The organism is Prauserella halophila (genome assembly GCF_024171895.1).
Taxonomy (GTDB): Bacteria; Actinomycetota; Actinomycetes; order Mycobacteriales; family Pseudonocardiaceae; genus Prauserella; species Prauserella halophila.
Window position 1 is genome coordinate 37,318 of sequence record NZ_JAMTCQ010000009.1, and the last position, 115,343, is coordinate 152,660.

97 protein-coding genes, 1 tRNA gene and 2 pseudogenes are annotated in these 115,343 nt (G+C 69.8%); 65 read left to right on the forward strand and 35 right to left on the reverse strand.

The window, feature by feature from the left end; genetic code table 11:
- Positions 1-332 precede the first annotated feature (332 nt).
- On the forward strand, positions 333-632 hold the full coding sequence (locus LY41_RS06385; RefSeq protein WP_253862956.1) for a WhiB family transcriptional regulator: 300 nt from the start codon (positions 333-335) through the stop codon (positions 630-632).
- 93 nt (positions 633-725) lie between these two features.
- Here LY41_RS06385 and bagB read toward each other — a convergent pair whose 3' ends face one another.
- From bagB to LY41_RS06400, 3 genes are read right to left on the reverse strand one after another with little or no spacing between them, the layout of a single operon-like run.
- Positions 726-1,877, reverse strand: coding sequence for an ATPase BagB (gene bagB, locus LY41_RS06390; protein ID WP_253862957.1), 1,152 nt, complete (start codon positions 1,875-1,877; stop codon positions 726-728).
- 2 nt (positions 1,878-1,879) lie between these two features.
- Positions 1,880-2,884: an ATPase BagA gene (gene bagA / locus LY41_RS06395; protein ID WP_253862958.1), complete on the reverse strand. Its 1,005-nt coding sequence runs from the start codon at positions 2,882-2,884 to the stop codon at positions 1,880-1,882.
- 17 nt (positions 2,885-2,901) lie between these two features.
- Positions 2,902-3,150 carry a hypothetical protein gene (locus LY41_RS06400; RefSeq protein WP_253862959.1) on the reverse strand — a complete coding sequence of 83 codons (249 nt, stop codon included), beginning with the start codon at positions 3,148-3,150 and terminating at the stop codon, positions 2,902-2,904.
- A gap of 42 nt (positions 3,151-3,192) precedes the next feature.
- Between LY41_RS06400 and sp36 the strand changes: the two genes are divergently transcribed.
- From sp36 to LY41_RS06430, 6 genes are all read left to right on the forward strand, one after another.
- On the forward strand, positions 3,193-3,354 hold the full coding sequence (gene sp36, locus LY41_RS06405; protein ID WP_005466698.1) for a Sp36 family protein: 162 nt from the start codon (positions 3,193-3,195) through the stop codon (positions 3,352-3,354).
- A gap of 7 nt (positions 3,355-3,361) precedes the next feature.
- Positions 3,362-3,829 (forward strand): RidA family protein, encoded by a 468-nt coding sequence (locus LY41_RS06410; RefSeq protein WP_253862960.1) that lies wholly within the window; start codon positions 3,362-3,364, stop codon positions 3,827-3,829.
- Complete coding sequence (locus LY41_RS06415) at positions 3,829-4,458, forward strand: hypothetical protein (RefSeq protein WP_253862961.1); 630 nt, start codon at positions 3,829-3,831, stop codon at positions 4,456-4,458. Before LY41_RS06410 ends, LY41_RS06415 begins: the two co-directional genes overlap by 1 nt.
- 36 nt (positions 4,459-4,494) lie before the next feature.
- Positions 4,495-5,952 (forward strand): hypothetical protein, encoded by a 1,458-nt coding sequence (locus LY41_RS06420; RefSeq protein WP_253862962.1) that lies wholly within the window; start codon positions 4,495-4,497, stop codon positions 5,950-5,952.
- A 166-nt stretch (positions 5,953-6,118) separates the two neighbouring features.
- On the forward strand, positions 6,119-6,970 hold the full coding sequence (locus tag LY41_RS06425) for an NUDIX hydrolase (RefSeq protein WP_372493124.1): 852 nt from the start codon (positions 6,119-6,121) through the stop codon (positions 6,968-6,970).
- Positions 6,971-6,981: 11 nt separating this feature from the next.
- Positions 6,982-7,767, forward strand: a complete 786-nt coding sequence (locus tag LY41_RS06430) for an MBL fold metallo-hydrolase (RefSeq protein ID WP_253862963.1) — start codon at positions 6,982-6,984, stop codon at positions 7,765-7,767.
- An 86-nt stretch (positions 7,768-7,853) separates the two neighbouring features.
- Here LY41_RS06430 and LY41_RS06435 read toward each other — a convergent pair whose 3' ends face one another.
- The 3 genes from LY41_RS06435 to LY41_RS06445 all read right to left on the reverse strand — a co-directional run bounded on the left by LY41_RS06435 (position 7,854) and on the right by LY41_RS06445 (position 11,450).
- Positions 7,854-9,113: an MFS transporter gene (locus LY41_RS06435; protein WP_253862964.1), complete on the reverse strand. Its 1,260-nt coding sequence runs from the start codon at positions 9,111-9,113 to the stop codon at positions 7,854-7,856.
- Positions 9,114-10,102: 989 nt separating this feature from the next.
- Positions 10,103-10,777, reverse strand: a complete 675-nt coding sequence (locus tag LY41_RS06440) for a Crp/Fnr family transcriptional regulator (protein ID WP_253862965.1) — start codon at positions 10,775-10,777, stop codon at positions 10,103-10,105.
- Between the two features lie 370 nt (positions 10,778-11,147).
- A complete protein-coding gene (locus LY41_RS06445) occupies positions 11,148-11,450 on the reverse strand; it encodes a hypothetical protein (protein WP_253862966.1) in 303 nt (100 codons plus the stop codon).
- A gap of 186 nt (positions 11,451-11,636) precedes the next feature.
- On the opposite strand from LY41_RS06445, the gene nth reads away from it, so the two are divergent.
- Genes nth through LY41_RS06465 form a run of 4 tightly spaced genes read left to right on the forward strand, consistent with a single transcriptional unit; the run spans position 11,637 to position 14,840 of the window.
- On the forward strand, positions 11,637-12,341 hold the full coding sequence (gene nth, locus LY41_RS06450) for an endonuclease III (RefSeq protein WP_253862967.1): 705 nt from the start codon (positions 11,637-11,639) through the stop codon (positions 12,339-12,341).
- Positions 12,338-12,949, forward strand: a complete 612-nt coding sequence (locus LY41_RS06455; RefSeq protein ID WP_253862968.1) for a TlpA family protein disulfide reductase — start codon at positions 12,338-12,340, stop codon at positions 12,947-12,949. Before nth ends, LY41_RS06455 begins: the two co-directional genes overlap by 4 nt.
- Positions 12,946-13,653, forward strand: coding sequence for an NUDIX hydrolase (locus tag LY41_RS06460; RefSeq protein WP_253862969.1), 708 nt, complete (start codon positions 12,946-12,948; stop codon positions 13,651-13,653). Before LY41_RS06455 ends, LY41_RS06460 begins: the two co-directional genes overlap by 4 nt.
- Before the next feature lie 2 nt (positions 13,654-13,655).
- Complete coding sequence (locus LY41_RS06465; RefSeq protein ID WP_253862970.1) at positions 13,656-14,840, forward strand: MarP family serine protease; 1,185 nt, start codon at positions 13,656-13,658, stop codon at positions 14,838-14,840.
- A gap of 8 nt (positions 14,841-14,848) precedes the next feature.
- On the opposite strand, the gene LY41_RS06470 is transcribed toward LY41_RS06465, so the two are convergent.
- Both LY41_RS06470 and LY41_RS06475 read right to left on the reverse strand, forming a co-directional pair.
- Positions 14,849-15,784: an alpha/beta fold hydrolase gene (locus LY41_RS06470; RefSeq protein ID WP_253862971.1), complete on the reverse strand. Its 936-nt coding sequence runs from the start codon at positions 15,782-15,784 to the stop codon at positions 14,849-14,851.
- A gap of 32 nt (positions 15,785-15,816) precedes the next feature.
- The gene (locus LY41_RS06475) at positions 15,817-16,350 is read right to left on the reverse strand and encodes a phage holin family protein (RefSeq protein ID WP_253862972.1); all 534 of its coding nucleotides are present in this window, start codon (positions 16,348-16,350) and stop codon (positions 15,817-15,819) included.
- A 256-nt stretch (positions 16,351-16,606) separates the two neighbouring features.
- On the opposite strand from LY41_RS06475, the gene LY41_RS06480 reads away from it, so the two are divergent.
- Both LY41_RS06480 and LY41_RS06485 read left to right on the forward strand, forming a co-directional pair.
- Positions 16,607-18,091 carry a peptide MFS transporter gene (locus LY41_RS06480; protein WP_301296773.1) on the forward strand — a complete coding sequence of 495 codons (1,485 nt, stop codon included), beginning with the start codon at positions 16,607-16,609 and terminating at the stop codon, positions 18,089-18,091.
- 89 nt (positions 18,092-18,180) lie between these two features.
- Positions 18,181-18,687 carry an OsmC family protein gene (locus LY41_RS06485; RefSeq protein WP_253862973.1) on the forward strand — a complete coding sequence of 169 codons (507 nt, stop codon included), beginning with the start codon at positions 18,181-18,183 and terminating at the stop codon, positions 18,685-18,687.
- 27 nt (positions 18,688-18,714) lie between these two features.
- Here the strand turns inward: LY41_RS06485 and LY41_RS06490 are convergent, their stop codons facing one another.
- A complete protein-coding gene (locus LY41_RS06490; RefSeq protein ID WP_253862974.1) occupies positions 18,715-19,215 on the reverse strand; it encodes a DUF6319 family protein in 501 nt (166 codons plus the stop codon).
- A gap of 656 nt (positions 19,216-19,871) precedes the next feature.
- Between LY41_RS06490 and ldt-CoaP the strand changes: the two genes are divergently transcribed.
- Positions 19,872-20,762, forward strand: coding sequence for a L,D-transpeptidase, choice-of-anchor protein P-associated (gene ldt-CoaP / locus LY41_RS06495; protein WP_504966232.1), 891 nt, complete (start codon positions 19,872-19,874; stop codon positions 20,760-20,762).
- Positions 20,763-20,850: 88 nt separating this feature from the next.
- On the forward strand, positions 20,851-21,696 hold the full coding sequence (locus tag LY41_RS06500) for a choice-of-anchor P family protein (protein ID WP_253862975.1): 846 nt from the start codon (positions 20,851-20,853) through the stop codon (positions 21,694-21,696).
- Between the two features lie 119 nt (positions 21,697-21,815).
- Here the strand turns inward: LY41_RS06500 and acs are convergent, their stop codons facing one another.
- Complete coding sequence (gene acs / locus LY41_RS06505; RefSeq protein WP_253862976.1) at positions 21,816-23,798, reverse strand: acetate--CoA ligase; 1,983 nt, start codon at positions 23,796-23,798, stop codon at positions 21,816-21,818.
- Positions 23,799-24,008: 210 nt separating this feature from the next.
- Between acs and LY41_RS06510 the strand changes: the two genes are divergently transcribed.
- Together LY41_RS06510 and LY41_RS06515 are read left to right on the forward strand one after the other, a co-directional pair.
- Positions 24,009-24,515: a phosphoribosyltransferase gene (locus tag LY41_RS06510; RefSeq protein ID WP_253862977.1), complete on the forward strand. Its 507-nt coding sequence runs from the start codon at positions 24,009-24,011 to the stop codon at positions 24,513-24,515.
- A complete protein-coding gene (locus tag LY41_RS06515; protein WP_253862978.1) occupies positions 24,512-25,255 on the forward strand; it encodes an oxidoreductase in 744 nt (247 codons plus the stop codon). Before LY41_RS06510 ends, LY41_RS06515 begins: the two co-directional genes overlap by 4 nt.
- Positions 25,256-25,291: 36 nt before the next feature.
- Here the strand turns inward: LY41_RS06515 and LY41_RS06520 are convergent, their stop codons facing one another.
- The 6 genes from LY41_RS06520 to LY41_RS06545 form a co-directional block, all read right to left on the reverse strand.
- Positions 25,292-26,236 carry an N-acetylmuramic acid 6-phosphate etherase gene (locus LY41_RS06520; protein ID WP_253862979.1) on the reverse strand — a complete coding sequence of 315 codons (945 nt, stop codon included), beginning with the start codon at positions 26,234-26,236 and terminating at the stop codon, positions 25,292-25,294.
- Positions 26,237-26,283: 47 nt separating this feature from the next.
- Positions 26,284-27,243: a MurR/RpiR family transcriptional regulator gene (locus LY41_RS06525; RefSeq protein ID WP_253862980.1), complete on the reverse strand. Its 960-nt coding sequence runs from the start codon at positions 27,241-27,243 to the stop codon at positions 26,284-26,286.
- Between the two features lie 629 nt (positions 27,244-27,872).
- The gene (locus LY41_RS06530) at positions 27,873-29,291 is read right to left on the reverse strand and encodes a serine hydrolase domain-containing protein (RefSeq protein ID WP_253862981.1); all 1,419 of its coding nucleotides are present in this window, start codon (positions 29,289-29,291) and stop codon (positions 27,873-27,875) included.
- Positions 29,292-29,325: 34 nt separating this feature from the next.
- Positions 29,326-30,645, reverse strand: coding sequence for an exo-beta-N-acetylmuramidase NamZ family protein (locus tag LY41_RS06535; RefSeq protein WP_253862982.1), 1,320 nt, complete (start codon positions 30,643-30,645; stop codon positions 29,326-29,328).
- Between the two features lie 4 nt (positions 30,646-30,649).
- Complete coding sequence (locus LY41_RS06540) at positions 30,650-32,491, reverse strand: glycoside hydrolase family 3 protein (RefSeq protein WP_253862983.1); 1,842 nt, start codon at positions 32,489-32,491, stop codon at positions 30,650-30,652.
- A gap of 762 nt (positions 32,492-33,253) precedes the next feature.
- On the reverse strand, positions 33,254-34,072 hold the full coding sequence (locus LY41_RS06545) for an HAD family hydrolase (RefSeq protein WP_253862984.1): 819 nt from the start codon (positions 34,070-34,072) through the stop codon (positions 33,254-33,256).
- A 388-nt stretch (positions 34,073-34,460) separates the two neighbouring features.
- Between LY41_RS06545 and ssd the strand changes: the two genes are divergently transcribed.
- The 8 genes from ssd (at position 34,461) to LY41_RS06585 (ending at position 41,084) form a co-directional block, all read left to right on the forward strand.
- On the forward strand, positions 34,461-35,648 hold the full coding sequence (gene ssd, locus LY41_RS06550; RefSeq protein WP_253862985.1) for a septum site-determining protein Ssd: 1,188 nt from the start codon (positions 34,461-34,463) through the stop codon (positions 35,646-35,648).
- Positions 35,649-35,718: 70 nt separating this feature from the next.
- The gene (locus tag LY41_RS06555; protein WP_253862986.1) at positions 35,719-36,936 is read left to right on the forward strand and encodes a TadA family conjugal transfer-associated ATPase; all 1,218 of its coding nucleotides are present in this window, start codon (positions 35,719-35,721) and stop codon (positions 36,934-36,936) included.
- Positions 36,930-37,787, forward strand: a complete 858-nt coding sequence (locus tag LY41_RS23830) for a type II secretion system F family protein (RefSeq protein ID WP_253862987.1) — start codon at positions 36,930-36,932, stop codon at positions 37,785-37,787. The genes LY41_RS06555 and LY41_RS23830 overlap by 7 nt, the downstream gene beginning before the upstream one ends.
- Positions 37,784-38,503, forward strand: coding sequence for a type II secretion system F family protein (locus LY41_RS06565; protein WP_253862988.1), 720 nt, complete (start codon positions 37,784-37,786; stop codon positions 38,501-38,503). The genes LY41_RS23830 and LY41_RS06565 overlap by 4 nt, the downstream gene beginning before the upstream one ends.
- Before the next feature lie 55 nt (positions 38,504-38,558).
- The gene (locus LY41_RS06570; RefSeq protein WP_253862989.1) at positions 38,559-39,056 is read left to right on the forward strand and encodes a DUF4244 domain-containing protein; all 498 of its coding nucleotides are present in this window, start codon (positions 38,559-38,561) and stop codon (positions 39,054-39,056) included.
- A gap of 80 nt (positions 39,057-39,136) precedes the next feature.
- Positions 39,137-39,718: a TadE family type IV pilus minor pilin gene (locus tag LY41_RS06575; RefSeq protein WP_253862990.1), complete on the forward strand. Its 582-nt coding sequence runs from the start codon at positions 39,137-39,139 to the stop codon at positions 39,716-39,718.
- Positions 39,715-40,269, forward strand: coding sequence for an Rv3654c family TadE-like protein (locus LY41_RS06580; protein ID WP_253862991.1), 555 nt, complete (start codon positions 39,715-39,717; stop codon positions 40,267-40,269). The genes LY41_RS06575 and LY41_RS06580 overlap by 4 nt, the downstream gene beginning before the upstream one ends.
- Positions 40,270-40,433: 164 nt before the next feature.
- Positions 40,434-41,084, forward strand: a complete 651-nt coding sequence (locus LY41_RS06585; RefSeq protein ID WP_253862992.1) for a bifunctional DNA primase/polymerase — start codon at positions 40,434-40,436, stop codon at positions 41,082-41,084.
- Here the strand turns inward: LY41_RS06585 and sftH are convergent.
- The gene (sftH, locus tag LY41_RS06590) at positions 41,054-43,540 is read right to left on the reverse strand and encodes a DEAD/DEAH box helicase (RefSeq protein WP_253862993.1); all 2,487 of its coding nucleotides are present in this window, start codon (positions 43,538-43,540) and stop codon (positions 41,054-41,056) included. The two genes, LY41_RS06585 and sftH, sit on opposite strands and share 31 nt — an antisense overlap.
- Before the next feature lie 242 nt (positions 43,541-43,782).
- On the opposite strand from sftH, the gene LY41_RS06595 reads away from it, so the two are divergent.
- From LY41_RS06595 to LY41_RS06620, 6 genes are all read left to right on the forward strand, one after another.
- Complete coding sequence (locus tag LY41_RS06595) at positions 43,783-46,065, forward strand: sodium-translocating pyrophosphatase (RefSeq protein WP_253862994.1); 2,283 nt, start codon at positions 43,783-43,785, stop codon at positions 46,063-46,065.
- A 160-nt stretch (positions 46,066-46,225) separates the two neighbouring features.
- Entirely contained in the window at positions 46,226-46,843 is a 618-nt protein-coding gene (locus LY41_RS06600; protein ID WP_253862995.1) for a hypothetical protein, read from the forward strand.
- A 345-nt stretch (positions 46,844-47,188) separates the two neighbouring features.
- On the forward strand, positions 47,189-50,338 hold the full coding sequence (gene topA / locus LY41_RS06605) for a type I DNA topoisomerase (RefSeq protein WP_253862996.1): 3,150 nt from the start codon (positions 47,189-47,191) through the stop codon (positions 50,336-50,338).
- A 435-nt stretch (positions 50,339-50,773) separates the two neighbouring features.
- Positions 50,774-51,325: a hypothetical protein gene (locus LY41_RS06610; RefSeq protein ID WP_253862997.1), complete on the forward strand. Its 552-nt coding sequence runs from the start codon at positions 50,774-50,776 to the stop codon at positions 51,323-51,325.
- Between the two features lie 283 nt (positions 51,326-51,608).
- A complete protein-coding gene (locus LY41_RS06615) occupies positions 51,609-53,894 on the forward strand; it encodes a bifunctional MFS transporter/dTMP kinase (RefSeq protein WP_253862998.1) in 2,286 nt (761 codons plus the stop codon).
- Positions 53,888-55,081, forward strand: coding sequence for a DNA polymerase III subunit delta' (locus LY41_RS06620; protein WP_253864009.1), 1,194 nt, complete (start codon positions 53,888-53,890; stop codon positions 55,079-55,081). The genes LY41_RS06615 and LY41_RS06620 overlap by 7 nt, the downstream gene beginning before the upstream one ends.
- A gap of 194 nt (positions 55,082-55,275) precedes the next feature.
- Here the strand turns inward: LY41_RS06620 and LY41_RS06625 are convergent, their stop codons facing one another.
- Positions 55,276-56,943: a hypothetical protein gene (locus LY41_RS06625; RefSeq protein WP_253862999.1), complete on the reverse strand. Its 1,668-nt coding sequence runs from the start codon at positions 56,941-56,943 to the stop codon at positions 55,276-55,278.
- 133 nt (positions 56,944-57,076) lie between these two features.
- Between LY41_RS06625 and LY41_RS06630 the strand changes: the two genes are divergently transcribed.
- Positions 57,077-57,150: transfer RNA gene (locus LY41_RS06630), tRNA-Thr, on the forward strand.
- 460 nt (positions 57,151-57,610) lie between these two features.
- On the opposite strand, the gene LY41_RS06635 is transcribed toward LY41_RS06630, so the two are convergent.
- Positions 57,611-58,477, reverse strand: coding sequence for an alpha/beta hydrolase family protein (locus tag LY41_RS06635; protein WP_372493129.1), 867 nt, complete (start codon positions 58,475-58,477; stop codon positions 57,611-57,613).
- Positions 58,478-58,643: 166 nt separating this feature from the next.
- On the opposite strand from LY41_RS06635, the gene LY41_RS06640 reads away from it, so the two are divergent.
- From LY41_RS06640 to LY41_RS06650, 3 genes are all read left to right on the forward strand, one after another.
- The gene (locus tag LY41_RS06640) at positions 58,644-61,256 is read left to right on the forward strand and encodes a helix-turn-helix transcriptional regulator (protein ID WP_253863000.1); all 2,613 of its coding nucleotides are present in this window, start codon (positions 58,644-58,646) and stop codon (positions 61,254-61,256) included.
- A gap of 143 nt (positions 61,257-61,399) precedes the next feature.
- Entirely contained in the window at positions 61,400-61,939 is a 540-nt protein-coding gene (locus tag LY41_RS06645) for a gamma carbonic anhydrase family protein (protein ID WP_253863001.1), read from the forward strand.
- Between the two features lie 89 nt (positions 61,940-62,028).
- Positions 62,029-63,213: a benzoate/H(+) symporter BenE family transporter gene (locus tag LY41_RS06650; protein ID WP_253863002.1), complete on the forward strand. Its 1,185-nt coding sequence runs from the start codon at positions 62,029-62,031 to the stop codon at positions 63,211-63,213.
- 132 nt (positions 63,214-63,345) lie between these two features.
- Here LY41_RS06650 and LY41_RS06655 read toward each other — a convergent pair whose 3' ends face one another.
- Positions 63,346-63,861, reverse strand: a complete 516-nt coding sequence (locus tag LY41_RS06655; protein WP_183650962.1) for an inorganic diphosphatase — start codon at positions 63,859-63,861, stop codon at positions 63,346-63,348.
- 876 nt (positions 63,862-64,737) lie between these two features.
- Between LY41_RS06655 and dacB the strand changes: the two genes are divergently transcribed.
- The 13 genes from dacB (at position 64,738) to folK (ending at position 78,439) form a co-directional block, all read left to right on the forward strand.
- Entirely contained in the window at positions 64,738-66,528 is a 1,791-nt protein-coding gene (gene dacB / locus LY41_RS06660; protein ID WP_253863003.1) for a D-alanyl-D-alanine carboxypeptidase/D-alanyl-D-alanine endopeptidase, read from the forward strand.
- 138 nt (positions 66,529-66,666) lie between these two features.
- Positions 66,667-67,728, forward strand: a complete 1,062-nt coding sequence (locus LY41_RS06665) for an Rv3626c family coenzyme F420 biosynthesis-associated protein (RefSeq protein WP_253863004.1) — start codon at positions 66,667-66,669, stop codon at positions 67,726-67,728.
- Positions 67,707-68,762 (forward strand): tRNA lysidine(34) synthetase TilS, encoded by a 1,056-nt coding sequence (gene tilS / locus LY41_RS06670; protein ID WP_253863005.1) that lies wholly within the window; start codon positions 67,707-67,709, stop codon positions 68,760-68,762. Before LY41_RS06665 ends, tilS begins: the two co-directional genes overlap by 22 nt.
- A 14-nt stretch (positions 68,763-68,776) precedes the next feature.
- Positions 68,777-69,346 (forward strand): hypoxanthine phosphoribosyltransferase, encoded by a 570-nt coding sequence (hpt, locus tag LY41_RS06675; protein ID WP_253863006.1) that lies wholly within the window; start codon positions 68,777-68,779, stop codon positions 69,344-69,346.
- A gap of 184 nt (positions 69,347-69,530) precedes the next feature.
- Complete coding sequence (locus LY41_RS06680; RefSeq protein ID WP_253863007.1) at positions 69,531-69,899, forward strand: hypothetical protein; 369 nt, start codon at positions 69,531-69,533, stop codon at positions 69,897-69,899.
- Between the two features lie 18 nt (positions 69,900-69,917).
- Complete coding sequence (locus tag LY41_RS06685; RefSeq protein ID WP_253863008.1) at positions 69,918-71,414, forward strand: hypothetical protein; 1,497 nt, start codon at positions 69,918-69,920, stop codon at positions 71,412-71,414.
- A gap of 6 nt (positions 71,415-71,420) precedes the next feature.
- Positions 71,421-72,212 (forward strand): ESX secretion-associated protein EspG, encoded by a 792-nt coding sequence (locus LY41_RS06690; RefSeq protein ID WP_253863009.1) that lies wholly within the window; start codon positions 71,421-71,423, stop codon positions 72,210-72,212.
- Positions 72,213-72,301: 89 nt separating this feature from the next.
- Positions 72,302-73,090, forward strand: coding sequence for an ESX secretion-associated protein EspG (locus LY41_RS06695; protein WP_253863010.1), 789 nt, complete (start codon positions 72,302-72,304; stop codon positions 73,088-73,090).
- A 315-nt stretch (positions 73,091-73,405) separates the two neighbouring features.
- The gene (gene ftsH / locus LY41_RS06700) at positions 73,406-75,910 is read left to right on the forward strand and encodes an ATP-dependent zinc metalloprotease FtsH (protein WP_253863011.1); all 2,505 of its coding nucleotides are present in this window, start codon (positions 73,406-73,408) and stop codon (positions 75,908-75,910) included.
- Between the two features lie 25 nt (positions 75,911-75,935).
- On the forward strand, positions 75,936-76,550 hold the full coding sequence (folE, locus tag LY41_RS06705; RefSeq protein WP_253863012.1) for a GTP cyclohydrolase I FolE: 615 nt from the start codon (positions 75,936-75,938) through the stop codon (positions 76,548-76,550).
- A gap of 35 nt (positions 76,551-76,585) precedes the next feature.
- Positions 76,586-77,386, forward strand: a complete 801-nt coding sequence (folP, locus tag LY41_RS06710) for a dihydropteroate synthase (RefSeq protein ID WP_253864011.1) — start codon at positions 76,586-76,588, stop codon at positions 77,384-77,386.
- 26 nt (positions 77,387-77,412) lie between these two features.
- On the forward strand, positions 77,413-77,772 hold the full coding sequence (folB, locus tag LY41_RS06715) for a dihydroneopterin aldolase (RefSeq protein ID WP_253864012.1): 360 nt from the start codon (positions 77,413-77,415) through the stop codon (positions 77,770-77,772).
- Between the two features lie 175 nt (positions 77,773-77,947).
- A complete protein-coding gene (folK, locus tag LY41_RS06720) occupies positions 77,948-78,439 on the forward strand; it encodes a 2-amino-4-hydroxy-6-hydroxymethyldihydropteridine diphosphokinase (RefSeq protein ID WP_253863013.1) in 492 nt (163 codons plus the stop codon).
- Between the two features lie 81 nt (positions 78,440-78,520).
- Here the strand turns inward: folK and LY41_RS06725 are convergent, their stop codons facing one another.
- Complete coding sequence (locus LY41_RS06725; protein WP_253863014.1) at positions 78,521-79,501, reverse strand: MerR family transcriptional regulator; 981 nt, start codon at positions 79,499-79,501, stop codon at positions 78,521-78,523.
- A gap of 287 nt (positions 79,502-79,788) precedes the next feature.
- On the opposite strand from LY41_RS06725, the gene LY41_RS06730 reads away from it, so the two are divergent.
- From LY41_RS06730 to LY41_RS06775, 10 genes and pseudogenes are all read left to right on the forward strand, one after another.
- Positions 79,789-80,232, forward strand: a complete 444-nt coding sequence (locus tag LY41_RS06730) for a DUF3180 domain-containing protein (RefSeq protein WP_253863015.1) — start codon at positions 79,789-79,791, stop codon at positions 80,230-80,232.
- Positions 80,233-80,319: 87 nt separating this feature from the next.
- Positions 80,320-83,079, forward strand: a complete 2,760-nt coding sequence (locus LY41_RS06735; RefSeq protein ID WP_253863016.1) for a DUF6779 domain-containing protein — start codon at positions 80,320-80,322, stop codon at positions 83,077-83,079.
- Between the two features lie 324 nt (positions 83,080-83,403).
- Complete coding sequence (locus LY41_RS06740) at positions 83,404-84,522, forward strand: PrsW family intramembrane metalloprotease (protein ID WP_253864013.1); 1,119 nt, start codon at positions 83,404-83,406, stop codon at positions 84,520-84,522.
- 124 nt (positions 84,523-84,646) lie between these two features.
- A pseudogene (locus LY41_RS06745) lies at positions 84,647-85,543 on the forward strand (Rossmann-like and DUF2520 domain-containing protein); the annotation flags it as partial.
- A gap of 16 nt (positions 85,544-85,559) precedes the next feature.
- Complete coding sequence (panC, locus tag LY41_RS06750; protein WP_253863018.1) at positions 85,560-86,540, forward strand: pantoate--beta-alanine ligase; 981 nt, start codon at positions 85,560-85,562, stop codon at positions 86,538-86,540.
- A gap of 20 nt (positions 86,541-86,560) precedes the next feature.
- Positions 86,561-87,076, forward strand: coding sequence for an aspartate 1-decarboxylase (gene panD, locus LY41_RS06755; RefSeq protein WP_253863019.1), 516 nt, complete (start codon positions 86,561-86,563; stop codon positions 87,074-87,076).
- 7 nt (positions 87,077-87,083) lie between these two features.
- Positions 87,084-87,890, forward strand: a complete 807-nt coding sequence (locus LY41_RS06760) for a type III pantothenate kinase (protein ID WP_253863020.1) — start codon at positions 87,084-87,086, stop codon at positions 87,888-87,890.
- Between the two features lie 73 nt (positions 87,891-87,963).
- Complete coding sequence (gene lysS / locus LY41_RS06765; protein ID WP_253863021.1) at positions 87,964-89,469, forward strand: lysine--tRNA ligase; 1,506 nt, start codon at positions 87,964-87,966, stop codon at positions 89,467-89,469.
- Positions 89,470-89,728: 259 nt separating this feature from the next.
- Positions 89,729-90,079, forward strand: a complete 351-nt coding sequence (locus LY41_RS06770) for a histone-like nucleoid-structuring protein Lsr2 (RefSeq protein ID WP_183649029.1) — start codon at positions 89,729-89,731, stop codon at positions 90,077-90,079.
- A 198-nt stretch (positions 90,080-90,277) separates the two neighbouring features.
- On the forward strand, positions 90,278-90,874 hold the full coding sequence (locus LY41_RS06775) for a TIGR03086 family metal-binding protein (protein ID WP_253863022.1): 597 nt from the start codon (positions 90,278-90,280) through the stop codon (positions 90,872-90,874).
- Positions 90,875-90,992: 118 nt separating this feature from the next.
- Here the strand turns inward: LY41_RS06775 and LY41_RS06780 are convergent, their stop codons facing one another.
- Positions 90,993-91,913 carry a (2Fe-2S)-binding protein gene (locus tag LY41_RS06780; protein WP_253863023.1) on the reverse strand — a complete coding sequence of 307 codons (921 nt, stop codon included), beginning with the start codon at positions 91,911-91,913 and terminating at the stop codon, positions 90,993-90,995.
- 433 nt (positions 91,914-92,346) lie between these two features.
- On the opposite strand from LY41_RS06780, the gene LY41_RS06785 reads away from it, so the two are divergent.
- Positions 92,347-94,908, forward strand: a complete 2,562-nt coding sequence (locus tag LY41_RS06785) for an ATP-dependent Clp protease ATP-binding subunit (RefSeq protein WP_253863024.1) — start codon at positions 92,347-92,349, stop codon at positions 94,906-94,908.
- 371 nt (positions 94,909-95,279) lie between these two features.
- Here LY41_RS06785 and LY41_RS06790 read toward each other — a convergent pair whose 3' ends face one another.
- The 7 genes and pseudogenes from LY41_RS06790 to LY41_RS06820 form a co-directional block, all read right to left on the reverse strand.
- Positions 95,280-96,083 (reverse strand): SDR family oxidoreductase, encoded by an 804-nt coding sequence (locus LY41_RS06790; RefSeq protein WP_253863025.1) that lies wholly within the window; start codon positions 96,081-96,083, stop codon positions 95,280-95,282.
- A 37-nt stretch (positions 96,084-96,120) separates the two neighbouring features.
- Positions 96,121-96,960 carry an SIR2 family NAD-dependent protein deacylase gene (locus LY41_RS06795; protein WP_253863026.1) on the reverse strand — a complete coding sequence of 280 codons (840 nt, stop codon included), beginning with the start codon at positions 96,958-96,960 and terminating at the stop codon, positions 96,121-96,123.
- Positions 96,957-97,274: an antibiotic biosynthesis monooxygenase family protein gene (locus LY41_RS06800; protein WP_253826582.1), complete on the reverse strand. Its 318-nt coding sequence runs from the start codon at positions 97,272-97,274 to the stop codon at positions 96,957-96,959. Before LY41_RS06800 ends, LY41_RS06795 begins: the two co-directional genes overlap by 4 nt.
- Positions 97,275-97,329: 55 nt before the next feature.
- Entirely contained in the window at positions 97,330-98,343 is a 1,014-nt protein-coding gene (locus LY41_RS06805; RefSeq protein ID WP_253863027.1) for a hypothetical protein, read from the reverse strand.
- Between the two features lie 953 nt (positions 98,344-99,296).
- On the reverse strand, positions 99,297-100,448 hold the full coding sequence (locus LY41_RS06810) for an HrpF/NolX family T3SS translocon protein (protein ID WP_253863028.1): 1,152 nt from the start codon (positions 100,446-100,448) through the stop codon (positions 99,297-99,299).
- Complete coding sequence (locus tag LY41_RS06815; RefSeq protein WP_253863029.1) at positions 100,448-100,771, reverse strand: WXG100 family type VII secretion target; 324 nt, start codon at positions 100,769-100,771, stop codon at positions 100,448-100,450. Before LY41_RS06815 ends, LY41_RS06810 begins: the two co-directional genes overlap by 1 nt.
- Before the next feature lie 195 nt (positions 100,772-100,966).
- Positions 100,967-102,433, reverse strand: a pseudogene (locus LY41_RS06820) (M1 family metallopeptidase).
- Positions 102,434-102,452: 19 nt separating this feature from the next.
- Between LY41_RS06820 and LY41_RS06825 the strand changes: the two are divergent.
- The gene (locus LY41_RS06825) at positions 102,453-103,214 is read left to right on the forward strand and encodes an alpha/beta fold hydrolase (protein ID WP_253863030.1); all 762 of its coding nucleotides are present in this window, start codon (positions 102,453-102,455) and stop codon (positions 103,212-103,214) included.
- Between the two features lie 122 nt (positions 103,215-103,336).
- Here LY41_RS06825 and LY41_RS06830 read toward each other — a convergent pair whose 3' ends face one another.
- From LY41_RS06830 to LY41_RS06845, 4 genes are all read right to left on the reverse strand, one after another.
- Complete coding sequence (locus LY41_RS06830; protein WP_253863031.1) at positions 103,337-104,326, reverse strand: peptidoglycan recognition protein family protein; 990 nt, start codon at positions 104,324-104,326, stop codon at positions 103,337-103,339.
- Between the two features lie 259 nt (positions 104,327-104,585).
- Positions 104,586-105,473, reverse strand: coding sequence for an iron-sulfur binding domain-containing protein (locus tag LY41_RS06835; RefSeq protein WP_425563714.1), 888 nt, complete (start codon positions 105,471-105,473; stop codon positions 104,586-104,588).
- A gap of 39 nt (positions 105,474-105,512) precedes the next feature.
- Positions 105,513-106,004: a beta-class carbonic anhydrase gene (locus LY41_RS06840; protein ID WP_253863032.1), complete on the reverse strand. Its 492-nt coding sequence runs from the start codon at positions 106,002-106,004 to the stop codon at positions 105,513-105,515.
- A 70-nt stretch (positions 106,005-106,074) separates the two neighbouring features.
- Positions 106,075-107,175: a LacI family DNA-binding transcriptional regulator gene (locus LY41_RS06845; RefSeq protein ID WP_253863033.1), complete on the reverse strand. Its 1,101-nt coding sequence runs from the start codon at positions 107,173-107,175 to the stop codon at positions 106,075-106,077.
- A 295-nt stretch (positions 107,176-107,470) separates the two neighbouring features.
- Here LY41_RS06845 and LY41_RS06850 point away from each other — a divergent pair, with 295 nt between their 5' ends.
- Genes LY41_RS06850 through LY41_RS06860 form a run of 3 tightly spaced genes read left to right on the forward strand, consistent with a single transcriptional unit; the run spans position 107,471 to position 110,265 of the window.
- A complete protein-coding gene (locus LY41_RS06850; protein WP_253863034.1) occupies positions 107,471-108,463 on the forward strand; it encodes a metal ABC transporter solute-binding protein, Zn/Mn family in 993 nt (330 codons plus the stop codon).
- A 20-nt stretch (positions 108,464-108,483) separates the two neighbouring features.
- Positions 108,484-109,320, forward strand: a complete 837-nt coding sequence (locus LY41_RS06855) for a metal ABC transporter ATP-binding protein (protein ID WP_253864015.1) — start codon at positions 108,484-108,486, stop codon at positions 109,318-109,320.
- Between the two features lie 54 nt (positions 109,321-109,374).
- Positions 109,375-110,265 (forward strand): metal ABC transporter permease, encoded by an 891-nt coding sequence (locus LY41_RS06860; protein ID WP_253863035.1) that lies wholly within the window; start codon positions 109,375-109,377, stop codon positions 110,263-110,265.
- Here LY41_RS06860 and LY41_RS06865 read toward each other — a convergent pair.
- Positions 110,222-111,541 (reverse strand): alginate O-acetyltransferase AlgX-related protein, encoded by a 1,320-nt coding sequence (locus LY41_RS06865; protein WP_253863036.1) that lies wholly within the window; start codon positions 111,539-111,541, stop codon positions 110,222-110,224. The genes LY41_RS06860 and LY41_RS06865 overlap by 44 nt on opposite strands.
- A gap of 131 nt (positions 111,542-111,672) precedes the next feature.
- A complete protein-coding gene (locus LY41_RS06870; RefSeq protein ID WP_253864016.1) occupies positions 111,673-112,902 on the reverse strand; it encodes a DUF445 domain-containing protein in 1,230 nt (409 codons plus the stop codon).
- A gap of 113 nt (positions 112,903-113,015) precedes the next feature.
- Here LY41_RS06870 and LY41_RS06875 point away from each other — a divergent pair, with 113 nt between their 5' ends.
- Together LY41_RS06875 and LY41_RS06880 are read left to right on the forward strand one after the other, a co-directional pair.
- Positions 113,016-114,095, forward strand: coding sequence for a coiled-coil domain-containing protein (locus tag LY41_RS06875; protein WP_253863037.1), 1,080 nt, complete (start codon positions 113,016-113,018; stop codon positions 114,093-114,095).
- Positions 114,096-114,378: 283 nt separating this feature from the next.
- Positions 114,379-115,200, forward strand: a complete 822-nt coding sequence (locus LY41_RS06880; protein WP_308292213.1) for a hypothetical protein — start codon at positions 114,379-114,381, stop codon at positions 115,198-115,200.
- Positions 115,201-115,343 lie beyond the last annotated feature (143 nt).

Below are 115,343 nucleotides of genomic sequence, written 5' to 3' on the forward strand. Positions count from 1 at the left end.
GAACGCTGCGACGGGGAACGCTGCGACGGGGAACGCTGCGACGGGGAACGCTGCGAGCCGCGATCCGAAACATTGTAGCGACCCGCACTTGACCGCGCGGTCATTCGCGAAAAGAAATCCGAAGTTCGTCGGTTGGATAGGGGAACCGCGCGTGTCTACAGTCCGTCAACATCTCACGAGGCAACGCTCACAAGGGGAGGCGTTGCGGAGGGGCCGTGAGAAACACAGGGAGAGCAGCGACCCGTCGCAGCGGCGAGGCCGAGGCGCCAGCACCAGGCGGACCGAGGCATGGCAACTGCGCAGGTCACAACAGGTAGGAGCTGGGGGTCGTGATGAACACCAACCAGTCGAGCTGGCGAATCCAGGCGTACTGCCGGGACACGGACCCGGACGGACTCTTCGTCCGTGGTGCGGAGCAGAATCGTGCAAAGGTCATCTGCATGGGCTGCCCCGTGCGGACCGAATGCCTTGCCGAGGCGCTCGACAACCGGATCGATTTCGGTGTCTGGGGCGGCATGACCGAACGGGAACGGCGTGCCCTCTTGCGCAAGCGCCCCGAGGTGCACAGCTGGTGGGACCTCCTCGAATCGGCCAAGGCCGAATACGAGCCCGCGGGCGCGGGTTCGCGCTGACACCTCCGACGGGTGGACGCCGGTCCGGCCGGTGTCCACCCCACGGACCGGGGGAGTGCTCCGGGGTTGAGCTCCGGGCTCCGGGCTCCGGGACTACGCGCCCGCCAGCCGGTCGCCGATGTCGCGCAGACCGCCGACGTCGTGCACGTCGCCCGCCAGCGCGGGCACGCGCCGCACGGGCACGCTCGGATGCGCCCGCGTGAACCGTTCCAGCAGCCGGGATTCGCGTTCGGCCAGCTGCACCCGGTCGGCGTGCAACCGCAGGACCGCTTCCGCGAGCGGTGCACCGGTTCCACCGCGTTCCAGCGTCTCGGCCGCAGCCAGTGCGTCGATCGCGGTCAGCTCGGCCAGCACGGGATGCGTTCGGTTCGCCACCAGCCCGGCCAGGGGCATCGACTCCTCCGACAGCCGTTCCACGAAGTAGCTCGCCTCGCGCAGCGCGTCCGGTTCGGGAGCGGCCACGACCAGGAACGACGTGCCCTCGGAACGCAGCAGCTCCTGCGTCTTCGCCGCCCGCTCGCGGAACCCGCCGAACGTCGAGTCGAACGCCTGCATGAACGCCGAGGCGTCCGCCAGCAGCTGGCCGCCCAGGATCGTCGACACGGCCTTGGCGAACATCGAGAAGCCCGCGCTCATGACCTTGCGGATGCCCCAGCCGCCCGCACGCGCCGGGCTGGTGAGCAGGCGGATCATCCGCCCGTCCAGCGCCGCCGACAACCGGCTCGGGGCGTCGAGGAAGTCCAGGGCCGACCGGCTCGGCGGGGTGTCGACGACGATCAGGTCCCAGTCGCCCGTCGCCGCGAGCTGCCCGAGCTTCTCCATCGCCATGTACTCCTGCGTGCCGGAGAACGACGTGGAAATGGTCTGGTAGAAGGGGTTGCTCAGCAGCTGTTCGGACCGCTCCGGACCCGCGTGGCGCCGCACCATGTCGTCGAACGTGCGGCGCATGTCCAGCATCATCGCCCACAGCTGACCGTCCGGCGCGAACCCGTCGACGGCCACCTGCCGGGGGTGATTGCCCAGCTCACCGAGTCCCAGCGCCTGGGCGAGCCGTCGCGCCGGATCGATGGTCAGCACCACCGTCTGCCTGCCGCGTTCGGCAGCCCGCAGTGCGAGCGAGGCGGCCGTCGTCGTCTTGCCGACCCCGCCCGAACCGCAGCACACGATCACGCGCGCGTCCGGATCGTCGATGAGCGCGTCGACGTCGAGGTCGACGCCGTCCGGGGTTTCCTGGGTGCCGTTCATCGTCACCGCACCCCCTGGCCGCGGAGCGATTCCGCCAGTTCGTACAGCGCGGCGACGTCGACCCCGCCGGACAGGTCGGGCAGTTCGAGCGTCGGCAGGTCGCTCTCCGACAACTGCCGGCTCGCGGCCGTCTCCGCTTCGACGCGACCCGCGTGCTCGACGGTCTCGGTCACGAGCGCGTCGAGCGTTTCGTCCGGCAGGTCGAGGCCCGCCGCGGTCAGCCCGGCGCGCACGCGGCCTGCGTCGACGCGGCCGTCGGCGGCGGGTGAGACCGACCGGGCGGGCAGCCGCGGCGGGCGGACCCGGTTGATCAGCACGGCCCCGGGGCGCAGATCGGCACCGTCGAGCTCGGCGACCGCCTCCAGCGTCTCGCGCACCGGCATCTCCTCGAGCAGCGTCACCAGGTGCACGGCCGTCTGGCCCGAATGCAGCAGATCCACGACGCCGTCGGCCTGTGAGCGGATCGGGCCCGTCTTGGCCAGATCCGTCAGCGCGCGGGTGACGTCGAGGAACTTCACCACCCGGCCCGTCGGCGGAGCGTCCACGACGACGGCGTCGTAGAAGTGGCGCCCGTCGGAGTCGGTCCGCCCGACGCACTCCTTGATCTTGCCCGTGAGCAGCACGTCCCGCAGTCCCGGCGCGAGCGTGGTGGCGAACTCGATCGCGCCCATCCTGCGCAGCGTGCGGCCCGCGAAGCCGAGGTTGTAGAACATGTCGAAGTACTCGAGCAGCGCCGCCTCGACGTCGATGTGCAGCGCACGCACTTCGCCGCCGTTCGGCGCGGAGGCGATGCGCTGCTCGGCGTACGGCAGCGGCTCGGTGTCGAACAGCTGGGCGAAGCCCTGCCTGCCCTCGACCTCGACGAGCAGTACGCGCCTGCCGTGGCCCGCGAGTGCGAGCCCGAGCGACGCGGCGAGTGTCGTCTTGCCGGTGCCGCCCTTGCCGGTCACGAAATGCAGCCGGGTGCGGGTCAGCTCGTCGGTCCAGCCGGCCAGCGTGGTGGTCACCGGAGCAGCGTAGGACATCAACCCGCCAGGGCGAGCACGGCGACGATCACTGCGGTGCCGCCGGCCAGCCACCAGGCCACGGCGGGTGCCAGCACCGTGAGCGTGAGTATGCCGGTCAGGGCCAGTGCGGTGACGCCGACGAGTCCCGTCACGGCGACCGCCTGCCACCGTCCGGTCCGTTCGCGCACGCGCGCCATGATCATCAGTACGGCCAGGATGCCGGCCACGCCCAGCAGCGAGGCCGCGAAGATCCGCCACGTTTCCACGGGATCTCACGCTACTGGCCGTGGTTGTCTAGGGTGACGGCCATGAGTGCCACGAAGTGGGAGTACGCCACCGTTCCGCTGTTGATCCACGCCACCAAGCAGATCCTCGACCAGTGGGGAGAGGACGGCTGGGAGTTGGTGACGGTTCTGCCGAACCCGAGCGGCGAGCAGCACGTCGCGTACCTGAAGCGTCCGAAGGACTGAGGCCCCGATGAGTGCCGGCTCCGTCTCGGCGAGGCTCGCCGAGCTCGGTATCGAACTGCCCGGCGTCGCGGCTCCGGTCGCGGCGTACCTGCCCGCGATCCGCACGGGTTCGCACGTCTACACGGCCGGTCAGTTGCCGTTCGTCGAGGGAGCACTGCCCGCCACCGGCAAGGTCGGCGGTGAGGTCGGCCCCGACGAAGCCAAGCAGTACGCCCGGACGGCGACGCTGAACGCGCTGGCCGCGGTGCACGACCTGGTGGGCATCGACTCGGTCGCCCGCGTGGTCAAGGTGACGGGTTTCGTCGCCTCGGCCGAGGGCTTCAACGCCCAGCCCGCGGTGCTCAACGGTGCCTCCGAGCTGCTGGGCGAGGTCTTCGGTGACGCGGGCGTGCACGCCCGGTCGGCCGTCGGTGTCGCCGAACTGCCGTTGGGTGCCCCGGTGGAGGTCGAGCTGATCGTGGAGGTGGCCTCCTGATGGACCGGGAGGCCGAACAGGCGTGTCACGAGCTGCTGCTGCGCCTGTCCGGCCGACTGCCCGACAACCTGATCTGGCGGTTCCGTGACTGGTCGGGCGAGGGTGCGATGAGCACCCTCGCCCGCGTGCTGCCGAAGACTTTGCTCAAGCACAGGGTCGACCTCGATCAGGAGGAGCACGGCCTGCTGGTTGCCGGTCTCGTCCCGCACGGTGCGGATCGTCATCAGGTCAGTTCCACCCTCGGGGTAGACGCACCGTTGGAGAGCGGGTACACATTCACCGCGAGTACGCCTAACTGGGTGAACTCTGTCGACTCGGTAGCCGCCGTGATCGACGCAACGTTGCGACGGCGTCCCGATGTGGGTGAAGTACGGGAGGCTTGGCGGCAGGAACGTGGGTCCGGCCCGGAGGGGGCGAAGCGTGTCCTGCTCGTCACGGCGACCGCCGGCCTTCCCCGGCTGACGGGCGAACTGCAGCGGGTGCTGCGCGTGCTCGGCGAGGAAACGCCGTGCGTGGAGGTGCTGCCCGTGCGGTTCGAGCTGCCCGCCTATCACCGGGAGGCGCTCGCGAACTCGCGGTTCGTGTGCGCCGGGGCAGCAGACGCCGGACGGCAACTCGTATCCGCATAGCGTCCGCGGCCGGCGGGCGGGAGGGAGAGCGGCGACATGGTGGATGTGCCCCGGTCCGGCGGTGACCCGGACGGCTTCGGCGTTCCGCTGCGGTTGTACAACGTGCTGCTCGCGCTCGCAGGCCGGCTCGACGACAGCGCCCTGTCCGAGGCGCGCGAGCTCGTGGCCCGGTCGCACCTCGACGACGCCGTCGAACTGACCGTCGGTTCCCTCGTCGCGGGCCGGCTCCCCGTACACCCGGCCGAGCAGCGGGAGCTGGCCTCCCTGCTGGAACTCACTCGCTCCGAGGTGATGCTCGCCGACCAGCTCAGCGTCGTCGACGACGTCGCGGCGATCGAACACCGATTCAGCCGTGAGGACGATCCGGACGCCGGTGTCGGTGACGCGCTCGACCGGGTGCTGCGCGTGCTGCCCGACCTGCGTTCGGTGCATGCCGTGTGGCGCAACACCGCAGCGGGCGGCGTGCCCGGCCCGTTGCCGCAGCGCGTCGTGCTCGTCGACATCGGCCCCGATGCGAACCCGGCTGCCGTTGCCTTCCGTGTCGGCGATGCGCTGCGGAAGGCAGGCATCCGTGCGGTCGTCGAAGTCACCGGCCCCGGTTGCGAGCGCACTGCCTACCACGAGGCTGCGCTGTCCTCCGGCGTTCCCGTGTGGCTCGCAGGTCCGGATGCCCTCCGGTACGACTCGGCGAGGGCCGAGCCGGTGAGACCGGAACCGGTGAGAGCGGAACCGCCTCGCACTGAGCAGGTAGCCGCGCCGACCGGCCCGGCGAGCGTTCCCCGGCCGCCGGAACCACAGGCCCTCGAACCACAGGCCCTCGAACCACACGCTCCGGAACCGCAGGCCGCGGAAGCGCCGCGCGCTGCCTCCGCGGCGCCCGAGCAGTCGCAGACGGTGGCGGCGGTCTCCGAATTGCCCGCCCCCGACCGGCTCTCGAACGCTTCGATCCCGGACGACCGGCCGGTGCACGATCCGGCGACCGAGGCCGGGCCCGGGGACGCCCCGTCGTCGGGCGGCTGGACGGCAGCGCCGCTGCGTCCGGCGAGGTCCTCCGGTGAGGCGGCCCGCGGCCGCCGATCGCGCCACGCAGTCCGTGGACAGGCCGAACCGCCCCAGTCCACCGACGGCGAACTGCCCCGCGCCGCTGAGAGCGAGGGTGGACAGGTCGTGGAGTTTCCGCAGCCGTCGCAGGGGGCCGACGAGGACAATCGGTCGGCGCAGACCACCGAGATGCCCCGCGACGAGGTCGCCCAACTGCGCGCGGCGATCACCGAGGACCGGGACCAGGGGCAGGCGTTCGAATCGGCCGACCTCGACTCCGACCAGCTCGCCCGGATTCCCGATCTGAACCTCGACGACCCGCAGCTGACCGACCGCGACCGTGAACTGCTGCGGGAACTGCACGCCGAACTGGCCCAGCGGGAGCAGGCCGAGGCGCAGCGGCAGCGCAACAACGGCATGCCGGGTGCCGCCAACGGCACCGACGTCCGGTAGCCCTTGGTGTCAGGGGCGTGGGCGCCGCCCCGGTTGCCAACGTCCCGGTTACCAACGCCCCGGTTACTGCGGTCACTCCGGAAACACGCGTCGGCAGGAACCGCGCGTGCGGCGGTGGCGGTATGTTGCGGACGTGGCTGCGAACTTTCACGTGCCGAGGAGCGCGGTGCCGGGTTTGAGGGACGGCGCAGGGTCGGCCGACTCCGGGAATCCGGACGAGGCCGGAACCCCGGGAGACGGAACCCCGGAATGTGCCGGGAAGCCGCCCGAGGAGCCCGTGCCCGCCCGTGAGGCGGCGACGGTGATGCTGTTGCGGGACGCCCCCGGTGGCATCGAGGTGTTCCTGCAGCGGCGGGTCACGGCCATGAAGTTCGCCGCCGGGATGACGGTGTTCCCCGGCGGCGGAGTCGACGAACGCGACGCCGAGGCGTCGATCGCGTGGGCCGGTCCGGCCGCCGCGCAGTGGGCCGAATGGTTCGGCTGTGACGAACGCCTCGCGAGGGCACTCGTGTGTGCGGCCGTACGGGAGACGTTCGAGGAGTCCGGGGTGCTGCTCGCCGGTCCCGGCCCGGATTCGACGGTCGGCGACACGTCCGGCTACGCCGACGCCCGCGCGGCGCTCGTGGCCAGGCAGCTGTCGCTCGCCGCCTTCCTCGCCGACACGGGACTGACCCTGCGCGCCGACCTGCTGCGGCCGTGGGCGAACTGGGTCACGCCGGAACAGGAGCGGCGCCGGTACGACACGAAGTTCTTCGTTGCGGCGCTGCCCGCAGGGCAGGATGCCGACGGGGAGACCACCGAGGCGTCCGAATCGGGCTGGCGCACGCCGTCCGATGCGCTGGCCGCGGGCGAAGCCGGCCGCAGCATGCTGATGCCGCCGACGTGGGTGATGCTGTCCGATCTCGCGGAGTGCGGCGACGTGGCCGAGGTGCTGGCGACCGACAGGACACCCGTCCCGAAAGTGATGCCCACACTGCGCGCCGACGGCGAGTCGGTGCTGGTCGAACTGGAACCGTGACTGGAGGTGCGATGACCGGCGCGAGCGTGCACCCGGCGTACGAGACGCCGCGGGAGGTGACGTCGGCGGCGACGGTGGTGCTCGAGGACAACCCGTCGAACATGACGCTCGAGGGCACCAATACGTGGATCCTGCGGGCGCCGGGTTCGCCGGCGTCGGTGGTCGTCGACCCCGGGCACGTCGACACGGCGCACCTCGAGCAGGTCATGGCGGTGGCCGGCCCGGTCGAGCTGATCGTGCTCACCCACCACCATCCCGACCACGCCGACGGTGCGCCGTGGCTGGCGGAACGGACGGGCGCGCCGGTGCGGGCGTTCGACCCGGGGCTGTGCCTCGACGGGGATCCGCTGGGCGACGGTGACGTCGTCCGGGCGGCCGGGCTGGCGCTGACGGTTCTGCACACGCCGGGGCACTGCGGCGACTCCGTGTCGCTGCGGTTCGACCACGACGGCGTGGTGCATGTGCTGACGGGCGACACCGTGCTCGGGCGGGGGACGACGATCGTCGAGCACATCGGCGACTACCTGCGCTCGCTCGACCGGCTGGCGACGTTGCCTGCCGGGTCGTTCGGTCTCACCGGGCACGGCCCGGAGCGGGAGGACCTGCTCGCGACTGTCGACGAGTACCGCAGGCACCGGCAGCAGCGCCTCGACGAGATCCGGGGTGCACTCGACGTGCTTGGCTCGGAGGCGACGCCGCGGCGGATCGTCGAACACGTCTACGCCGACGTCGACCGCGCCCTGTGGCCGGCCGCGGAAGCCTCCGTCACCGCCCAGCTGGAATACCTGCAGAGCTGACGCCGAAGTCCGGTTAGATGCCCCGAAGGGCACCTTGGGGGCGCTCAACGCCCCGAAGGTGCCCTTCGGGGCACGACCGGCAGGGGTCAGGCGGCGAGCGCAGGGGCCGGTTCGGTGGTGGGTGCGTGGGGGCGGACCGTGCCGCGGAGGAGCGCCACGACGGCGGCGAGCGTCATCGCGACGGCACCGGCCGTCAGGAACGCCGCCGATGGGCTCGCATGCTCCACGATGTAGCCGCTCACGGACTGGCCGCACGCGATGCCGAGCGTCACGGACGTGAGGACCCACGAGAACGCCTCGGCGGCCGTGTCCCGCGGTGCGGTCAGCTCGATCGTCGTCGAGTGCGTCGTCGACTGCGGCGTGATCATGGCGCCCGCCGCGAACATGGCCAGTCCCAGGCCCCACAGCGTCGACGGCCATGCCATGACCGCCACCAGCGCACCGAACAGTCCGAGCAGCGCCGGCAGTCGCGTGGGAAGCGTCCTCGGCCACGGTCGGAGGCTGTAGGCCACGCCGAACGCCACCGAGCTCACCGACCACAGCGACAGCAGCACCCCGCCGAGTGAGACGTTACCCGCCTCCTCGGCAGCCGCGGGCACGGCGACCTCGACGAACCCGATCACGATGCCGAAGCCCAGCGCCGCGAGCGCGAGCGTGCGCATGCCCGGGCTCGCCAGTGCGCCCAGCAGCGACGCCCCCGCCCGCGGATTCGGCCCCCACTCGCGTACCGCGGGGCTCAGCGCGAACATGGCCGCGCCCGTGGCCATGCTCGCACCGCCGAGGACAAGGCCGGTGCCGGGCCACGGCAGGGCGATCAGCACGCCCGCCAGCCCGGGCCCGAGGATGAAGAACACCTCCATGCTGATCGCTTCGTACGAGAACGCCGCGTCCCGCGTCGGCCCTTCGGGGAGGAGCCGACCCCACAGTGCCCGGGACGCCGAGCCGGTCGCAGGTTCGGACAGTCCGATCGCGGCGGAGCAGGCGATGAGCACCGCCACGGGTGCACCCGCCTCGATCACGACGATCAGTGCCGTCAACGCGGTGACGAACAGTCCGGTGACCACCAGAAGGGGGCGTGTCGGCCCGAACCGGTCGATGATCCGGCCCTGCACGACCGATCCGACGGCCACGCCGACGAGCGCTGCGGCCGAGACCAGGCCCGCCGCGGCGAACGATCCGGTCTCGTGCTGGACGTACAGCAGTGCGGAGATCCCGATCATGGCGATGGGCAACCGTGCGAACGCGGAGGCCACGAGCGGCCTGCGGGAACGCGGCGTCCGCAGTACCGCGCGGTAGTCGGCGAGCGAGGTGCGGCCGTGGGAATCGGGGAGGTCTGACCGGGACATGCCTGCTATTATGGCACGTCCGTACCATTCCGTTTTCTGGACGGTGTACACCGTCGACCGCGAGCATCGAGGTGCATACTCACCCCTCTTTCGGGTACTCGTGTCTCAGTTCGATAACAGAACAGCGTTTTCGGGCATCTTCTGGCCCGCTCGAGCGTCCTTGAGGGTGAAGACCCTTGAAGAGCAGGGTGGGTTTCGTGCGATTCTGAAGGAGTCGGCGAGTCTCGCGTCATGAGACTCCGGAACACGAGTCCCGCTCACGAACAGCTGAAGACGAGTTTCGTGCCCCGGCACTAAGTGCAGTGCTTGACACGTGCGGTGCCGCGACCCGCAGGGCGCGGGGCTCGTCGGACGCGAGCATTCAACTACATAGTCGGTTTCCTCGCTTCGTAGCGGGTACTCGGTAACCGAGAGGTGCGGCATCGAGCGGTGTGATCATCGCCGGGTTCGGTGACCAGGTCTCGGTGGCACGAGCACCAGCGCTGCTGGAGGCGAACACAATCTCCCTCCGGGATTCGGGTCGGGGCCTTTCAACCGGAGGGCGGGGAGCGTGGGCTGTCGGGGGATGGTCCACGCACAGGCAAAGGGCCGGTGCGCCACGTCGGGGGTGGCGCCCGGCCCTTTGTCATGTCTTGATTTTCTGTTGTGCCTCGAGTCGTTGCCGTGCTCCGACTCGGACTCGCGGTCCGGCTCGCGGCGTCCTGCCGATCGCGGCGCTGAACGGGATCGCGGTTCGGACGGCCACGGTGTCGGGCAGCCGCGATATCGGACAGCCGCAGCGTCGACCAGTTGCGGTGTCGGACAGCTGCAGCGTGCCGGAAACGGCATCCGCATGTCCTGCACGTCCTGCGGTGCGGCCTCGGTGGGGCCGCACCCGCCCGGGAGATCGGATCCCGGATGTCGCCTGTCTCCGGAAGCGTCGCCGGAGCCGTCGACCGGTCATGCGGGAATTGTGGGACGGCGCCCGGACTCGGACGCCGAATTCCCGGTCAGCGGGCGCGTCGCGCGAGCCGTTCCGGATCGAGGATCAGCACGCTCTTGCCTTCGAGTCGCAGCCAGCCGCGGTGTGCGAAGTCGGCGAGTGCCTTGTTCACCGTCTCCCGCGAGGCGCCGACGAACTGGGCGATCTCCTCCTGCGTCAGGTCGTGCGTGACCCGCAGCAGGCCGGCTTCCTGGCTGCCGAACCGCTGGGCGAGCTGCAGCAGCGCGCGGGCGACACGGCCGGGAACGTCCGTGAAGATGAGTTCGGCGACCATGTTGTTCGTGCGTCGCAGCCGGCGCGCGACCACGCGGAGCAGCTGCTCGGCGATCTCGGGACGCGTGGAGATCCACTGCCGTAGCGCGGCGCGGTCCATCGTCACGGTGCTGACCTCGGTCACGGTCGTCGCCGTCGAGGTACGCGGTCCCGGGTCGAAGATCGACAGCTCGCCGAACATGTCCGACGGGCCCATGATCTGGAAGAGGTTCTCCCGGCCGTCGGCCGACTTGCGGCCGATCTTCACCTTGCCCGACTTGATGATGTAGAGCTTGTCGCCGGGCTCGCCCTCGTTGAAGATCACGTGGCCACGCGGAAGGTCCACGGTCTCCAGGGTCTGCGCGAGCGCTTCGGCCGCAGCCGGCTCCACGCCCTGGAAAATGCCCGCCCTGGCCAGGGTCTCGTCCACCTCGTGCCTCCTTTGAGAAGCGACCATCGCACCCAAGACGGGTACGTGGCGCCGGTCACTACGTGCAGTGTAGGGCGTGCCCTCGAGATCGCTTCCCGGCTCGCCGATCCGCCGTAGCGACACCCCGTCCTGGGTGACGTACACGGCAATCACCCGGCGCTGGGCGCTGCCTGACACAGCTCGTCGAGACCGTACGCGGACGATCTCCGACCCGAAAGTTTAACCCCGGCGTAACGGCGGTGAACGACCACCTCCGGCCGGGCGGACCGTCATCACCCCGGGTGTCGCGGTGATTACCGGCAGGTCACGGCGCTTGCGCAGCGTGTCTCACCCGTATGGGCGGTATGTGGAGGATGCGCGGCAGCGAATCTCAGTCCGTCCGGTGATCGCCGGGCTCGCCGGAGGCGGGCGGCGGATCGGACGCCGGCCTGCGGGTCCTGCCGAACCGGCCGCCGGGGCGACCGCCGAACCGCCTGCGGCGGAACAGCTCGAGAGCCCTGCCGATGCCGTGTCCGTACAGTGCCCTGACCTCTTCGGGTTTGGCCTGCTCGAGGAACTCCTCGACGTCCTCGCCGCGCACGGACACGTGGCGCAGTCGCGTCTCGACACGTTCCATGCCGAGAGCGAACAGCATGACCGCCAGTGGGACCGCGATGACGAACCAGACGGTCATGTCTCTCCAAATCCGGCGATCTGGGGCATCGCCGTGTTCGAGGGTGGCCAAGTGCGTGCCCGTCCTGTCGGAGGTCGCACGTAGGCTAACGATGTGTCGTCAGCGGTTCCTGAGCACCCCCGGGCGGGGACTCCCCGAAAGAGTGTTGTCCGGTCCCGGCCGCTCACCGAGGAGAGTCGGCTCGCCTTGGTCCGGCGGGCGCGGCGGATCAAGCGCCGCCTGGACGAGGCGTATCCGAACGCCGAGTGCGAGCTGGACTTCTCGACGCCGCTCGAGCTGCTCGTGGCCGTCATCCTGTCGGCCCAGTGCACCGATGTGCGCGTCAACCGGACCACGCCGGCACTCTTCGCGCGCTACCGCACGGCCGCCGACTACGCGGGTGCCGACCGGGCCGAGCTCGAGGAGTACCTCCGGCCCACCGGCTTCTACCGGAACAAGGCGTCCTCGCTGCTGAAGCTCGGTGCCGCGCTGCTCGAGCGGCACGACGGCGAGGTTCCGGACACGCTCGACGAGCTGGTGAAGCTGCCGGGCGTCGGACGGAAAACGGCCAACGTGATCCTGGGCGAGGCGTTCGGGCTGCCGGGCATCACCGTCGACACGCACTTCGGCAGGCTCGTGCGCCGCTGGGGCTGGACGACCGAGCAGGACCCGGTCAAGGTCGAGTTCGCGGTCGGTGACCTGTTCCCGCGAAAGGACTGGACGATGCTCTCGCAGCGGGTGATCTGGCACGGGAGGCGGATCTGCCACGCCCGCAAGCCCGCGTGCGGCGCGTGCCCCCTGGCGCGCGACTGTCCGGCGTTCGGCGAGGGCCCGACGGATTTCGACGAGGCTGCGGCCCTGGTCAAGGGGGATGAGCGCGACCACCTGCTGGCGATGGTGTCGGAGCGGTGACCCGCGCGACGCGTTGGGCGCTGGTGGCCGGTGCGCTGGTGATCGCCGCGCTGGTGGCGATCGTGCCGATGGTGAACTCGCCGGACGAGCCGGCATCGGACGAGGGGCTCGCACCCGCACGTGCGGGTGCGCAGCTCCAGGCGTGCGGGTCCGGGGCCGGCACCCCCGCCCGCGAACTGCGCGGTGTCGAGGCGGTGTGTCTTGCGGACGGCTCGCGGGTCGACGTGGGCGAGGTCGCCGCCGCCGGTGACCGGCCCACGCTGATCAACGTCTGGGCGACGTGGTGCCAGCCGTGCCGGGAGGAGCTGCCGTTGCTCGACGACTACGCGGCCGAGCCGGGTGCCGCCCGGGTGGTCACCGTGCAGGTCGAGAGCGGCCAGCGGGAGGGTCTCGAACTGCTGACAGAACTGGACGTCGAGCTGCCAGGGGTGTTCGACGGCGACGGTCCGTCGGGTCCGGTCCGCGAGGCGCTGTCGGTGCCGCGCGCGCTGCCGGCGTCGTACCTGGTCACCCCCGGCGGCGAGGTCGAACTCGTCCGCGAACCGCGGCTGTTCACTTCCGCGCAGCAGATCCGCGAGGTCGTGCGATCCGGAGGAGGTGGCGGGTGACGTGTGAGACGACCGGCCCGCTCGTCGACCCCGCGGACGTGCCGGACTGGCTGGCGGGTCTCGTCCGGGCGAGCGCCGGGACCGACGCCGGGGCGTTCACCCGCCTGGCCGTGCCCGACGGGGAGGACCCGCGGGCGGCGTCGGTGCTGGTGCTGTTCGGCGAGCAGCCGATCCATGGTCCGGACGTGCTGCTGCTGCGCCGCGCCGACACACTCGGTTCGCACGCCGGGCAGGTGGCGTTCCCCGGCGGCGGTGCCGAGGACGGCGACGACGGGCCGATCGGCACCGCACTGCGCGAGGCGGAGGAGGAGACGGGTGTCGAGGTGTCCGGCATCCGCCCGGTGGCGATGCTGCCGCGGTTGTACATCCCGGTGTCGCGGTTCGCGGTGACGCCGGTGCTGGCCCACTGGGAGGAACCGTCGCCCGTGCACGCCGTCGATCCCGGTGAGACGGCTGCGGTCGCGCGCGTACCGCTGTCCGGACTGGCCGATCCCGCGAACCGGCTCATGGTTCGCGTGCCCCGTTCCGACTGGAAAGGGCCGGCGTTCACCGTCGGCGAGCTGTTCGTCTGGGGATTCACGGCCGGCGTGCTGGCCGCCCTGTTGCAGCTCGGCGGCTGGGAGCGCCCATGGGATCACACCGACGTGCAAGACCTTGACGTAGCGTGGGCGCGGCACATGGAGCGTGGAACGGGCCGGGAGTGACGGTGAACTGGGTCGACCTGCTGGTGATCGCACTGGCGCTGCTCGCAGCCGTGTCCGGTGCGCGCCAGGGCATGCTCGTGGCGCTGCCCGCGTTCATCGGCGTCATGGCGGGCGCGCTGCTGGGCATCGAGCTCGCGCCGTGGCTCGTGGACTCGTTCGACGAGCCGGCCGCGCGCGTGGCGATCGCCGTCGGCACTGTCGTGTTCCTCGTCGCGCTCGGCGAGACCCTCGGGGTGCTCGCCGGCAGTCAGCTGAAATACCGCATCCGCTCGCCGAAGCTGTCTAGTGTGGACAGCACGCTCGGTGCGATCGTGCAGGGTCTCGTGGTGTTCGTCGTGGCGTGGCTGATCGCGCTGCCGCTCACGAGCGTGGCCGCGATGCCCGGCCTCGCGCGGGCGCTCAACCAGTCGTCGGTGCTGGGCGGCGTGAACGACGTGATGCCGGACGCCGCGCAGGGGCTGCCCGCCGACCTGCGGGACCTGCTCGACGCTTCGGGGTTTCCGTCCATCATGGACCCGTTCCAGCAGGCGCCGGTGCGGGAGATCTCGCCGCCGGACGACGAGTTGCCCGCCGACTCCGTCGTGCGCGAGGTGCAGCCGAGCGTGCTGAAGATCCGCGGTGTCGCGTCGTCGTGCGCCCGTTCGCTGGAGGGCAGCGGCTTCGTCGTCGCTCCACAGCGCGTGATGACGAATGCTCATGTCGTCGCGGGCACCGACCAGGTGGCCGTCGAGACGCCGCAGGGCCGCGAGCCCGCGACCGTGGTGCACTTCGACCCGGATACGGACCTCGCGGTGCTGGCCGTGCCCGGGCTCACGACACGTTCGCTGGACCTGCGGGAGGAGCCGGCGGTGACGGGCGATCCCGCGATCGCGCTCGGTTACCCGCTCGACGGGCCGTACACGGCCTCCTCGCTGCGGGTGCGGGAGCGGATCAACCTGCGCGGCCCGGACATCTACGACGCCGACACCGTTCAGCGTGACGTCTTCACCGTCCGCGGGCAGGTGCGCAGTGGCAACTCCGGCGGCCCGATGATCGACCCGGCCGGTGACGTCGTCGGGGTGGTGTTCGGCGCGTCGGTCGAGGATCCCGACACCGGGTTCGTGCTCACCGCGGACGAAGTGCGCGACGAGTACGAGCAGGCACCCGCTTACGGAGCCGAGGTCGGCACGGGCCCCTGCACGTCCTGATGCCGGTCTCAGACCCCGCGGAGGAACGTCGCCAGGACGGCGGAGGTCTCGGCGGGTGCTTCGAGGTGCGGGAAGTGGCCGACGCCCGGCAGAGTGACGAACTCCGAATGCGGACCGCGCCACGGCGTCGAATCGCGCGCCGTGGACTGCAGGATGCACGGGTCGTCCTCGCCGTGCAGCTGCAGGACGGGCACCGTCACGCGGGTGTCGACGTCGCGGCGGAACCGCCTGCCGTCGCCGCGCAGTTGTGAGCGCAGCGCCCAGCGGTAGTACTCGAGTGCGCTGTGTGCCACCCCGGGGACACACATGGCGTGCCGGAGCGTGGCGGCGGTATCGATGAAGTCGTCCGTGCCGCGCCACGCCTCGCCCGCCCACGAGGAGAGCAGCTCGCCGACATGGGCGGCGCCGTCGGAGGTGAGGCGCTTCTCCGGCGCCATCGGAACCTGGAACCGGAGCACGTGCCGCGACGCACGAGTCTGGGCACCCCGGCGTCCGACGGGCAGGCGGCTCGCCGCGTGCCGCAGCGCCAGCGGGTGCGCGCCGCCCAGCACGCCGACCGACCGCACGACGCGCGGCCGCATCGCCGCAACCGACCAGGCGAGCAGCCCGCCCCCGGCGTGGCCGACGACGTGTGCCGAGCGGAGGCCGAGCGCGCGGATCAGGCCCGCGACGTCGCCCGCGGCCGTCCACGCGTCGTACCCGCGCGGCGGCTTGTCCGAGTCCCCGTATCCGCGCAGGTCGACGGCCACCACGCGGAATCCGGAGTCGGCGAGGTCGCGCAGCTGGTGATGCCACGTCCACCACAGCCCCGCGAACCCGTGCAGCAGCAACACGGGTTCGCCGGCGCCCGCTTCCGCCACGTGCAGCAGAATGCCGTTGGCGGACACGTCACGATGCGTCCAGGGACCGGGGTGCCGGACGGTCGACGGATCGGGCGGGAGCACTTCCGGGATGTGGTGGCGCGAGGCGGGAAGTGTCAGGACCGCGACTGCGGTTCGCCGGGGACCCGGGGCATCCCGTCGGCGGTGCCGGCCGGCTTCTGCTGCGGCTTCAGCGTCGCCGCCGACTCCTTGATGCTGTCGATCGATCGCTGTGGCGCGCGGACCTTCTTGAACTTCCGATAGCCCACGAAGCCGCAGATCCCGGCGAACACCAGCATCAGCAGGAACACGATGCCGAACGCGGCCCAGCGCTGGAGCCACTCCGACAGCAGTTCACCGAGGAAGAAAAAGAAGAAGAACGAGCTGTAGAGCGCGACCACCGCGGCGATGATGAAGAAGATGCTGCCCTTGGTGGCCTTCTTGACCTCGCCGACCGTCTCGGTCTTCGCCAGTTCCAGTTCGGCTCGGAACAGCGTCGACATGTGCTGCGTCGCGTCCTTGACCAGCGATCCGATCGACGCGCCTTCGGCGGAGTCGGCCGCGGGATCCTCCGACAACGGGAGGTAGGGCACCCAGCCCCCGGCGTCCCGGTTGTCGCCGTCGTTGAATTCATGCTTCGGGCTGCTCACGCGCTCATCGTGCCATGTGGACGGCGTTGCGGTCGCGAAGGGCGCACGCGCGGTGTCGATGTCGTGTGAAGTCGTTGTCGGAACGTGTCGTCCGGCGGCCGGATCCGGGGTGGTCCGAACAGGTGAGTGTGTGCTTCGGCTACCGATCACGATCGGTAGCGCGTGGGGAGTACTGTTGATTACCGGCCGAAACTAACGGGTAAAATCCGTCAAAGTACGCAAGATCGGACAATAATCAACATGTCGGGTAACGTCCATGTCGGGTAACGCCACTGAATCCGCCGGCGCGGGATCCGCGGGCGGCGGTAACGAGAAGACGTTCTTCGGGCACCCCCGAGGGCTCGCCAATCTCTTCGGCGTCGAGATGTGGGAGCGGTTCTCGTTCTACGGGATGCTCGGCATCTTGCCGCTGTACCTCTACTTCTCCGCCGCCGAGGGCGGCCTGGAGATGGACAGAGGCACCGCGCTCGGCATCGTCGGTGCGTACGGCGGTCTTGTCTATTTGTCGACGATCATCGCCGCCTGGATCGCCGACCGGCTCCTCGCTCCCGAGCGGACCCTGTTCCACAGCGCCGTCCTCATCATGATCGGCCACCTCGGGCTCGCGGTGCTGCCCGGTTACCTCGGTGTCGGCGTCGGCCTCCTCTGCGTCGCGCTCGGCAGCGGCGGCGTCAAGGCCAACGCCACTGCGGTGCTGGGCACGCTCTACGGCGAAGGCGACGAACGCCGCGACGCCGGTTTCACGATCTTCTACATGGGTGTCAACCTCGGCGCCTTGGTCGGCACCGCGCTCACCGGCTTCTTCCAGCACACCGTCGGATTCCACGTCGGCTTCGGCCTCGCGGCCGCGGGTATGGCGATCGGTCTGATCCAGTACTCGATCGGCCGCTCCAACCTCGGCGAGGCCTCGCGGATCGTGCCGAATCCGCTGCCGGCCTCGCGTCGCCCGCTGGTCGCGCTGGCGTTCGCGGCGATCGCCGTCGTGTGCGTGGTGCTCGTGCTGACCGGCCTGATCACCGCCCAGAACCTCGGTGACGTGGCGGTGGGGGTCGCGGGCACCGCTGCCGTCGTGCTGTTCGTGATCCTGCTGACCAGCACCAGGGTCAGCAGCGTCGAGCGCAGGCGCGTGCTGTCGTTCATGCCGATGTTCGTGGCCAGCGCCGCGTTCTTCGCACTGTTCCAGCAGCAGTTCACCGTGCTCGAGGTGTACTCGGACGAACGTCTCGACCGCGACCTGTTCGGCTGGGAGATGCCGATCTCGTGGGTGAACCTGATCAACCCGGTGTTCATCCTGATCCTGGCGCCGATCTTCGCGACGGTGTGGACCAAGCTCGCCGACCGGCAGCCGTCGACGCCGATGAAGTTCGCGCTGGGAACCGGCGTGATGGGCGTGGCGTTCCTGCTGTTCCTGCCGATGGCGGGCGGCGAGGGCAACACGAGCCCGCTGCTGGCGGTCGTCGGCATCTTGGCGGTGTTCACGATGGCGGAGATGTTCCTGTCGCCCGTCGGTCTGTCGCTGTCGACCAAGCTCGCACCGACGGCGTTCCGCGCCCAGATGGTGGCGCTGAACTACCTGTCGGTTTCGCTGGGCACGGCGCTGTCGGGGTCGCTCGCGAAGTACTACTCGCCGGAGGGCGAGGCGTCGTACTTCGGGACGGTCGGCGCCGTTGCCGTCGTCATCGGCGTGATGATCGCGGTGCTCTCGCCGTTCATCCGCAAGCTGATGTCCGGGGTGCGGTGAGCCGACGCCGTTGTGGTTAGCCGTCGCCGCCGCGGTGAGCCGGTCGACAGGTTCGCCCCGATCTCACCGGAAGCCGGTATCAAGGAGTCATGCGACGGCGCGAGCACACGTACACGTTGACTCTGCGGTGGACGGGCGACCGGGGGACGGGCACGTCGGGTTATCGCGACTTCGGGCGCGACCACGACGTGACCGCCGATAGGAAGCCGCCACTCGCCGGATCGGCCGACCCCTTCTTCCGCGGCGACGCCGACCGCTGGAACCCCGAGGAGTTGCTGCTCGCGGCGCTCGCCCAGTGCCACATGCTGTCGTACCTCGCACAGTGCGCGCGGTCGGGCGTGGTCGTTACCGGTTACGCCGACGAGCCCGCCGGCACGATGGCCGAAACGCTCGGGGTCGGCGAGTTCACGTCCGTGTCGCTGCGCCCGGTGGTCACCGTCGCCGATGCCGGCATGGTCGAGCAGGCTCGGGAACTCCACGAACCCGCCCACGAGGCGTGTTTCATCGCGCGGTCGGTGAACTTCCCGGTGCGGCACGAGGCCCGCATCGAGGTCGCCGACGATGCGGACCGTGCCCGCCCCGGCCGGCAGGACTGACCGCCGGCAGGGAACACGGCGCGCGGCTCACGACTCCAGATCGGCCAGCTGCTTCCTCGCTTCTTCGAGCTGGGCTTCGAGCTCGGCCACGCGGGCCTGCTGCTGCTCCTTCGCCGCATCGATGACCTCGTCGATCGGCGTCGACAGCTCTTCGTGCAGCTCCTTCGCCGCGCGCGAGACGGCCGAGGCGGTCACGGCCAGTCCGCGGGTCACCCACTTACTCCCGTGTTTGAGTTCGGCCTGCCATTCACCGTCGGCGGTTCCGGTGACGGTGAGGGTCAGCTCGACCGTGCGGGTCTTGCGCGCGTTCGCTCCCTTGGGTCGGCCGCGCTTGGGTTTGGCGTCGTCGGCGGGGCTGGCCGTGGCCGTGGTGGATGCGTCCGAGTCCGTGGGGGCGGCGGTGCCGGCAGTGTCGGTGTCGGCAGTGTCGGTGTCGGCAGTGTCGACGTCGGTCGTGTCGGCGTCGGACTCGGTAGTGGTTTCAGTGGCGGGTTCAGTGGTGGGTTCGGCGGTGGGTTCGGCATTCATCGCGGGCAGATCCCCTCGAAACGTCCGGCAGTGACCCCGACATTCTAGAACACCCGTTCGAGCTTTTGTCCACCCGGGTGATGAATGCTTCCGGAGTGGCGTTAACAGGATTGGACAAAATGTGTCCGACGTCTCAGACTCGTCGGCGAGGGATCACCCGGCCGTCGCATCCGGGATGCGGTAGCAGCTCCGACATCGCCGTCCGGGCGTCCTGAGTGTCCGAACATATCGGGCGTCTGGATGTGGAGTTTTTTCGGCAGCCCACCACGCATCGACCGTCCGGCTTCGGGACGAACCGGTGCAGACCACCCACGTGTAACTCGATGGGGTGATCCCTGGAATGGGCTGTGCCCTGCGGAAACGTCGCATCTTCGCAGCTCGGCACGGTGCTGAAAATCAGCAACGCATTTGATCGGAACTTGCAGCCCCGGCAACAATGCGAACCGTCGCGTACGCGAACAGTTACCCCCGTGTACGTAGCGAGAGCCGTACTGGGGATACTCCTAAGAGTCTGGTTTGTTCGGATGTTCGAGCACAAGGAACGCCCGTGCAACCGGTTCGCGCAGGTGATCGCACATCACGTGATCGCGTGGGCGACATACCACTGAACGCTCCACACCTCGCACCTTCGTGTGCCTAGTTGCAGGACGTGATCGATGGAAAGGCGTAGTGACGCCGACCGCTCCGGTTTCGCCGGCGGCAACGCCGGTGCGTCCGCCGAGACGAGGGCCGCGTACCGGAAACGGTCGCGCTCATTGGCGGCAGTCGCGAGCGCAGCAGTGTTCGCACTCGTCGTCACCGGGTGCGGCGGCGGGGACACCGCAGCCGACGGCGGGCAGAATCCCGAGCCGGTCGCGGTGACCGAGGAACAGCTCGCGAAGCTCCCCGAGGCCACGACTTACGACGATCTCGAGCAGGCTCCCATCGACCCCGAGATGGGAGACACGTCGGCCAGTGAGAACGGCACCGGCACGGTGTTGCACCCCGAGCAGGAACTGGCGGTGTACAAGAAACCGGGCGGTGAACCGTTCGCGAAGCTGCCCGTCGAGCAGATCTCGTCGCCGACGTGGGTTCCCGTCATCGGCGAAAAGGGCGACTGGGCGCAGATCCTGCTGCCCGCGCGTCCGAACGGTGCCAGTGGCTGGATCCACGCCACCGACAAGACGGTCGAGGAGGGTAACAACGACTTCGCCGTCACGGTGCACCGCGACGACTTCACCCTCGAGATCACCGAGAAGGGTGAGCAAATCGGGGAATGGACCATCGGGGTCGGGAAGGACGAGCACCCGACGCCGAAGGGGCGTGCGTACATCATCGCTTCCATCGAGGAGCAGGTGAACGACTACAGCCCCATCGTGCTGCCCATGAGTTCTCACTCGGAGTCGCACGAAACGTTCGGCGGTGGCCCCGGCACCGTCGGCATCCACACGTGGCCGGACAACAGCTTCGTTGGCGAAGCCAACAGCGACGGCTGCATCAGGGTCACGCAAGAGGCCCTGGACGAGCTCGTCAAGCTGCCGCTGGGAACGATCGTCGAGGTCGTCTGACGCCCCTCCCACGGCAGTGCGCCACCGGTAACGGGCCCCCGCCCGGAAACCCGACCCGAATGCACCACCGGAATCGAAAGGTACTTCCTTGTCGAAGAAGAAGACCGCCGCGCTCGGCGCAGGCGTCCTGTCCGCCGCCCTCGTCGGCGGCGCCCTGCTCGCCCCGGCTGCGGGCGCCCAGACCGAGGACTCGGCTTTCGGCATCGCCGCCGACGGCCTGATCGACATCGCTCCCACGCCGTACGTCGAGGGTGAGGGCTCCGAGGAGGTCGTCGGCACCAACGTGGCGGGCCTGGCGGGCGCGACGGTGCTCAGCGCCGAGGCGTCCTCGAACTACGCCTACGCCGACGTGGCCAACCTCAGCGTCCTCCCCGGCGACATCGGCGGTATCCCGGGGATCGGCGAGCCGCTGGTTGCAGCAGAAGGCACGCTCAGCGCCACCTGTGACAACGGTGACCTCAGCTCGCAGATCACCGAACTGAGTGTCCTGGGCAACACGATCCCGATCGACAACCTCGCGCCGAACACGACGGCTGTGCCCGAGGCGCTCGAGGGCGTCGCCCAGATCACCCTGAACAAGCAGAGCGAGAACACCGTCACCGCGGTCAGCATCGAGCTGCTGCAAGGCGTGCCGGGCCTGTCGGACATCGCCGGGCAGACGATCGACATCGCGTCGGCCACCTGCACCGAGGGTGACGACGACGGCGACAACGGCGACGGCGACAACGGCGACGGCGACAACGGCGACGGCGACAACGGCAACGGCGACAACGGCAACGGCGACGGCGACAACGGCAACGGCGACGGCGACAACGGCAACGGCGACGGCGACAACGGCGACGGTGACGGTGACGGCGACGGCGACCAGGCCGACGACAACGGTGACGCCCCGGCTCCGACCCCGCAGCCCGGCCACCTGGACGTGACCGGCTGACGCATTCCCCAGGGATGCATTGAACAGATGCATTGAACAGATGCACTGAACATACGAAAGCGGCCTCCACAGTGGATATCCACTGTGGAGGCCGCTTTCGTATGTGCGCGGGCTGTGTTTCAGTCGTCCGAACCGGACGAGAGGCCCTGGGAGATCCGGTCCATCACGGTGCTGTCGGCGAGCGTGGTGACGTCGCCGACCTCACGGTCCTCGGCGACGTCGCGCAGCAGGCGGCGCATGATCTTGCCCGACCGGGTCTTCGGCAGCTCCGGTACGACCATGATCTGCCGCGGCTTGGCGATCGGCCCGATCTCCTTCGTCACGTGGACCCGCAGCTCCTGGATCGTCTCGTCGCCGGCCTGTGCGGCGTCGCCCCGCAGGATCACGAACGCCACAATGCCCTGCCCCGTGGTCGCGTCGCTCGCACCGACCACCGCGGCCTCGGCCACCACCGGGTGCGACACGAGCGCCGATTCGACCTCCGTGGTGGAGATGCGGTGGCCGGAGACGTTCATGACGTCGTCGACCCGGCCGAGCAACCAGACGTCGCCGTCGTTGTCGTACTTGGCGCCGTCGCCTGCGAAGTAGTAACCCCGTTCTGCGAACCGCGACCAGTACGTGTCCTTGAACCGCTCGTCGTCGCCCCAGATCCCCCGCAGCATTGCCGGCCAGGGTTTGTCCAGCACCAGGTAGCCGCCGCCACCCTTGCCGACCGGTTCGCCCGCGTCGTCGACGACCTTCGCCGAGATGCCCGGCAGCGGCTGCTGCGCCGAACCAGGCTTCGCGTGCGTCACGCCGGGCAGCGGCGAGATCATGATCGCGCCCGTCTCGGTCTGCCACCACGTGTCGACGATCGGGCAGTGGCCGCCGCCGATGTTCTCGCGGAACCACATCCACGCTTCGGGGTTGATCGGCTCACCCACCGAACCGAGCAGTCGCAGCGACGACAGGTCGTAGCCCGCCGGAATGTCGGCGCCCCACTTCATGAACGTGCGGATCAGCGTCGGTGCCGTGTAGTAGATCGACACCTTGTACTTCTGGACGATCTCCCAGTGCCGGCCCTCGTGCGGGGTGTTCGGCGTGCCCTCGTAGACGACCTGGGTGGCGCGGTTGGCCAGCGGGCCGTACACGATGTACGAGTGACCGGTGACCCAGCCGATGTCGGCGGTGCACCAGTAGACGTCCTCACCCGGTTTGTGGTCGAACACGGCGTTGTGGGTGTAGGCCGCCTGTGTCAGGTACCCGCCCGAGGTGTGCAGGATGCCCTTCGGCTTACCCGTCGTGCCAGAGGTGTACAGGATGTACAGGGGGTGCTCCGAGTCGAACGCCTCCGGCTCGTGCTCCGCGGGCTGGGAGCCGACCAGCTCGTCCCACCAGACGTCGCGGCCCTCGGTCCACGGGACGTCGTCGTCGAGGTCGCTGCCGGTCCTTCGGACGACGACGACCTTCTCGATGCTCTCCGCGCCCTCGAGCGCTTCGTCGACGTTCACCTTCATCGGCGCGGCCTTGCCCCGGCGGTACTGCCCGTCCGAGGTGATGACCACCTTGGCCGCGGCGTCGTCGACCCGCTGGCGCAGCGCGGTCGGCGAGAATCCGCCGAAGACCACGCTGTGGAGCGCACCGATCCGGGCGCACGCCAGCATCGCGACGATCGCCTCCGGAATCATCTGTAGCTGGATCGCGACCCGGTCGCCCGCGGTGACGCCGAGCGACGTCAGCGCGTTCGCCGCCTTCGACACCTCGTCCTTGAGCTGGGTGTAGGTGATGTCCCGGGTGTCGCCCGGTTCGCCGACCCAGTGGATGGCCGTCTGGTCTCCGTGTCCGGCTTCGACGTGCCGGTCGACGCAGTTGTAGGCCACGTTCAGCTTGCCGCCGACGAACCACTTCGCGAACGGCGCGTCCGACCAGTCCACGACCTGTGTCCACTTCGTGTCCCAGTGCAGGCGTTCGGCCTGCTTCGCCCAGAACGCCTCACGATCGGCGTCGGCCTCCGAGTACCAGTCCGCCGTCGCGTTGGCGGCCGCCGCGAAGTCCGGGCTCGGAGGGAAGCTCCGGCTCTCGGTCAACAGGTTGTCGAGTGCCGGCGACTGCTCTGTCGTCATCTGCAAGGCCTCCTGGTCGTTGCTCAGGCGCACGTAATGGTTGTTGTCCGCGCCTGCCTGTGAAGTTAGTACCGCACGAGACAGGTTGCAGCCACGTTCGTCCGCCCACAAGGCCCCGCGCTCGTTACGGACGACCCGGGCGACGAGCGGCTGACGAACGGTCGCCGCATATGCTCGCCGGGGCGTGCAAGCGAAGCGGGAGGTTGGCCAGTGGCCGAGAGTGAGCCGGAGCGTGAGGTGCTCACATGGGAGCTGTTCGGGACGGCGAGCCGTGAGCTCGCCACGGCGGTGGCCGACAGCGGGTTCCGGCCCGATCTGATCCTGTCGATCGCACGCGGAGGCCTGTTCGTGGCGGGTGCGCTCGGGTATGCGCTCGACGTGAAGAACCTGCACGTGATGAACGTCGAGTTCTACACGGGCGTCGACGAACGGTTGGACCTGCCGGTGATGTTGCCGCCGGTGCCGAACGCCGTCGACCTGGCAGGCGCGAGAGTGCTGGTGGCCGACGACGTCGCCGACACCGGTGCGACGCTGAAACTGGTGCGCGACTTCTGCGCCGACGAGGTGGCCGAGGTGCGCTGCGCCGTCGTGTACGAGAAGCCCGACTCGACGGTGGCATGCGATTACGTGTGGCGGCGGACCGACCGGTGGATCAACTTTCCGTGGTCGACCGAACCGCCCGTGGTGACGAGGGAAGGTCAGGTGCTGGACGCATGAGTCAGGGTGCTGCTGAGAGTGATCCGCTCGCGCCACTCGTCGGGATCGACGGTGTCGCAGAGGCGGCGAAATCGGCTCAGGACGCGGTGTTCGCCGTGCACCGGTACGGCGTGAACCTGCGCGAGGGCTCGGCGACCGCCGCCGAGGCGTCGGTGCGGGCCGCGCGCGCGTCGGCAGGCGTCGAGGGCGTCGACCCGGAGATTCCCGACGAGGGCGAGGTGCGCGACCCGGTACTGGCGGGCGCGTTGCGGGTGGCGAAGGCCGGTGAATCGCTCCTGCCGACGTGGCGCCGCGCTCCGATGCAGGCGCTCGCCCGGGTGCACGTTCTCGCCGCGGCGGATCTGACGTCGGATTCCGACGCGCTGGGAAGGCCCGATCCGGCGGCGTCGCCACGGCTGGAGCTGCTCGGCCGGCTCGTGACGGGTGGGACGAAGGCGCCGGCGCCGGTGCTCACCGCCGTCGTCCACGGCGAACTGCTGGCGTTGCAGGCGTTCGGCACCGCCGACGGTGTCGTCGCGCGCGCGGCCGCGCGGTTGACGATGGTGGCGACCGGCCTCGATCCGAAATCGCTCACGGTGCCCGAGGTCGCCTGTTTCCGCAGGCAGGAACGGTATGCGGCGGCGGCCGAGGCGTTCGCCACCAGTGATCCGGACGGCGTGCGTGAGTGGTTGCTGTTCTGCTGCGCGGCGTTCGAGGCCGGGGCCACCGAAGCGCAGAGCATCGCCGACGCGGCGGCCTGATCGCCGGCGGTCACCGGCGGCCGACCCAGCCGGCGGTTACCGGCCGACCTCGCCGAGTGCGTCCCGTACGTGCCCGCCCGCGTGCTCGAGTGCGGTGGCTGCGGTCGTGACGTCGACGCCGCTGAGCAGGTGCACGAGCGCCACCCTGAGGTCGCCGCCGGCGCGGGTCAGCGCCTCGTCGCACTCGCGTTCCTCCGCACCGGTCGCCTCGCGGAGGATGCGCAGCGTGCGGCCGCGTAGCTTCGCGTTGGTGGCGAGCATGCCGACCATCAGGTTCGAATAGGTACGGCCGAGTTTCACCATCGTGGCCGTGGAGAAGGCGGTCAGCACCATCTTTTGCGCGGTGCCCGCCTTCATCCGGGTCGACCCGGCAACGGCCTCGGGGCCCGTGTCCACGACGATCGACACGTCGACGACCTCGGGCACGGGTGCGGCCGGGTTGTCCGACACGAGTCCGGTACGGGCGCCGAGCCGCTTCGCCTCCTCGAGCGCACCGAGCACGTACGGCGTCCGGCCGGACGCGGTCAGGCCCAGCACGAAGTCGTCCGCCGTGACGGACTCGGCGATCTCCGCGGCGCCCGCCGACTCGTCGTCCTCGGCGTTCTCCACCGGGAGCCGCAGCGCATGCTCGCCTCCGGCATGGTGTGCGACGAACCAGTCGGCCGGAACGTTGTAGGTCGGCACCAACTCGGCGGCGTCGAGCACCGCGAGCCTGCCCGAGGTACCGGCACCCACGTAGTGCACGCGTCCGCCGCCGCGCAGCGCCGCTGTCGCGTGGTCGACCGCTTCGGCGACCTTGCCCAGCACCGCGCGCACGGCACCGGCCACGCCGGCGTCCTCGGCGTTGATCGCCGACAGGATGTCGTGTGTCGACATGCGGTCGAGGTCGGTCGTGCGCGGATTGCGTTGTTCGGTCGGCGATTCGACGTGCACGACCGCCGAGACCTGCTCCGGGCCCGCGTTCGCCGTGCCGGATGCCATGTTCCTCACCGTCTCAGTACTCCCCTGGCCGCTCGCCGGCCGTGTTGTCATTGGGTGCGCCGCCGGCCGTCGGGACGGCTCCCGAGCCGGTGGGGTCCGACCGCGTCGCGGGTGGCGTCGAGCGCCTGCACGGCGCCGTCCATGTGCTGCTGGGCGACGCCGATGAACAGGCAGTCGATCACCGTGAGCTGTGCGATCCGGCTGGCGGTGGCGCCCGACCGGAACGTCGTCTCCCTCGCCGCGGTGGTGAGTACGTGGTCGGCGGTCTCGGCCAGCGGTGAACGCGGGAAGTTCGTCAGCGCGATCGTCGTCGCGCCGTGTTCTTTGGCGGCCTGCAGCGCCTCGACGGTGTCGGTGGTCGCGCCGGAGTGCGAGATGGCGAAAGCGACGTCGCCGGTGCCGAGTACGGCGGCAGACGTGAGCATGATGTGTGTGTCGGACCAGGAGAAGCTCACGCGGCCGATGCGGTGCAGCTTCTGCTGCAGGTCGGCGGCCACGAAGGCGCTCGCGCCCACACCGTAGACGTCGACGCGGCCCGCGCTCGCCATCACGTCGACGACCTGCTGCAGCCGGTCGACGTCGAGCTGTTCGGCGGTCTCCTCGACGGCCCTGGCATCGGTGAATCCGACCTTGCCGACGATCGAGGCGAGGTCGTCGTCGTAGGAGATGTCGCCGCCGTGCACCTGCGGGGTGCGTGCCGCCGAGCGGGCCGTGTCCGCGGCGAGTGCGATGCGCAGCTGCGGGTATCCGCCGACACCGATCGCTTTGCAGAATCGGGTGACGGTCGTTTCGCTGGTGTTCGCCGCCAGTGCGACTTCGGTGATACTGCGGCGGGACACCGTCGTCGGGTCGTCGAGGACGACCTTGGCGACGCGTTGCTCGGCCTTCGCGAGGCCCGGCAGCAGGGACCGGATGCGGACCAGAGGGCTGCCGTCCGGGTCGGCCGACTGCGGAGCCGTTGCGGTCGCCGACTCATCGACGCTCTCAGGCAAGGATTCATCACCCATAAGGTCCGTTGGAAAATTCCTTACTGCTCGCGTAGGCGACAAGGCTACCCGCACCTTTCGATCGGTTGCAGTCCACGGTGTGCGCTCCGTCGAACCCGGTCGCTCGCACCATCGTTGCTCAGAAGGTCGCCGACCGACTAGGGAGCGTCAGGCATTGGCGCTTAACGACTTGGCAACGTCACCTGCAGCTATATGCCGGTAGCGGAGAGCGATTTCATCCCGTTTGCACGTTTCGGTTCGTTGGGTCGAGGCGTACGTCCGCGCCGGTGAATTCTTCTCGGCCTGCGCGGGGGACAGGTCCGGTCGGCCTACGACGATCGTGGTGAACAGGCTGGTGAATGGCCAACAGTCGTTCGTCATCGCCGCCTCCCGAAGGTGCACCGGGTTCCTCCGCCACGGTGTCGATCCGCGCCGTGACCGCCTCGACGTTCCGGATTCCCACATCGGAGGTGCGATACGCGTGGGGGCACGGTGCCGTGCCGGCAGGTCGGCGGGGGACGGGGCGAAGATGCGGGTCGTCGGCACCGGCGCTCCGTACACGACACGGCGGCCCCGTGGTCGGCGTGGGACGCCGCCTGCAGGGCCGCCGTGTGGCGAGTGTCCGTGTGAAAGAGGTTGTGGCGAGAGGGTTACGAGCCGGGCCGGTGGAAGACCGGCTTCGGTCGCAGGCCGCCGGTGCCGCCCGACGTCCGGCCCTCACCGGCTCCTGCCGATTCACCGCCACCGCCGGAACCGCTGTTGTCAGGCTTGTCGTCCTGCCCGGGAGTGCGGAACCACGAGCCGCCGCCGGCGTTCGGCTTGGCCTCGAGCGCCCGCGACATGGCGCTGGCCCATGCCTCGCGGGCGTCGTTGATCGAGCCCCACTCGCGGGTCGGGTGCACCCGGTTGGTCAACAGGATCGCCATCGACTGCGAGTTCGGGTCGATCACGAACGAGGTGCCCGTGTAGCCCGTGTGCCCAGCTGTGACGGGTGAGGACAACTCACCCATGTACCACTCCTGGTCGAGCTCGAAGCCGAGGCCGTGTGCGTGGTCGGGGAACTCCTGGTTCCGGTTCGTGAGCATGTCACGGACGCTGCGTTCCTTCAGGATCCGCTCACCGCCGTAGGCGCCGCCGTTCAGGAGTGTCTGACCGAGCACGCCCATGTCGCGGACCGTCGAGAAGATGCCCGCGTGGCCGGCGACGCCGTCGAGCGACCAGGCGTTCTCGTCGTGTACGACACCTCTGACCATGCCGCGGTCCGGCTCGGACTGGTACTCGGTCGCCGCGATGCGGTCACGTTTCGATGCCGGCGGATTGAACCCGGTGTCGGTCATTCCGAGTGGGCCGGTGACGTTGTCGCGGACGTAGTGATCGAGCCGCTTGCCGGTGAGCTTGCCGACGAGTTCGCCGAGCGTGATCAGGTTCAGATCGGAGTACTGGTACTCGGTTCCCGGCTCGCTCACCGGCTCGGCGGCGAGTACCGCACCGATGCGCGAGGTGCGGTCCGGGTAGTCCTTCCACAACGGCATCGTCGCTTTCAGCCCTGACGTGTGGGTCAGCAGCTGTTCGACGGTGATCGAGTCCTTGCCGTGCGACCCGAACGCGGGCAGGTACCGGGCCACGGGTGCCGACAGCTCGACGTCGCCGCGCTCGGCCAGCTGCATCACCGTGATCGAGGTGAACAGTTTGGTCACCGATGCCATGTCGAAGATGGTGTTCTCGCGTACGGGAACCCGCTTGTTCGGCGGCAGCTCGTTGCCGTTGCGGTCGAAGCGAAGTGCTCCGCCCGCCGAGAATTTGCCGACGACCTTGCCGTCGTGGGCGAGCAGTCCGGTGGCACCCGAGTACATCGGATGGCCGTCGACGGCATCGGACGCCGTCAACTCGGTCAGGGTCCGCTCCGCGTCGCGGATCGGACGAGGGTCCACGCCCGCGTTCTTGGGCTTGGCGTGGGCCAGTGCATCCGCTGTGGGCGACAGCGGGGTCCGCGGGCCGTCGAACCGGCCGTCGTGCGGTGTCGACGCCGCCGCGGTGGTCGTGCCTGTCAAGACGAAGACAGCAGTCATCGCCACGATTCTGCCTCGCACGCGAGTAATCCCCCTACCGGTAGATCAAATACTGGTCGCGGTTCCGGCGGAATCCGGCGAGCTCATCGGACCACGAACCGATGATCTCGCCGGTGCCTGCGCCGGCGTTCACCATCGTGCGGAGGCGATCGGAACCGAAGAGTTTGTCGATGAAGTTGTCCTCGCGCCACCCGAACAGCTCGGGGTGCACCTGTTTCGCCGTAACGATCATGGCGATGCCCGTGCGAATGGGCTCGAACGCGTGCGGATCGGTGATGTTCAACTGAACGCCACCACACTGTTCGCCGGTGAATTTGCCGAACGTCGGCACGAAGTACGTTTCCCGGAACGATACACCGGGCAGGTTCTGTTCCTGGAGTGCTTCTCGCCACCTCCAGTCGACACCGGGCGCGCCCATGATCTCGAACGGACTCGTCGTGCCCCGGCCCTCGGAGAACGCCGTGCCCTCGAACAGGCAAGTTCCAGGGTAGGCGAGTGCGGTCGTCGGCGTCGGCATGTTCGGGCTCGGCGGTGTCCACACAAGATCGGTTTGCGCGAACAACCGATCACGTTTCCAGCCGTGAATCTCGACGACGTCCAGATTATCGAGTTTCCCGCCGTCGTCCGGAAGGAATTCGCCGTTGAAGAACCGTGCCAGTTCGCCCGCCGTCATCCCGTGCTGCTGCACGATGGGCTTCAGCCCCACGCCGGAGCTGAATTTCGGGTCGAGCATGGGGCCGAACGCCGAACCGCCGACGGGATTGGGCCGGTCGAGTACGACGAATTCGACTCCGACGCGGCCTGCCGCGACCATGCCCTCGTACATCGCCCAGATGTAGGTGTAGAAGCGAGATCCCACGTCGGCGATGTCGAAGACGACCGTGTCGACCCCCGACTTGCGGTACATGCGGGCGAGCTCGTCGATCGTGGCGCCGTAGGCGTCGTAGACGGGGATCCCGGTGCGCGGGTCCTCGTAGTCGCCCTCGGAGCCGCCTGCCTGTGCGCTGCCCCGGAAACCGTGTTCGGGCCCGAATGCGGCGACCGGGCGAACCCCTGCGGCGATCAGGGAGTCGACGATGTGGTCGCCGCTGACCAGCACGCCGGTGGGGTTGGAAAGGACGCCCACCTTGCGGCCAGCCAGGCGCTTCCAGCCGTCGTCGGCGAGGACGTCGGCGCCCGGGCGGACGTCGCGCCCCGGCACGGGGCCGGAGCCGGGCGGTCCGGTGCTGTCGGCGGCGGTGCTGTCGGCGGCGGTGCCCGGGCGCGGAGCCGCGGAGGCGAGCTGGGATCCCGAGGTCAGCAGTGGTGTCGCGAGGGCGCTCGCGCTCAGGAACGTGCGTCGGTTCAAAGGCATGTCATCACCAGGTCAGACCGTGGCCGAAGGGGTACAGGGTCGTGTCGGGGTCGTCGCCTGCCGGAATCGTCACCGGCAACGTCCCCTGCGGGGCCTGCTGGCCGAGCAGCACCTTCGCGAGTGAGGTCATGGAAACGTCTCGCCAGTCGTACGTGGCGAGCCAGGTCGGGACGTCGACGTAGCCGGGGTCGTAGGGCTCCTGGACCGAGACTGCCACGACGTTCGCGTCCGTGGCCAACAACTCGTGCAGCAGGTCACGTTGTCCGGCATCGCCCGCGAGGCCGTTGGTGAGCACGACGACCGTGTCGGCATCACCCGCTGCGTTCACCGCGCGCCGGACCGTCGCCTCATCGGGGTCGGAGCCCGTCGGCAGGGCCGTGGCCGAATCGCCGAGCTCCGCGGCGAGCGAGGAGACCGGGCGGGCCGGGTATCCCGGGAAACCGAGGTTGTTCCAGCCGGTCACCAGCGTCTTGCCCCGGCCGTCCAGTGGCAGGATCTGCTCGTCGTTGCGTAGCAGTGTCGGGGCCTTGTCCGTGGCGGCCTGCACCGTCGCACGGTTCTCCGGCGTACCGACCTTCTTGCCCACGGCCCCGATGTTGACCATCGGCGCCTCGGGAATCCCACGCTTGTGCTTCAACTGCAGAATGCGCAGCACGCTTTCGTCGATGCGCTGTTCGGTGATGCGGCCGCTGTCCACCGCGTCGAGCACCCCGCCGATGGCGACGTCGAGGTCCGGCGGCATCAGCATCTGGTCGACACCCGCTTCGAGGGCGAGCACCGGGATCTCACTGTCGGGGTACATCTCCCGCACGCCCTGCATCTGCAGCGAGTCGGTGACCACGACGCCGTCGTAGCCGAGTTCCTCGCGCAGCAGCCCGGTCATGATCGGCTTCGACAGCGTGGCCGGATCGCCCGACGGATCGAGGCTGGGTACCCGGATGTGCGCGGTCATGATCGAGTCGATGCCTGCGTCGACGGCCGCCTGGAACGGCGGCAGATCGATCTCTCGCCATTCCTGTTCGGTCCGGTCGATCGTGGGCAGGCTCGTGTGGCTGTCGGTCGCCGCGTCGCCGTGGCCGGGGAAGTGCTTGGCCGAGCTCGAGACCGTCTCGGTGGACCTGCCCGAATCCTGGTACCCGCCGACCTGAGCGGCCACGAAGTCACCGGCCAGCCCGGGATTCGCCGAGAACGACCGCGAGCCGATGATCGGGTTCGCGGGGTTGGAGTTGACGTCGGCGACCGGCGCGAAGTTCTGGGTGATTCCCAGGGAGCGTAGCTCGGAGCCGGTGACGGCGGCCGTCGCCTCCGCTGCCTCGGGGTCGCGGCCGGCGCCGAGGGCCATCGCGCTCGGCTGCTCGGTCGCGGGCTCACCCACGCGGGTCACCCGGCCGCCTTCCTGATCCACGGCGACGATCAGCGGCACACCCGTACCCGTGGAGAACGCTGCCCGCTGGAGACCGTTGGACAACCTCGCGACCTGTTTCGGGCGCTCGATGTTGTCGGTACCGCCGTGGTTGAAGTAGATGACTCCGCCCGGCTGATACTTGCGGACGACGTCGGACGGTGTGTCCACGCCGTACTTGTCCTGGTTGCCCGCGTGTTTCTCGTTCGGCGCCTGTCCCCAGACGTCGGCGACGAACAGCTGCCCCACCTTCTGTTCGAGCGTCATGTCGTGCAGCGCGCGTTCGGCCCAGTTCGCGCCGTTGTCGGTACCGGCCGGTGCCGGAGAGTTCGGGGAGGGGTCGGCACCGGCGGTGGCGCCGATACCGCCGGTCACGACGAGTAGTCCCGTGAGCGTGGCAGCGGCATGGCTGTTCCTCCTGCGCCGGGAAGCAGGCTTTGTCACGAAATTCCTCCAGTGAGCGTGTGGATGTGAGAAATCCACGAAGGCGTCAGGACCGGAAAGTTAGGCGAGCGCGGTAGGTCCGTCAATGGACGAACGTTGCATACCGCCACGAGTGGACCCTTCGCCCCGAAAAGCGGCATGAAAGGCCCATTGGCAGGTGCTGATGAGCGAACGAAATCCGCCATTCGTGCGGCGGATTCGGGACGGCGCGAGTGTGCCGGAAGTGCGAGTGTGCCGGAAGTGCGAGTGTGCCGGAAGCGCGCGGGTCGGCTCGGGCATGTCCGCGATCGCACCCGGCGGGGCGGCATATGGGCGGGGAAGCACACGGGCTGCGCACACGGGCCTCACACACAGGTGGGGCCCGCCGACGATGTCGACGGGCCCCACCTCGCGCGAGTGCCTGGGCGACCAAGCTGCAACGTGTGTCGCATCTTTTGGGGAGCTAGGCGTCCGGCGTCCCGGTAACGCAGTCCCACGGCGACGAGCCTTACGCGGCGTGCCGAGCGTGGGTACCCGGAACTCGCGCACGGAGGTCGATCGGGGTGGATCGGGCTTATCTCCGCCGGATCCCTGGCCGGTTCGATGTCCGCACCTTCAGTTGTACGCAGTGATGCAGTTCACTTCAAGGGGTTGTCCGGGTGCACCGGTACAGATTGTGGCGGAATGTGCGCGTGACGTCGGTTTCCCGCCATGGCCAGGAAAATCAGCCGCCGGATGGGTGTTGACGGCGCCGCGGCGGGCGCTGTTGTGCCGGGCTCGTCGTCAGGTGGGCCGGCCGCCGATTCGCCGGACGAGTCCGTAGGCGGTGACGCCGGCCAGGGCGGCGCCCAGCCCGATGCCGAGGCCTGCCAGCACGTTGCTGCGAGCCGTCATCCTGGACCGGATCGACACCGGCTTGTCGAAGGCGTGGAGTTCCCATGCCCGTTCCGTGGCGATCCGGCGCAGGGTTCGGTCCGGGTTCACCGCGTGCGCATGCCCGACGGTCTCCAGCAGGGGGACATCGGTACTGGAATCGCTGTAGGCGTGACAGCGGGCGAGGTCGTAGCCGCGTTCGGCGGCCAGCCGACTCGCTGCGGCGGCCTTCTGCTCGCCGTAGCAGTAGAAATCGATCTCGCCGGAGTAGCGGCCGTCCACCACGCTCATGCGGGTGCCGACGCTGTCGTCGACACCGAGCATCGCGGCTATCGGCGTGACCACCTCCTCGCCTGCCGCCGACAGCACGATCACGTCGTGGCCCTGTGCTTTGTGGGCGGCGATGAGCGCCTCGGCTTCTGCGTAGACGAGTGGTGTCACGACGTCGTGCAGCGTTTCGGCCACGACCGTCCGCAGTTGTGCCACGTCCCAACCCCGGCAGAGTGCGGAGATCTCGGTCCGCAGGCGTTCGGTGCGGTCCTCGTCGGCACCCGACAGGGAGAACACGAGCTGGGCGTACGCGCTCTTGAGCGCGGTGCGGCGGCTGATCATGCCTTCGCGCATCAGCGGTCTGCCGAACGCCAGGGCACTCGAGGACGCGATGATGGTCTTGTCGAGATCGAAGAACGCTGCGACGCCGCTGGTCGGATCGCTCCCGGAATCGGCCACGGTGCCACGATAAGTGATCGACGGGGACCGTCGTGAGGCCGCACGGCAGTGGTCGGCGACTTCCCTTCACGCTACCGGACGCCGCGACCCTTCTGTTATCGAATTGCCTGTTCAGAACGGGTTTCGGACGGTTCGGCGGAGCTACCCTGAAAGTAGTCCGGTATCGCGCCCGGATACGGCTCGGCTCACCCCCGGCCGAGCCAGGGCGGTCCCCGTTTTCCTCCCCCTGGCGGGGGCCGCCTCCTCAGAACCCTTGTCGGTTACTGCCGGTCGGTTACCGCGCAGTTATCCACAACGACCCGGTTGTCCACAGGTTCTCGAATTCCCTCTTCCCGTCGCCGTGGCCGCAGGTGAATGTGGATGGCAACCGAAGCTTTCTGGGGGAACGATGGAACGGACCGTGGACCGGCGGGCGGAGCAGGGCCTGGTCGTCGGGAATGGCGTCACCGGGAATGCCGTCACCGGGAATGCCGTGGCAGGCGCGCAGGGCGATCAGCCGGCGACCCGGGCCGCTGCCGACCCGGGCAGGCGGCCACTCGTCGTGGCACGGGACGGCCGGGTGCTGGACGAGATCCGAAGACACGCCGCGGCGGTCGACTGCGATCTCGTTCTGGTCCCCGATCTCGACGAGGCGGAGCCGTACTGGCGCGACGCGCCGCTCGTGCTCGTCGACGAGGAGGTCGCGCCGAGCGCGCAGGTACGGCCCCGGCGAAGCGATGTCGTCCTGGTGTGCGGCGGTAAACCACCGCAGAGCATGTGGCGCCGCGCCTTCCTGCTGGGCGCACGCGAAGTCGTGACGTTGCCGGACACCGACGGAGTGCTGCTCACCTCGTTGGCCGATGTCGTCGAAGAGCCGAGCGCGGATCGGGGCCGCGTGGTCGCCGTACTCGGCGGGCGCGGAGGGGCCGGTGCGTCGGTGCTGGCTGCGGCAGTGTCCGTGTGCGCGGCCAGATCGGGCGGCAGGTCGGTGCTGATCGACTGCGACCCGCTCGGCGGCGGCATCGATCTCGTGCTGGGTGCGGAATTGCAGGACGGAGCGCGCTGGCCGGACGTGCGGGTGCAGGGCGGGCGGGTGGCGATGTCGGCGCTCGACGACGCGTTGCCGGTGACGGGGCCCTCCGACGGCCCGGTCTCACTGCTCTCGTGCGACCGCGACGGCCCCGGTCCGGCGCCGGACACGATCGAGGCGGTTCTCAGGGCGGGCGTGCGTGCGGGACGGACCGTTGTGTGTGACCTCCCGCGGGAACCGGGGCCGTGCGGACAGTCCGTTCTGACGATCGCGGATCTCGTCGTGATCGTGGTCCCGGCCGAACTGCGTGCGTGTGCCGCGGCCTCACGAGTGCTCGAGCGGATCGGTGACGCTCATTCCCGTACGCGGGTGCTCGTCCGTGGCCCGTCGCCGGACGGGCTGAGCGCACGTGACGTGGCAGGCGGGGTGGGCGTGCCGTTGTTGGGGTGGCTGCCCGCCGATCGGCGCGTCGCCAAGACAGTCGAACGCGGTTCGTTCAACCCGCGCCGCCGTGGCCCGCTCGACACCGCGGCGCGCGCCGTGCTCCGCCAGGTCGTCGCGACGTGAGTGTCCACAGTGCTGTTTCGGGTCGTGAACCTGGTCCGTCCGATCCGATTGTCGATTTCCAGGGGGAAATATGAAATCCGGAACTGTCTATTCAGGAGTTGACGGCGAAACGTCGTCTCCCGCCGATGCCCGACTGGTCGAACGGGTACGCAGGCGGCTCGCGAATGCCGGTTCGGCGGCCGATCCGCAATCGGTGGCCGAAGCCGTACGGGCCGAGAGTTCCGGGGTCGCCGGGCATCTGGATGTTCTCGACGCCGTGCGGTTGCTCCGGCACGAGTTCGTCGGCGCGGGACCGTTGGAGCCGCTGCTCGACGATCCGGCGGTGACCGACGTGCTGGTGACGGCTCCCGCCGAGGTGTGGATCGACGGAGCGGGCGGACTGCGCCGCACGGATGTCACCTTTTCCGACGAGGAGGCCGTTCGCAGACTCGCCCAACGACTCGCTCTTGCCGCAGGACGGCGGCTCGACGATGCTCAGCCGTTCGTCGATGGCTGGCTGCCCGGGGCGGGACCGCACGGCCGGGTACGCATGCACGCGGTGCTGCCGCCGGTGGCGGCCGGTGGGACGTGCCTGTCCCTGCGTGTGCTCCGGCCCGCAGCACACGACCTGCGCGCGCTGCGCAGGTCCGGAACCGTCGACGATTCCGGTTTCCGGGTGCTGGAGGCGATCGTCGCCGCACGGCTGGCCTTTCTGATCGGCGGTGCGACCGGATCGGGAAAGACGACGCTGCTGGCGGCGATGCTCGGCGCGGTCTCCCCCAAGGAACGCATCGTCAGTGTGGAGGACGCGGCGGAGATCCAGCCGTCGCATCCGCAGGTGGTGCAGCTCGTGGCGCGACCGGCCAATGTGGAGGGCGCGGGTGAGGTGACGCTGCGGGATCTGGTGCGGGAGGCCCTCCGGATGCGGCCGGACCGACTGGTGGTGGGCGAGGTGCGCGACCGCGAGGTGTGCGAGCTGTTGAACGCACTCAACACGGGTCACGACGGCGGTGCCGGCACGTTGCACGCCAACTCGCCGAGCGAAGTGCCCGCCCGGCTCGAGGCACTGGCTGCACTCGGTGGACTGACCCGGTCGGCGTTGCACAGTCAGCTCGCGGCGGCGGTTCAGGTCGTGCTCCACATGGCTCGCGGAACCGACGGTACCCGGCGGCTCACCGAGATCGGTGTCGTTCACCGCAGTCGGGAGGGCGTGGAGGTGCGACCCGTCTGGACGGCCTCCGGGCCTGCGGCGGATCGCGAGCTGCTGGCATCCCTGTTGCGGGACCGGGGAGTGGAACCGCCGTGGTGACGTCCGTTCAGCTGGCTGCGGTGGCCCCGGCCCTGCCGGTCTGCGGCGTGGCGCTGCTGATCTGGCCGGAGTGCCGAGGCAGGCGGAGGCTGCACGGCTCGGTCGGCCACCCGTCCGGCCGGGACCGGGTCGGCCGCCGATGGGGGCGGCCGTGGTCGTGGCGCGTCGCCGCGACGGTGGGGCCGGTCCCGGTGCTGTTGTTGGCCGTGTGGGCGGGTGTCGGCGTCGTGCTGGCCGTCGGATGCGGGGCGGCGGCGGTGCTCGTGCATGTCCGTGCTCGCAGGCGCGTCCGGCGGGGTGTTTCCGCTCTGGCAGGCCTGGCAGAGGCATTGCGTGCAATGGCGGGAGACCTGCGGTCGGGCGCACATCCGGCAACGGCAGCCGAGTCTGCTGCACAGGATGCCGATTCCGACATCACACCGGTGTTCAGGGCGATCGCGGAGTCGGTGCGGCTCGGTGGCGAACCGGACGCGGGACTGGCCGCGTTGCCGGCCGGGTCGGTGTCGTTGCCAGGGGGTGTGCTGGAGCGGGTGACGACGGCGTGGTCACTCGCGCGCAGGCACGGGCTCGCACTGGCCGACATCGTCGATGCGGTCCACCGCGACGTGGCTACGCGAGCCCGGCTCGCGGGAACACTCGACGCGCGGATGGCAGGACCGCGGGCGAGCGCGCTGATTCTCGCGGGACTGCCCGTGCTGGGAGTGCTGCTGGGTGAGGCGATGGGTGCGGCACCGCTCGGCGTGCTGTTCACCACGGCACCCGGACAGGCGCTCCTGACGGTGGGCGCCGCCCTGCTGCTCGGCGGCGTGGCGTGGACGTCGGCGATCACCGGAAGGGTTCTGCCCCGATGAACCCGCTCGTGCCCGCGTTGCTCGCCGCAGCACTCTGGCTGCCGTCCGTGCCGTCGGCCGCCCGGTTGCGCATGGTCCTTCCCACCCGGCGGGGCCCGTCGAACCGGACGTGGCTGCAGCGGCCGCTGCAGTGTCCGGCACCGGGGTTTCCGGAGTTCGCGGGAATATCGGCGGTGCTGCTCGTTGCCGGCGTGGGAGCGTTCGTGACGGCGCCGGTCGTCGGGGCAGGGGTGTGGTGGGGTGTCCGGTGGGTGCGAGCGCGCCGTGCTCGTGAGGAACCGGACCCGTTGCGCACGGCTGCGACGGGCGATCTGCTCGCGGCGTGTCTGCGGTCGGGAATGCCCGTGTCCACCGGAGTGAACGCCGTGGCGCCGACCGCCCAGCCCGGCGCCGCTGCGGCGCTGCGTGCCACCGCGGGCCTGTTGGCGCTCGGTGCCGAACCACGGCAGGCCTGGCAGCCGGCCAGGCAGTGTCCGGCCACCGCCGAGCTCGCTCGCGCCGCCTGTCGTACGGCCCGCTCCGGTAGCGCGCTCGCGGGCGTCGCCGAGGAGATGGCCCACCGGGCACGCGATGCCGTCGTGGATACCGCCGAGTCGCGGGCTCAGCGTGCAGGCGTCCTTGTGACGGGGCCACTCGGATTGTGCTTCCTGCCCGCGTTTCTGTGCCTCGGCATCGCGCCGGTGGTGATCGGACTCGCGAGTGAACTACTGGTCTGAACCGGTTGGACGGAAAGCAGGCCGGCGACCGGAAACCGATGGAGAAGGGAATGTCATGAATACCGTTACGAGGATGGTGCGCACGGTCGAGCCGGTCACCGGCCCGGTGAACATGGTGCTGCCGATGGATTCGGAGACCGGCGTGCCCATGGCCGCCATGCCGGCGCGAGGAGGTGTGCCGCAGGCGACGGCCCGGTCGCGTGGTGTCGCACAGGGCGAGCCGGAGGTGGACCTGGCCGCGCTGCTGCCGAGACAGGCGGGGACGGAACGGGAACGGGTGCCGTGTACCGGAACGGCCGATGGCGAGTATCGGCGGAGACGGCACGGTGAAGGAGACCCCGGCGACCGTCCTGGCGTTGCTGCCGATCGTGGCGAGGCGGACGATACATTCACCGATGTCGACGGTGACGCGGGCATGTCGACTGCTGAATATGCGATCGGAACTCTGGCCGCGGCAGCGCTCGCGGCGGTGCTGTACATGATCGTCACGGGGGACTCGGTCGCCTCCGCGCTGACGTCAGTCATCGAACAGGCGCTGTCGGTGGACTTCTGATGCCCGGCGTCGAGTGTTGTGCCCGCGACGGCACCGGTGGCCGCGAGTGCGGCGGGCGGGACGGGACCGACCGAGGCTCGGTGACCGTCGAAGGTGCGATCACGGTGTGCTCACTGATCGTGGTGCTGGGGCTCGTCCTGAGTGTCGTCACGGCGATGCTGGCTCAGGTGCGCTGCGCCGACGCCGCGGGTGAAGCGGCGCGCCTGCTCGGCAGAGGCGACGATGCCCGTGCTCGGGAAGCCGTCCGGCGACTCGCTCCCGACGGCGCGACGTTCGCGGCAGCCGATGACGGCACCGGCGTCGAGGTCACCGTGCGCAGCCCGTTCCTCGGGGGACTGCTGCCGGGGGTCGAACTCTCGGCCGGGGCCTACGCGGTCCGGGAACCCGGAGCGGAAGGAGACCGCCCGGACGGCGGTGAACACGACGGCGGCGCCCACGAGGGTGAGAACCCTGATGGCGAGGACTCCGACACCGAGGACTCCGACACCGAGGACTCCGACACCGAGGACTCCGACACCGAGGACTCCGACGGCGAGGGTTCCGCGGGTGAGGTTCCCGAGGGTGGTGGCGGGTCCGGCACCGATCACGACGGTGGCCGGCCGGGTGGCGGCGGTGCCGTTGCCGGCGGGGATCGGACCGGGGAGGCGGAGGAGCGCCGATGACGTACGTGCAACCGGGACAGGACACCGACGAGGGAGTGGCGACGGTGTGGGGCGCACTCGCGATCGTGGGTCTACTGGTGGTTACGGGGACGGTGTGGTTGATCGGCCATGTGGCTGCGGTCCGGCAGCAGGCTTCGAACGCGGCGGACCTGGCGGCGCTGGCAACGGCGGGCCGGGTGGACCGCAGCGCCGGTGATGCGTGCCGATCCGCTGCGACGGTCACCGACCGGATGCGGGTGGAGCTGATCGAATGCCGCGTGGAGCATCCGGACGCGCTGGTGGTGGTCGAAGCCGACGGCGGACCGTGGCTCGCGGCCTTCGGACCGGTGACCGCTCGTGCTCGTGCCGGTCCCGTGTCGCCTGCTGCGGCAGGGCAGAACGACGAGCAGCGGTCGACTGCGCGCGGTGAACGGTATTCGCGGTCCGTGCGACGCACGACTTCTGCGCAGGAATCGGTGGTCGCCAGGGCTCCGCCGAGCCGTGACCTGGAGGCCGCGTCCCGGGACGCAGCCGCGACGAACGGTACGTCCATCGGCACCCGGGACCGATGACCGGTGCCCGACCTTCGGCGCGACCGTTGTGCCGATGCTCACTCATCGTCTTCTGTCGTCCGGTTGTCGAGCGGCTCTGTCGCGAGGGGTGCAACTTGCCGTTAGGTGAGATCAGACACCGCGAACGCAACGGTGCGAACGGTTTCAGGAGGCTTGAGCAAGACATGTTGGACATGGAGTGGCCCGACAGCTGGCGCGGCTCGTTCCGGATCGAGCTGCGCGCGGAGGCGATCAGCCTCGTGGAGCGCGGCTGGCCGATCCTGCCGGGCACGGTCTCGGAGAGTGAGGGCGCGGACTGGCAGTACCCGACACCTGCACACGCGGATTGGCAGAGCCGTCTCGGCGCCCACTCGCGTCAGGTCGCGGCGTGGTTCACCGGCAAGCCGTGCAGCTTGCTCGTGGCAACCGGCACGATGGTCGATGCACTGGAGGTCAGCGGCGAACTCGGTCGCCGTGCAGCGTCGCTGCTGCGAGTGACGGGCCACCCGGCGCCGATCGTGGCGATGCCGAACGGCCGGTGGCTGTTCCTCACCGCATCCGCCGACGCGGTGCATCCGGTACTCGCCGAACACGACGATGTGACCTGGCACGGCCGGGACGGTTATGTGCCGCTGCCCCCGACTCCGTACCGGCAGGGCGTGGTGCACTGGCGCGTCAAGCCGGAGATCTGGGGCTGGCGGCTGCCGGAGGCGGCGACCATCAACGAGGTGCTGGTCCGAGCTCTGCTCGGTGAGCACGACGACGGGACCGCCACGGCGTCGGCCGCCGTACTCCCGCCCGACGATCAGCGCGCCGCGACTCCGTCCGCGGCCTGAACCACCCCGTGACCGTGTTCGCCGTCGCGTCCCATTGCCCCGAGCACGACGTCGAGCACGGTCACAGCCCCCGCCTTGTCCAGCGGTTCGTTGCCATTCCCGCATTTGGGCGACTGAACGCAGGACGGGCACCCGGCCGGGCACTCGCAGGAGACGATCGCCTCCCGCGTAGCGGCCAGCCATGGGACCAGCGCGGCAAACCCGCGATCGGCGAATCCGGCACCCCCGGGATGGCCATCGTGCACGAACACCGTCGCCTCCCCGGTGTCAGCGTGCAACGCGGTGGACACTCCGCCGATGTCCCATCGGTCGCACGTAGCGAACAGCGGTAGCAGGCCGATCGCTGCGTGCTCGGCAGCATGCAGGGCGCCGGGAAGGTGCGCCGCTTCCAGCCCCGGCCCCTCCCGGCGCCCTGCAGCATCTCCCGGCTCGACTGCGGCGACGGTGTCGTTGCCGTTGCCGTTGCCGTTGCCGTTGCCGTTGCCGTTGCCGTTGCCGTTGCCGGTTCGTGCCGTCGTGTCGAGCAGCTCGTCGCTGATCGTGTACCACACGGCCCTCGTGCGCAGCTCCTCTTCCGGCAGGTCGAGGGCCACCTGGTCGAGCACCTCGCCGGACGGCAGCCGTCGCAGATAGCCGACGACCCGAGATGTCACGGCCACATCGCCGAGGCAGACCGTGACTCCGCCGAACCGCTGCTGCTGATGCGTCTTTAGCACCTCGATGTCGGTCACCTCGCGCGGCGACGTGTTCCACTCCGGATCCTCGGCATGGACGAGTGCCAGCCCGGTTTCCAGGTCCAGTTCGTCGACCACGTAGGACGACCCCTGGTGCAGGTACACCGCACCCGGATGCACCGTCGTACGTGCCGAGCCCGGATCGACCGTGCCCAGCAGTCGCGACGTCTCCGCCTCGACGACCGCCACCTGCTCACCGCCCGATCCGCGGATGTCCACGTCGAACTGCGGCCGGTCCCGCGACGTCCAGTACCACCCGCTCGGCCTGCGCCGCAGTACGCCGTCGGCGACCAGCGACTCGAGGACCGCGCGGGCCTCGTCGCCGCCGAACACCTCCAGCTCGCCGGCCTTCAAGGGCACCTCCGCCGCCGCGCACGCGAGCTGTGGTGCCAGCACGTACGGGTTGACCGGGTCGAGCACGGCGGTCTCGACCGGCCGGTCCAGCAGTGCCTCCGGGTGGTGCACCAGATACGTGTCCAGGGGGTCGTCCCGCGCCACGAACACCACCAGTGCGTCGTCGCCCGCGCGTCCCGCACGGCCCGACTGCTGCCAGAACGACGCCAACGTGCCGGGGTAGCCGGCGAGCACCGCCGCGTCGAGTCCGGAGATGTCGACGCCGAGTTCGAGCGCATTGGTGGTCGCCACACCGAGGAGCCGCCGCGCCATCAGATCGGCTTCGAGCCGTCGGCGCTCCTCGGGCAGGTATCCGGCGCGGTAGGCGGCGACCGTCTCCTCGAGTGCCGGGTCGATCTCGGCGAGGATGCGTTTGGCGCCCAACGACGTCAGCTCCGCACCGTGGCGTGAGCGCACGAACGCCAGCGTGCGAGCGCCCTCGATCACCAGCTCGGCCAGGATGCGTGCAGCCTCCGCACCCGCCGACCGCCGTACGGGAGCACCGTTCTCGCCGGTCAGCTCGTCGAGCAGCGGCGGCTCCCACAACGTGACGGTCCGCGGGCCGCGCGGCGACGTGTCGTCGGTGATCGCGGTGGCGGGCCTGCCCGTGAGACGGGCGGCGAACTCGGCGGGTTCGGCGGTGGTCGCGGATGCCAGTACGAACACCGGGTCCGCGCCGTAGTGCCGGGCCACGCGTCGCAGTCGCCGCAGGAGCAACGCCACGTGCGAGCCGAACACACCGCGGTAGCTGTGGCACTCGTCGACGACGACGTAGCGCAACTTGCGGAAGAACGCCGCCCACCGCGCGTGCCCGCTGAGGATGCCGCGGTGCAGCATGTCGGGGTTACTGAACACCCAGCGCGCGTGCTTGCGGACCCAGTCGCGTTCCTCGCGCGGGGTGTCACCGTCGTAGGACGCCGCGCGTACGCCGTCGAGCTCCAGGTCCGACACGGCGTTCAGCTGATCGGCACCGAGGGCCTTCGTCGGTGCGAGGTACAGCGCCGTCGCCGACGTGTCCGTGACCAGCGTGGACAGCACGGGCAGCTGGTAGACGAGCGATTTCCCGGAAGCCGTACCGGTGGCGACGATGACGTCGGAGCCCTCCCGTGCGGCCGCCGCGCCCGTCGTCTGGTGCGTCCACGGGCGGTCGATACCGCCACCGCGCAGCGCGGTCACCACCTCGGCGGGAGCCCACGACGGCCAGTCGGTGACCTCGGCGTCACGTCCCGGCAGGTCGGCGACGTGGGTGACCGGATCGCGTTCCTCGGGGATGCCTGCCGTCGCGCGCGCGAGCAGGCGGCGCGCACGCGTGGTCGGGGCGTCGTTCATCTGTTCGAGAATCGCACAGGGGTCTGTCGTGACCATCGTCACCCGGGAGTGACCGGTGACACATCGATGCGAGGGGTATCCGCCCCGATACAGGGCTCCCGAGATCGACTCCCTTACCAATACACTGCGCCGACAAACCGCAAAAAGTGGTGCACATCCCATGTCAGCGTCGACACAGCGGAGTTCGCGGACCTCGCGGCCGCCCGGTCGCTGCTGGCGTAGGCGACGTTTCAGGAGGACGCATGTCCCGGCACTTCCTCGCGGCCGGCTCTCCGGAGCTGGCTGGAGGTGACTACGGCATCGTTGCCGTGGTCGCCGTGATCGCCCTGGCTGCACTGGTACTCGGATACGTACTGCTCAAGGAGGTCCTGGCTGCCGACCAGGGCACCGAGCGGATGCGCGAGATCGCCACCGCCGTGCAGGAGGGTGCCGCTGCCTATCTCAACCGGCAACGCAAAACACTGGCCGTCTTCGGCGTGGTCGTGTTCCTGCTGTTGCTGTTCCTGCCCGCCGAGGACTGGAACGAACGCATCGGACGTTCGCTGTTCTTCCTGATCGGCGCGGTGTTCTCGTTCTCGATCGGCTACCTCGGCATGTGGCTGGCGACGCGAGCGAACGTCCGGGTGGCGGCGGCTGCCAGGGAGTCCGGTGGCCGGGAGAAGGCGATGCGCGTCGCGTTCCGCACCGGTGGCGTCGTCGGCATGATCACGGTCGGTCTCGGCCTGTTCGGTGCCGCCGTCGTCGTGCTGGTCTACGCCGGACAGGCGCCGAAGGTGCTCGAAGGCTTCGGTTTCGGTGCCGCCCTGATCGCGATGTTCATGCGTGTCGGCGGCGGTATCTTCACCAAGGCCTCCGACGTCGGCGCCGATCTGGTCGGCAAGGTCGAGCAGAACATCCCCGAGGACGACCCGCGCAACGCGGCGACGATCGCCGACAACGTGGGCGACAACGTCGGTGACTGCGCCGGCATGGCCGCGGACCTGTTCGAGTCCTACGCCGTGACGCTCGTGGCGGCGTTGATCCTGGGCAGCGCGGCCTTCGGGTCGAGCGGCGACGGACTGGTGTTCCCGCTGATCATTCCTGCGATCGGCGTGATCACCGCGGTGATCGGCATCTACATCACCAAGGCGCGCGCCGGCGAGAGCGCGCTGACGACGATCAACCGCTCCTTCTACATCTCGGCGGCGATCTCGGCGGTGCTGTCGGCGATCGCGGCGTTCGTGTTCCTGCCGAGCTCGTTCGACGGCGCGCCAGGAAACCCGGCGGTGATCGCGACGTTCTCCGTGCTGATCGGTATCGCGCTGGCCGGGCTGATCCTGTGGCTGACGGGCTACTACACCGGCACCGAGAACAAGCCCGTGAAGGACGTCGGCAAGACGTCGGAGACCGGCGCGGCGACCGTGATCCTGGCCGGCATCTCGGTCGGGTTCGAATCGGCGGTGTACACGGCGTTGGTGATCGGTTCCGCCGTGTACGGCGCGTACCTGCTCGGCGGCGCGGTCGCGCTGTTCGCCGTGGCACTGGCGGGCACGGGGCTGCTGACGACCGTCGGCGTGATCGTCGCGATGGACACGTTCGGCCCGGTGGCGGACAACGCCCAGGGCATCGCCGAGATGTCCGGTGATCTCGAGGAAGGCGAGGGCGTGCAGGTCCTCACCGAGCTCGACGCGGTCGGCAACACCACGAAGGCGATCACCAAGGGCATCGCGATCTCGACGGCCGTGCTGGCGGCGACGGCGCTGTTCGGGTCGTACTCGTCGGCGATCCGCGAGGCGTTGACCAACGTCGGCAGGACGGTCGGCGACTCGGTTCCCGACTCGTTCGTCGACAGCATCATCTCGCCGAACACGCTGGTCGGCGTGATCATCGGTGCCGCGGTGGTGTTCCTGTTCTCGGGGCTGGCCATCAGTGCGGTCGAGCGCGCGGCGGGCGCCGTGGTCTACGAGGTACGGCGGCAGTTCCGCGACATCCCGGGGATCATGGAGGGCACGACCCGGCCCGAGTACGGCAGGGTCGTCGACATCGTCACCCGCGACTCACTGCGGGAGCTCGCGACGCCCGGTCTGCTGGCCGTTTTCGCACCGATCGCCGTCGGATTCGGTCTCGGTACGGGCGCACTCGCCGGGTATCTCGGCGGTGCGATCGCCTGCGGCACGCTCATGGCCGTGTTCCTCGCCAACTCCGGTGGCGCGTGGGACAACGCCAAGAAGCTCGTCGAGGACGGCCACCACGGCGGGAAGAACTCCGAGGCCCATGCGGCGACGGTCATCGGCGACACGGTCGGCGACCCGTTCAAGGACACCGCGGGCCCGGCGATCAACCCGCTGCTGAAGGTGATGAACCTGGTGTCGCTGCTGATCGCGCCCGCGGTCGTGCAGCTCACGGTGGGCGCGGACGCCTCGCCCGCACTGCGGATCACGTTCGCGGTCGTGTCCGTGGCGATCATCGTCGCGGCCATCGTCGTGTCGAAGCGGCGCGGCTCGGCGATGACGGAAACGCCTGCCGAAACCCCGACGAACGCCTGACCCGCTCGGCCAGGTCGGGCCCGGGGATACGGCAATGCTCTCGCGGGATTGCCGTATCCCCGGTCACGGCGGTGGCGGGGGCGGGTGCTCGCGCGGACGGGCGATGCGACGGTACGGTCCGCTGCGAGTGGAGTACGAACCGTGACCGGAGGGGGCGGCGTTGGGGGTGCGGAGGTTCGCGACGATCGGCCTGGTCGGCGGGGTTCTCGGCTGCGCGCTGCTCGCCGGGTGCGGCCAGCCGTCCGAGTCGTCGGCACGGCCGGGGGACCGGCCGTCCGGCACCCCTGCGGCCTCGGGTGATCCCGCCACTCCCGAAGGTGACGACGAGCTCGTCGCCTGGGTGGAGGAATACTGCGGCGCCGCAGCCGATGTCGTCGACGCCGCGAGCCGCTTGCCCGAGATCGACGCCAGCACTCCGGAACGCACTTCTGCCACTTCCGGCAGGCTGCTGACCGTGATGATCGGCGGGCTCGACACCGCACTCGAACGCCTGCGCGGGCTCGGCGAGACGGGCGTGGACGGGGCCGAGCGGGTGCGCCTGTCCACGGTCGAGGCCTACAGCCGGGTACGTGAGCGGGCCGTCAACGCCAAAGGTGCGCTCGATCGGAGTGGTGCCGACGCCCTCGGCGACGTGCGCACCACGCTCGACCGGGTCGGCGCACTCGAGCTGCTCGGTGACCTCGACGAGGTGCCCGAGCTCCGCGACGCAGGCACGCGCTCGCACACCTGCGGGCAACTCTCCGCGGACGGCGACCCTCGCATCGCCGCCCCTCGGTGACCGGTGCCGGCGGTCATCCGGCTGCGCCACCAGCCGTTCGTGGTTCACGGTCGTGATTCGTGAGCCGAGCGCCCGGGAATATCTCGGCACGGGCCGGTGCCTCGATGGCACGTGGCCGTTCGGCCCGCCCGGGTGAGGTCGACGTCACCTGTGCAACCCGTCGGTGGGTAGTCACCGTGGGGGTGGCGGGCGAGAGCCGGCGCGGCGGCATGGAAGCATCGGGGACGAATCGGCCGAACTACTTGACACGCCGCATGGGGCGTGTTGAGGAACCTAGGCAGACACGACGGACGTTCAGCGTGCACACTGGCGGGTCCGACAGGTGAGTTGAGGAAGCGGGACAGCGTGGCGGCAACGACGCGGAAGAAGAACGGCGAGAGCTCCGGTGGCGGCAACCGGCGACTGGTGATCGTCGAATCGCCGACGAAGGCGCGCAAGATCGCGCCGTATCTCGGCAACGGTTATGTCGTCGAGTCCTCGCGCGGCCACATCCGCGACCTGCCGCGCGGCGCCGCCGACGTGCCCGCCAAGTACAAGGGCCAGCCGTGGGCGCGCCTCGGTGTCGACGTCGACAACGACTTCGAGCCGCTCTACATCGTTCCCGCCGACAAGAAGTCCACGGTCACTGAGCTCAAAGGCCTGCTCAAGGACGTTGACGAGCTCTATCTCGCGACGGACCCCGACCGTGAGGGCGAAGCCATCGCCTGGCATCTGCTCGAAGCGCTGAAGCCCAAGGTGCCCGTGCGTCGCATGGTGTTCCACGAGGTCACGCCGGAGGCGATCCGCGCTGCGGCCGAGAGTACCCGCGAGCTCGATCCGGACCTGGTGGATGCGCAGGAGACGCGCCGCATTCTCGACCGGCTGTACGGCTACGAGGTCTCGCCGGTGCTGTGGAAGAAGGTCATGCCGAGGCTGTCGGCAGGCCGGGTGCAGTCGGTGGCGACGCGCGTGGTCGTCGAGCGTGAGCGTGAGCGCATGCGGTTCACGTCGGCCTCGTACTGGGACATCTCGGCGACGATGGACGCAGGCGCCGATGCCGCGCCGCAGAACTTCCCCGCACGACTGACGGCCGTGGACGGCGCCCGCGTCGCCACGGGCCGTGATTTCAGCTGGAACGGACAGCTCAAGGACTCTTCGTCCGAGGTCCGCGTGCTCGACGAGGCCGAGGCGAACCGCCTCGCCACGGCGCTGGACGGCGCCGACTTCGCGGTCAGGAGCGTCGAGGAGAAGCCGTACACGCGCAAGCCGTACGCGCCGTTCATGACGTCGACGCTGCAGCAGGAGGCGGGCCGCAAGCTGCGGTTCTCGTCGGAGCGTTCGATGCGGATCGCGCAGCGGCTGTACGAGAACGGTTACATCACCTATATGCGTACCGACTCGACGACGCTGTCGGAGGCGGCGCTGTCGGCCGCTCGCAGTCAGGCGACCGACCTGTACGGCTCGGAGTACGTGTCGAACAGTCCGCGGCAATACAACCGCAAGGTCAAGAACGCGCAGGAGGCGCACGAGGCGATCCGCCCGGCCGGTGAGGTGTTCCGCACGCCCGGCCAGGCCGCAGGTGAGCTGGAGACCGACGAGTTCCGCCTGTACGAGCTGATCTGGCAGCGCACGATCGCCTCGCAGATGGCCGACGCCAAGGGCACGACGATGTCGGTGAAGATCGCCGGTACGGCCACCGGCACCGGGGAGGAGTGCGTGTTCTCGGCCTCCGGCCGCACGATCACGTTCCCCGGCTTCCTGAAGGCCTACGTCGAATCCGTCGACACCGAGGAGGGCGGCGAGGCCGACGACAAGCAGAAGCGGCTGCCGCAGCTCGCCGAGGGGAACAACCTCACCGCGGCCGAGCTCGACCCGGACGGCCACGCGACGTCGCCGCCCGCGCGCTACAGCGAGCCCGCGCTGGTGAGCAAGCTCGAGGAGCTGGGCATCGGACGGCCCTCGACGTACGCGTCGATCATCAAGACCATCCAGGATCGCGGCTACGTGTGGAAGAAGGGGTCCGCGCTGGTGCCGTCGTGGGTGGCGTTCTCGGTGGTCGGGCTGATGGAACGGCATTTCGAGCGGCTCGTCGACTACGACTTCACGGCCGCGATGGAGGACGAGCTCGACCGGATCGCCAGCGGCGACGACAAGCGCACGAGCTGGTTGTCGCGGTTCTACTTCGGCGGCGACATGGGAGTCGACGGATCGGTCGGCCGGATCGGCGGCCTGAAGAAGATGGTCGGTTCGGGTGTCGAGGACATCGACGCGCGGGAGATCAATTCGATCCCGATGTTCACCGACTCCGAGGGCAGGGACGTCGTCGTGCGGGTCGGCCGGTACGGGCCGTATCTCGAGCGCGAGGTGGACGGCAAGTCGCAGCGGGCGAACCTGTCCGACGACCTGCCGCCGGACGAGCTGACGCTGGAAATCGCCGAGAAGCTGTTCGCGACGCCCCAGGAAGGGCGTGTGCTGGGCACGGACCCGGTGAGCGGGCACGAGATCGTCGTGAAGGAAGGCCGCTTCGGCCCGTACGTCACGGAACTTCTGCCGGAGCCGGAGGAGGAGCAGGCCGAACAACCCCGGGCCGAGGAGTCCGGGTCCGAGCAGGCCAAGGCCGAGGACGCATCCGGTGAGCAGAAGGCCGGCACCAAGACGGCGGCCAAGAAGACCACGGCGAAGAAGACGACGAAGAAGACGGACAAGCCGAAGCCGCGCACCGCGTCGCTGCTGAAGTCGATGGACGTCGCCGAGGTGACGCTCGACGATGCGCTGAAGCTGCTGTCGCTGCCGCGTGTGGTGGGCACGGATCCGGAGTCGGGTGAGGAGATCACCGCGCAGAACGGCCGGTACGGGCCGTATCTGAAAAAGGGCACCGACTCCCGGTCGCTGGCCACCGAGGAGCAGATCTTCGACATCACGCTCGAGGAGGCGCTGAAGCTCTACGCCGAACCGAAGCGTCGCGGCAGGCAGGCGGCGAAGCCGCCGCTGATGGAGCTCAAGGCGGACTCGGTCTCCGGCAAACCGATCGTGGTCAAGGACGGCCGGTTCGGGCCGTACGTCACCGACGGCGAGTACAACGCGTCGCTGCGCAAGTCCGACAGTGTCGAGGACCTGACGCAGGAACGCGCCGAGGAGCTGCTCGCCGAGAAGCGTGCCAAGGGGCCGGCGAAGAAGCCCGCCAAGAAGTCGACCACGACGAAGAGCGCGGCTTCGGACAGCGGCACGGCTTCGAAGAGCACCGCCGCCAAGAGCACGGCCACCAAGAGCACGGCCACCAAGAGCACCGCCGCCAAGAGCACGGCCACCAAGAGCACGGCGAAGAAGGAAACCCCGGCCAAGTCCACGACGGCCAAATCCACAGCGGCCAAGTCCGGCTCATCGAAGTCGACCTCGGCCAAGTCCACTTCGTCGAAGTCCACGACGGCCAAATCCACGGCAGCCAAGTCCACTTCGTCGAAGTCCACAGCGGCCAAGTCCACGGCTTCGAAGAGCACGACGACCGCGAAGAAGTAGGCGTTTCGCCGACACCGGAGCGGATTGCCACGGCTCCGGCGGGAGAGTTCCAGCCGGGAGCCGTTGTCTGCCGGAAGCCGTTGTCTGCCGGAAGCCGTTGTCGCCGGGTGCGCCCGAACCGGGCAGGCCGGCAGTCACGTCACCGGTCCGGTGGATGTCGCCGACCGGGAGGGCGTGGCCGGGTGCGCCCTGCCCGATGTCCGGGATTCCGGCAGTGGCGGCGAGCGTATGTGCAGCGTAAGCGGGTTCTGTCGGAGCGTGGAGCGGCGTCGGTGACGCCTGCGTCCTGACCACCCGCCGCGGTCGCCGTGGTGCGCCGGTGACCCGAGTCATCGTCCTGTTGGCGGATGCGCGGTGTGATGGGACCGCTACCCTGGCAGCGAACGCCATGTCAGTGCGGATACTCCGCATCGGAAGCAGGCACGAGGAGGAAGCGTGGGCAGCGGAGACGGCACCCAGGCTCCGGAGTCGGCGCACGGCTACAGCGATTCACTGACCGACGAGGAATCCGCCACGGGCGGATCCCGTTCGTCGACTCCTCCTGCGCAGTCGACGGTGCCGGACCTCGAGGTCATTCGCAGCAAAGCCGCCGCGGCGCTGGCCGCGGAGGACGCGAAGCAGGCCGACGGGACGGGCGCCGGTGAGTCCACCGACGGCGCTGCGGACACCGACGCCCCGGAGACCGCCGAAACGGCGAATGGCGATTCGGAGGCGGCCAAGAGCAGGTTCGGCAAGATCCCGCGGCCGCGGATGCGGGGCCAGCTGCTGCCCGCGATGCTGCGGCAGGGGCAACGGCCGCAGAAGGCGCAGCAACCCGCCGCGACCAAGCCTGCCAAGCAGCCGTTGAGCCAGCGCGTCACGGTGCGGAAGCCGTCGAACACCTCGGCGGGCATGATCGCGGCCGGTGTGTTGCTGATCGTCTTCGTGCTCGTGGCGATCCGGTTCGTCGTCAGCTTCGCCGAGAGTGTCGGCAGCGTCTTTTCCTGACCCGCGGTTGCTTCGCGCCGGATCGCCCCTGACCCACGACAGCCCCTGACCCGAGACCCCCTGCGACCACGCTTCGTGTGACCTCACGGTCGGTGGGGTATTGCTGACCCGCGGTGTCTTCGCTGGTCCGCCCCGCGAGGGCAGTCAGGTCAGCGATACGCTGGCCGCACAGGCAGCGCCGGTCATGTGGGGTGGGCACATCAGCGAGGCAGCTCGGGGGACACAGAACGCCGACACGCGCAGCGAACGCGCGTCGACGGAAACTCCGTCGGCGCAGCACGAGATGTCCACGACCCGGCGGGCGCGCAGCGTACTGGGGATCCGGCCGTTCCGGCGACTGTGGGCGGTGACGTACCTGTGCAGCGTGGCCGACTGGCTCGCGATGCTCGGCCTCACCGGCCTCGTCACGAAGTACACCGACGACTACCTGCTGCAGAACTTCGCGTTCGTCGGTGTCGTGCTCACCCAGCTGCTGCCCGGGTTGCTGTTCGCGCCGCTCGGCGGTCTGCTCGCCGACCGGTTCGACCGCCGCAAGGTGATGATCGGAGCCGACCTCGCCCGGTTCGCACTGCTGTTCTCGATCCCGATCGTCGGATCGCCGATCTGGCTGTTCGTCGCCAACTTCATGGCGGGGTCCGCCGCCATGATGTGGATCCCCTCGAAGGACGCGGCGGTGCCGAACCTGCTGCGCAGGCCCGACCAGGTGGAAACGGCCAATCAGCTCGGCCTGTTCATGACCTACGGGCTCGCGGTCGTCAGCGGTGCCGGGCTGTACTCGGTGCTCACCGGTGTGCAGACGACGCTCGGCATCTCGCCCGACGCGTTCGGCGAGTTCGGCATCGCCAACGCCGTCGTGTTCATCAACGCGCTGCTGTACCTGGCCAGTGCGGTCCTCATCGCGACCCGCATCCCGGAACTGTCGCTGCGCAACGTCCACCCCGTGCCGGAAAGCAGCGTCGCGCACTCGCCGGACGCCGCGACGAGTCGTTCGGGCGAGAGCGACGACGCCGATGCCGACGAGGACAAGGTCGGTTTCATCGCGATGGTGCGGCAGAGCTTCAGCTACATCCGGCGCACGAAGCTGGTCCGCGGCCTGCTGATCGGCATGATGGGCGCGTTCGCCGCGGGCGGCGCCGTGATCGGCGCGGCCAAGCCGTACTCGTTGAGCCTGGGCGGCGGCGAAGCGTCGTTCGGACTGTTGTTCGTGGCGGTGTTCGTCGGTGCCGCGGCGGGGCTGGCGATGGTGCCGAAGCTGGCCCGCAGGCTGCCGCACGACCGGCTGTTCGGCGTGGGCATCGTGCTGGCGGGCCTGGCGCTGATCGCCGTCGCGCTGTCGCCGCACCTGGCCGTGTCGCTCATCGCGGCGGCCGCCGTCGGTGCGTGCGCGGGTGCGGGCTTCCTCACCGGCGTCACGATCATCGGTTCGCAGATCGACGACTCGATGCGCGGGCGCATCAACGCGATCTACCAGTCGCTGCTGAAGATCATCATCTTTGGTGCGACCGCGACCGTGCCGGTGCTCATCGGCCTGGTGCAGCCGCACAAGATCACGGTGTGGGGCAACGAGCTGATCATCGACGGCACGCGCCCGGTGCTGCTCGGCGGCGGGCTGCTGGCCGCGCTCGTCGGCGTTGTCGCGTACCGGCAGATGGACTCGCGCCGCACCGAACCGATCCTCGCCGACCTGCGCAACGTCATGCGCAGGCGGCCACGGCGCGTGAACGGCCTGCTCATCGCACTCGAAGGCACGACGGCGACCGACACCGGCAGGCAGGCGGCCCGCCTCGCCGACACGCTGCGCAGCGGTGAGCGGGACGTCGTACTCGCCACCGATCCGGCGCTCGACGACGAACGGCTGGAGGGCATCGTCTCCGGGGCCTCGCTGTCGAGCGCGCGGGCGCAAGCGCTTGCGGCCGCGGCCGTGCGCGCCGACATCGTGGAACGCGACATCCGGCCTGCGCTCGACTCCGGCGCGGTCGTCGTCATGGAGCGGTTCGTCGACTCGCCGCTCGCACACCTGTCCGCGGTCGCCGGGCTCGACGCGTCCGAGCTGGAAGGTCTCGCCGACTGGGCGACGGCACGGTTGCGGCCCGACCTCGCGGTGCTGCTCGACACCGACCCGGCGGTCGGCACCGTCGAGGGCAGCGCCGACAGCACGTCCGCAGGCCCGCAGCATTGGCGCGTGCAGCAGCTGCTCACCGAAATGGCGTCGGCGGACCCGCAGCACTACGTCGTCGTGGACGCGGAGGGCAGCCCCGACGAGGTCGCCGAACGCATCCACACCGCGGTTCAGTGCGCCCTGGCCGGAAAGGTTCCCGGGTTGAGTAAGTTCGGGCGCCCGACGACCGGTCGCGCGCCCGACGGTGACGTTCCCGCCCACGACGCTGTATCCCACGACGCCGCATCCCACGACGCCGCATCCCGCGACGCCGCATCTCACGGCGCCGCATCCCACGGCGCCGCATCCCACGGCGCTGTATCCGACGGCGCTGTATCCCAGGAGGTCGCGTCCGACGAGGCCGCGTCCGGAGCCGCCGAGGAACGCGCGACACAGAGGACCGCATCGTGACGCCGGTCTGGTCGCAGGTGGTCGGTCAGGAACCGGCCGTCGAGACGTTGCAGACCGCCGCGTCGGCCGCCGCCGCACTCGTCGCGGGCGAGGCCGACACGAACGGCGGGATGACGCACGCGTGGCTGTTCACCGGCCCGCCGGGATCGGGCCGTTCCGTGGCGGCTCGGACGTTCGCCGCCGCGTTGCAGTGCTCGACGGGCACGGGCTGCGGCGGCTGCTCCGGCTGCCGCACCGCGGTCGCGGGCACCCACGCCGACGTGCGGCTCGTCGTTCCCGAGGGGCTGTCGATCGCGGTCGCGGAGATGCGGTCGCTCGTACAGGCCGCCGCACGCAGGCCCACGACCGGCGAGTGGCAGGTCGTGATCATCGAGGACGCCGACCGGCTGACCGAGGGCGCCTCGAACGCGCTGCTCAAGGCAGTGGAGGAACCGCCGGCCCGCACGGTGTTCCTGTTGTGTGCGCCGTCCGACCACCCCGAGGACGTGTCCGTGACGATCCGGTCGCGGTGCAGGCTCGTCACGCTGCGCACGCCGCCGCCGGACGCCATCGCACGGGTGCTGGGCGAGCGGGACGGTGTCGACGAGTCGACCGCGCGCTGGGCGGCGTCGGTGTGCGGCGGACACGTCGGCAGGGCACGCAGGCTCGCCACCGACGAGGCCGCCCGCGGACGCCGCGACGCGGTGCTGCGTATCCCGCTCGGGCTGCGCAGGCCCGGGGACATCTTCACGTGCGCGGACGAGCTGATCAAGACCGCCGAGTCCGACGCCGCCGACGAGAGCAAGGCGCGTGACGAGGCGGAGGCGGAGGAGCTGCGCACCGCGATGGGCTCCGGTGGCAGCGGCAAGGGTGTGGCCGCGGCGAAACGGTCCGCGGACGCCGCCGTGAAACAGCTGGAGAAGCGGCAGAAGTCGCGCGCCACCAGAACTCAGCGGGACACGCTCGACCTGGCGCTCATCGATCTGGCCGGGTTCTACCGCGACGTGCTGGTCACGTCCAGCGGAGCGGGCGCCACGCTGAACCACCCCGACTTCGCCGAGCACAGCCGCGAGGCCGCGCGCGAGTGGACCCCGGCGTCGACGTTGCGGCGCCTCGAAGCGGTCCTCGAATGCCGCGACGCGATCACCTGGAACGTCAAACCCCGCATCGCCGTCGAGGCCATGGTCACCACCCTCCGCGAGGGCTGACGCCGCTGCTTTTGTGCCCCCAAGGGCACCTTAGTGGCATTGAGGGGTGGTGGCCGGGCCGGCGGGCCGGAGCCCCTGATCTTCCCCTTGCTCCCACTGCCCGGACGGACACGCTCCGCGCGGCTGTGCCGTGCCGAAACGACGACGCCCCCATGGTGCCCTTGGGCGCCATGGGGGCGGTCGATCGCCTGCTCCTACTCGCGCGGACGCGGTGACGGCCGCGGTGGTGCCGTTGCCGCTGCTGCCGGTCCGCCTCGGCGGAGTGGGGAGACGGCCACCAGGACCGCACCGATCAGCAGCATCGCCGTACCCGTCCAGAAGATCGGCACCGACGCGTACGCACCGCTGGTCTGCGCCAGCTCGTCCGGAGCAGCGGGCGGGGCGGCGCCGCCACCCTCCGGCGGTGCCGCAGGCTCGGGCTTGCTGCAGTCGACGCCGCCGGTCGGCGCGTACGCACGCGCGATCTGCTCACCCAGCGACACCTGCGCCAGCGACGACGGAAGCTTGTCCGCCGCATCGCCCGGCAGCAGCTCCTTCAACTTCTCCGTCGGCAGGATCTGCAGGTCCAGCAGCCGCGCCGACGCTCCCTGCTGGTAGCCCTTGAACGGCTCGGCCTTCTCGTTGCCACGCTTGGTCAGCTCGGCGATGCTCAGCCGCAGCACGCCCAGATCGAGGACCTTCCCGGTCGCGGCGTCGCCCAGCGTCTTCACGCCGTCGTTGACCGTCTGGGCGAGATCGCCCACCACCGGTGCTTCCTTGACCTGGTCGTAGCCGGGCATGTCCTTCAGCTCCGGCGTCGGCATCCCGACCGGGATGTCGGCGGTGGGGTTCGCCGCGTCGAGAGTGAACAGCTCCTCGCCGTTGCGCTCGATCGTCAGCACCGGCGCCTCGTACTCGACCTTCGAGGTCTCCGCCTTACCCGTCGACAGCACCCGCAGCGTCGGCTGGCTCGCGACCTTCACCGTCAGGCCGAGCGGCGTGCCCTTGAGGAGGTTGAGGTCGGCGACCTGCATGGTCGAGGTCGACTCGACGGCCTTGCGTTCGGTGCCCGGCATGTCGACCAGGCGCACCCGCGAGCGCGTGGACAGCGTGTTCGGGGCGCTGATCAGCGAGCCTTCGCCGTCGGCCGCGGGCTTGGCGTCCCGGGTGCGCTGGCCGGACAGCAGACCGCCGAGGTCGGCGAGCGAGCCGAGCGCGTTCAGCGCTTCCTCGTCGCCCGTGTCGGCGGCGCCGAGCTGCCCGAGGCCAGGCATCGTCGGGACCGTGTTCAGCAGCGATACGCTGGCCGCCGATGTCGAGGCGTCCGCGATCGTGCCGACACACGGACCCAGCTCCTCACTCCACCGCGCATGCGCCGTGCCGTTGAGCCCGCTGAGGTTGACCAGCGGGTTCTCCGGCGCGTTGAAGCCTGTCGACACGGGCTTCTCGTTGTCGGGCAGCGCCGTCTGGGTGGCCGTACCCGGTGTCGCCGGCGCGTTGCCCTTGACCGCAACACCTGCGGGCGACGCCGACGCGATCGAGTGCTCGTACGTCAGATACGACTCCGAATTGGCACGGGCGTTGGACAGCCCGAACCCACCTTCGAGGGCGGACTGTTTCGGTAGGTCCTCCTCGGCCCCGGGAAGGATGGCGTCCGTCGGCACGGCCTGCGGCAACAGCCGCACCATGCCGAGCGCGGTGCCCGCCTCGCCGACGGCCTTGCCCTTCGTCTCCGTCGGATCCGAAGCGGGAGGGGCGTCCGGATCGGCCGGAGCCGGGACCGGGGTGGTAGGGATCGTCTGCCCGGCGGCGGGTGCGGCCGCCAGGACGACCATGGCGGCCGCAAGCGGCAGCGCTGCCGAGCGGGCCAGTCGTCGGCGCATAGTGGTTGGTCCTCCAGTGCAGGTGGAGCCGGTCGGGGTTGGCTATGCCTGTTTGATCCTGTAACGAGCGAGGGGGGCGTCGGTGACGCACGAGCGTCCGGTATAGTTTGCTGCGCACGGACAAAGATTCCGCGCCGCCTTAGCTCAGACGGCCAGAGCAACGCACTCGTAATGCGTAGGTCACCGGTTCGAATCCGGTAGGCGGCTCGCCCGAAGGCGCCCCATGCTCGTCGCGTGGGGCGCCTTCGCTGTGTTCGGGCATCGCAGATGTCTTCTGGGGGCGTGGCCCCCAGACCCCCGCCCGGGGAGTCCCCCGGACCCCCATCGCTGTGGTCACCTTGGTCCGGTCCGACTCCGGGGCGTTGTTCGGCGCGGGTTGGGTTGCTCGCTTCGCATCGCCGGTTGCGTTGGGTGGTCGCCGGGTTTCGGGGTGACGGTTCGCGGAGTGGGGTGCTGGAGCCGGGGGTGTGGTTGCGTTGGGTTTGCTCGCTTCGCATCGCCTGTGCGGTGTTGAGTGGGTCGTTGTTGTGACGTGGGGGTGGTCAGTCCTCACTCGGTGGCAGCCGCGGCCGGCTCAGTTGGTGAAGAACGACCCCAGCTCGCCGGGGCGCACGAACGAACGCGGGGGCCTTCCGCCGAACGGAAAGCCCCCGCGCCTCGTCAGCGGTCAGTACTGGCAGGTGTCGCGGTACTCGGCGATGTCCCGGTCGTCCGGCGCCGGGCACAGGAACTGTGCATAGCGTTCGTCGTCGTCGAGGAACAGCTTGAACCACGACAGCGTGTACTTCGCCGTCGTCGTGTCCGGCGAGTTGGGGAAGAAGTGGTTGGCGTTCTCCAACTCCATGTACGCCTTGTCAGTGCTGTCGGGGATCGACTCGTAGAACGGCTCCGAGTGGCGCCGCACCGATGCGACCGAATCGGACTCGCCGCCGATGATGAACGTCGGCGTCGTCAGCCCCGAGAAGTCCTTCCTCGTGTGCCACGGCGCGAACGGCACCGCCGCGTCGATGTCCGGGTTCTCCAGCGCGGCCTCGAGCGTTCCGCCACCACCCATCGAATGCCCGGCGACGCCGAGCCGGTCCGGGTCGATGCGGTCGGCCACGTCGCTGTCCTGCGTGAGGTAGTCCAGCGCGGCGTTCAGCTGCTCGGCCCGGCTGCCGGGCTGGTCGTAACGGCTGTCGGTGTCGATCGTCAACACGACGAAACCCTGCGAAGCCAGCCGCGGCCCGAACCACGCGATGCTCGACTCGCTCGCCGTGTAACCGGGGGAGATCGCGATCGCTGCGAACGTGCCCTCGTCGGTCGCCGTCGGGGAGTAGATCGTCCCACCGCCGAACCCGCGCACCAGGCTCGACACACGATCCTCCTCGACGTCGAACGGCCCCCGTGGAGCCTCGATGCTGTCCTCCGTCGGATCCGGGCCGTGCTGATCCGTGCCCGCCGCGTGGGCGGCCTGCCCGGCAGGGCCGATGAAGGCGGTCGTGAGCGCAAGCGCGGCCGCCGACAGGAGCGTCGTCGCTCTCGTTCGTCGCACTGTTCCTCCTCGAATTCCGGTGAGTCCGGCTTCTGGCCCGATCACTCTCACCCGGCACCGCGGCGCTGCGCATCGGTGTAATCACCAGGGGTGTGTGAGAAGGTTACCGGCGGGTTCCTTGATCTTCCGTACGCCGGGACGACGGCCTTTCCAAGGGCGGAGGGCTATGGCTGCAGCCATCATGGGCAGGGACGACGTCGAAGTTCGCCTCGCGGCGCTCGGCGACGACGTCGGCTCGGGACGCGGGGGCGCGCTCGTGCTCACCGGCGCCCGCGGCATGGGCAGGACCACCCTGCTGCAGTCCGTGCCGACGGGCGGGCCGGTGCGGATCGCAACGGTCACCGGCATCGCGGCCGAGTCCGAGCTCCCGTGGGCGGGTCTGCACCGGCTGTGCGCGTCCGCGGGGATCGCGACCTGCACCGCGGGCGACGTCGCGCAGCGCGCCACGGAGTTGTACGAGCACCTGGCGGCCTGCGGGCCCGTGCTGTGCCTCGTCGACGATGCCCACCTGCTCGACGCCGGATCCCTCGACGTGCTGGCGTTCGTGGCGCGCAGATGCGTGCGGGGTTCGGTCGGGGTGGTGTTCACGGTCCCGCTCGCGGCGCCCGAGGAGGACCGGCTGGCCGGCCTCGACGTCGAACCACTCCCGCCGCTGACCGACGACGAAGCCCTGCGCCTCGTGCCGGGGCGGATCGCCGAATCCGTCGCCGCCGAGCTGGTCGAGACCGCCGGCGGGAACCCGTCCGACCTGCTGGAACTCGTCGACTCCCTCACCGCGGCGCAGGCCGCAGGCAGGCAGCCGCCGCCACGCGAGCTGCCGGCGGGAGGACGTGGCCGGGACGCCGTGGTGCGCACCTTCCGGGGCTTGTCCGAGGCTGCGCGTGCACTCGTGCTGCGGGCCGCGTGTGCCGAGCCGCCCGATCCGTCCGAGCCGTTCGAGGGGGTCGGGGCCGCCGACGGCCCCGTGCTCGCCGAGGTGCAGCGCTGCGGGCTGGTGCGGATGACGGCCGAGGGGGTCCGCGCGGTCAGCCCGGTCGTCGGTGCCACCGTGTACGCCGCGGCGTCCCACACCGAACGCAGAGCGGCGCACGCCTCGCTCACCGCGTCCCTGGATCCGCAGCGCCACCGCGCCGCATGGGAGTGGCACCGGGCCCGCGCCGAGGGCCGCACCGACGTGGCCGACCGGCTCGCCGCGGTGGCCGGTGACAACCCGGACACGTCCGCGCTTGCCTGGTACCGGGCCGCGCGGCTTACCCCTCCCGGCCCCGCGAAGGCCGAACGGCTGTGGCGCGCCGCCTGCCGGTACTGGGCGGAGGGACGCGCCGGAGCGGCGCGCAGGCTGCTGTGGCACGCCCGTGAGCACGCACCGTCCGGTGCGGTGGCGGGCCGGGTCCTCGCCGCCACCGGCGAGATCGAACTCAGGGACGGAGCTCCCGAGGTCGCTGCGCACCAGCTCGTGCTCGCCGCGCAGAGCCTGCCCGTCGACGAGGCGGCCGATGCGTACCTGCTCGCGGCCGAAGCGCGCCGCACCGCCGCCGACGGCTGCGGCTACGCCGAGACGGCCACCAGGGCCGCGACGACGGAAACGCTGGTGGCGACGCATCTCGCTGGCATGGCCGCGATGTGGTCCCGGGACTACGCGGATGCCGCCGCGGCCTTGCGGTGGGTGCTGGACGAGGCGGGCGACGACGTCCGCGGAGCTCTGTGCGCGGCGGAGGCCGCGGTGACCCTCGGCCGTCCAGGGGCGGCGCACGACCGGGCGGCCGCCGCGGTCGCCCGGGCCCGCGGCGGTGACCGCCCGACCCTGCTGCCCACGGCGCTGTTCCAGTTCTCGCTCACGTCGGCGCTGCTCGACCGTCCGCACGCCGCGGTCGAGGCGAGCGGGGAAGGCGTCGCGCTGGCCGTGGCGAGTGGGCAGCGCAACACGGCGGCCGAGCACGAGGTGCTCGCGGGCCTGGGACACGTCTCGCTCGGCGACCGCGACGCGGCACTGGCGCGGGTGGCATCGGCGCAGGACCGGATCGACCGCGTCGGGCTCCGACGCGCGGCCGCGCTCGCCGAGTGGGTACGCGGGTGCGCCGACCTGCTCGACGACCGGCCCGCCGACGCGTTCCGGCGGTTGAACGCACTGTTCGTCCCCGGAACGGGCCGGTCGACGGTGCAGGTCGCCGCGATTCCGCAGCTCGTCGAATCCGCGATCCGGTGCGGCGAGTCCGACGGCGCACGACGGGCGCTCGAACGGTACGAGACGTGGGCGGAGTCGACGGGGACCGGCGTGTGGCTCGCGCTCGCGCACCGGTGCCGGGCGTTGCTTGAGGCCGATCCGGCGACGGCGGAGGCGCAGTTCCGCAACGCCATCGAGCTCCAGCGGTCCGGTGGTATGACGCTGGAACTCGCCCGCACGGAGCTGGCGTACGCCAGGGCGCTGCGGCGACAGCGCCGCAACCGTGAGGCACGTTCGGTGCTGCGCGACGCCTTCCGCCTCGCCGACGACGCGGGAGCCGGCTACTGGGCGGCGCAGATCCGCGACGAGCTGCGCGCCGCGGGTGACCGTGCCGAGGAAGCTGTGCCGTCGTCGGCCGAAGGTCTGACGCCGCAACAGGAACGCATCGCCCGGTTGGTCGCGGACGGACGGACGAACCGGGAGGTCGCGGAACGGCTCGCGATCTCCCGGCGCACCGTCGAACACCATCTGCGCAACATCTTCGTCCGGCTCGGCGTGCGCTCGCGGGTGGAACTCGTCGCGGCCGTGTCCGGGTCCTCGCCCCGGAACGCGTGACGACGGAGCTGACGGGTATCGGCTCGTGCAGGTTCGTGCGGGCTCGTGCCGGCGGCTCTGCGTGCCCTGCGGCCGGGAACCGGACGTCCGGTGTGACGCACGTCCGGTCACCCGGACGGGAGGCCGCATCTACGCTGTCGCCCATGCCGATGTTCGAGTTCGAAGGTAAGCGTCCCTCCGTCCACCCCGAGGCGTGGATCGCCCCGACGGCCACGCTGGTGGGCGACGTCGTCGTCGAGCAGGGCGCGTCGGTCTGGTACGGCGTCGTCGTGCGTGCCGATTTCGGGCGCATCGTCATCCGTGAGGGTGCCAATGTGCAGGACAACTCGGTACTGCACGTCAACGACGGGGTGTGTGAGGTCGGGGCGAACGCCACCGTGGGACATTCGTGCATCGTCCACGACTGCACCGTCGGGGAGCAGGCGCTCATCGGCAACGCCGCCACGGTCCTCGACAAGGCGACCGTCGGTGCGCGCACACTCGTCGCCGCGGGCGCCACCGTCACGCCCGGCACCGAGGTGCCGTCCGAGGTCATCGCGATGGGCAGCCCCGCGAAGAAGTTCGTGCCACTGACGGACTCGGCCCGGGGCTGGGTCGACCACAACGCCGCGGTCTACCAGGAGCTCGCCCGCCGTCACGCCGTCGGTGTCGAAGAACTCGCCGAGCCCGACCGGCCCGCGTAGACAACCGGTGACCGTCCGCCGCGACCGGCCCGCCGACCGCGGGCCGGTCGCACGAGCGAAGTGAGCGACAACAGCATGAGCACCACCGCATGACGGTCCCGAAGACACTCGTGCACCGGGCGTTTCCGCCGACCGCCGTGGCTGCGGGCCTGATCTCGGTGCTCGTCGCCGTCACCAGCACGGCCGCGATCGTCTTCTCCGCCGCACGGGCAGCAGGAGCGTCGCCGGCCGAGGTGACGTCGTGGATGCTCGCCGTGTGCGTGGGCATGGGCGTCACCTCCATCGGCCTGTCGCTGCGCTACCGCGCGCCGATCGTCACCGCCTGGTCCACTCCGGGCGCCGCGTTGCTGGCCGCGAGCCTGCACGGGGTGTCCATGCCGCAGGCGATCGGCGCGTTCGTCGTGTCGGCCGCGCTGATCACGTTGACCGGGCTCACCGGCTGGTTCGAACGAGTCATGAACCGCATCCCGGTGGCGCTCGCCTCCGGACTGCTGGCCGGGGTTCTCGTGCAGTTCGGCATCGACCTGTTCGGCGAACTGGAGACGAGTTTCGCCGTCGTGTTCCCGATGCTGCTGGCGTACCTGCTGGCGCGGCGGTGGGTGCCCCGCTACGCCGTGCTGGTGGCGCTCGCCGTCGGCGTCGCGGCGACGGCCGTCACCGGGACGCTGCAGCTCGACCGGGTCGACCTCGCGTTCGGGGCTCCCGTGTTCACGATGCCGGAGTTCGACTGGCAGGTGATCATCAGTGTCGGACTGCCGCTGTACATCGTGACGATGGCGTCGCAGAACCTGCCCGGAGTCGCGGTGCTGCGCGGTGACGGCTACACCGACGTGCCGTTGTCGCCGGTCATCGGCACCACGGGCGTGGCGAATCTGCTGCTCGCGCCGTTCGGCTGCTTCGGGCTGAACCTCGCCGCCATCACCGCGGCGATCTGCACCGGACCGCAGGCGCTCGAGGACCGCAGCCGCCGCTACCTCGCCGCGGTGTGGGCCGGCCTCTTCTACCTGGGCATCGGCGTGTTCGCGGGCACGGTCGGCTCGCTGCTCGGCGCCCTCCCCGAAGCGTTGATCATCGGCATCAGCGGCCTCGGCCTGCTCGCCACGATCACGGGCTCGCTCACCGCGGCGCTCGGCGACGACCGGTGGCGCGAACCGGCCGTCGTGACGTTCCTGGCCACGGCGTCCGGCGTGACCCTGCTTGGCATCGGTTCGGCGTTCTGGGGACTGCTCGCGGGCGTGCTCACGGCGTTGATCACCCAACGGCGCCGGTCCTGAGGAAAGCGCCCCGAAGGGACCCTTCGGGGCGTTGAGTGCCCCCAAGGTGCCCTTCGGGGCAACGGACCGGGCACGAAAAAGGGGATCCGGCCCGGGTGGTCGGATCCCCTTGAACGATCTTGCGGGTGCGGCTCAGTGCTTGCCGGCGTCGGCAGCTTCCTTCTCGAGGCGCTCACGCTCGCGCTCCAGCGAACGCTCGATCTCGGCCTCGGCCTCCATCCGGCCGACCCAGGAGGAACCCTCGACGCTCTTGGCGGGCTCGAGGTCCTTGTACACCTGGAAGAAGTGCTCGATCTCGAGCTTGTGGAACTCGTTCAGGTGGTGGATGTCCCGCAGGTGGTCGTTCCGCGGGTCGCCGGTCGGCACGGCCAGCACCTTGTCGTCCGGGCCCTTCTCGTCGCGCATGCGGAACATGCCCACGGCGCGGCACTTGACCAGGCAGCCGGGGAAGGTCGGCTGCTGCACGAGGACGAGCACGTCGAGCGGGTCGCCGTCCTGGCCGAGCGTGTTGTCGATGAAGCCGTAGTCGGCCGGGTACTGGGTGGCCGTGAAGAGCGTCCGGTCCAACTTGATCCGGCCCGTCTCGTGGTCCACCTCGTACTTGTTGCGCTCCCCGCGGGGGATCTCGATCGTGACGTCGAAGTCCACGGCGTCCTCGCTTGATCTCGTCGGCGCCGCGTCGCCCGCGGCTGAAAATGTCAGGTCCTTACCCGATCAGTGTGGCCCACCACTCGGTCATGTAGCACTAAGGATGGCACTAGTGTGATGTCTGCCCCGTTCGAGTGGCGGAACGCATTAGCACACAGTGGGGACTTGCTGGAGGGGTACGTGTCACAACGCGATACCGGTGCGGGCGACGGCGGCGGGGCTGCCGGCGACTGGCCCGCGTGGCCGTCGGACGACGTCGACGCGGCCTCACAGGGTGACGCGACCCCACACGGCGAGACGGTCCCACCAGGTGACGCGACCTCGCAGGGGGAGACGGCCCCACCGGCCGACGCAGTGCCATCAGCCGACGCAGCCCCACCGGACGATGCGGCCCCACAGGGCGAGACAACCGCACCGGGTGACGTGGCCCCACGAACGCCCCCACGGAGGCAGCCGCAGTCGGAGCCATCGCAGCCACCCCGGACGCAGCCACCCCGGACGCAGTCGTCGCGGCCGCAGCCGCCCCCCTCGGCGTGGCCGGAGGTGCAGGGCCCGACACGGTCGCCGTGGTCAGGGCAGGCATCCGGGGCCGCATCGCCACGTCCGCCCGGGCAGCCGCAGTCCCCGGCGGGGCCGCAGCAGCCCTCCGAATTCCGGGGGCCGCAACACCGACCTCCGGACGCGGGGCACGGCCCCCGGGATCCGCAACACGATGCCCGGGATCCGCAACACGGCCCCCGGGATCCGCAACACGGCCCCCGGGAAGCGCAACACGGGCAGCAGTGGCCGCCGCGGCCTCCGGCCCCGCCGCAACGGCCCGCGCAGCCGCCGGTCTCCACCACACCGGTTCCGCAGGCCGGGACGCCCGCCCGTCCGATGCGCATCGAGCCGACCCGGCATGCCCACCCGGATGCAGCCGCAGACGGCGGTCACGCAGCCGCAGGCGACAGTGACGGCCGCCCCGACACCACCGCAGCCGCAGGCGATACCGCCGCAGCCGACACCGCCGCAGGTGAGGTCGCGGCCGCAGCCGACACCGACACCGACGCAGCCGACGCAGCCGACGCAGCCGACGCAGCCGACGCAGCCGACGCCGCCGACGCAGCCGACGCAGCCGACGCAGCCGACGCCGACACTCCCGCCGAAGCCGCACCCGCAGCCGACGGCCGGTCGGGCGGCCCGCCCGACCAGCCGTCCGGTGGGGATCCCGACCCCGACCCCGACCCCGGCCCCGCGCCGAAACGCCGGCGACGCGGGCGTGCCCTGCTGCTCGGCGGGCTGGCGCTGGTGCTCGTCGTCGCCGTCGGCATCACGCTGGCGCTGCCCGCCGTGTCGAACCGCCTCGGCCTTCCCTGGGCGCCGAACCTGCCGAAGGGGGACGAACCGGAGCCCATCGCCGTCACCCGGCAGCTGCAGCCCATCGGAGGTCAGGGCGACGCGCCGACGCCGAGCGGAGTGCAGCAGGCGCTCGAGGGGCTCGCGAGTTCCGATGCCCTGGGCTCGCTCAGCGGAACGGTCGTCGACGCGGCCACCGGCGAGACTCTGTGGTCGCAGGGTGAGAACAAGGCCGTCACGCCCGCGTCGGCGACGAAGATCCTCACCGCAGCGGCGGCGCTGCTCGAACTCGGTCCCGACATGCGACTGTCGACCAAGGCGTACGAGGCGGTGCCCGGGCGGGGCGGCATCCTCGTGAAGGCGGGCGGCGACGTGACGCTGTCGTCGCTGCCGAAGGGTGAGGAGTCGCTCCACCGGGGTGCGGCCCACCTGGACGACCTTGCTCAGCAGATCGACGAGGCCACCGACGGCAACGTCCGCGCGATCGCCCTCGAACAGAGCGTGTTCACCACCGACGAGACGGCGCAGGGCTGGGCGAACGAGGATGCCCCGTCGACGTACGCCGCCCCGCTCGCCCCGATCATGCTCGACGGCGGCCGCAGGGACCCGCTCGACGACAAGTCCGAACGATTCGGTGACCCGGCCAGCCGGATGGTCGAACAACTGGCCGGCAAGTTCGCCGCCGCGGAAGTCGACCCCGACCTGACGAAGGGTGTCGAGGTAGAGGACCTGCCGGAGCCGATCGCCGAGGTGCAGTCGGCGCCGATGGAGCGGCTCGTGCAGCAGATGCTTCAGCTGTCCGACAACACACTCGCCGAGGCGATCCAGCACCACATCGCGATCGCCAAGGGCCGGGAGCCCTCGTTCGAGGGCGGTGCGAAGGCGACCCTTCAAGTACTGCGCGAGCACGGCTTCGATGTCAGCGGCGTGACGCTCCACGACGGCAGCGGCCTCTCGGTGGACAACCGCATCACGACGAAGCTGCTGTCGGAGGTCGTCGCCGTCGCGGCGGCACCGGACGGCGGTGCGAGTGCCGACGAGCGCACCGCCGCACTGCGATCGCTGCTGGCAGGTCTGCCCGTCGCGGGCGGCACGGGAACGCTCGCCGGGCGCTACACCGAGGGCACGCCCGAACAGGGGCGCGGCTGGGTGCGCGCCAAGACCGGCACCATCTCCTCGACGGGCACGAATGCCCTGACCGGCCAGGTCGTGACCGTCGACGGACGGGTCCTGGCGTTCTCGCTGATCACCTCGGATGCGGACAACACGGAGGAAGCCCGCGACGCCCTCGACACCATCGCGGCGACCCTCCGCCGATGCGGTTGCCGTTAGCGATTCCTTCCACCGGTGACGGATCGTGCCGGTGGGCGGGTCCTGCCGGTGACGGATCGTGCCGGTGGGCGAGCGCCGCCCGGTGGGACGGCGCCGCCCGGTGGGACGGCGCCGCCCGAACCGGTAGCGTCGGCGGGTGTGAACGCCGAGACGAAGGCACCGCCCGCGAATGCGCTGGTCGACTGGCCCCTGGCGGCGTCGACGGGAGCGCGGCTGGTACGCGGCGGACCGGTGGTGCCGCGCGACGAGGCCGACCGTGCGGTCGCCGACCTGCGCGACCTGTCCGTCGATGCCGAGCGCTACGTCCGTGAACTGACCGGTCTCGGTGACGGACTCCCGGTGCCACCGGGAACTGTGGTCGACCGGCCGGGGTGGGTGCGTTCGGCCGCGGCCGGGCTCGGCGAGCTGACCGGCCGTGCCGTGCCGCCCGAGCGTGCGTCGAAACTGTCGTCCGTGTTCGCGGGCAGCGCGGGCGTGCAGACGGGCGTGGTGCTGGCATTCCTGGGGTCGCGGGTACTCGGCCAGTACGACCCGTTCGGCGGGCCGCAGGCCGACGGCGAGCTGGTGCTGGTGGCGCCGAACGTCGTCACCGCCCAGCAGGCGATGAGGGTGCCTGCCCGGGACTTCCGGCTGTGGGTGTGCCTGCACGAGTGCACGCACCGGTTGCAGTTCACCGCCGTCGACTGGCTGCGCGAGTACTTCGCGGCCGAGGTGGGCAAGCTCGTCGGCGGATTCACGGGATCGGACGAGACGGTCGCCGCGACGCTGCAGCGCCTGCCGGACAACCTGCGCTCGCTGCGGGAATCGGGTTCCCGTGACGTGATGGGGCTCGTCGAGCTGGTGCAGTCGCCCGGCCAGCGCGAGGTGTTCGACCGGCTCATCGCGTTGTCGACGCTTCTCGAGGGGCATGCGGACTACGTCATGGACGCCGTCGGCCCTGACGTGGTGCCGAGCGTGGCGACGATCCGCAGGCGCTTCACCGAGCGGCGCAAGGGCGGCGGGCTGTTCGACCGGGTGCTGCGTGCGCTGCTGGGCATCGACGCCAAGGTGCGCCAGTACGAGCAGGGAGCGGCGTTCACCAAGCACGTCGTCGCCACCGTGGGCATGGCCGGTTTCAACGCCGTGTGGACCTCGCCGGAGACGCTGCCGACCCGCGCCGAGATCAAGGACCCGCAGGCATGGATCCGGCGGGTTCACTGACGGCGTCCGGCCGGAGCGGGTTCCACGCGGTCGCGGCGGTCCGCAAGGCCGTCCGGGAGTTCCTGGCCGCGATGCCGGAGCCGGTTCCCGCTTCGCTGTGTGTCGCGGTCTCCGGCGGTGCCGATTCGCTCGCGCTCGCCGAGGCGGCCGCCTACACGTGCCGGAGCCTGCCGGTGACCGCGCTCGTCGTCGACCACGGGCTGCAGGCCGGTTCCGACGAGGTCGCCGAGAAAGCAGCGGCCACGGCCCGTGACCTCGGAGCAGGGGCGGCCCGCGTGCTGCCGGTGTCGGTGTCCGGTCCCGGCGGTCCGGAGGCGGCGGCACGCAGAGCCCGGTACACCGCCCTGCGGGAGGCGTCGGGGGGTGCGCCGGTGCTGCTCGGCCACACCCGGGACGACCAGGCCGAGACGGTGCTGCTCGGGCTCGGCCGCGGTTCGGGGCCGCGATCGATCGCCGGCATGCGCCCGCACGACCCACCGTGGGCAAGACCACTGCTCGGACTGCCGCGGGCCACGACCCGGGATGCGTGTGACGAACTCGGCATCACCCCGTGGCAGGACCCCCACAACGCGGACAGCCGCTACCGGCGCGTGCGGATCCGTGACGAGGCCCTGCCGATGCTCGAGGACGTGCTCGGCGGCGGTGTCGCGGGGGCGCTCGCGCGGACGGCCGCGCAGCTGCGTGACGACGTCGACGTCCTCGATGACCTGGCCGAAGAGCTGCTCGGCCGAGCATTGGCGGACGCGTACCCTGACGCAGGGGGCGAATCGGAGGGCATGTCCGAATTGTCGGTCGCCTCGCTCGGGGCCGCTCCCGCCGCACTGCGCAGGCGCGCGCTGCGGAGCTGGCTGCTCGGTGCCGGAGTGCGTGAACTCACGGACGCGCACCTGCGGTCGGTGGACGCGCTCGTCGCCGATTGGCGCGGGCAGGGCGGCGTATGGCTGCCGGGGGATTTTGAGGCGGGCCGGGCACGTGGAAAGCTCAGGGTCCGTCCGGCAGGAGCCGGAACCAGCACTACTCCAGACCATCGCTAGAGGGGACAGCTGCCGTGTACGAAGGCGACATCGCCTCCGTCCTCATCACCGAGCAAGAGATCAAGGACAAGATCGCCGAGCTGGCCGAGAAGGTCGCCGCGGACTACACCGGTGGCGACGACGCGGCGGGCGAATCGGGTCCCGATCTCGTACTGGTCGGTGTGCTCAAGGGGGCGGTCATGATCATGACCGACTTCGCACGCGCGTTGCCGGTGCCTGCGCAGTTGGAGTTCATGGCCGTCTCGTCGTACGGCTCGTCGACGACGTCGTCCGGGGTGGTGCGGATCCTCAAGGACCTGGACCGCGACATCGCGGGCCGGGACGTGCTGATCGTCGAGGACATCGTCGACTCGGGCCTGACGCTGTCATGGTTGATGAAGAACCTCACGGCGCGCCACCCACGGTCGCTGAACGTCGTTTCACTGCTGCGTAAACAAGAGGCGGTGCAGGTCGACGTGCCGGTGAAGTACATCGGCTTCGATATTCCGAACGAGTTCGTGGTCGGCTATGGTCTGGACTACGCGGAGCGCTATCGTGACCTGCCCTACATCGGCACGCTTGACCCGAAGGTGTACTCAACGTAGGGCGATTTGCTACGTGAGGTGAGTGCATCGCGGCCGGTTCGGGCCATGCGAGCGGAGGTGGAACCGTGAGTCCTTCGATCGCGTCATACCGAACGCGTTGATGCGTTAACCTAAGCGAAGATCGCAGGTCGGCTGCCGAAAGGCCTGCCGTCGGCTCTGAGGGGACGTAGGGAGAGTCCGGAACATGGGGAACAGCAGTCAGGCGGATGCGGCGGCATTCCGCCAAGCGGCCGTCAACGGCCAGGTCGGTATCGACCCGGACCACGCCGAGACGGTGCTGAACAAGATCCGCACCGGCAAGGACGCGGTCGAGGCGCTGCTCCAGAAGGCCCAGGAGCTGTCCACGCCGCCGCAGATCGGCGCGAACCCGGTCGGCAACGCGATGGCCACCAAGTTCTCCGACGCCGCGGGCGGGAACCGGGAGTCCTACGCCGACGCCCTGCGGAATCTCCACCGTCAGTACGACGACGCCGAGCAGGCGATCACCACGGCCATGCGCCGGTACCGCGACATCGACGAGGACAACGCCCAACCGTTCACCGGGCAGCTCTGACGCAGGGGGAAGTGAGCAGTGAACATCGACAACGATTCCGGTCTGATCGGTTCCGACCTGTCCGACGACGGGGCGGCCGAGTCGACCGCATCCGAAGCCGAGGCCGCTCCGGTCGAGTCGGATTCGGAATCCGGCGCCGCTGGGCTGGGTGCGGCGTTGCAGGACGATCCCGCTCGGCTGGAGCGAATGGTCACGGCCGTACAGCTCGGTGACTCGGGCGAGGTCTCCGACATCGTCGGCCGTGCACGCAGCCGGCAGGACGGCTTCGCTTTCGACAACGAGCGGGCGATCGCCGACCGGCCGAACTGGGCGGCGCACGAGAGCAAGCAGCTCTACGCCTTCGCGACGGTCAACAACGTGCCGGGCAGCGCCGAGGAGATCGGCAGCTCGTGGGGGCGCCACGGCACGACGTTGCAGCAGGTCTCCGAGGATCTCTACACCACGATCGACGAACTCGGCACCGCGTGGATCGGCCAGGCGGCCGGTGCTGCGCAGGGTGCGCTCGTCGGCATCGCCAACTCCAGCTCGCAGGCCGCCGAGGCGGCCAGGGCAATGGGCCAGCGACTGTCGCAGCAGGCCGCCGCTGCGGCGGACCTCAAGAAGATGCCGCAGCCGGAGGAGTTCGACCCGGCTTCCGAGACCGCGAACATGCTGGCCATGGGGCCGGCGGCGATGGTCGGCGACATGAAGGAGAAGTTCGATCAGGCCCGCGCGGTCAAGGCCCAGCAGGTGCAGTACCTGAACACCTACACCGCCGCGATGTCCGAGGTCGACAACTCCACGCCGAGCTTCGGCCCCGAATCGCTGGGCCTGAAGCAGGAGACGAACTCGGGCGGCACGAACCTCTCGTCGGTCGGCGGCCCCGGTGCGGTCGGTTCCGTCGGTTCCGGCGTGGCGGGCTCGGTCGGCGGTGTCCGCGGACCCGAGGGGCTGTCGGTACACGGCGGCCCTGCTCACCAGCCGGGGCCGCAGGCTCCGCAGCAGCCGGCACCGCAGACCCCGCAGGCCCCGCAGCAGCCGGCGGCACAGGCGCCCGCTGCGGGTGTTGCGTCCGCCGCGCAGGCGCCCGCGAGTTCCTCGGCCGGTGGCATCGGTGCCGCCGCGGCCGGTGCCGCGCTCGCCGGAGGCGGTGCCGCCGTGGCGGGCGGCCGTGCGTTGGCTAAGGGCAGCAAGACGAGTTCGGACAAGGACCAGGAGTCCGAGGGCGCGACGACGGCGCAGTCGCAGCAGGCGGCACAGCCCGCAGCGTCGGTGCAGCAACCGCAGAACTCGGGTATGCCGGGTGCAGGTGGTCTCATCGGTGGCCGTGAGGGCGCCGGGGTGGCGCCGCCGCCCGGCACTCCGATGGGTGGCGGCATGGGTGCCGCGGGTGCCGCAGCGGGTAAGGGGCAGGAAGGCGAGGAACACACGCACGCGTCCTTCCTCGTCGAGGCGGACCCGGACGACGTGTTCGGAGCCAATCAGGCGACGGCGCCGCCGGTGCTCGGCGCCTGGGGCCCGGACGACGAGGAGTGATGACCGTTGGCGGAGCGGCTCACGCCACTGGAGTTCGATTTCCTGTGGGAGTCGTTCGGCGCCGGTGAGCTGCCCTATCCGCTCGAGGTCCGATCGCACGGCGAGACGCTGGAGCAGCGAGCGGCACTGCGGGCGCAGAGCCTCGGCGAATTGGCGGCCCGGGGACTTGTCGACGAGTCCGGCAGGCCCGCGCCGCTGATCGAGGACTGGTTCGAGTGTCTCGCGACGGCTCAGGTGAGTCTGGACTCCGTGCAGGTCGACGCTCCGGACCACGAACCGCACCTGGCGGTCGCCGCGGCGCTGGGGCCGCAGGGCGTGCTGTTGATCTCGGATTCCGACGGCTACGTGCTCGACCGGGTACCCCCGGACGGTCTGGCCAGCGCTGTCGTGGGGCTGTTGCCCGCGGAGCGCCGCGGCGAGGAGAAGTCGATCACTGTGCCGCTCGAACAGCTGCTGTCCGGCTCCGGGGTGGACTTCCTGCAGCGGCGGGGGCAGGCAGGTCCCGACGGCAAGGCGGGTCCCGACGACGATCGCAAGGCCCTCGCGCGGCTCAACGCGCAACCGCGGCTGCGGGGCGGGCAGATCGGCGCCAACGCGCGCAACTCGTCGGGCGGCAGAACGCGGATGCCGGTGCTGAGCTGGTTCGACACCGAGTCCGGCCGTTACTTCACACAGGCCAGCCGCGGCCGCGACGGCCGGGACTGGATCACCATCGCCCCTGCGGACGCCCCGACGTTGCGGCACCGCCTGTCCGAGATGCTCGCCGGTGCAGCCGGCGCCGCGACGGCGCCACTGTGACGGTGAGCAGGGAGAAGCGCTGACGAGGTCGGTTCATGTTCACGCACCAGACGAGCACCATCGCCAGTTCAGAATTGGTCGGGAGGACCGTGCCCACCCAGGAGTTCTTCAGCCCGGTCACGTTCGACTTCCTGTGGGAGCGGATGGGGGCGGGTGAGTTGCCGTACCCGTTGAAGGTCACGTCCCACGGCGAGACCGAGCATCAGCGGCGCAGGTTTCGCGACGGTGCGGAGCAGGAGATCGAGGCCCGCGGCATCGAGGGTTCGCCGGTCGAGGGCTGGCTGGACCTGCTGGGCAGGGCTTCGGTGACGGTGGACGCACTGTTCATCCCGGAGTTCCAGCACCCGCCGGTGGGCGCGATCGCGGCCTCGGACGGCAAACAGGCGGTGCTCGCCGTTCAGGACCGTGAGGGTTTGCGGCTGAGCCCGGCCTATCCCGACGGCGTGGCATCGGCGGTGGTCGACCTGCTGCCGCAGGCTCGGCGAGGCACGGAAGCGTCGATCACGCTGCCGCTCGGTGAGGCGCTGCAGGCGCGGCCGGACCGCACCGGGGCGCTCGCGGGCAGGAGCGGTGGTGACGCCGACGGCGGCCGCAAGCGCGGCGGCTTCGCCGACCGCACCCGGGACCCGCGGGAGGCGTACTCGCAGCTCATCGCTCAGCCGCGGCTGCGGGGCGGTCAGCTTGCAGCGAACAGCAAGGACGAGCTGGGCTACAAGAAGCGGTCGGCCGTGCTCGCGTGGTTCGACACGGCGACGGGCCGGTACCTGAGCACGTCCGCGTCCGGCGGCGACGGCAGTGAGTGGGTGACCGTGGCTCCTGCGGATGCGAAGACGCTGCGCAGCAGGCTCGGTGAGCTGCTGGCCGGGGTCGGCCGCTGACCGCAGAGCCCGATGCGCCCGCTCGGCGGACCCGGTCCGCGGGTGATCACGTGACGCTGCGCACGCGGCGGGAACACGCACCCGGCGGTGTCCGTTGACCTATCGGTGACGGCTGTGCACCTGCGGCCGTAGCCGAACGCACGGATTTCCTCGAGGATGCCCCGATGACCCAGTTCACCGGGCGGTACCCTGATGGAACGGCATTCGCCGCGGGAGTGCGAACCGTGCACCAGCGGGAGTTGACAAGACCGTGACGGCGGAAGTCACCACCCACCGCCTAACCAGGGAGGGCCGAGGCCGCAACGGCCGGATCTAATGGACCGCAAGCGCCTGCTCAAGAACCCACTGCTGTGGATAGCCGCGGTTCTGCTGCTCTATTTCGCGTTCAGCATGCTTTTCGACAGCGACCGTGCTTACACCGCGGTGCCGACGTCGCAGGCCGTGCAGCAGATCGAATCCGGTAACGTCACGGAAGCGAATCTCGAGGACAAGGAGCAGCAGCTCAAGCTGCACCTGTCCGACGGCATCAACGTCGACGGCGAGAACGTCAACCAGATCATCACGAAGTTCCCGGGAGGCGCTTCCGGGCAGCTGTACAACGTCCTGCTCGATGCCCGCACGGGCTCCGGTGACGACGGTCAGAGCATCAAGTTCGACACCACCGTCACGCAGGACTCGTTCTTCACCCAGATGCTCATCTACATGATTCCGCTGGGAATCCTGCTGCTGCTGCTGATGTGGATGATGAACAACGCCCAGGGCGGCGGGAGCAAGGTCCTCAACTTCGGCAAGTCCAAGGCCAAGCAGCTGAACAAGGACATGCCGACCACGACGTTCACCGACGTGGCGGGCGCCGACGAGGCCGTCGAGGAACTGCACGAGATCAAGGACTTCCTGAGCAGCCCCGGCCGGTACCAGCAGCTCGGCGCGAAGATCCCGAAGGGCGTGTTGCTCTACGGCCCGCCCGGTACGGGCAAGACACTGCTCGCGCGGGCCGTCGCCGGCGAGGCGGGGGTGCCGTTCTACACGATCTCCGGTTCGGACTTCGTGGAAATGTTCGTCGGTGTCGGCGCCTCGCGTGTCCGTGACCTGTTCGAGCAGGCGAAGCAGAACGCGCCGTGCATCATCTTCGTCGACGAGATCGACGCGGTCGGCAGGCAGCGCGGCGCAGGTATGGGCGGCGGCCACGACGAGCGCGAGCAGACGCTGAACCAGCTGCTCGTCGAGATGGACGGGTTCGACTCGCGCGGCGGCATCATCCTCATCGCCGCGACGAACCGCCCCGACATCCTGGACCCGGCGCTGCTGCGGCCCGGCCGGTTCGACCGGCAGATCCCCGTCGCGGCACCGGACCTGCGCGGCCGTGAGGCGATCCTCAAGGTGCACTCCGCGGGCAAGCCGCTTGCCAAGAACGTCGACATGGACGCCCTGGCCAAGCGCACCGTCGGCATGTCGGGCGCCGACCTGGCGAACGTCATCAACGAGGCCGCACTGCTCACGGCCCGGCAGCACGACACGGAGATCACGGACACGTACCTGGAGGAGTCCGTCGACCGCGTGGTTGGCGGCCCGGCGCGCAAGAGCCGGATCATCTCCGAGCAGGAACGCAAGCTCACCGCGTACCACGAGGGCGGGCATGCGCTGGCCGCGTGGGCGATGCCGGACATCGAGCCGGTGTACAAGCTGACGATCCTGCCGCGCGGGCGTACCGGCGGGCACGCGCTGATCGTGCCCGAGGACGACAAGGACTTGATGACCCGTTCGGAGATGATCGGCAGGCTGGTGTTCGCCATGGGCGGGCGTACGGCCGAGGAGCTGGTCTTCCACGAACCGACGACGGGTGCGTCCTCCGACATCGAGCAGGCCACGAAGATCGCCCGCGCGATGGTGACCGAGTACGGCATGAGCCCGCGCCTCGGTGCCGTCAAGTACGGCCAGGAGCAGGGCGACCCCTTCGTGGGCCGCGCCGCGGGCCAGCAGGCGAACTACTCCCTCGAGGTCGCGCACGAGATCGACGAGGAAGTGCGCAAGCTGATCGAAACCGCGCACACCGAGGCGTGGGAGGTGCTCAACACCTACCGCGACGTGCTCGACGAGCTCGTGGCCGAGGTTCTCGAGAAGGAGACCCTGCAGCGTCGCGACCTGGAGCGGATCTTCTCCTCGGTCGTGAAGCGCCCGCAGATCACGGTGTTCAACGAGTTCGGCGACCGGCTTCCGTCGGACAAGCCGCCGATCAAGACGCCCCGGGAACTGGCGGCCGAACGCGGTGAGCCGTGGCCCGAGCCGGTGCGGCCGGAGCCGCAGCCGGGGCCGGTGCAGCCGGAGCCCTCGTCGTACAGCGGACCGGAGTACAGCGGGCCGGAGTACGGCGGACCGGGCCATCGCGAGCCTGCGTCCGTGGCGACGCCGGCACCGCAGCCGCCGGTGGCCGGGGAGGAGCCGCAGAGCGGGGAACTGCCGCAGACCGGGGATCCGCGGACCGGGCCGCAGCAGAATCAGGGTTCGTACAACCCGTATGCGCCGCCCTCGGGGCCGAACGGCACTCACGGTCAGAACGGCGGCAATCCCTACGGTGAGCAGCCCGGTGGCCGGCATTGGCAGGGTTCGCAGCAGGGGAACCAGCCGGGCCAGCAGCACGATCAACCGGGTGCGCGGCCCGCGGGCCCGCCGAACTACGGTGCGCCTCCCGGGTGGACGCCGGCGACGTCGCCGAAGCCGCGGCCGGCCAGGCCGTGGGCTCAGCCGAACCCGAATCCGCAGCCGCAGCAGCGCCCGCAGGACGAGGGCGGCTCCGACGAGCAGGACGGTCACCATCGCTAGCGAGGTTTCCGAGAACGGGCACGCGATGGTCGACGAGGACAGCGTCGACGCACCGCGTGCCACGGGTCGGTCGTTCGATCAGGCACGCGCGGAGGCGGCCGTGCGTGAGCTGTTGCTCGCGTGTGGTGAGGACCCGGACCGGGACGGGTTGCGTGAGACACCCGCTCGGGTGGCGCGGGCGTACCGCGAGATGTTCGGAGGGCTCTACAACGATCCGGACCACGTGCTGGACCGGACGTTCGACGAGAGTCACGAAGAGCTCGTGCTGGTGACGGACATTCCGCTGTTCAGCCAGTGCGAACATCATCTGGTGCCCTTCCACGGAGTGGCTCACGTCGGCTACATCCCGAATGCGCAGGGCAAGGTGACGGGGCTGTCGAAACTGGCACGGCTCGTCGACCTGTACGCGAAGCGGCCGCAGGTGCAGGAACGGCTGACGACGCAGGTCGCCGACGCGCTGGATCGCAAGCTGAACCCGCGCGGCGTGATCGTGGTGCTCGAGGCGGAGCACCTCTGCATGGCGATGCGGGGCATCCGCAAGCCGGGCGCGCGCACCACGACGTCGGCCGTTCGCGGGATCATGGAGCGTTCGGCGACCTCGCGTGCGGAAGCGTTGCAGCTGATCAAGGGGAACCGGTGAACGAGCGCATTCCGACGGCCGACCGCTGTGTGGTGATGGGCGTTCTGAACGTCACGCCGAACTCGTTCTCCGACGGCGGCAGGTACCTGAGCCAGGAGGACGCGCTCGCGCACGCGCACGCGATGTGGCGGCGGGGCGCGGACATCGTCGACGTCGGCGGTGAGTCGACGCGCCCCGGTTCCGATCGGGTCGACGCCGACACCGAGTTGGCGCGGGTGGTGCCGGTGGTGCGACAGCTCGCCGCAGACGGTGTCCCGCTGTCGGTGGACACGACGCGTGCCACGGTCGCGGAAGCCGCCGTCGAGGCGGGTGCGCAGATCATCAACGACGTCTCGGGCGGTCTGGCCGACCCGAACATGCCGACGGTCGCCGCGCGGACCGGTGTTCCGTTCGTGATCATGCACTGGCGCGGGCACAGCAAGGACATGAATGCGCTGGCCGAGTACACCGATGTGGTGGCCGAGGTGCGCGACGAGCTGAGTGCGCGGGCCGACGCGGCGCTGGCGGCGGGCGTCACGGCCGACTCGATCGTCCTCGATCCGGGGCTGGGATTCGCCAAGCGTGCCGAGCACGACTGGGCGCTGCTGCAGCGGCTGGACGAGTTCATCGGCATGGGCTTTCCGGTGCTGGTCGGCGCCTCGCGGAAGCGTTTCCTCGGTGCTCTGCTCGCCGACGCCGAAGGTGAGCCGCGGCCCGCGTCGGGCCGGGAGGTCGCGACGGCGTCGATCTCGGCGCTGTCCGCGGCGGCGGGCGCGTGGGGCGTGCGGGTGCACGACGTCGGCGCGTCGCTGGACGCCGTGAAGGTCACCGCCGCCTGGTCCAAGGGTGGTGGCTGAGAGTGCCGGACGTGCCGTCGTCGGAGGTGCGCGACCGCATCACGCTGACGGGCCTGCGCGTGTTCGGTCGGCACGGTGTGTTCGACCACGAGAAGCGTGACGGTCAGGAGTTCGTCGTCGACATCACGGCGTGGCTGGACCTGACGCGCGCCGCGGCCTCGGACGAGCTGAGCGAGACGTTGCACTACGGCGAGCTGGCGCAGCTGGCTGCCGACATCGTGGGTGGCGAGCCCTGCGACCTCATCGAGGCCGTTGCGGGCCGGATCGCCGACGAGGTGATGCGCGACGAACGGTTGTCGGCGGTCGAGGTGACGGTGCACAAGCCGACGGCGCCGATCCCGCTGACGTTCGCCGACGTCGCAGTGACCGTCGCGAGGCAGCGTTGACCCCGGCCATACGCGGCAGGCCAGCGGGTGGAGTGCCTCCTTCGCATAACGCGCCCGTCTGGGCGGCGGTGGGAGACGGGCGGGAGCCCCGAATCTTCCCTTCACGTAGTGGACTTCGTGCCTGTCGGAGCTGGACGCCCCCGAGGGCGCCTCGCGGACTTCCGGGAGACAGCCGATGAGCAGGGCGGTGTTGTCGCTGGGGTCGAACCTCGGCGACCGGTTGTCGTATCTGCGGCTGGCCGTCGACGGTCTGCGCGACTCCCTCGTCGCGGTGTCGAGCGTGTACGAGACCGCCCCCTGGGGTGTGACCGACCAGCCCGACTTCCTCAACGCGGTGTGCATCGTGGCCGACCCGGCGCGCGACCACTGGGCGTGGCTGCGCGCCGGGCAGGCGCTCGAACGCGAAGCCGAGCGCGTGCGGGAGCAGCGATGGGGGCCGCGGACGCTCGACGTCGACGTGGTGTCGGTCGACGGCGTGCGCTCGGCCGACCCGGAACTGCGACTGCCGCATCCGGGAACGGCCGAGCGGGCGACCGTGCTCGTCCCGTGGCTCGAGCTCGACCCGGACGCCGAGGTGTCGGATGTCGGGCGCGCCGACGCGCTACTCGCCGCCCTGCCCGCCGCCGACCGCGACGGCGTACGCAAGCGCGCCGACCTCTCCCTCTGAGCCACCCGCGGCGGCGCCCCCAAGGGCACCTTCGGGGCGTCCAACACCCCAAATGTTCCCTTCGCGCGTCGCGCCGATGGACTACGCCGACGCGCGCACCGCCGACACGACCCACTTCGTCGCCGCGACGCGGGTGGGCACGGGAGGCCAGCCGTTGATGATCGCCAACAGCTGCCAGTAGCGCTCGGCCCGGGCGTCTCCGCCCGCGTCGATCTGCCCGGCCAGCCACCTGCGGTACTCGGGGCTGTCCGCCGGTTCGGGTGCGCCGTCGCCCGCGAACCACGCGGACGTGTCGGCCTCGCCGAGCGAGGCTCGCACGATCTCGTCGGCCAGCGCCCGGCCCTCGGCCGATTCCGGCGACAGACCGGAGTCGAGGAGTCCCTGCGCCCGCGCGTGCCAGTCCTCCCACCGCTCGCGCTGCGCCCGCGAGAACGCGTCGATGTCGTGGCCGGCCTCGCGCCGCTGCGCCTGCTGCTCGCTCATGCCCCGGATGAGGGCCCGGAACTCGGCGTCGGACACGAGCTCGGCGAATTCGATCCACGCGTCCAGCTGCTCCGGCGTCGGTTCGTCGGGCAGCTCGGGCTTGGCCGACCGCATCCACGCGTAGAACTCCGAGTCCACGTCGAGGCCCTTGCTCACCTCGTCCCAGAACTCGTCGACCAGCCGGTTGCGCTCCTCGTCCGACATCGATGCCAATTTGTTCATCAGTTCCACCTCTTCCAGTTCGGATTCACGGTTCGCGACCGCCCGCAGCACCGCCCTGCGGTGCCGTAGCACGCGGAGGCGGTCGTCGAGCGCGGCCACGTGCGCGCTCGCCAGTTCCGCCACCGTCGACGCTCCTGCCAGCACCCGCTCGATGTCCGCCAGTGCGAGGCCGAGTTCGCGCAGTGTGCGCACGAGTTCGAGCCGCGCCAACGCGGTGGCGTCGTAGAGCCGGTAGCCGGCAGCGGTGCGATCGGCCGGAGGGACGAGACCCTGATCGGAGTAGAACCGGATCGTCTTCACCGGCAGGGCAGTGCGACGTGCCAGTTCGCCGATCGTGAACGTTCCCGATGGGGTCATCTCCGCCTCCACGAATCCGAGCCTCGAGGCTCCAGTCGCTGGAGAGTCAACCGCAATGGCCGTCTCGATGCTCGACGCCTGCCGCGTCGGCGCCCGGCAGCTCGGGAATCGGGGCGGGCGACCGGCGCAGGGGAAGGACACACGGGCAGGACACACGGGAAGAGGCAGCCGCGCCGGCAGCGCGTCGTCGGGTGGCGGTCGGGTGCAGGACACGCGGGCCCGGGTGCAGGACACGCGGTGAGGTTGCGGGGGCCGTTGCGGCTGCGGGGTCCCAGTACGGTGGGGACATGCACTTCACGCGCCCTCGTGAGCTGGTCGTCGCCGGGCTGGTCGGGCTCGTTGCGGTGTATCTGCTCTTCGAGTTCGCGTACGGGCAGCTGCCGAGTCTGCCGACTCTCGCGGGTACGACGTTGCTGGCGCTGGCCGTGATCGAGACCGTGCTGGCGTTCACGGTGCGCAGCCGCGTCCGAGAAGGACGCGTCGTCACGGGTCTCGGTATCGCCCGCGCGGTCGCGCTCGCGAAGGCGTCGTCACTGCTGGGGGCACTCATGCTCGGCGCCTGGCTCGCAGGAGTGGCTTTCCTCGCGCCGCGGGCGAGCGATCTCACGGCGGCCGCCGACGACCTGCCGGCCGCCATCGTCGGAGCCGCGTGCGCAGCGGTGTTGATCGGTGCGGCACTGTGGCTCGAATACTGTTGTCGCGCACCGGACACCGCCGACCGCGACGAGTGATCAGCACCGACCGGCCGGCGATCAGAACGCGCCGCTCGAAGTACCGACGAGGTCACGATCCGGCAACCGGAAGGTACGGTATCGGGCATGACTGGCGAGGGTGAGGACGAGCCCGGCCGCAGCTCGGACGGCCGGCTGTGGCCGACCGTGGGCGTGCTGCTCGCGCTCGGTGCCACCGTCGCTCTGATCCTGGCCGAGGACATGCGACTGCTGCGGTTGGGCATTCTGGCTGCGCTGTGGGCGGCGCTCATCGGTACGTTCCTCGCGACGCGTTACCGCAAGAAGGCGGCGGCGACCGAAGTGGCCGCGTCGAAGGCACAGGAGATCTACGAGCTCGAGCTGGAGCGCGAGGTCGCCGCCCGGCACGAGTTCGAGCTCGAGGTGGAGGCCGAGACCCGCGAACGCGTCGAGGACGAGTCCCGCGCCGAGCTCGAAGCGCTGCGCGTCGAGGTCTCGTCGCTGCGGGACAGCCTGCAATCACTGTTCGGCGGTGAAGTGATGTGGGAGCGCATCGCACTCACCGCACAGTCCACCCGCATGCGTTCGTTCGGTGACGACCGTCCCGTCGTCTCCAACGGCGAGACGCCGGGGAAACCCCGGTTGGCCGCAGGTCGCGGCGAGAATCCCACCGAGTTCATCGGCCGGGTCGTCGAGACCGAAAGCGGTGACTCCGGAGCCATCGCCAGGGCCATCGGCACGGCCGGCAATGGCGGCAACAGCGGAAACAGCGGAAACAGCGGAAACAGCGGAAACGGGTCGCTGAAGAACGCCGTGAAGAACGGTGCCGCCCAGAACGCCGGCGCTGCACAACCGAACGGAGCTGCCCCCAACGGTGCTCCCCCCGGAACCGCTCCCCACGGCGCCTCCTCCAACGGAGGTGCGCCCCGCGGCGCCACCTCGACCGGTGCGGCTCCACACGGTGCGGCGCGGAACGGTGCCGTGCCCGACGGAGCGGCCGCGAACGGCGCGGTCGCATCGAAGGGTCCGGGGCCCCGGCCGCAGTCGGGTGGTTCGGAAACCGCCTCGGAATCGACGGCCTGGTTCGCACCATCCACCGGCCGAGCGGCCGGCGATGACGACTTCGACGAGCGCGATTTCGACGAGCCCGACCGTGACGACGCCGACGGCGAGTCCGACACCGACCGTGCGCCGGCTCCCGTCCGGCCCGCGGGCGTGCAGGACGGCCCCCGGAAGGCACGCGGCCCTCAGCGGCGGCCGCAACAGCAGACTTCGCCTCCGGTCCCCGCTCAGCAGCGTTCCGCCGGCCCGCAACAGGCACCGCAGCAGGCGAACCGGCAAGCTCGCGCTGCGCGACGCCAGCCGCCGCAAGCCCGGTCACCGCAATCCCAGCCGCAGCCGCCGCCAGCCCCGATGCCGCAGTCCCAGGGAGAGCAGTCGCGGGGAGAGCAGGCGCGGGGAGAGCAGACACAGCGAGCGCAGTCCCGGCGGCCGCAGCAGGCGCCGGCCGCCGACCGGCGGTCGTTCGACGACGGCGAATTCGACGAGGAGTGGGCCCACGCCGCATCGGGAAGTCACGCCGGAGGCTCCGGCGCCGGTTCGGCCGGCCGTCCGGCGAACCGGTCCGGCGACGGCACCCCGGCCGCCGAGACAACCTCGGCCGGATCGGTATCGGCCGGAGCGGCATCGGCCAACGGAATGCCGGCCAACGGAATGCCGGCCAACGGAACACGGGCCGACAGGACCCCGGCTGACAGGACCCCGGCTGACAGAGCTCCGGCAGACGGAGCACCCGTCGACGCGGCCGGGGCCGCGGCCGCCGAGCCCGGTTCGCCCGACGAGGACCCCACGCGCCGCGTGCGCGCCCGCGAGGCCGCCTCGGCGAAGGATCGCTTCCGGCCGGCCCAGCGCGCGGGGGGCCCGCAGGCACAGGGGCAGGCACCGGCACAGGGGCAGGCACAGTCCGCCGCCGAGCCGCCTCAGGCACCCGCGCCCGGCCGTCCGGTCCCGCCGCGGGCGGACGATTCGCGTCCCACGCAGCAGCCGGCCGTTCCGCCGAAGCAGACCGGTCGAAGCCGCAGTGGTTCCGACCGGAACGGTCCGGACCCGGCAACGGCCACGGCACAGAGCCCCGTCCAGCCCGGCCCAGCACAACCGTCCGGCCGTACGAAACCCGGACCCGCCCAACCCGGATCAGCACAGCCCGGTCCCGCCCAACCCGGATCAGCACAACCCGGCCCCGCCCGCCCCGAGTCCGCTCCGCAGGACGGGCGTCCGGGTTCACCCTCACGGTCGAACGAATCCCGCAATGAGGGTCAAAATCGGCGTGATGTTGAACTCACTCCGGCGAGTGACTCGGGTTCGCGTGGGCGTTCTGCCTCGCAGGCCGGGTCGTCGCCGGGTCAGGGCGTGGACAGGGCAGGATCACAGACCGCTTACGCTCGGACTCCCGAGACAGACTCCGGAGAGGCGCGTGACACGCGCGCCGTCGCTCCGAAGGCCGCCGAGCCGGCACCCGAGGTGGCTCAGGCGGAACAACCGATCGCGAAGGGACCCCTTCCACCCATGTCTTACCCCGAGCAGCCCGCCGGCGCGGCCGACTCGACCGAGGCCTCCGGCGAGGACTCCGCCGTCAACCCGACGCTGCCGCCCGAGGTGCGCGATCTCGCGCGCAAGCCGGGTGGACGCCGGCGTGCCGCCGAGTCGGAGGGCGACGACGCGTCGCAGGACGAACAGGGGCCCGAGGCCGGCGGCCGTCGCCGTGCTCCGGATGCCGAGGACGGCGAGCCCACCGGTTCGCACTCCTCCGGTCGCTCGGTGAGCGAACTCCTCGCCGCCTACGGCAGTGGCGACGCCACACCGCGCCGTCGCCGCCGCGCCGAGGACTGACAGCTCCGGTCGTTCACCGCACCCGGCCGCACCCGCCGTGGCCGGGGCGCACTGAACGAAACTGCTCCGGACACGGCATCGGTCCGGACGCCGTCGCTCTGAACCGCGGCACTGCCATGAGCGCCCCTGAACGGCCCGAGGTGCCGCTAACGGCCCTGCTCCTGGCGCCGCCGTCGCCTCGTGCGATCCGGACATCCCGGCGGTGCTCATCGGCTCGACACCGTCGCTGCGGCCCCGTATCCCTCAGCCGGGTAGTCGGGGGCGGCTACTACTCTGCGCGGCGTGAACGGACCGGCGACCGTCGTGCGGCACGCCCGGCGGAACATGACACGTCTGGTCACCGTGCTGGTGCCGGTGACCGGCATGGTCGCGGTCGCGATCTGCGGACTGATCGTCTTCGGCCTGGTCACCGTCCAGGCGGGTGCGCTGCCCGTGATCGTCGGTGTGGTCGTCGCCGTGGTTCCGGTCTCGATGGTCACGGCCGCACTGCTGTGGGTCGACCGGTGGGAGCCCGAGCCGGCCAGGTACCTGCTGCTGACGTTCCTGTGGGGCGCGTGCGTGGCGACGCTGCTGGCGCTACTGGTCAACGACACCGCCAAGAGCGTCGGCGATTACCTGCTCGGCTTCGAAGGCGGCAGCAGGATCGCCACGATCGTTTCCGCACCGCTGGTGGAGGAGGCGATCAAGGCGGTGCCGCTCGTCGCGGTGCTGGTACACCGGCGGAGCGAGTTCAACGGGGTCGTCGACGGCATCGTCTATGCGGGTTTCAGCGCGGCCGGATTCGCCTTCACCGAGAACGTCTACTACTTCGCGAGTGCGTTCAACGAGGCCGGTTTCGGTGGCGGCATGTCCTCGGGCGTGCTCGCGGCCTTCACGCTGCGCGGGGTGATGTCACCGTTCGCGCATCCGCTGTTCTCCGTGGTCATCGGCATCGGTGTGGCGCTGATGGTGCAGAAGCGCTACTACGGTGCGGCCCGGTTCGCGCTTCCCGTGGTGTCCTACGTCGGCGCCGTCTGCCTGCACGCGCTGTGGAACGCGGCGGCGACGATCGGCGGAGCCCGGACGTTCCTCAACGTCTACTTCCTGATCATGGCGCCGCTGTTCATCGGCGTCGGCCTGATCGTGGTGTGGCAGCGCCGCCGCGAGCAGCGGATCGTCACGGGCGCGCTGCCCGCGATGGCCCGCCGAGGCTGGATCGCGCCCTCGGAGATCGAGCTGCTGTCGGACCTGACCGCGCGGAGGCAGTGGCGCAGGCAGGCACGCCGCGAATCGGGCACGGCGGCCGCGAGGGCCGTCGGCGACTACCAGGCTGCCGTGACCGAGCTGGCGTTCCTGCGGCGCAGGGGTGTCGCCACCGAGGACGACCGTGCCCGGCACGACGACCTGCTCGCCGAAGCACAACAGGCACGCGCCGACGCCGTGAGCCTCGCACGCACCGGGTGAAGCTGGTCACCTGGGTGCATGACGACAGTGGTGCGAACGCTACGCTCGCGGCGTCGTCTGGTACCCGCGACGAGGTCGGGACTGGAACGGGTTTTGGGAGTTTTGCGGCCATGAGCCTCCTGAGGGGCGCGCGGTGACGCGGCCTGCCCGCCTTGCGGTGGGCGTTGTGTCGGCGGGACGTGTCGGCAGTGTTCTCGGTGCGGCGCTGACCCGCGCCGGACACGCCGTGACGGCCGTCAGTGCGGTGTCGGACGCGTCCGTCCACCGCGCCGAACGCCTGCTGCCGGACGCCGAGATCCTGCCGCCCGACGAGGTCGCCCGCCGCGCCGACCTGGTGCTGCTGGCGCTGCCCGACGACGTCCTCGAACCGATGACCGCGGGCCTGGCGGGCGCCGGTGCGCTGCGCCCCGGCCAGATCGTCGTCCACACGTCGGGTGCCCACGGTGTCGGCGTGTTGCGTGCCGCCTCCGACGCGGGTGCGCTGCCGCTGGCGCTGCACCCGGTCATGACGTTCACCGGCCGTGCCGAGGACCCGGACCGGCTGACCACGGCGAGTGTCGGCGTCACGGCGACGTCCGGGGACGACGCGGCCTGGCACGTCGGTGAGGCACTGACCGTCGAGATGGGCGCCGAGCCCGTCCGTGTGCCCGAGGCCGCCCGTCCGATCTACCACGCTGCGCTGGCCCACGGCGCCAACCACCTGGCCACGGTCGTCGCCGACTGTGTGGAGCTGCTCGCCGATGCCGGCGTCGACCATCCGGACCGGGTCGTGGCGCCGCTGCTGTCGGCCTCGCTCGACAACTCCCTGCGCCACGGCGGCCGCGCCCTGACCGGACCGGTGGCCCGCGGCGACACCGGCACCGTGACGTCGCACCTGCGGGTGCTGGCCGAGCAGGCACCCGACGTCGAACCGACCTACGCCGCGCTGGCCCGCCGCACCGTTGCGCGGGCGAAGCTCGCGGGGCTGCTCGGCGACGACGCGGCAGCCGAACTGGAAACCCTCCTCGACAACCGATCGTGACAGGCAGCGAATCCTCATGACTTTCCCGAAGCACACGCCGAAGTTCACGCGTAACGAGCTGAACGTCTACCGCGGCCCGTCGGAGGTGTCGCAGGTGACGCATGCGCTGCGCGGAGTCGGCCGCAACCTCGCGCTCGTGCCCACGATGGGTGCGCTTCACGACGGGCACCGCGAGCTGATCCGCAGGGCCAAGCGGCTGCCGAACACGATCGTCGCCGTGTCGATCTTCGTGAACCCGCTGCAGTTCGGGGAGGGGGAGGATTTCGACGCCTATCCGCGCAGCCTCGACCAGGACCTCGACACGCTGCGGGAACTCGGCGTCGAGCTCGTGTTCGCGCCGGAGGTCGAGCAGCTGTACGGCGAGTCGGGTGTGAGCGTGACGCTCGATCCGGGGCAACTGGGCGCCGAACTCGAGGGCGAGATGCGGCCGGGGCACTTCGGGGGCGTGCTCACCGTCGTGGCCAAGCTGCTGAACATCGTGCGGCCGCACTACGCCTTCTTCGGGGAGAAGGACTACCAGCAGCTCGTGCTGGTCAAGCGCATGGCCGCGGACCTGAACCTGGAGACGGGCATCGTCGGGGTGCCCACGGTGCGGGAGGAGGACGGGCTCGCCCTCTCGTCGCGGAACGCCTATTTGTCCGAAGAGGATCGCCGCAGTGCCGCTGTCCTGTCGACCGCCTTGGGGATGGGCGTCAACGCCGGAGCCGACGGTGCCGAGGCGGTGCTCGAAGCCGCTCGTACGGAACTGGCGGCGCATCCGGAAATCGAGATCGAATATTTGGAGCTGAGGGGAACCGATCTGGGCCCCGCGCCCGTCGATGGTGACGCGAGGTTGTTGATCGCGGCCAAGGTCGGCCGCACGAGGCTGATCGACAACACGCCGGTGCCGCTCGGCGCCGCCGCGATGGGACTCGGTGACCAGGAGACCGCAGACGGCGAGGACGTGGCAGGCGACGGCCGGAATGCCGCCCCAGCGGGAACAACTCCGTCTCAGTAGGGGTATCAAGGGAGTCGAAGATGTACCGCACCATGCTCAAGTCGAAGATCCACAGAGCCACGGTCACGCAGGCCGACCTGCACTACGTCGGCTCGGTGACGGTGGACGAGACCTTGATGGAGGCCGCCGACCTGCTGCCGGGCGAGATGGTGGCCATTGTGGACGTCACCAACGGCGCACGGCTCGAGACGTACGTCATTCCCGGCGAGCGCGACAGCGGTGTGCTCGGCATCAACGGTGCCGCGGCGCACCTGGTGCACCCGGGCGACATCGTCATCCTCATCGCCTACGGCCAGATGGACGAGGCCGAGGCCAGGACGTTCCGTCCGCGCGTGATCTTCGTCGACGCCGACAACCGCATCGCCGACCGCGGCGCCGACGCGGGCCGTGCCCCCGAAGGGTCCGGCCTGGTTTCCGGCGCCCTGCCGATCGACGACACCGGGCACGCGTTCATCGAGGGCGAGCTGCCCGCGTTCCCGGTCGCCGAGACGGCCGACGCCGCCCGTCTCGACGCCATGCTGCACGCGGAGAGCTGAGACGCGCATGCTGCTCACCATCGACGTCGGGAACACCAACATCTCCCTCGGCCTGTATCCCGAGGAGGGTTCCCGCGTCGAACTGGTCCGCGACTGGCGGATGCGCACCGATGCGCAGATCACGTCCGACGAGCTGGCGCTGACCATGCGAGGCCTGCTCGGCGACTACGCCGACCGGATCACCGCGATCAGCGCGCTGTCGACCGTGCCCGCCGTGTTGCGTGAGCTGCGGGTGATGCTCGGCCGCTACTACGCCGACGTGCCCACCGTGGTCGTCGAGCCCGGGGTGCGCACCGGCGTTCCGCTGCACGTCGACAACCCGAAGGAGGTCGGAGCCGACCGGCTCGTCAACACGCTCGCCGCCTACCAGCTGTGCGGGACGGCCTGCGTGGTCGTCGACTTCGGCACGTCCACGAACGTCGACGCGATCTCGGCCAAGGGCGAGTTCCTCGGCGGGGCCTTCGCGCCGGGTATCGAGATCTCCGTCGACGCGCTCGCATCCCGTGCGGCGGCGCTGCGGAAGGTCGAGCTGACACCGCCGCGTTCGGTGATCGGAAAGACCACCGTGGAATGTCTCCAGTCCGGCATTCTGTTCGGTTTCGCAGGTCAGGTCGACGGCCTCGTCCGCAGGATCGTGAAAGAGCTGGGTGACGGCCCGATCGAGGTGATCGCCACCGGTGGCCTCGCGCCGCTCGTGCTCGGCGAATCCGAGACCATCACCGAGCACCGGCCCGACCTCACTCTGCTGGGGCTCAAGCTCGTCCACGAACGGAATCGCGAGCGCGGCAGCGACCGGTCCGCCGGGCGGAAATAACAGCCGGCAATCGCTCGGCCGATGGCAGGAGCCGGTTCACGGGCTCGGCTCGGCCATTCGTACGCTGGTGCGCATGAGCGATATCCCGGAACACTCCCAGAGCGACGACGACCTGCCGGAGCAGCTGCGGGTGCGCCGGGACAAGCGCGACCGCCTGCTCGCCGGCGGGGCCGAGCCGTATCCCGTCGAGGTGCCGCGCACGCACACGCTCGCGCAGGTACGCGCCGCCCACCCGGACCTGCCGGCCGACACGCAGACCGGCGACGTCGTGGGCGTGACCGGCCGCGTCATGTTCATGCGCAACACGGGCAAGCTGTGCTTCGCCACCCTGCGCGAGGGCGACGGTACCGAACTGCAGGCCATGCTGAGTCTGGCCAACATCGGAGAGGAGTCCCTCTCGGCGTGGAAGTCCGACGTCGACCTCGGCGACCACGTGTTCGTCCATGGCGAGGTCATCACCTCCAAGCGCGGTGAACTGTCGGTCATGGCCGATTCGTGGCAGCTCACCTCGAAGGCGATGCGCCCGTTGCCGGTCGCGCACAAGGAAATGTCGGAGGAATCGCGGGTCCGGCAGCGTTATGCCGACCTGATCGTGCGCCCACGGGCGCGAGAGGTGGTGCGGACTCGCGCGAACGTGCTGCGCGGGTTGCGCGATTCGTTCCACGGCCGCGGATTCACCGAGGTCGAGACGCCGATGCTGCAGACGTTGCACGGCGGCGCCTCGGCCAGGCCGTTCACGACCCATTCCAACGCCTTCGACATGGACCTCTACCTCCGCATCGCTCCGGAGTTGTATCTCAAGCGGTGCGTGGTCGGCGGTATCGAGAAGGTCTTCGAGATCAACCGGAACTTCCGGAATGAGGGCAGTGACTCGTCGCATTCCCCCGAGTTCGCGATGCTCGAATACTACGAGGCGTATGCGACGTACGACACAATCGCCGACCTGACGAAACAGCTCGTCCAGGAAGCCGCGGACGCCGCATTCGGTTCACGGATCGTCACGTTGCACGACGGGACGGAGTACGACCTGTCCGGCGAGTGGGCGTCGGTCACAATGTACGAGTCGCTCTCCGAAGCGCTCGGTGAGGAAGTGACGCCGGAAACGACGGCCGAGAAACTGCATGCCACGGCCCGGGCACGCGGCATCGAGGTCGACCCGAAGCTCACCCACGGCAAGCTCGTCGAAGAACTGTGGGAGGATCTGGTCGGCGACAAGCTGTACGCGCCGACATTCGTCTGGGACTTCCCCGAGGAAACCTCGCCGCTGACGCGTGCGCACCGCACCAAGCCGGGGATCGCGGAAAAGTGGGACCTGTATGTGCGGGGATTCGAGCTGGCCACCGGCTACTCGGAACTGGTCGATCCGGTCATCGAAAGGCAGCGGCTGACGGCTCAGTCCAAGCTGGCCGCCGGCGGTGACGACGAGGCCATGCAGCTGGACGAGGATTTCCTGAGGGCGCTCGAGTACGGAATGCCGCCGACCGGCGGTGCCGGAATGGGAGTGGACCGGTTGCTCATGGCGCTGACCGGTCTCGGTATCCGGGAAACCATCCTGTTTCCGCTGGTCCGGCCCGAATAGTTTCGTCCCCGCGTTGCGATGGCCGACGGAAGTCGTCTCCCGTCGCCGGTGGAAACCCGCCAAAACCCGGGCGTCTGATTTGCTTTTATGAGTGCGCAAGGGTATTACTGTGAGCAGTTCCCCGACTTCGCCTCACGGGGACCGCTCGCCAGGCCGGAGCGTCAGGCCGGATCGGTTGTGTGGTTCGACGGGGTTTGGACACCGATCGGGATCGGCGATTCCATCGGTCTATCGCAGGTTTCACAGGAGGAAAGCAAGGATGGCGCAGAAGGTTCTCGTCTCCCTCGTCGACGACCTTGACGGTTCGGAGGCGGAAGAGACCGTCGAGTTCGGTCTGGACGGTGTGACGTACGAGATCGACCTCTCGGCGGAAAACGCCGAGGAATTGCGTGACGCGCTCGCGCAGTACGTCGAGCACGCTCGTCGCGCGGGGGGTCGCAAGCGCACGACCCGCGCCACCGCGTCGAAGCCGCAGGCGGGTCGCAGCGCCGCGGTCGACCGTGAGCAGAATCAGGCCATTCGCGCCTGGGCCCGCAAGAACGGTTACGACGTTTCCGACCGTGGCCGCATCCCGTCCGAGGTCGTCGACGCCTACCACCGCAAGAACTGAGCTGACGTCGGCGTCCGCGCGTCGCACGGGCGCGCGGCGTTCGAACGAGCCTTCGAAGGGCCTCCCGGTGCCGCACCGGGAGGCCCTTCGTATTTGTGACCCCGGTTACTTCGTGATCGGGCCGGGATTCTCCGGTGCGGGTGCGATGCCGGTATGTCTCGGCTGGTGCCATCGACCCTGCTGCGATTCAATGGCCCGATGGCCGAGAACAGCACGACCGACAGCAACACGACCGACAGCAACGCAGTCGCCGGCGCCGTTCCCGTCGCCGCGCGTGAACTCCTCGGTGTGCTCGCCCGAATCGGCGACGCCGACACATCCCGCCCCACACCGTGTGCGGATTTCACGGTCGCGGACCTGCTCGAACACCTGCGGTACTGGGGTCCCGGCCTGCTCGCGGCCTCACCGGCCGGTGCGGACACCGCAGACACCGGGAACACCGCAGACACCGGGGGCCTGGCCGCACTCGTCGAACGGCTGGGCGCGGCGTGGAGTGACCCGGCGTCGTGGGAGGGGAACGGATCGATCGCCGGGACCGAGCTGCCGCGATCGGTGCTGGGCCGGATGGTCTTCGTGGAGTTCGTGCTGCACGCATGGGACCTCGCCGCGGCGGTGAATCCCGGTGGCGGGTGGAGGTCGTCGGTCGCGGCCCCGGCCGTCGACGTGCTGAGCGGATTGGTCGCGCAGGGCAGGCGGATGGGCGCGTTCGGGCCGGAGGTCGAGGTTCCCGCGTCGGCGCCGGAGATGGACAGGGCCCTCGGACTGGCCGGTCGTGATCCGGCCTGGCGGCCGTGATCTGCGCAGGCCGGCGTGACCTCTCGACTGGCGCGGACCGGCACGGAGCCCCTGACCGGGGCGGACCGATGGACCCGCCGGTGCCGAGTGCGGCCGGTGGCCGGCCGTGCCGCAGGCGCTAGTCCTCGGTGCGGCGGCGTAGCCGGGGGCAGCCCGCGCACTCGTCGCGGCCCGGCAGCAGGTGGGTGAAACAGCAGCTCTGCCGCTGCCGTGCCCAGCCGTTGTCGCCGGTGTGCAGGGTCGACGGCGACGTCAGGGGAGCGAACGCGGCGTCGAGCACCAGCGTGGCGTCGGCGACCCCACCGCCCTCGTCGCCGCAGTCGCGCCCGGCCCACCAGAGGCAGTCGTCGAGCGCGTCGGTGGCGGCCGACCACAGGGTGCGGGTGCCGAGCTGGCCTGCGCCCCGGTAGGTGCGGACGAACTGCGAGGCGTGGGCGGTGTAGCGGGCCCGCAGCATCCCGGCGAGCTCGCGTTCGTCGGCGGCGACGGAGGTCTGCGGGTCGGCACACGCCGGATCGAACGGCAGGCAGGCGAAGCCCTTGCCGAGGACGGCGATCGCCTCGGGGCTCGGCCGTCCCCGGTCGGCGAGGCGCACCGCGAGGTCGTCGGGGCGCAGCGAGGGCACGCGGCGTTCGTGGAACAGCAGCGCGGCACCGACGTACGCGGGGATGCGCAGGTACCAGGACATGACGTAGGCGAGCGCGGTGCGGCCCGGCGCGTCGCCGTAGCCCTCCTGCAGCCACTCGGCGGTGCGTGCCCACCAGGCGGTGAAGTGCTGCGGGTCGTCGAGCAGATCCGAACAGCGGATCCAGTCGGGGCCGGAGGTCGAGCCGGTGAGCGTGTACCGGTCCTGGGCTGCGTCGACGCGGGCGAGCGAGTCCGTGAGCCCGGTGGTGTTGGTGGGCCGGGTGGCGTTCGTGGGCACGGTGCCGCTCGTGCCGTCCGGGAAGTCGCCGGCCACGGCGCCGGACAGGGCGCCGGGTCCGGCTCTGACCGCGGCGCTGTGTGCAGCGTCACGTACGGATCGGTCGACGGTCACGCTTGCTCCAACGGTGTGACGGGCACGGCGGCAGGGCTCGTAGTTCCTGCTTCCAGTAACTATAAGGGGAGCCTAACCTAAACCTGCGTGGTGCCTTGCGCCGACGGGGTGACACGATGGTGGAATAGGGAGAACCCGAACCGGCTGGACACGGCGGGTGACGCGGGGTCTCTGGCGTGTTCGCCGGAAGCGGACACGCCCGGTGTGGCGGAATCGCGGCCGCCGCACGCTCGTTGCACCCTGCGGAAACAGCGCCGTAGCCAGCGATAATCCGGAAAAGTCACCATCCGGTGAGCCATCCGACGGACCCGCCGGATTCGTGTGAGTGGTAGGCCACCGGACACGCATGGCTACTAGAGTGGTCTCACGGTGCCGAACCCATCACGAGGAACCGATGGGTCGGGCCGCCGGCGCAGCAGTCGAGGGAGTGGGAATGTTCGAGAGGTTCACCGACCGCGCGAGGCGGGTGGTCGTCCTGGCCCAGGAAGAGGCCAGGATGCTCAACCACAACTACATCGGCACCGAGCACATCCTCCTGGGTCTGATCCACGAGGGTGAAGGTGTCGCCGCCAAGGCGCTCGAATCGTTGGGTATCGCGCTTGAGGGCGTCCGTTCGCAGGTCGAGGAGATCATCGGCCAGGGGCAGCAGGCTCCGAGCGGGCACATCCCCTTCACGCCGCGTGCCAAGAAGGTGCTGGAGCTGTCGCTGCGGGAGGCGCTGCAGCTCGGCCACAACTACATCGGTACGGAGCACATCCTGCTCGGCCTCATCCGTGAGGGTGAGGGCGTCGCGGCCCAGGTTCTGGTCAAGCTCGGTGCCGACCTCAACCGCGTGCGCCAGCAGGTGCTGCAGCTCCTGTCCGGCTATCAGGGCAAGGAGCCGCAGGAAGCAGGCGGTGGCCGGGGTGAGGGCACGCCGTCCTCGTCGCTGGTGCTCGACCAGTTCGGCCGCAACCTGACCCAGGCTGCGCGTGACGGCGATCTCGACCCGGTGATCGGCCGGAACTCCGAGATCGAGCGTGTCATGCAGGTGCTCTCGCGCCGTACCAAGAACAACCCGGTGATGATCGGCGAGCCCGGTGTCGGCAAGACGGCCGTGGTCGAGGGTCTGGCGCAGAACATCGTCAAGGGCGAAGTGCCCGAGACGCTGAAGGAGAAGCAGCTCTACACGCTGGACCTCGGTTCACTGGTGGCGGGCTCGCGCTACCGCGGCGACTTCGAGGAGCGGCTCAAGAAGGTCCTCAAGGAGATCAAGACCCGCGGCGACATCATCCTGTTCATCGACGAGCTGCACACGCTCGTCGGAGCGGGAGCGGCCGAAGGCGCCATAGACGCCGCGAGCATCCTCAAGCCGATGCTGGCCCGCGGTGAGCTGCAGACCATCGGTGCGACCACTCTCGAGGAGTACCGCAAGTACATCGAGAAGGACGCCGCCCTGGAGCGCCGCTTCCAGCCGATCCAGGTGGGCGAGCCGGTGCTCGAGCACACCATCGAGATCCTCAAGGGCCTGCGTGACCGCTACGAGGCGCACCACCGCGTGTCGATCACCGACTCCGCGCTGGTCGCCGCCGCCACGCTGGCCGACCGCTACATCAACGACCGGTACCTGCCGGACAAGGCGATCGACCTGATCGACGAGGCCGGTGCCCGGATGCGCATCCGCCGGATGACCGCTCCGCCGGACCTGCGCGAGTTCGACGAGAAGATCGCCGACGTGCGCCGGGACAAGGAATCGGCCATCGACGGTCAGGACTTCGAGCGGGCCGCGTCCCTGCGCGACGAGGAGAAGACGCTCCTGTCGCAGAAGTCCGAGCGCGAGAAGCAGTGGAAGGACGGTGACCTGGACGTCGTCGCCGAGGTCGACGACGAGCAGATCGCCGAGGTCCTCGCCCACTGGACCGGTATCCCGGTGTTCAAGCTCACCGAGGAGGAGACGACGCGTCTGCTCCGCATGGAGGACGAGCTGCACAAGCGGATCATCGGCCAGGAGGACGCGGTCAAGGCCGTCTCGCAGGCGATCCGCCGTACGCGTGCCGGCCTGAAGGACCCGAAGCGCCCGTCCGGTTCGTTCATCTTCGCCGGCCCGTCCGGTGTCGGTAAGACCGAGCTGTCCAAGGCGCTGGCGAACTTCCTGTTCGGCGAGGACGACGCGCTCATCCAGATCGACATGGGCGAGTTCCACGACCGCTACACCGCCTCGCGGCTGTTCGGTGCCCCTCCGGGCTACGTCGGCTACGAGGAGGGCGGCCAGCTCACCGAGAAGGTGCGCCGTAAGCCGTTCTCCGTGGTGCTGTTCGACGAGATCGAGAAGGCCCACCAGGAGATCTACAACACGCTCCTGCAGGTTCTCGAGGACGGCCGCCTGACCGACGGTCAGGGCCGCACGGTCGACTTCAAGAACACGGTGCTGATCTTCACCTCCAACCTGGGCACGTCGGACATCTCGAAGTCCGTCAGCCTCGGCTTCTCGTCGGGCAACGACGAGGTGACGCGCTACGACAAGATGAAGCAGCGCGTCAACGAGGAGATGAAGAAGCACTTCCGGCCCGAGTTCCTCAACCGGATCGACGACATCATCGTCTTCCACCAGCTCACGCGGGACCAGATCATCGAGATGGTCGACTTCATGGTCCGGCGCGTCGAGGAGGCCCTGAAGGGCAAGGACATGGCCATCGAGCTCACCGACCGTGCGAAGGCGCTGCTGGCCAAGCGCGGCTTCGACCCGGTGCTCGGTGCCCGTCCGCTCCGCAGGACCATCCAGCGCGAGGTCGAGGACCAGCTGTCCGAGAAGATCCTGTTCGGTGAGGTCGAGCCGGGCCAGATCATCATCGTGGACGTTGACGGCTGGGAGATCGGCGACGAGAAGGACGATCAGGCGACGTTCACGTTCCGCGGTGAGCAGAAGCCGATCGACGTTCCGGACGCGCCGCCGGTCAGCATGGCCGCAGGCGAGGAAGGCTCGGGTTCGGGCTCCGGCGAGACCGAGCAGGAGTGACGAGCGCCGACTAGGCAAACGGCCGACTAGGCAGACCGGAACAACTGACTAGGCAAACGGCCGACTAGGCAGACCGGAACAACTGACTAGGCAAACGGCCGAGTAGGCAGAAACGGCCGAGTAGGCAAAAGCGGCCGAGTAGGCAGAAACGGCGGGCACCGCGTAGGCGGTGCCCGCCGTTTCCGTATCCCGCGTGTCCTGCACTCAGACGCCCGTGTTGCGGGTCCCGGGGACCGTGTTGCGGGTTCCGGGGACCGTGTTGCGGATTCCAGGGACCGTGTTGCGCCCACCCGTCGCTCAACCGCCGGCCCTCACGGACGCGCCGGCGTGCGGCCGTCCCTCATGGCCCGTGCCGTGCCGTGCCGTGCCCGTCAGCGGAAGGCGTCGGCGTGGGCGCGGGCCCAGTCGGCGAACGTGGTGGCGGGCGTGCCCGTGACGGTTTCGACCGTGGTGTTGGCGGCGGCCGGCTCGGCGTCGAGGAACGGCAGGACGTTGTCGACGTAGAACTCGGCGTTCTCGCCCATGACGGGTCGCAGATGGGTGAGTGTGTCCTCGCGGGACGTCGTGACGAACCGCAGGTCGCTGTCGAGGGCCGTGGCGAGGTGGGCGACCTGCTCGGTCCGGGTCAGCGTCTCGGGGCCGGTGAGCAGGTGCGATGTCCCCGGGTCCGGGTCGAGCAGGGCAGCGGCGGCGACGGCGGCGATGTCGTCCATGGCGATCGGTGAGCTGGCGGCATCGGGATACGGTTCGTGCACGGCGCCGGTCCGGCGGATCTGATCCGCCCAGAGCATCGAGTTCTCCATGAAATCGCCGGGCCACAGGTGTGTCCACGGGATGCCGGATCGCTCGACGGCGCGTGTGACCGTTCCCCACCAGGATTCGTGCTCGCCGGACAGGTCGACGATGTGCTCGATGCCTGCGTCCCGGGCCAGGCGCAGCACGTCGTCGACCGTGTCGGGGGTCGGCGCGAGGTACATGCGGGTGACGCTGTCGAAGGCTGCGGGCAGGGTGTCGAGCCTGCGCAGGTAACCGTCGGCCACCTCGACGTGGTCCGGCAGCTCGGCCTTCGTGGGGTTGTTGGTGAGCGCGCGGACGTCCGTGGCGCCGCGTTGCAGCAGGTGGTCGACGGTCTTGCGGCCGATGTTGCCGGTGGCTCCGGTGACCAGGACGGTCATCGCGGTCTCCCTGGGGTCGGCGCGGACGGAGCGGGTGTCAGCTGTTCAACCGTGCATCGATGGCCGTCAGCGCGTCCAGTGCGCCGACGGGGAGGGAGACGCCGCGTCCGTGGCGGACCTCGGGTTCGCGCGGGTTGATGCGGATCAACCGGCCGTCGGCGGCGCTGGCCAGTTCGGCCTGCCGACGCACCGTCGGTACGGCCAGGCCCGCGCCGAGTTCGATGACGGCGAGGCCGGTCGTGTTGCGCCGCCACGCCTGGAGTGCGTCGAGCTGCCGCTGGGAACGCTCGCCGAGCCAGTCGGCGTCGCCGAACATGAGTATGTTCGGCCGGGCGAGTGCTCCGCAGCCCGGACAGGCCGGCAGCGGTTCCGCTGCGCGCATGGTCGATTCGTCGATCGTGACGGCGACGTCGTCCGCGGGCCAGATGCCGGCGGAACAACCGGTCAGGCACTGCAGGTGGTGGATCGAACCGTGCACCTCGGCGACGTCGGTGAAGCCCGCGCGCTGGAACTGGCCATCCACATTGGATGTGAATACGTGCGCGCCGCCCGGTTTCCCGGTGGCCCAGCGGCGGAGGATGTCGAACCCGGGGTGCGGTGTGGTGCGGCGGTACAGCTCGAGGCGGTGGCCGTAGAAGCCCCAGGCGAGTTCGGGGTCGGCGGCGAAGTGCATCGGGTCGGCGACCTCGACGAAGCTGAGTCCGAGCCGCGCGTACGGCGGGTAGGCGCGCCAGAAGCCGTCGTCACCGCGGAAGTCGGGCAGGCCGGAGTCGACGCCCATGCCCGCCCCCGCGCAGACGAGCAGCGCGCCGGCGGAACCGATCAGCTCCGCCGCGCGCTCGAGCTCGTCACTGTACTGGTGGAGCGTGTCGTTCACTCGTCGGAGGAATCCGGCGACGACCCGAGTACGACCTCGAACTCGAGGAGGTTGGCGCCACTGGACACGGGTTTCTGCTGTTCGCCCGCGTGGGCCTCCTTGGCGCCGCCCTGGGCCCACGCCTGGTAGTCCTCCTCCGTCTCCCACTTGGTGTAGACGAAGTAGCGGTTCTCGCCGGACACGGGACGCAGCAACTCGAACCCGAGGAAGCCGGGAGCGTTGTCGACAGAACCCTTACGCGCGGCGAACCGCTTCTCCAGCTCGGGGCCTGCTCCTTCGGGAACCTCGATCGCGTTGATCTTCACAACAGCCATGACGCCGAGGATACTGACGAGTGGGGTGACGTCGCAGCAGTGGCGGTCCGGCCGGTTACGGTCGAGCTCGCGGGCGCATCCTGCGGCGAAGGCGACGGTCTTCGCAGTCGTGGCGGTTACTCGCCGCGCGTGGGTCGTTGTGAATGCGCCGGAGCTGTCGCAGTGCTTTCAGGTGTGCTCCGATGTCGCGTTTCCGACGATGTCGGATCCACCAGGCAATGCCGCCGAACACCGTGCCTGCGACCATCATCCACACCCCGACCTGGACTGCGGTGTCGGAGCCGATGTCGTCCTGCATCCCGATGAACAGAGGGAAGGGGCCGGTGGCCCAGAGCAAGCCACAGAGCGCCGCAGACCCGAGGAACCGTTTCAACCAGTAGTTGTTGCGCTGTCTCAGACGGTCCAGAGTCTCCGGGGCGAGCGGGTCGTTCCCGTGCTCCTGTTGAATCTCTCTTGCGTACCGGATCACTGCGGGATTTTGCCGGAACTCCTGCGGTCGGATGCCGAGCAGCTGTGGTTCCGTGACCCCATCCGAAAGCTCGAGTCCGGGCCGTGTGACCTGCAGGAGGCCATCCTTTCCCGTTCCCGATGATGCTGGTTCCCATCCCGCCGCGGCGATTACCTCTCGGCGTCTGTCGTCGGACAAGCTGCTGTATCGTCCGGGATCCAGCGCGTACCGGCCGGTGCCGTCCGGTTCTGCGGCGCCGAGTTCGTTCGTGAGTCGAACTGAGGCGTCCTCGTACGGCGTCGAGGGGGCGAATGTGAAGGTCAGAAACCAGGAGTCGCCGTTATAGTTCTGGACTGAGTAGCGCCACCCGTGCGTGGCGGCGTGATCGACCAGTTCCTGCTTCGGTATATCCGGATAACGTAGCCAATCAACTTCTAGTTCCTGGCCGTCCTGCGTCTGCAACATCCGTTGAAATTCTGCTACCTGCTTCGGTCTCGCTTTGCGGCTCTTTCCATCACCGTTTCGTAGGCCAACCGATCGCGGAAACCCTGCGAGAAGGATGAGGGCGAGTCCGAGCCAAATGGAAAACAGGGTGATGTCTGTTACCGGATCATCAGTCATCGCTTCTGCCCTCGCGGATGAATTCTACCGTGCGCGACGCAACCCCGTCGGTTCCGATTCTCGTAAACGAGAAGCCATGAGTGCGCGCGAGCTCTTTGACGTGCTCGATGGAAAGCGGGTGGGTTTCCCAGATGCGAATGGAGACCGATGCTCCTACATCGTTGCTTCGGTCAAGTTTTCTCGTGACATGGGAAATACTGTTGCGATACCCCTGGAATCGTGCACGAATCCTGCTCTGGAAAACCCAGAAAGCGACGACGAGAAATATTAAGCTGGTAACCAGAGCTGTCATTGGGGTCCGCCATCCAATACATTCACAACCGAGGAGGATCCTGTGCTCGGTCTCGTGAAACTGACGGTTCTAGCGATTCCGTCGAGTACTCCGACGAAATCGTCCCAATCATCCAGGTCACTGCTGGAGATTCCGATCATTGCCAACCTTCGCCTACCCGGAAATTGGAAAATAATAGTACTCTGCCGAATTTGTAGGCTTTGGCCGTTCCATCTCACGAGATGGTGCTCGCCCTGTGCTATCGCAGGACCTGCGGGGTAATCGACGAGAAGTGTCTCGCTGTGACTCCCGTTCTCCTGTAGTCCGCGTGCAATTTCCGTGAGAGACTGATCGGCAAGTCCGTAGGGTTCACGTACAACTACAGTAAAGAGTGCGGAAACAAGTCTTGTCGGGACAAGTTCTGAGCTAGCGACAAAGTTTGCAGCATAAATGGCGCCGGTTTGTCGCAGACTGCTTACCAAGGATTCTTGGGAGAGGACGGCGTGAGCTTGCCAGCTCGGGTTGCATCCGGGGAGCTTCTGAGTTTCCCGTGCAATTCGGTCGATCCTGGAGTCCGCCGGCTCGTCCAGATCTATTTCCTGAAATTCGGGTGGCACATTAAGCCAAAGTGGTATTTCTTTTTCGGTTGGCTGGAGAAAATCTGATATGCTCACAGCGGAACCTACTTGGCCGTTATGCCGGCGAGTATGAGATTGGCACCACCGGCGACGTCGTGAACTGCTTTGTCCTCACCGCTGGCAACCTTGTCGACAGCCGGCGCTTGAACTAATGTGGTGGCAGAACTTTCGAATACCTTGGCGGTTGTGGTTGCAGCTTCGTCAGTCAATCCTGGAATCTTTGATGTAATTTTAGTCACAATTTCGCTGGCTTCGTACATTTCCGAGGCTGCTCCGGTACTAAATTTGGCCATCTTCCCACTTAATGAAGCTGCTTCGCCAACGGTATCTAGGCCGGCCTTTGCAGCTTTGACCCCTGGAACTAGGCCTATCGCATCGCCTGCTAGGCTGATCCAAGCGTTGGGGTCGTCGAAGTTTCCCTTGACTGCCATATCTGCTGCGTGAGCGCCAAGAGCGATCGCACCAGAGACCAGCGCAACTGGCGCTGCGATTGCGTTGATGCCGGGAATGAAGGACAGGACACCGGCGATAGCGGAGACAATGCCGGCGATATCACCGATCGTGCTGAGAGCCCCTTCGAAGAACTCGCCGATTCCTTCCCAGAAGCCTTCGTCGGGTGCGCGGTCACCGGCCTCACGGAGTTTCTTCGCGCACTCCCGTGACGCGTCCTCCCAGCTGTTCTTGAGCTGTTCGGCGTTCCGTCTGAGCTCTTCCACGGTGGCGGCGGCCGAAGCGGCTGCCTTGTTGGCGCGCGTGGCGGCCTCCGCCGCGCCCTGGTCTGCAGGTGCGTCGGAGAACTGACTGGCGGCCTGGACCTGGGCCTGGTTCGCGTGCTGCGCTGCTGCCAGTGCCTGTTGCTCCTTGTCGAGCGCTTCGCGCAGGTTTTCTTCGATACGTGAGGCGTGCTGCTTGAGGTCGGTGAGCCGGTCTGACCAGGCTTTCAGGGCCTTGCCCGCGTGGTTCATGGCCCAGTCGGCGTCATCCAGGTAGCCGGGTAGATCCTCGATGTTCTCGGCAAACTTCTGCGATGCCCCACCGGTCCAAATGTCCTGGTTCGCCTTGATCGAGTTCAGCGCTTCGCGCGCCTCTCTTGCGTAGTCGGACGTGGACTTGAGTTCGCTGGCGAGGTTCTCGAGTGTTGCTACGTTGCCCCGCGCCGGGTCGTAGCCGATGCTGGGATACGGTTCAGCGCTCATCATGCCCCCTTGTTTCCGGACTGCTCGACGCCATCGCGCATCTTCGCCAGCGCGTCGCGGATCCCTTCCTCAGCTTCTCGGTAGCCTTTGGTCGCGTTGTCCAGGCCCTCGCCGATGCCATCGATGGCGTCTTCGATCTCTTCGAGTCCCTCTTTCCACTCGTCGCGGAAGTCTGCGCAGGCCTCGTCGAGTTCTTCCGATCCGATCGAATCCGGTGCGAGGTCGGCGAGGCGCTTGGTTGCCCCCTCGACGTTCTCCTTGCACCTGGTCAGATTCTTGCTGAGTGCCTCAAGGCCGCCGACGTCGACCGTGAAATCTGGCATTGCTCTCCCCTCGCCCCTCAGCGTGCACCTAGTGTGAGCGGACGATAATAGGCGTCGGTCGAGGTGGATGCGGATGCTGGCGGGATCCAGCCACTTGAGAGGTGAGACACAGGACGGCTTACTGCAAACCCGAATATCCGGGCACATGGGGACATCCGCGCGGACCGTGCATTCTCGGCGATGCCGCTTGGGTCGTCAGTTCGACAGCGTTCCCGGATACAGGTGCTGCTCGCCGGGACGTCCACTGTGGTGGAACCAGGCGGCGAAGAAGGCGTCGAGCTTCTGCCCGGAGGTGCGCTCGGCGAACCGTTCGAACTCCGGCCACGACGCGTTTCCCTCGGCGTGCCGGCGGGGCCACTGGCGCAGCACCGTCCAAAATGTCTCCTCGCCGAGCTGTCGGCGCAGCGCGTGCATCGCCAGGATTCCCTTGTCGTACACGCCGGTGAACTCGTTGCCGGCACCCATGTCGTAGAGCTGTGGCGCCCAGAACCCTTCGGTGGCCGAGCCGACCGCCCCGCGATACCTGGCGTCCAGATCGACGTTTTTCTTACCTTCGTCCCACAGCCACTGCGCATAGCTGGCGAAGCATTCGTTGAGGCAGATGTCCGCCCACGACGACACGGACACCTCGTTGCCGTACCACTGGTGCGCCAGCTCGTGGACGATCGTCGCGAATCGGGCGTTGGCGTCGTACGTGGGCCTGCCCTGCGTCTCCAGTGCGTACCCGGTTTCCGCACCGAGGTAGATGCCGCCCGTGGTGGTTGCGGGGTGATCACCGAACCGCGATTCGAGGAACCGCACCACCTCTCCGGTGCGACGCGCCCCCGGCCGCAGGTCCTCCGAGCCCGGCGCGAAGGCGTTCAGCACCGGGGTTCCGTCGTCGAGTTCACGGCGGGTGACGTCGAACCGGTCGACCGCCACGGTCGTCAGATACCCGGCCACGGGCTCGGGTTCGACCCACCGCGACGTCGTCCAGCCGTCACGGGTGGCCGACCGCACCTCGCGGCCGATGGACACCGCCGTCCAGCCCTGCGGGACACGTGCCGTCAGCCGGAACGTCGCCTTGTCGCGCGGATGGTCGTTGGACGGATACCAGAACGACGCCGACGGCGGCTCGCCCATCACGAACGCGCCGCCGGACGGGGTGCGGTGCCAGCCGTTGTTGCCGAGGCCACTGGTCGTCCGTCCCGGCGTGCCGCGGTACTGCACCCGCACCCGGAACCGTTGGTTTTCCGCCTTCGCCCGCGCAGGCGTGATCACCAGCTCGTGCGCGCCCTCGCGGTCGAACCGGGCGCGGGCGCCGTCGACGTGCACCGAATCGATCGTCATCCCGCGCAGATCCAGGTTGAACCGACTGAGCGGTTTCGTCGCGCGAGCCGTCATCGTGGAATCGCCGTGGAGCACCCCGGAGCCGGGGTCGTAGCGCACCGACACGTCGTAGTCCTGCGCGTACTACCCGCCGTCGCCCGCCGCCGGGTAGTACGGATCGCCGATCCCGGTTGCGCCCGGCTCGGGAGGTTGTTGCTGCAGCGCAGCGGGGATGTGACTCGTCGGAGCGGCGGGTGGGTACTGCGATGTGGTGGTCCGCGGCCCGTCCCCACCCGAGGTGCGCGCCGTTAGGGTGCACACGAGAGCGAGCACGCAGGGTCCGGCCCGGCGAATGGCGGTAGGGAGAGCGTAGATGCGGTTGGGCGATGGCGCCGTGCGGTTCGGCGGCGCGGGGCAGCCGATCGTGCTGCTGCACGGTCTGATGGGCAGGGCGACGACGTGGTGGCGGGTCGCGCAGTGGCTCACGTCCTACGGTGACGTCGTCGGACTCGACGCACGCGGTCACGGTCGCAGCCCCCGGCCGCTGCCTGCCGCCACCGAGGATTTCGCCGCCGACGCCGCCGAGTTCGTCGAACATCTCGACGCGGGGCCGGCCGTCGTGATCGGACACTCGATGGGCGGTCTGCACGCCCTCGCGCTCGCGGCGACCCGCCCGGAGCTGGTGCGAGCGGTCGTGGTCGAGGACTTCGCCCCGGACTTGCGCGGGCGCACCGTCGACACCTGGCGCGGTCATTTCGAGTCCTGGCCCGTCCCGTTCGCCTCCCTCTCCCACGTTCGCGAGTTCTTCGGTTCTGCCGGCGAGTACTTTGTGGAGTGTTTCGAGGAACACTCCGACGGCTACCGGCTCATCGCCGATCTGGACGACCTGTACGCGATCGCCGCCGAGTGGGGAAATCGCGACTACTGGTCCTATGTGGACAAGTTGGACCGCCCGTTACTCGTCGTCGAGGCGGGCGACACCGTGATGCCCGCGGGTCAGCAGGCGGAGCTGGCCGAACGTGCCGGCGGTCGGCACGTCGTCGTCGACGGTGCGGGACACGTGGTGCACGACACCGCCCCGGACGAGTACCGCGGCGCCGTCGAGGCGTTCCTGTCCGACGTGCTGGACCGCTGACCGCGGCGGGCGGCCTCCGGAACCCGCAACACGGCCTCCGGAACCCGCAACACGGCCTCCGGAACCCGCAACACGGGCCCCGGAATCCGCAACACGGCCCCCGGAATCCGCAACACGGCGGGTTACTGTGCCAGGCGGGTTCGCAGTTCCTCCCGCTCGGCGCCCGTCGCGGCGAGTAGTGGCCACACGTCGGCGCCGAGGTGGCCACTCTCGTCGGCGCTCCGGTGCAGCGACGCGCCGCAGGTCAGCTGCTGGACTCCGTTGGCGCGCTTGAACTTCGCCACCTCGCCGGCCATCGCGGCGGTGAACACGCCGTCGGTCGCCACGTTCGCCCCGCGGTCCCGCAGCAGCGTCTGGGCCGTCCGTACCCGCGGGCCGGCGTCACCCGGCATCAGCAGTGGCCAGGAATCGGGCTGCTCGGCCCGGGTTCCGAGCCGAGCAGCCACCGCCCGGCGCAGTTCCGGCAACCGTCCGTAAAGGATCTCGCCGGGGCACTGGGTGGAGTTGAAGTCGCGATGCCCCATGATCAGGTCCGTGGTGACTCCGTACTGCGAAGCCAGCCACGCGACGAGGTGCACGAGTGAATCCCACAGCGCCTGCGTGACGTCGGCATCGACGTAGATGCCCTCGTTCTCGATGCCGATGCAGGTCGAGTTGTTGTCACCCACGTGCGCACCTTGCACGTGCCGGGTGCCGCCCTGCACGGCCTGGAGCGAATGGTGCCTGCCCTCGGTGGCGTGACCGCCGCGGCTGTTGGTGAACTGCTGGCCCGAGTCTCCCCAGCCGTTGTCGATGTGCAGCTGCTGGATGTCACGCGAGACCTGGAACGCGTGCTCGATCGAGTAGTCCTCACTGTTCGCGCCCGCGGTGTGGTGGACGACGATGTACGTCGGCGGGTGGTCGAGGATGATCGGGTCCTGCGTCGGCGTCTGCGCGCCCCAGTCGACCGTGGTGTAGATCAGTGGCTGGCCGACCTGCCGGGGCACGCTCGACGGGACAGCGGGCGAGGCGCTCGCCCGTGCGGCGGCGAACGTGGTGAGGGCGCTCGCGGCGGTGACGGCGAGGCCGCCCTTGAAGAGCGTGCGACGGTGGAATTCGGGCCGGTCGGGCATATCGTTCGAGCTCCCTCCACTGGCGTGGCTGCGTAGGGATATCGCTGCGGGGATATCGCCGTGTGGGGACATCGGAGCACGAAACAGGGTCCGCTGCGAATAATGACCGACGAAGTGCGGCCCACCGTCGTGAAAACTTTTCAACCGCAGTCGGTGTCGTGACCTGCGTGAACCCTGCCGATAGTGGGCAGGGCACGCCATTCGCCGTCAGCCGAACGGGTTATCGACGTGGGTGAGCCGCCGCGACCGCCGCGGCCGATCAGTGTTCGCCGGGCAGCGCGAACCTGCCGTCGGGCGTCTGCTCGACGAGCCCGTCGGTGAGCAGCGAGTCGAGACAGCGGTCGCGCTGGCCCGCGCGGTCCCACACCACGTCGAGCCGCGTCTTGGGCACCGGTTCGTCGGTCCCGCGCAGCACGTCGAGCAGTAGGCCGCGCACCTGGCGGTCCGTCCCGGCGAACTTCTGCACCGGTTTGGCGGGACCGTCGTAGGCGGGTTTGCCCGCGCGGACCCAGGCGCAGTCGTCGAACACCGGGCAGTCCGCGCACTGCGGCGAGCGCGCCGTGCACACGAGCGCACCCAGCTCCATCAGTGCCGCCGACAGGGTCGCCGCGCGGCGCTCGCCGGCAGGCAGGAGCGCTTCGACGTCGGCCATGTCCTTCGTGTTCGACGCCGGGCCGGCATCGCCTGCGCCGTGTACCGCCCGTGCGACGACCCGCCGGACGTTCGTGTCCACGACGGGTGTGCGCTTGCCGTAGGCGAACGCCGCGACCGCGCGCGCCGTGTACGCCCCGATACCCGGCAGTGCGAGCAACGTGTCGACGTCGTCGGGCACGACGTCGCCGTGTTCGCGGGCGATCACGTCCGCTGCCGTGTGCAGCCGCAGCGCCCGCCGCGGATAACCCAGCTTGCCCCAGGCACGCAGCACTTCGGCCTGCGTGGCGGCCGCCAGCGAGGACGGCTTGGGCCAGCGTTGCAGCCACTCGTGCCAGATCGGCTCCACCCGGGCCACGGGCGTCTGCTGCAGCATGATCTCGCTGATCAGCACGCCCCAGCCGTCGCAGTCGGGCCTGCGCCAGGGCAGGTCGCGAGCGGTCTCGGAGTACCAGTCGGCCAGCGTTTCGGCGGCGATATCGGCGGTCAGCACCACGCGGGCATTAAAACACCGACCCTGCGGCGGCCGAACAGGTCACTCCACCTCGGACAACCGGCCCGTGTGCACGTCGTAGACGAAGCCGCGTACGAGGTCGCGATGCGGCAGGAACGGGCTCTGCTTCGCCCGCTGGACCGACGTGCGCACGCTCGCCTCCACCTCGCGGAACGCCTCGACGGCCCACGTCGGGCGCAGCCCCGTGTCGGCTTCGAGCTCGTCCTTGTAGCCGTCGTCGGTCACGGAGCTCAGCCCGCACTCGGTGTGCTGAATGATCATGATCTCGCGGGTGCCCAGCTTTCGCTGGCTCAGCGAGAGCGACCTGATGGTGTCGTCGGTGACGACCCCGCCCGCGTTGCGCAGGATGTGCGATTCGCCCTCGATGAGGCCGAGTAGCTGGAACACCCGGATGCGGGCGTCCATGCACGTCAGGATCGCGACGTGCTGAGAAGGGCGGGGCGACGAACGGTCGCCGGTGACGACGTCGCCGAGTTCGGCGTTGCGCTGGAGAAGCAGGTCGATCGCGGTCATGACGCTCATATGACCCGGCTTCCGTCGCCGACACAAGTCGGGTTGGCGTTCGTCACTCCGCTCGTGTGGCTCAGGGCCCGAACCAGTGCTGCTCGGCGGTCCGGGGCGGGCCGGACGTGGTGCCCACGCGCAGCTCGGTCGGCAGGGTGATGACCTTCGACGCCACACGGTCGCCCGCTCCGAGCAGCAGCTGGCCCGCGGCCTTGCCCTTCTCCAGCACCGGTTGGTGCACGGTCGTCAGACCCGCGCGCGTCGCCTCACCGATGCCGTCGAAGCCGGTGATCGTCAGGTCGGCGGGAACGCGCAGGCCACGGCGGCCCGCCTCGGCCAGTGCGCCGAGCGCGAGGATGTCGGAGGTGCAGATCAGCGCCGTCACCCGCGGATGCTTGTCCAGCAGCTGCCGCGCGGCCGACGCGCCGTCGTCGACGTGGTGGTCGAACCGCTCGACCACGGGCACCGAGTCCCACGGCACCCCCGCCGCCTCGAACGTCCGCTGCAACGCCGCGAGCCGGGCGCGCTGCACGTGATAGTGCGCGTCCTGCTGGCGATACTGGGATGCGAAGTCGTCGTTGCGGTCGCTCGACAGGCGCATGCACAGCACGCCGACCTGCCGGTGACCGAGGCCGACGACGTGGTTGGCGAGGTCGACGGTGGCGGCCTCGTCGTCGGGGCCGACGCGGTCCAGGCCGTCGAGCTGCGGCTGGTCGACGATCACGGTCGGCACCGGCCGCTGCAGCGCGGCCTCCAGGTGCGGATCGTCGTCGGGTACGGAGTAGACGACGAAGCCGTCGACGCCGGCGCGGTGCACGGCGGCGACGTCCTCGTTACCGGGCCCGCCGGGTACGAGGGTGAGGCCGACGCCCGCGTCTTCGCACGCGAGCGCGAGGCCCTCGAGCACGCCACCTGCCGCGGGGTCGCGGAAGGCGTACGACAGGTTCTCGGTGAGCAGCAGGCCGACGGCGCCCGCCCTGCGCGTGCGCAGTGAGCGCGCGACCGGGTCGGGACCTGCGTAGCCGAGGCGTTTCGCGGTCTCTAGGACGCGTTTGCGCAACTCCGGTGACAGCTGGTCCGGCCGGTTGTACGCGTTGGACACGGTCGTACGCGAGACGCCCAGTTCGGCGGCGAGGGAGGCCAGCGTGGCCTGCCGCCTCGATCGCATCGGCCGGTTCATGAACAAACCGTAACGGTTCAGAACACGGTGCAGAACCGGAGGCCCGCGTCGATCACATTTGGCGGTCCTTCGCGTGGCGCTGCGGCCCGTGCCGTGGCGCGGATCGCAGCCCGGTTGCGCGTCGTGACCACGAGCGTCGGGGCCAGTGACGCAGCGTCGAACCGGTGGTCCTTCCGTCGGGGTTTCGTCACCGATTTCAGCGGTCGCCTCGTTGGGAACGATTTCCATTATCTATACTGACCGTGACAAACGGCTATCCCGGATCGGGTCCCGGGTTCAGGCAGGGTGGTGGACGATGAACAAGGCGCGGGTATTCACGGCGATGCCGCTCGCGGCGGCGCTGGTGGCGGCGACGGCATGCGGTGGTTCCGGTGGTGATTCCGGCGGCTCCGGTGACGACTCCGCGATCACGGTCGTCGCGTCCACGAACGTGTGGGGCGCGGTCGCGAAGGCCGTCGGCGGCGACCGCGTCGAGGTGAACTCCCTCATCGACGACCCGTCGTCCGATCCGCACTCCTACGAAGCGACCGCCGAGGACGCGGCCGACGTCCAGGACAGCGACCTGCTCGTCTACAACGGCGGCGGCTACGACGACTTCTTCACCCAGCTCGTCGAACAAGCCACCGACAAGCGCTCCGTCGTGGCCGTCCCCGACGACGGCGGCGGACACCAGCACGGCCACGGCGGCCACGGCGGCGACGGCGCCGAGAGCGGCGAGCACGGCGACGAGGGCGACGCCGAACACGGCCACGAGGGGCACAGCCACGGCGACGGCGACAACGAGCACGTCTGGTACGACCCGGAGGCCGTGGGCGAGCTGGCCGACGAGGTCGCGCAGGAGCTGGCGGAGATCGAGCCGGGGCAGAAGCAGACCTTCACCGACAACGCCGCCGAGTTCACGAAGCGACTCGAGGGGCTGGAGCAGAAGATCGCCGGAACGTCGGACGGCCGGGTCGTGGCCACCGCGCCGGTCGCGCACTACCTGCTCACCGGTGCGGGGCTCGAGGACGTCACGCCGCCGGAGTACATGCGGGCGATCGCGAACGAGACCGATGTGCCGGTGGCGGCGCAGCAGCAGGTGACGAGCCTCGTCGAGGGCGGCCAGGTCGACGCAGTGATCAACAACCCGCAGACGGTCACGTCCGTCACCGAGAAGCTCGTGAACGAGGCGGACGGCGCGGACGTGCCGGTGGTCGACATGACCGAGACGCTGCCGGAGGGGCAGGACGACTACATTGCGTGGATGACCGGCCAGATCGACGCGTTGGCGGGAGCATTGGGTCAGTGAGCACGACGAGCACGGACGAGATGGATGCGGCGGTCGCGACCGGAGCTGTCGAGATCGGGGGCGCAGCGCTGGCCTTCGGCGACCGCACGCTGTGGTCCGGCCTCGATCTGCGCATCGAACCGGGGGAGTTCGTCGCCGTGCTCGGGCCCAACGGTTCCGGCAAAACGACGCTGCTCAAAGTGCTGCTCGGCCAGCAGCCGCTGAGTGCCGGTGCGGTCCGCGTCGCGGGCACGGCGCCGGGCAAGGGCAACCACCGTGTCGGGTACGTCCCGCAGCAGCGGGCCATGGACCAGCAGCTGACGCTGCGCGGACGCGACCTCGTCGGACTGGGCCTGGACGGCGATCGCTGGGGCACCGGTCTGCGCGGCATGCGCGCCCGCAGGCGCAAGGTCGCCGAAGCCGTCGACTCGGTCGGCGCGACGTCGTACGCCTCGTCGCCGGTCGGCCAGCTCTCGGGCGGTGAACAGCAGCGGCTCCGCGTGGCACAGGCGCTGATCGGTGAACCCGACCTGCTGCTCTGCGACGAACCGCTCGCCTCCCTCGACCTGACGCACCAGCGCACCGTCACCGAACTCATCGAACGGCGCAGGCGGGAGACCGGCACCGCGGTGCTGTTCGTGACCCACGAGATCAACCCCGTGCTGCCGCACGTGGACCGCGTGCTGTACCTGGTCGGCGGCCGGTTCCTCATCGGCACGCCCGCCGAGGTGATGACGTCCGAGACGCTCACCGAGCTGTACGGCGCACCCGTCGAGGTGGTGCGGGTCGGCGGGCAGATCCACGTCGCCGGTGCGCAGAGCGCGCTGTGCGAGGACACCGTGCATCACCACGAACACGACCACGCCGAACCCGTGTGACCGGGTGCTACCCGCCCGCACTCGAAACCGACCGACCCGGATGAAGGCCCGCTGATGGACAAGCTGTTCGACTTCGAGCTGACCGCCCGGCTGCTGCAGCTCGACTTCGTGCTGATGGCGCTCGGTGCCGCGGCGGTGCTCGGCCTCGTCGCGGGCGCGCTCGGGCCGCTGATCGTGATGCGCCGGATGTCGTTCGCCGTACACGGCACCGCCGAGTTGGCGTTCACCGGCGCCGCGGCGGCGCTGCTGCTCGGCATCGGCGTGAGCTACGGGGCCCTCGCGGGAGCCGTCATCGCCGCGCTGCTGCTGGGCCTGCTCGGTGGGCGCGAGTCCGAACGCGACTCGGTGATCGGCGTGATCCTGTCGTTCGGACTCGGCCTCGGTGTGCTGCTGCTGTGGTTCTACGAGGGCAGGTCCAGCAACAAGTTCGGCATCCTCGTCGGGCAGATCGTCGCCATCGAGCAGCAGGATCTCGAGCTGCTCGTCGGCGCGGCGGTCGTGGTGCTCATCGTGCTCGCGGTGATCTACCGGCCGCTGCTGTTCGCGACCGTCGACCCGGCCGTGGCGCTCGCGCGCGGGGTGCCGGTGCGGTGGCTCTCGCCGTTGTTCGCGGTACTGGTGGGAATCGCGACGGCACTGGGGGTGCAGATCGTCGGTGCGCTGCTGGTCGTGGCCCTGATGGTCACACCGGCTGCCGCGGCGGCACGCGTGACGGCCAGTCCGTGGCTCGCGACCGTGCTGGCCGTCGTGTTCGCCGAGACCGCTGCCCTCGGCGGCATCGTGCTCTCGCTCGCACCCGGTGCGCCCGTGAGCTTCTTCGTCACGGCGATCTCGTTCACGATCTACCTGGTGTGCCGGGTCATCGCCTACGTGCGCGGCAGGCAGGGTTCGCTCCGTGACCTCAGCGGATCGGATTCGCCGCGAGCCGCCGTTCGACCATCTTGATGAACCCCTCGTCAATCAGGGGCAGGTCCCCTTCGGCGACCGAACGTTCGACGGTCTGCACCACGACGATCTCGGAGCGGATGAACGTGTCGATCGTCGCCTTCTTGTGGTCGCCGAGCTGCGGGTAGCTCAGCAGCGTCAGGTCCGCGAACGCGGCGGGCAGGTAGCGCGACGAGGCGAACGTGAACGAATCGCCGATGAGCGCCGTCGGTGCGCCGATGGTCCCTTCGATGTCCTTGCCCGCGTCCGCGTCGTAGCGCTCCGGCCCGTCGAACTTGCGCAGCGCATCGTGCGTGCGGTCGGTGCTGCCGTCGGGCATCAGCTGGTAGCGGATCCACGTCTTCGGCGCGGAGCGGCCCAGCATCGAGGCGAGGTCGCCGTCCGACGCCGACCAGCCCACGCCGCGGTTGCGCCACGAGTCGGTGACTCCCGGCTGGAGCTCCTCGGCGATGTCGCGGGTCAGCATCATCGCGCCGTCGTCGGTCCAGTGGGTGTCGTTGGCGAAGTACGGCGGTCGGCCCAGTTGTTCCGCGACGTCCTCGAGTGAAGGGCGGATGTCGAGGAAGTTCTGCTGCTGCTCGGCGAGCTTCCAGAATTGCTCCGTCGCTTCGGCGGCGCAGTCCTTGCCCGCGTAGCTGTCCGGCAGGTGCTGCGGCACCATCGTCGTCTTGTCCGGCGCGATGGTGAGTACGAACCGGCGCCCCGACGCCTCGACGGCGTGCCGGATGCGGTCGAGGCGCTCGAACGTCTCGGTGAGCGGGCGCTCCGGGAAGCACTTGTCCGTGATGTCGTCGCCGTAGTACAGCCAGCCGTCGGAGCCCTCGATGACCTCGGCATAGCCTGCGCTCTGTCGCTGCTGCTGCTGCTGCGAATCGCCGTCGTCGCCCTTGTCCCGGGGCCCGTCGGGAACGCCGGGGATCGGGCCTGCGCCTTCGCCCTGGCCCATCGGCGCCGGTTCACCGAAGACGCCGTGACTGATGCCGTCGGCGGCCTCGATGGCGGCGTCACGGAAGACGAGATGATCGGTCGCCCACTGCGACATGCCGGTGAAGAATCCCCACCCGTCGGCGATGCCGGGAAAGTCGGCGAGCTCGCGATTCTCGATCTCGCTCGGCCTGCCGCCGAACACCCATCCCAGCGCGGGCACCGCGAAGAACACGGCCGCACACACGAGGGCCGTGAGCTGGCGCCTGCCGTGCCGCGGGCGGTACAGCGAATGCTCACGCGGCAGCCACGCCTCGTGCACAGGTGGCAGCTTCGGGGGCGGATTCGTCACGCGGACACGGTATCGGGCGGCGCCTCTCCCGGTGGTCGATACCGGTCGACCCGGGTGGCCGGCGCGGGGTGCCTGACGGGCGCTGGTGTCACCGTGCGGAACGGCTGTGAACACGGCCGTGACAGTGGTGCTCAGTGCAGCATGAGGATGACCTGGAGCTCGCCGACGATGCCGCCGATGAGGCCGCCGACCACCACCAGCTTCCACTCGTCCTGGCGGAACGCGGGCCGGAGCAGTCCCTCGTACTCCACGGGCGTCAGCTTGTGCATCCGGTCCTCGACGAGGTGCGCGACGGCCATCGCCTCGGTCAGGTACCCCTCGGCGTGCTGCACCGTCTCGGGCACGCGGGCGATCGCCTTGTCGGCCGCCGAGCGTTTCATCTCCTCGATCCGCTTCGTGCCGAGCGTGGCGGTCACCAGCGGCCGGGCGTTGCCTGCCTGCTCGTCGATCGCGTCGGCGACGACGCGCGAGATCATCGCCATCAGCCGGTCGGACCGCGGTCCGCGCAGGATCGAGTCCATCAGGTTCGGCACCGTCAGCACGTCGCGGGCGATGATCTCGCCGTACTGCTGCGCGACCTCGGCCTTCCTGCGCTGGAACTTGCCCTGGAAGTACAGCTTGCGCGTGAGGTGGACCGGTTCGCGCGGCACGAAGATCAGCTTGATCGCCAGCCAGTCGGTGAACAGGCCGACCGCGGCACCGAAGACCGGCATGACCAGCGGGTTCTTCGTCACGGCCCACACGAAGGCCTGCACGATGCCGAGCGTGAAACCGAAGTAGATGCCCGATCGCGCGATGAACGCCATTTCCGGACGTGACGTCTCGCGGATCAGCTTCACCAGCAGCTTCCTGTCGCTGGTGAGTCGCCGTACGGTCATCTCCTTGACGTCGAGGAAATCGTCGACGTTCTCACGCATCTCCAGCATCAGCTGCCGCACGAGCTGCGGCGTCTGCGCCTGGATCTGCTTGATCACCAGGTCCTGAGCCACGGTGGGCAGGCGTTCCCACACCCGGGGATGATTCTCGGTGAGGACCTCGCGCGCGACGTCGTCGACCGTCCGCAGCAGCGGCTGCTCGATCTCCTCGGTGATGCGATCGGGGTCGATCCGCGCGAAGACGTCCTTGATGTCGAGGAGATTCTGCGTCAGCAGGTCCGTCGCGATCGCGGCCATGCGTCCGCCGTGCTGCGGGACGACGCCCTGCCAGCCGAGGAAGGTGCCCTTGATGCCCTTCCATTCGATCGGACGGAACATCATCTCGATGGCCACGCTCTTGGTGACGTAGCCGATCAGGGCTGCGATGAAGGGGATGGCCGTGTACAGCGGCCAATTCTGCGAGATGTCGGCGACGATCACGTCGATATCCACGTCGCGGTCTCCTTCCCCCCTTAGCCGGTCACGCCGTCGAACAGTATCGCGACCGGTTGTGATGCCAGGTATGGGCATCACGGCAGCGAACTCATTAGAGTTGCCGAATGGCCGAAGCCGATGTCACCCCGAATCCCCCCAAATCCGGCGCCTTCACGACCGTGTTCCGCGGTTACGACCAGGTGCAGGTCGACGAACACGTCAAGAATCTCAACTCCAAGCTGGAGCAGACCTCGCGCAGCCGTGACGACGCCACGGCATCGGTCGCCGACCTGACCAGGGCGCTCGGGCACGCGCAGCAGGAGCTGGTCGAAACCAAGGCGGCGCTCACTCGGATGGCCGAGGAGCCCACCGGGCCCGCGGCGATGAGCGAGCGGGTCAAGACGATGATGAAGCTCGCCGAGGAAGAGATCGACGAGCAGCGCAAGAAGGCCGAGGAAGAGGCGGACGCGACCAGGTCGGCCGCCGATTCGTACGCGGAGAAGACGCGTGAGGAAGCGCGCGCCGAGGCGACTCGTCTCGCCGAGGAGGCCGAGCGCGAACGCGGGCGGCTCGACGAGCAGGCCGCCGAGAAGCGCGCCGACGCGGAGAAGGCGTCGCAGGACAAGATCGCCGCCGCGGAGAAGAAGTCCGCCGAGGAGGTCGCCGCGACGAAGGCTGCAGCGGAGAAGTCCGCCGAGGAACTCACCGGCGACGCGAAGAGCCGTGCCGACGCCATGATCTCCGAGGCGGAGGCGAGGCTCGCCGACGCCAAGGAGAAGCACGCCCAGGCGCTCGAACTGCGCGCGACCGTCGCCGACCGCTTGGCGGCCAGCAACACCGCGCTCACCGACGCACTCGACAAGCTCGGCCAGACGCCGGAATCACCCGAATGGGCGACATCCGGTTCGGACGGCGGAGCCGGGTCCGCATCCTCTGGCGCCGAGAGCGCGGCATCCTCGGGCGCCGGGAGCGCGACGGGAGCGACCACGAAGCGGCAGGAGGGCGCGTCGAAGCCGCAGGCCGCATCTGGACAGCCGGGAACGGACGGCTCCTCGGCAGGGGCGGAGGCCGCGGAGGCTGCTGCTGCGTCGTCCGGTACGGCAGCGGACAAGGCAGCGGACCAGACCGACGAGGGCGCGTCCGGCAAGCCCAAGCCTGCGCCCACCAAAACCGCTGGACAGGGTAAAGGCGCCACGTCGGCGTGAGGCGTGCGAGACTCAGGGGTGATACCGGCACGTGGCGGCCGTAGTACGCAGGGTCGGCCGGCCGATGCCGATCGTCACGCACCGGCGAAGATCACATCGGTGCTGTCAATACGGACGGAACGGGTGCAGGATCCACGTCGTGAGTACGAGAACGCCTGACACATTGCAGGCCGCCGCTTCGGAAGCCGACGTCCCGGCCTCCGAAGCTCCGGCCTCCGACGCGCCGGCTCCCGACGCGCCGGCTCCCGACGCCGGGTCCCGTGACGCTGTGTCCCCTGACGCCGTGTCCGCCGACGCTGTGTCCGCCGCCGGTGCCGACGACGGCACCGGCGGCGGACACAGCGCCGACGATGCCGAGAGTGTGACCGGCGGTTCGAGTGGCTCGGCGTCCGAACCACGTCCGGTACCGGTCGACTTCCCCGTCTACGGCTTGCACCCGAGGATTCCCGGTCCGCGCTGGGTCGACTTCTTCGAGGGCGGCAACGTCGGTTCCGACGCCGGTTCCGGTCGCGCCGAGGTGGGGCAGGCGCCGTGGGCGTTGTGGCTGGGCCAGCGACTGGCCGATACCGAGTGCGGGCTGCGGATCGGCAGCCTGCCGCGGCTGCGCTACGAACGCGCCATGTGCCCCGGAGGCGGCGATCCGCACGCCGAGGTGGCGTTCAGTGCGGCGTTCGGCCTGGTCAACCTGACGTTGCCGGACAGTAGCGTGCCGCGGCCGGACGGGCTGATCGAATCGCTGCTCGCCCACGCGGAGCAGCACGCGCGGCGGTACGAGAAGTGGAAGCGGGTGACCTGGCGGGTGGACGGAATGTCGGTGCGCGCGCGGATCTGGGAGTTCGCGGGCGGCTGGACCGGGTTCACCGGCGATCTCGACGACAGCTACGTGGCGGTGATCGGCATCGGCGTCGCGCCGGAGGAGCTGAGCCTGGCGCGCGTGACCGACCCGACGTCGTACGGGGTGGACTTCTCCGTGCCCATCAGCTTCGCCGACCTCGGCAGGCATCGCGCGACCCGGCCCGAGGCGTGGCTGCCGCCGCCGCGCCGGGACGCCTTCGACGCGGAGCAGCTGGCGCTCCTGCCGGAGGACCACACCAACGCGCAGTAACCCTCTCGCGTGTCCTGCGCCCACCCGTCGCCCGGCCGCCACCCCTCATGGACGCGCCGACGCGCGACTGCACCTTCTCGCGTGTTCTGCGCCCACGCACGGATCGGCGCCCGTACCGGTGCCGTGATGCGGCGCTTACAGGT

Coding starts and splice junctions, on each gene's coding strand:
- LY41_RS06565 (WP_253862988.1), top strand. CDS start 37,784: ATGAACCCGCTCGTGCCCGCGTTGCTCGCCGCAGCACTCTGGCTGCCG.
- LY41_RS06775 (WP_253863022.1), top strand. CDS start 90,278: ATGGCCGAGAACAGCACGACCGACAGCAACACGACCGACAGCAACGCA.
- panC (WP_253863018.1), top strand. CDS start 85,560: ATGACTTTCCCGAAGCACACGCCGAAGTTCACGCGTAACGAGCTGAAC.
- LY41_RS06770 (WP_183649029.1), top strand. CDS start 89,729: ATGGCGCAGAAGGTTCTCGTCTCCCTCGTCGACGACCTTGACGGTTCG.
- LY41_RS06595 (WP_253862994.1), top strand. CDS start 43,783: ATGTCCCGGCACTTCCTCGCGGCCGGCTCTCCGGAGCTGGCTGGAGGT.
- LY41_RS06830 (WP_253863031.1), bottom strand. CDS start 104,326: ATGCCCGACCGGCCCGAATTCCACCGTCGCACGCTCTTCAAGGGCGGC.
- tilS (WP_253863005.1), top strand. CDS start 67,707: ATGGATCCGGCGGGTTCACTGACGGCGTCCGGCCGGAGCGGGTTCCAC.
- LY41_RS06430 (WP_253862963.1), top strand. CDS start 6,982: ATGACCGGCGCGAGCGTGCACCCGGCGTACGAGACGCCGCGGGAGGTG.
- LY41_RS06415 (WP_253862961.1), top strand. CDS start 3,829: ATGGACCGGGAGGCCGAACAGGCGTGTCACGAGCTGCTGCTGCGCCTG.
- LY41_RS06735 (WP_253863016.1), top strand. CDS start 80,320: ATGACTGGCGAGGGTGAGGACGAGCCCGGCCGCAGCTCGGACGGCCGG.
- LY41_RS06740 (WP_253864013.1), top strand. CDS start 83,404: ATGACACGTCTGGTCACCGTGCTGGTGCCGGTGACCGGCATGGTCGCG.
- LY41_RS06515 (WP_253862978.1), top strand. CDS start 24,512: ATGAGTCAGGGTGCTGCTGAGAGTGATCCGCTCGCGCCACTCGTCGGG.
- acs (WP_253862976.1), bottom strand. CDS start 23,798: ATGACGACAGAGCAGTCGCCGGCACTCGACAACCTGTTGACCGAGAGC.
- LY41_RS06420 (WP_253862962.1), top strand. CDS start 4,495: ATGGTGGATGTGCCCCGGTCCGGCGGTGACCCGGACGGCTTCGGCGTT.
- LY41_RS06805 (WP_253863027.1), bottom strand. CDS start 98,343: ATGACTGATGATCCGGTAACAGACATCACCCTGTTTTCCATTTGGCTC.
- panD (WP_253863019.1), top strand. CDS start 86,561: ATGTACCGCACCATGCTCAAGTCGAAGATCCACAGAGCCACGGTCACG.
- LY41_RS06410 (WP_253862960.1), top strand. CDS start 3,362: ATGAGTGCCGGCTCCGTCTCGGCGAGGCTCGCCGAGCTCGGTATCGAA.
- LY41_RS06615 (WP_253862998.1), top strand. CDS start 51,609: ATGTCCACGACCCGGCGGGCGCGCAGCGTACTGGGGATCCGGCCGTTC.
- LY41_RS06760 (WP_253863020.1), top strand. CDS start 87,084: ATGCTGCTCACCATCGACGTCGGGAACACCAACATCTCCCTCGGCCTG.
- LY41_RS06790 (WP_253863025.1), bottom strand. CDS start 96,083: ATGACCGTCCTGGTCACCGGAGCCACCGGCAACATCGGCCGCAAGACC.
- folE (WP_253863012.1), top strand. CDS start 75,936: ATGGTCGACGAGGACAGCGTCGACGCACCGCGTGCCACGGGTCGGTCG.
- LY41_RS06650 (WP_253863002.1), top strand. CDS start 62,029: ATGACGGTCCCGAAGACACTCGTGCACCGGGCGTTTCCGCCGACCGCC.
- LY41_RS06815 (WP_253863029.1), bottom strand. CDS start 100,771: ATGCCAGATTTCACGGTCGACGTCGGCGGCCTTGAGGCACTCAGCAAG.
- LY41_RS06730 (WP_253863015.1), top strand. CDS start 79,789: ATGCACTTCACGCGCCCTCGTGAGCTGGTCGTCGCCGGGCTGGTCGGG.
- LY41_RS06435 (WP_253862964.1), bottom strand. CDS start 9,113: ATGTCCCGGTCAGACCTCCCCGATTCCCACGGCCGCACCTCGCTCGCC.
- LY41_RS06785 (WP_253863024.1), top strand. CDS start 92,347: ATGTTCGAGAGGTTCACCGACCGCGCGAGGCGGGTGGTCGTCCTGGCC.
- LY41_RS06810 (WP_253863028.1), bottom strand. CDS start 100,448: ATGAGCGCTGAACCGTATCCCAGCATCGGCTACGACCCGGCGCGGGGC.
- LY41_RS06640 (WP_253863000.1), top strand. CDS start 58,644: ATGGCTGCAGCCATCATGGGCAGGGACGACGTCGAAGTTCGCCTCGCG.
- LY41_RS06580 (WP_253862991.1), top strand. CDS start 39,715: ATGACGTACGTGCAACCGGGACAGGACACCGACGAGGGAGTGGCGACG.
- LY41_RS06555 (WP_253862986.1), top strand. CDS start 35,719: ATGAAATCCGGAACTGTCTATTCAGGAGTTGACGGCGAAACGTCGTCT.
- LY41_RS06525 (WP_253862980.1), bottom strand. CDS start 27,243: ATGGGTGATGAATCCTTGCCTGAGAGCGTCGATGAGTCGGCGACCGCA.
- folP (WP_253864011.1), top strand. CDS start 76,586: ATGGGCGTTCTGAACGTCACGCCGAACTCGTTCTCCGACGGCGGCAGG.
- sftH (WP_253862993.1), bottom strand. CDS start 43,540: ATGAACGACGCCCCGACCACGCGTGCGCGCCGCCTGCTCGCGCGCGCG.
- LY41_RS06860 (WP_253863035.1), top strand. CDS start 109,375: ATGGACAAGCTGTTCGACTTCGAGCTGACCGCCCGGCTGCTGCAGCTC.
- LY41_RS06585 (WP_253862992.1), top strand. CDS start 40,434: ATGTTGGACATGGAGTGGCCCGACAGCTGGCGCGGCTCGTTCCGGATC.
- LY41_RS06535 (WP_253862982.1), bottom strand. CDS start 30,645: ATGCCTTTGAACCGACGCACGTTCCTGAGCGCGAGCGCCCTCGCGACA.
- LY41_RS06385 (WP_253862956.1), top strand. CDS start 333: ATGAACACCAACCAGTCGAGCTGGCGAATCCAGGCGTACTGCCGGGAC.
- ftsH (WP_253863011.1), top strand. CDS start 73,406: ATGGACCGCAAGCGCCTGCTCAAGAACCCACTGCTGTGGATAGCCGCG.
- LY41_RS06680 (WP_253863007.1), top strand. CDS start 69,531: ATGGGGAACAGCAGTCAGGCGGATGCGGCGGCATTCCGCCAAGCGGCC.
- LY41_RS06490 (WP_253862974.1), bottom strand. CDS start 19,215: ATGAATGCCGAACCCACCGCCGAACCCACCACTGAACCCGCCACTGAA.
- lysS (WP_253863021.1), top strand. CDS start 87,964: ATGAGCGATATCCCGGAACACTCCCAGAGCGACGACGACCTGCCGGAG.
- LY41_RS06800 (WP_253826582.1), bottom strand. CDS start 97,274: ATGGCTGTTGTGAAGATCAACGCGATCGAGGTTCCCGAAGGAGCAGGC.
- LY41_RS06855 (WP_253864015.1), top strand. CDS start 108,484: ATGGATGCGGCGGTCGCGACCGGAGCTGTCGAGATCGGGGGCGCAGCG.
- LY41_RS06825 (WP_253863030.1), top strand. CDS start 102,453: ATGCGGTTGGGCGATGGCGCCGTGCGGTTCGGCGGCGCGGGGCAGCCG.
- ssd (WP_253862985.1), top strand. CDS start 34,461: ATGGAACGGACCGTGGACCGGCGGGCGGAGCAGGGCCTGGTCGTCGGG.
- ldt-CoaP (WP_504966232.1), top strand. CDS start 19,872: ATGGAAAGGCGTAGTGACGCCGACCGCTCCGGTTTCGCCGGCGGCAAC.
- LY41_RS06530 (WP_253862981.1), bottom strand. CDS start 29,291: ATGACTGCTGTCTTCGTCTTGACAGGCACGACCACCGCGGCGGCGTCG.
- LY41_RS06875 (WP_253863037.1), top strand. CDS start 113,016: ATGGCCGAAGCCGATGTCACCCCGAATCCCCCCAAATCCGGCGCCTTC.
- LY41_RS06485 (WP_253862973.1), top strand. CDS start 18,181: ATGCGACGGCGCGAGCACACGTACACGTTGACTCTGCGGTGGACGGGC.
- LY41_RS06570 (WP_253862989.1), top strand. CDS start 38,559: ATGAATACCGTTACGAGGATGGTGCGCACGGTCGAGCCGGTCACCGGC.
- LY41_RS06840 (WP_253863032.1), bottom strand. CDS start 106,004: ATGACCGCGATCGACCTGCTTCTCCAGCGCAACGCCGAACTCGGCGAC.
- LY41_RS06445 (WP_253862966.1), bottom strand. CDS start 11,450: ATGACCGTCTGGTTCGTCATCGCGGTCCCACTGGCGGTCATGCTGTTC.
- LY41_RS06480 (WP_301296773.1), top strand. CDS start 16,607: ATGTCGGGTAACGCCACTGAATCCGCCGGCGCGGGATCCGCGGGCGGC.
- LY41_RS06625 (WP_253862999.1), bottom strand. CDS start 56,943: ATGCGCCGACGACTGGCCCGCTCGGCAGCGCTGCCGCTTGCGGCCGCC.
- LY41_RS06845 (WP_253863033.1), bottom strand. CDS start 107,175: ATGAACCGGCCGATGCGATCGAGGCGGCAGGCCACGCTGGCCTCCCTC.
- folK (WP_253863013.1), top strand. CDS start 77,948: ATGAGCAGGGCGGTGTTGTCGCTGGGGTCGAACCTCGGCGACCGGTTG.
- LY41_RS06645 (WP_253863001.1), top strand. CDS start 61,400: ATGCCGATGTTCGAGTTCGAAGGTAAGCGTCCCTCCGTCCACCCCGAG.
- sp36 (WP_005466698.1), top strand. CDS start 3,193: ATGAGTGCCACGAAGTGGGAGTACGCCACCGTTCCGCTGTTGATCCAC.
- bagB (WP_253862957.1), bottom strand. CDS start 1,877: ATGAACGGCACCCAGGAAACCCCGGACGGCGTCGACCTCGACGTCGAC.
- LY41_RS06520 (WP_253862979.1), bottom strand. CDS start 26,236: ATGGCATCCGGCACGGCGAACGCGGGCCCGGAGCAGGTCTCGGCGGTC.
- LY41_RS06725 (WP_253863014.1), bottom strand. CDS start 79,501: ATGACCCCATCGGGAACGTTCACGATCGGCGAACTGGCACGTCGCACT.
- LY41_RS06850 (WP_253863034.1), top strand. CDS start 107,471: ATGAACAAGGCGCGGGTATTCACGGCGATGCCGCTCGCGGCGGCGCTG.
- dacB (WP_253863003.1), top strand. CDS start 64,738: ATGCGCATCGAGCCGACCCGGCATGCCCACCCGGATGCAGCCGCAGAC.